114 protein-coding genes and 2 pseudogenes (2 of these 116 only partly in view) are annotated in these 113,074 nt (G+C 71.9%); 67 read left to right on the forward strand and 49 right to left on the reverse strand.

The annotated features are described in order from the left end of the window. Together hrpA and OE229_RS16630 are read left to right on the forward strand one after the other, a co-directional pair. On the forward strand, window positions 1-1,809 hold the final stretch of the coding sequence (gene hrpA / locus OE229_RS16625) for an ATP-dependent RNA helicase HrpA (protein ID WP_182065122.1). 2,043 nt of this gene lie to the left of the window's left edge; only the last 1,809 of its 3,852 coding nucleotides appear in the window; its start codon lies beyond the left edge, outside the window; the stop codon is at window positions 1,807-1,809. A 19-nt stretch (window positions 1,810-1,828) separates the two neighbouring features. Beyond that, window positions 1,829-2,197 (forward strand): VOC family protein, encoded by a 369-nt coding sequence (locus OE229_RS16630; RefSeq protein WP_182065123.1) that lies wholly within the window; start codon window positions 1,829-1,831, stop codon window positions 2,195-2,197. Here OE229_RS16630 and OE229_RS16635 read toward each other — a convergent pair. Beyond that, window positions 2,178-2,735 (reverse strand): YbaK/EbsC family protein, encoded by a 558-nt coding sequence (locus tag OE229_RS16635; RefSeq protein ID WP_262138964.1) that lies wholly within the window; start codon window positions 2,733-2,735, stop codon window positions 2,178-2,180. The genes OE229_RS16630 and OE229_RS16635 overlap by 20 nt on opposite strands. A 41-nt stretch (window positions 2,736-2,776) precedes the next feature. Between OE229_RS16635 and OE229_RS16640 the strand changes: the two genes are divergently transcribed. After that, window positions 2,777-3,433, forward strand: a complete 657-nt coding sequence (locus tag OE229_RS16640) for a chloramphenicol acetyltransferase (protein WP_262138965.1) — start codon at window positions 2,777-2,779, stop codon at window positions 3,431-3,433. On the opposite strand, the gene OE229_RS16645 is transcribed toward OE229_RS16640, so the two are convergent. Next, window positions 3,423-4,094 carry a DUF4166 domain-containing protein gene (locus OE229_RS16645; RefSeq protein ID WP_262138966.1) on the reverse strand — a complete coding sequence of 224 codons (672 nt, stop codon included), beginning with the start codon at window positions 4,092-4,094 and terminating at the stop codon, window positions 3,423-3,425. The genes OE229_RS16640 and OE229_RS16645 overlap by 11 nt on opposite strands. Further along, the gene (locus tag OE229_RS16650) at window positions 4,091-4,720 is read right to left on the reverse strand and encodes an SRPBCC family protein (protein ID WP_262138967.1); all 630 of its coding nucleotides are present in this window, start codon (window positions 4,718-4,720) and stop codon (window positions 4,091-4,093) included. The genes OE229_RS16645 and OE229_RS16650 overlap by 4 nt, the downstream gene beginning before the upstream one ends. Before the next feature lie 79 nt (window positions 4,721-4,799). Between OE229_RS16650 and OE229_RS16655 the strand changes: the two genes are divergently transcribed. The 4 genes from OE229_RS16655 (at window position 4,800) to OE229_RS16670 (ending at window position 8,415) form a co-directional block, all read left to right on the forward strand. Beyond that, the gene (locus OE229_RS16655; protein ID WP_262138968.1) at window positions 4,800-5,822 is read left to right on the forward strand and encodes a Gfo/Idh/MocA family protein; all 1,023 of its coding nucleotides are present in this window, start codon (window positions 4,800-4,802) and stop codon (window positions 5,820-5,822) included. Then, on the forward strand, window positions 5,819-6,847 hold the full coding sequence (locus OE229_RS16660) for a Gfo/Idh/MocA family protein (RefSeq protein ID WP_263344762.1): 1,029 nt from the start codon (window positions 5,819-5,821) through the stop codon (window positions 6,845-6,847). Before OE229_RS16655 ends, OE229_RS16660 begins: the two co-directional genes overlap by 4 nt. A 28-nt stretch (window positions 6,848-6,875) precedes the next feature. Further along, on the forward strand, window positions 6,876-7,889 hold the full coding sequence (locus tag OE229_RS16665; RefSeq protein ID WP_262138970.1) for a LacI family DNA-binding transcriptional regulator: 1,014 nt from the start codon (window positions 6,876-6,878) through the stop codon (window positions 7,887-7,889). A gap of 139 nt (window positions 7,890-8,028) precedes the next feature. Continuing rightward, a complete protein-coding gene (locus OE229_RS16670) occupies window positions 8,029-8,415 on the forward strand; it encodes a VOC family protein (RefSeq protein ID WP_247737634.1) in 387 nt (128 codons plus the stop codon). Between the two features lie 80 nt (window positions 8,416-8,495). On the opposite strand, the gene OE229_RS16675 is transcribed toward OE229_RS16670, so the two are convergent. Then, window positions 8,496-9,266, reverse strand: a complete 771-nt coding sequence (locus OE229_RS16675) for an esterase/lipase family protein (RefSeq protein WP_315973835.1) — start codon at window positions 9,264-9,266, stop codon at window positions 8,496-8,498. Then, window positions 9,263-10,036 carry an alpha/beta fold hydrolase gene (locus tag OE229_RS16680; protein WP_262138971.1) on the reverse strand — a complete coding sequence of 258 codons (774 nt, stop codon included), beginning with the start codon at window positions 10,034-10,036 and terminating at the stop codon, window positions 9,263-9,265. Before OE229_RS16680 ends, OE229_RS16675 begins: the two co-directional genes overlap by 4 nt. An 82-nt stretch (window positions 10,037-10,118) precedes the next feature. Here OE229_RS16680 and OE229_RS16685 point away from each other — a divergent pair, with 82 nt between their 5' ends. From OE229_RS16685 to OE229_RS16705, 5 genes and pseudogenes are all read left to right on the forward strand, one after another. Then, entirely contained in the window at window positions 10,119-10,652 is a 534-nt protein-coding gene (locus tag OE229_RS16685) for a hypothetical protein (RefSeq protein ID WP_262138972.1), read from the forward strand. A 21-nt stretch (window positions 10,653-10,673) separates the two neighbouring features. After that, a pseudogene (locus tag OE229_RS16690) lies at window positions 10,674-11,223 on the forward strand (dihydrofolate reductase family protein). Between the two features lie 102 nt (window positions 11,224-11,325). Further along, complete coding sequence (locus OE229_RS16695) at window positions 11,326-12,624, forward strand: NAD(P)/FAD-dependent oxidoreductase (protein WP_209134154.1); 1,299 nt, start codon at window positions 11,326-11,328, stop codon at window positions 12,622-12,624. A 215-nt stretch (window positions 12,625-12,839) separates the two neighbouring features. Then, a complete protein-coding gene (locus OE229_RS16700; protein WP_262138973.1) occupies window positions 12,840-14,069 on the forward strand; it encodes an acyltransferase family protein in 1,230 nt (409 codons plus the stop codon). Window positions 14,070-14,126: 57 nt separating this feature from the next. Then, window positions 14,127-15,320 (forward strand): FAD-dependent oxidoreductase, encoded by a 1,194-nt coding sequence (locus tag OE229_RS16705; protein ID WP_262138975.1) that lies wholly within the window; start codon window positions 14,127-14,129, stop codon window positions 15,318-15,320. A gap of 63 nt (window positions 15,321-15,383) precedes the next feature. Here OE229_RS16705 and OE229_RS16710 read toward each other — a convergent pair whose 3' ends face one another. The 3 genes from OE229_RS16710 to OE229_RS16720 all read right to left on the reverse strand — a co-directional run bounded on the left by OE229_RS16710 (window position 15,384) and on the right by OE229_RS16720 (window position 18,940). Continuing rightward, the gene (locus tag OE229_RS16710; protein WP_262138977.1) at window positions 15,384-16,253 is read right to left on the reverse strand and encodes a UbiA family prenyltransferase; all 870 of its coding nucleotides are present in this window, start codon (window positions 16,251-16,253) and stop codon (window positions 15,384-15,386) included. A 42-nt stretch (window positions 16,254-16,295) separates the two neighbouring features. Then, window positions 16,296-17,882 carry a long-chain-fatty-acid--CoA ligase gene (locus OE229_RS16715; protein ID WP_182065177.1) on the reverse strand — a complete coding sequence of 529 codons (1,587 nt, stop codon included), beginning with the start codon at window positions 17,880-17,882 and terminating at the stop codon, window positions 16,296-16,298. A 152-nt stretch (window positions 17,883-18,034) separates the two neighbouring features. Further along, entirely contained in the window at window positions 18,035-18,940 is a 906-nt protein-coding gene (locus tag OE229_RS16720; RefSeq protein ID WP_262138979.1) for a DMT family transporter, read from the reverse strand. A 70-nt stretch (window positions 18,941-19,010) separates the two neighbouring features. On the opposite strand from OE229_RS16720, the gene OE229_RS16725 reads away from it, so the two are divergent. The 10 genes from OE229_RS16725 to OE229_RS16770 all read left to right on the forward strand — a co-directional run bounded on the left by OE229_RS16725 (window position 19,011) and on the right by OE229_RS16770 (window position 29,314). Beyond that, window positions 19,011-19,859, forward strand: coding sequence for a LysR family transcriptional regulator (locus OE229_RS16725; protein WP_182065135.1), 849 nt, complete (start codon window positions 19,011-19,013; stop codon window positions 19,857-19,859). Between the two features lie 94 nt (window positions 19,860-19,953). Next, entirely contained in the window at window positions 19,954-21,168 is a 1,215-nt protein-coding gene (locus tag OE229_RS16730; protein ID WP_259580198.1) for a sensor histidine kinase, read from the forward strand. Then, the gene (locus tag OE229_RS16735) at window positions 21,156-21,890 is read left to right on the forward strand and encodes a response regulator transcription factor (RefSeq protein ID WP_262138981.1); all 735 of its coding nucleotides are present in this window, start codon (window positions 21,156-21,158) and stop codon (window positions 21,888-21,890) included. The genes OE229_RS16730 and OE229_RS16735 overlap by 13 nt, the downstream gene beginning before the upstream one ends. Window positions 21,891-21,983: 93 nt before the next feature. After that, the gene (locus OE229_RS16740; protein ID WP_262138982.1) at window positions 21,984-22,796 is read left to right on the forward strand and encodes a fructosamine kinase family protein; all 813 of its coding nucleotides are present in this window, start codon (window positions 21,984-21,986) and stop codon (window positions 22,794-22,796) included. Between the two features lie 225 nt (window positions 22,797-23,021). Further along, complete coding sequence (locus OE229_RS16745) at window positions 23,022-25,190, forward strand: ArnT family glycosyltransferase (RefSeq protein WP_262138984.1); 2,169 nt, start codon at window positions 23,022-23,024, stop codon at window positions 25,188-25,190. Between the two features lie 35 nt (window positions 25,191-25,225). After that, window positions 25,226-25,948 carry a response regulator transcription factor gene (locus OE229_RS16750; RefSeq protein WP_315973836.1) on the forward strand — a complete coding sequence of 241 codons (723 nt, stop codon included), beginning with the start codon at window positions 25,226-25,228 and terminating at the stop codon, window positions 25,946-25,948. Next, window positions 25,945-27,588: a sensor histidine kinase gene (locus tag OE229_RS16755; protein WP_263344764.1), complete on the forward strand. Its 1,644-nt coding sequence runs from the start codon at window positions 25,945-25,947 to the stop codon at window positions 27,586-27,588. Before OE229_RS16750 ends, OE229_RS16755 begins: the two co-directional genes overlap by 4 nt. A gap of 100 nt (window positions 27,589-27,688) precedes the next feature. Next, the gene (locus tag OE229_RS16760) at window positions 27,689-27,958 is read left to right on the forward strand and encodes a hypothetical protein (RefSeq protein ID WP_259580202.1); all 270 of its coding nucleotides are present in this window, start codon (window positions 27,689-27,691) and stop codon (window positions 27,956-27,958) included. Window positions 27,959-28,005: 47 nt separating this feature from the next. After that, window positions 28,006-28,548: a hypothetical protein gene (locus OE229_RS16765; protein ID WP_182065141.1), complete on the forward strand. Its 543-nt coding sequence runs from the start codon at window positions 28,006-28,008 to the stop codon at window positions 28,546-28,548. 259 nt (window positions 28,549-28,807) lie between these two features. Next, window positions 28,808-29,314, forward strand: a complete 507-nt coding sequence (locus OE229_RS16770) for a hypothetical protein (protein ID WP_247737636.1) — start codon at window positions 28,808-28,810, stop codon at window positions 29,312-29,314. Between the two features lie 68 nt (window positions 29,315-29,382). Here OE229_RS16770 and OE229_RS16775 read toward each other — a convergent pair whose 3' ends face one another. Next, complete coding sequence (locus OE229_RS16775; RefSeq protein ID WP_182065142.1) at window positions 29,383-30,201, reverse strand: helix-turn-helix transcriptional regulator; 819 nt, start codon at window positions 30,199-30,201, stop codon at window positions 29,383-29,385. A gap of 113 nt (window positions 30,202-30,314) precedes the next feature. On the opposite strand from OE229_RS16775, the gene OE229_RS16780 reads away from it, so the two are divergent. The 4 genes from OE229_RS16780 (at window position 30,315) to OE229_RS16795 (ending at window position 39,255) form a co-directional block, all read left to right on the forward strand. Next, window positions 30,315-31,607 carry a bifunctional glycosyltransferase family 2/GtrA family protein gene (locus OE229_RS16780; RefSeq protein WP_259580204.1) on the forward strand — a complete coding sequence of 431 codons (1,293 nt, stop codon included), beginning with the start codon at window positions 30,315-30,317 and terminating at the stop codon, window positions 31,605-31,607. 291 nt (window positions 31,608-31,898) lie between these two features. Beyond that, entirely contained in the window at window positions 31,899-34,889 is a 2,991-nt protein-coding gene (locus OE229_RS16785) for a glutamate synthase central domain-containing protein (RefSeq protein WP_263344765.1), read from the forward strand. Further along, window positions 34,886-37,468: a glutamate synthase-related protein gene (locus tag OE229_RS16790; RefSeq protein WP_263344768.1), complete on the forward strand. Its 2,583-nt coding sequence runs from the start codon at window positions 34,886-34,888 to the stop codon at window positions 37,466-37,468. Before OE229_RS16785 ends, OE229_RS16790 begins: the two co-directional genes overlap by 4 nt. Further along, window positions 37,465-39,255 (forward strand): sulfite reductase subunit alpha, encoded by a 1,791-nt coding sequence (locus OE229_RS16795; RefSeq protein WP_182065145.1) that lies wholly within the window; start codon window positions 37,465-37,467, stop codon window positions 39,253-39,255. Before OE229_RS16790 ends, OE229_RS16795 begins: the two co-directional genes overlap by 4 nt. 483 nt (window positions 39,256-39,738) lie before the next feature. Here the strand turns inward: OE229_RS16795 and OE229_RS16800 are convergent, their stop codons facing one another. Genes OE229_RS16800 through OE229_RS16815 form a run of 4 tightly spaced genes read right to left on the reverse strand, consistent with a single transcriptional unit; the run spans window position 39,739 to window position 42,710 of the window. Next, on the reverse strand, window positions 39,739-40,134 hold the full coding sequence (locus OE229_RS16800) for a DUF7882 family protein (protein WP_182065146.1): 396 nt from the start codon (window positions 40,132-40,134) through the stop codon (window positions 39,739-39,741). An 8-nt stretch (window positions 40,135-40,142) separates the two neighbouring features. After that, entirely contained in the window at window positions 40,143-41,333 is a 1,191-nt protein-coding gene (locus OE229_RS16805; RefSeq protein WP_262138987.1) for an alpha/beta hydrolase family protein, read from the reverse strand. Window positions 41,334-41,337: 4 nt separating this feature from the next. Continuing rightward, the gene (locus OE229_RS16810; RefSeq protein WP_262138988.1) at window positions 41,338-42,243 is read right to left on the reverse strand and encodes a hypothetical protein; all 906 of its coding nucleotides are present in this window, start codon (window positions 42,241-42,243) and stop codon (window positions 41,338-41,340) included. Next, window positions 42,243-42,710: a hypothetical protein gene (locus tag OE229_RS16815; RefSeq protein WP_182065149.1), complete on the reverse strand. Its 468-nt coding sequence runs from the start codon at window positions 42,708-42,710 to the stop codon at window positions 42,243-42,245. Before OE229_RS16815 ends, OE229_RS16810 begins: the two co-directional genes overlap by 1 nt. A gap of 79 nt (window positions 42,711-42,789) precedes the next feature. Here OE229_RS16815 and OE229_RS18070 point away from each other — a divergent pair. Then, window positions 42,790-42,984, forward strand: a pseudogene (locus OE229_RS18070) (ArsR/SmtB family transcription factor); the annotation flags it as partial. A 178-nt stretch (window positions 42,985-43,162) separates the two neighbouring features. Continuing rightward, window positions 43,163-44,146: an SRPBCC family protein gene (locus OE229_RS16825; protein WP_262138990.1), complete on the forward strand. Its 984-nt coding sequence runs from the start codon at window positions 43,163-43,165 to the stop codon at window positions 44,144-44,146. A gap of 66 nt (window positions 44,147-44,212) precedes the next feature. On the opposite strand, the gene OE229_RS16830 is transcribed toward OE229_RS16825, so the two are convergent. From OE229_RS16830 to mvk, 5 genes are read right to left on the reverse strand one after another with little or no spacing between them, the layout of a single operon-like run. After that, entirely contained in the window at window positions 44,213-45,364 is a 1,152-nt protein-coding gene (locus tag OE229_RS16830; protein ID WP_182065152.1) for a hydroxymethylglutaryl-CoA synthase, read from the reverse strand. Continuing rightward, window positions 45,361-46,425: a hydroxymethylglutaryl-CoA reductase gene (locus OE229_RS16835; RefSeq protein ID WP_182065153.1), complete on the reverse strand. Its 1,065-nt coding sequence runs from the start codon at window positions 46,423-46,425 to the stop codon at window positions 45,361-45,363. Before OE229_RS16835 ends, OE229_RS16830 begins: the two co-directional genes overlap by 4 nt. Then, on the reverse strand, window positions 46,418-47,500 hold the full coding sequence (locus OE229_RS16840; protein ID WP_262138991.1) for a phosphomevalonate kinase: 1,083 nt from the start codon (window positions 47,498-47,500) through the stop codon (window positions 46,418-46,420). Before OE229_RS16840 ends, OE229_RS16835 begins: the two co-directional genes overlap by 8 nt. Further along, window positions 47,497-48,498: a diphosphomevalonate decarboxylase gene (gene mvaD, locus OE229_RS16845; protein ID WP_262138993.1), complete on the reverse strand. Its 1,002-nt coding sequence runs from the start codon at window positions 48,496-48,498 to the stop codon at window positions 47,497-47,499. The genes OE229_RS16840 and mvaD overlap by 4 nt, the downstream gene beginning before the upstream one ends. Further along, window positions 48,492-49,475 carry a mevalonate kinase gene (gene mvk, locus OE229_RS16850; protein ID WP_259580208.1) on the reverse strand — a complete coding sequence of 328 codons (984 nt, stop codon included), beginning with the start codon at window positions 49,473-49,475 and terminating at the stop codon, window positions 48,492-48,494. The genes mvaD and mvk overlap by 7 nt, the downstream gene beginning before the upstream one ends. 104 nt (window positions 49,476-49,579) lie before the next feature. Between mvk and OE229_RS16855 the strand changes: the two genes are divergently transcribed. From OE229_RS16855 to OE229_RS16865, 3 genes are all read left to right on the forward strand, one after another. Further along, window positions 49,580-50,062 carry a MarR family winged helix-turn-helix transcriptional regulator gene (locus OE229_RS16855; protein WP_259580209.1) on the forward strand — a complete coding sequence of 161 codons (483 nt, stop codon included), beginning with the start codon at window positions 49,580-49,582 and terminating at the stop codon, window positions 50,060-50,062. 97 nt (window positions 50,063-50,159) lie between these two features. After that, on the forward strand, window positions 50,160-50,582 hold the full coding sequence (locus OE229_RS16860; protein WP_071406102.1) for an organic hydroperoxide resistance protein: 423 nt from the start codon (window positions 50,160-50,162) through the stop codon (window positions 50,580-50,582). A 27-nt stretch (window positions 50,583-50,609) separates the two neighbouring features. Beyond that, window positions 50,610-51,584 (forward strand): zinc-binding dehydrogenase, encoded by a 975-nt coding sequence (locus OE229_RS16865; RefSeq protein WP_262140067.1) that lies wholly within the window; start codon window positions 50,610-50,612, stop codon window positions 51,582-51,584. A 96-nt stretch (window positions 51,585-51,680) separates the two neighbouring features. Here OE229_RS16865 and OE229_RS16870 read toward each other — a convergent pair whose 3' ends face one another. The 7 genes from OE229_RS16870 to OE229_RS16900 all read right to left on the reverse strand — a co-directional run bounded on the left by OE229_RS16870 (window position 51,681) and on the right by OE229_RS16900 (window position 59,674). Then, window positions 51,681-52,421, reverse strand: coding sequence for a ZIP family metal transporter (locus OE229_RS16870; RefSeq protein WP_262138994.1), 741 nt, complete (start codon window positions 52,419-52,421; stop codon window positions 51,681-51,683). Between the two features lie 138 nt (window positions 52,422-52,559). Then, on the reverse strand, window positions 52,560-54,017 hold the full coding sequence (locus OE229_RS16875) for a sugar porter family MFS transporter (protein WP_262138996.1): 1,458 nt from the start codon (window positions 54,015-54,017) through the stop codon (window positions 52,560-52,562). Window positions 54,018-54,172: 155 nt separating this feature from the next. Beyond that, window positions 54,173-54,709 carry a hypothetical protein gene (locus tag OE229_RS16880; RefSeq protein WP_182065160.1) on the reverse strand — a complete coding sequence of 179 codons (537 nt, stop codon included), beginning with the start codon at window positions 54,707-54,709 and terminating at the stop codon, window positions 54,173-54,175. Between the two features lie 237 nt (window positions 54,710-54,946). Next, window positions 54,947-56,668, reverse strand: coding sequence for a glucose-6-phosphate isomerase (pgi, locus tag OE229_RS16885; protein WP_209134205.1), 1,722 nt, complete (start codon window positions 56,666-56,668; stop codon window positions 54,947-54,949). A gap of 216 nt (window positions 56,669-56,884) precedes the next feature. Then, complete coding sequence (locus tag OE229_RS16890) at window positions 56,885-59,137, reverse strand: heavy metal translocating P-type ATPase (protein WP_262138999.1); 2,253 nt, start codon at window positions 59,135-59,137, stop codon at window positions 56,885-56,887. After that, complete coding sequence (locus tag OE229_RS16895) at window positions 59,134-59,352, reverse strand: heavy-metal-associated domain-containing protein (RefSeq protein ID WP_182065163.1); 219 nt, start codon at window positions 59,350-59,352, stop codon at window positions 59,134-59,136. Before OE229_RS16895 ends, OE229_RS16890 begins: the two co-directional genes overlap by 4 nt. Window positions 59,353-59,383: 31 nt before the next feature. Continuing rightward, window positions 59,384-59,674, reverse strand: a complete 291-nt coding sequence (locus tag OE229_RS16900) for a metal-sensitive transcriptional regulator (protein WP_027466001.1) — start codon at window positions 59,672-59,674, stop codon at window positions 59,384-59,386. An 82-nt stretch (window positions 59,675-59,756) separates the two neighbouring features. Here OE229_RS16900 and OE229_RS16905 point away from each other — a divergent pair, with 82 nt between their 5' ends. The 10 genes from OE229_RS16905 (at window position 59,757) to OE229_RS16950 (ending at window position 65,371) form a co-directional block, all read left to right on the forward strand. Then, window positions 59,757-60,974, forward strand: coding sequence for an AraC family transcriptional regulator (locus OE229_RS16905; protein ID WP_263344777.1), 1,218 nt, complete (start codon window positions 59,757-59,759; stop codon window positions 60,972-60,974). Window positions 60,975-61,143: 169 nt separating this feature from the next. Beyond that, window positions 61,144-61,596: an Asp23/Gls24 family envelope stress response protein gene (locus OE229_RS16910; RefSeq protein ID WP_262139003.1), complete on the forward strand. Its 453-nt coding sequence runs from the start codon at window positions 61,144-61,146 to the stop codon at window positions 61,594-61,596. Beyond that, entirely contained in the window at window positions 61,593-61,784 is a 192-nt protein-coding gene (locus OE229_RS16915) for a DUF2273 domain-containing protein (RefSeq protein WP_017885412.1), read from the forward strand. Before OE229_RS16910 ends, OE229_RS16915 begins: the two co-directional genes overlap by 4 nt. After that, complete coding sequence (locus tag OE229_RS16920; protein ID WP_209134215.1) at window positions 61,781-62,095, forward strand: hypothetical protein; 315 nt, start codon at window positions 61,781-61,783, stop codon at window positions 62,093-62,095. Before OE229_RS16915 ends, OE229_RS16920 begins: the two co-directional genes overlap by 4 nt. Window positions 62,096-62,104: 9 nt before the next feature. Continuing rightward, a complete protein-coding gene (locus OE229_RS16925; protein ID WP_262139005.1) occupies window positions 62,105-62,686 on the forward strand; it encodes a DUF6286 domain-containing protein in 582 nt (193 codons plus the stop codon). Beyond that, a complete protein-coding gene (locus tag OE229_RS16930; RefSeq protein ID WP_182065168.1) occupies window positions 62,683-63,246 on the forward strand; it encodes a hypothetical protein in 564 nt (187 codons plus the stop codon). The genes OE229_RS16925 and OE229_RS16930 overlap by 4 nt, the downstream gene beginning before the upstream one ends. A gap of 82 nt (window positions 63,247-63,328) precedes the next feature. After that, window positions 63,329-63,502, forward strand: a complete 174-nt coding sequence (locus OE229_RS16935) for a CsbD family protein (RefSeq protein WP_262139007.1) — start codon at window positions 63,329-63,331, stop codon at window positions 63,500-63,502. 78 nt (window positions 63,503-63,580) lie between these two features. Then, window positions 63,581-64,207 (forward strand): Asp23/Gls24 family envelope stress response protein, encoded by a 627-nt coding sequence (locus tag OE229_RS16940; protein WP_262139009.1) that lies wholly within the window; start codon window positions 63,581-63,583, stop codon window positions 64,205-64,207. Continuing rightward, a complete protein-coding gene (locus OE229_RS16945; protein WP_262139010.1) occupies window positions 64,204-64,620 on the forward strand; it encodes an MFS transporter permease in 417 nt (138 codons plus the stop codon). Before OE229_RS16940 ends, OE229_RS16945 begins: the two co-directional genes overlap by 4 nt. Before the next feature lie 100 nt (window positions 64,621-64,720). Further along, window positions 64,721-65,371 carry a gamma-glutamylcyclotransferase family protein gene (locus OE229_RS16950; RefSeq protein WP_262139011.1) on the forward strand — a complete coding sequence of 217 codons (651 nt, stop codon included), beginning with the start codon at window positions 64,721-64,723 and terminating at the stop codon, window positions 65,369-65,371. Here OE229_RS16950 and OE229_RS16955 read toward each other — a convergent pair. The 4 genes from OE229_RS16955 to OE229_RS16970 form a co-directional block, all read right to left on the reverse strand. Further along, window positions 65,347-66,339, reverse strand: a complete 993-nt coding sequence (locus OE229_RS16955) for an NAD-dependent epimerase/dehydratase family protein (protein WP_259580222.1) — start codon at window positions 66,337-66,339, stop codon at window positions 65,347-65,349. The two genes, OE229_RS16950 and OE229_RS16955, sit on opposite strands and share 25 nt — an antisense overlap. After that, entirely contained in the window at window positions 66,336-69,050 is a 2,715-nt protein-coding gene (locus OE229_RS16960) for an alpha/beta fold hydrolase (protein WP_263344780.1), read from the reverse strand. Before OE229_RS16960 ends, OE229_RS16955 begins: the two co-directional genes overlap by 4 nt. Then, on the reverse strand, window positions 69,047-70,120 hold the full coding sequence (locus tag OE229_RS16965; RefSeq protein WP_182064995.1) for a 3-oxoacyl-ACP synthase III: 1,074 nt from the start codon (window positions 70,118-70,120) through the stop codon (window positions 69,047-69,049). Before OE229_RS16965 ends, OE229_RS16960 begins: the two co-directional genes overlap by 4 nt. A gap of 69 nt (window positions 70,121-70,189) precedes the next feature. Then, the gene (locus tag OE229_RS16970) at window positions 70,190-71,368 is read right to left on the reverse strand and encodes a RimK family alpha-L-glutamate ligase (RefSeq protein WP_209135636.1); all 1,179 of its coding nucleotides are present in this window, start codon (window positions 71,366-71,368) and stop codon (window positions 70,190-70,192) included. An 87-nt stretch (window positions 71,369-71,455) separates the two neighbouring features. On the opposite strand from OE229_RS16970, the gene OE229_RS16975 reads away from it, so the two are divergent. Continuing rightward, window positions 71,456-71,938, forward strand: coding sequence for an ATP-dependent zinc protease family protein (locus OE229_RS16975; RefSeq protein ID WP_262139013.1), 483 nt, complete (start codon window positions 71,456-71,458; stop codon window positions 71,936-71,938). Between the two features lie 117 nt (window positions 71,939-72,055). Here the strand turns inward: OE229_RS16975 and OE229_RS16980 are convergent, their stop codons facing one another. Both OE229_RS16980 and OE229_RS16985 read right to left on the reverse strand, forming a co-directional pair. Beyond that, window positions 72,056-72,949: an alpha/beta hydrolase gene (locus OE229_RS16980; protein WP_262139015.1), complete on the reverse strand. Its 894-nt coding sequence runs from the start codon at window positions 72,947-72,949 to the stop codon at window positions 72,056-72,058. After that, window positions 72,946-73,536: a TetR/AcrR family transcriptional regulator gene (locus OE229_RS16985; protein ID WP_262139017.1), complete on the reverse strand. Its 591-nt coding sequence runs from the start codon at window positions 73,534-73,536 to the stop codon at window positions 72,946-72,948. Before OE229_RS16985 ends, OE229_RS16980 begins: the two co-directional genes overlap by 4 nt. Window positions 73,537-73,598: 62 nt before the next feature. Between OE229_RS16985 and OE229_RS16990 the strand changes: the two genes are divergently transcribed. From OE229_RS16990 to OE229_RS17015, 6 genes are all read left to right on the forward strand, one after another. Continuing rightward, the gene (locus tag OE229_RS16990) at window positions 73,599-74,723 is read left to right on the forward strand and encodes an MFS transporter (RefSeq protein ID WP_262139018.1); all 1,125 of its coding nucleotides are present in this window, start codon (window positions 73,599-73,601) and stop codon (window positions 74,721-74,723) included. Between the two features lie 83 nt (window positions 74,724-74,806). After that, window positions 74,807-75,490: a peroxiredoxin-like family protein gene (locus OE229_RS16995; protein ID WP_209135627.1), complete on the forward strand. Its 684-nt coding sequence runs from the start codon at window positions 74,807-74,809 to the stop codon at window positions 75,488-75,490. 10 nt (window positions 75,491-75,500) lie between these two features. Continuing rightward, the gene (locus OE229_RS17000; protein WP_262139020.1) at window positions 75,501-76,775 is read left to right on the forward strand and encodes a sensor histidine kinase; all 1,275 of its coding nucleotides are present in this window, start codon (window positions 75,501-75,503) and stop codon (window positions 76,773-76,775) included. Next, the gene (locus OE229_RS17005) at window positions 76,757-77,497 is read left to right on the forward strand and encodes a response regulator (RefSeq protein WP_262139042.1); all 741 of its coding nucleotides are present in this window, start codon (window positions 76,757-76,759) and stop codon (window positions 77,495-77,497) included. The genes OE229_RS17000 and OE229_RS17005 overlap by 19 nt, the downstream gene beginning before the upstream one ends. A 146-nt stretch (window positions 77,498-77,643) precedes the next feature. Further along, window positions 77,644-78,525: an ABC transporter ATP-binding protein gene (locus tag OE229_RS17010; RefSeq protein WP_259580231.1), complete on the forward strand. Its 882-nt coding sequence runs from the start codon at window positions 77,644-77,646 to the stop codon at window positions 78,523-78,525. After that, window positions 78,522-79,598: an ABC transporter permease gene (locus OE229_RS17015; RefSeq protein ID WP_262139044.1), complete on the forward strand. Its 1,077-nt coding sequence runs from the start codon at window positions 78,522-78,524 to the stop codon at window positions 79,596-79,598. Before OE229_RS17010 ends, OE229_RS17015 begins: the two co-directional genes overlap by 4 nt. Before the next feature lie 79 nt (window positions 79,599-79,677). On the opposite strand, the gene OE229_RS17020 is transcribed toward OE229_RS17015, so the two are convergent. The 3 genes from OE229_RS17020 to OE229_RS17030 all read right to left on the reverse strand — a co-directional run bounded on the left by OE229_RS17020 (window position 79,678) and on the right by OE229_RS17030 (window position 81,628). Next, window positions 79,678-79,908, reverse strand: coding sequence for a helix-turn-helix domain-containing protein (locus tag OE229_RS17020; protein WP_071245067.1), 231 nt, complete (start codon window positions 79,906-79,908; stop codon window positions 79,678-79,680). Further along, window positions 79,908-80,519: a hypothetical protein gene (locus OE229_RS17025; RefSeq protein ID WP_259580234.1), complete on the reverse strand. Its 612-nt coding sequence runs from the start codon at window positions 80,517-80,519 to the stop codon at window positions 79,908-79,910. The genes OE229_RS17020 and OE229_RS17025 overlap by 1 nt, the downstream gene beginning before the upstream one ends. Before the next feature lie 77 nt (window positions 80,520-80,596). Next, on the reverse strand, window positions 80,597-81,628 hold the full coding sequence (locus tag OE229_RS17030) for a YeiH family protein (protein ID WP_209135621.1): 1,032 nt from the start codon (window positions 81,626-81,628) through the stop codon (window positions 80,597-80,599). Window positions 81,629-81,684: 56 nt separating this feature from the next. On the opposite strand from OE229_RS17030, the gene OE229_RS17035 reads away from it, so the two are divergent. The 4 genes from OE229_RS17035 to OE229_RS17050 all read left to right on the forward strand — a co-directional run bounded on the left by OE229_RS17035 (window position 81,685) and on the right by OE229_RS17050 (window position 84,444). Next, entirely contained in the window at window positions 81,685-82,368 is a 684-nt protein-coding gene (locus OE229_RS17035) for a hypothetical protein (RefSeq protein ID WP_262139046.1), read from the forward strand. Further along, window positions 82,365-83,030: a hypothetical protein gene (locus OE229_RS17040; RefSeq protein ID WP_209135617.1), complete on the forward strand. Its 666-nt coding sequence runs from the start codon at window positions 82,365-82,367 to the stop codon at window positions 83,028-83,030. Before OE229_RS17035 ends, OE229_RS17040 begins: the two co-directional genes overlap by 4 nt. A gap of 101 nt (window positions 83,031-83,131) precedes the next feature. Continuing rightward, window positions 83,132-83,953: an alpha/beta hydrolase gene (locus OE229_RS17045; protein WP_262139048.1), complete on the forward strand. Its 822-nt coding sequence runs from the start codon at window positions 83,132-83,134 to the stop codon at window positions 83,951-83,953. Between the two features lie 146 nt (window positions 83,954-84,099). Then, on the forward strand, window positions 84,100-84,444 hold the full coding sequence (locus tag OE229_RS17050) for a hypothetical protein (protein ID WP_110864146.1): 345 nt from the start codon (window positions 84,100-84,102) through the stop codon (window positions 84,442-84,444). 97 nt (window positions 84,445-84,541) lie between these two features. Here OE229_RS17050 and OE229_RS17055 read toward each other — a convergent pair whose 3' ends face one another. Continuing rightward, window positions 84,542-85,921, reverse strand: a complete 1,380-nt coding sequence (locus OE229_RS17055) for an MFS transporter (RefSeq protein ID WP_182064973.1) — start codon at window positions 85,919-85,921, stop codon at window positions 84,542-84,544. Window positions 85,922-86,119: 198 nt separating this feature from the next. Next, complete coding sequence (locus OE229_RS17060; protein WP_164941189.1) at window positions 86,120-86,290, reverse strand: hypothetical protein; 171 nt, start codon at window positions 86,288-86,290, stop codon at window positions 86,120-86,122. A 169-nt stretch (window positions 86,291-86,459) separates the two neighbouring features. Here OE229_RS17060 and OE229_RS17065 point away from each other — a divergent pair, with 169 nt between their 5' ends. The 4 genes from OE229_RS17065 (at window position 86,460) to OE229_RS17080 (ending at window position 89,115) form a co-directional block, all read left to right on the forward strand. Beyond that, window positions 86,460-87,239, forward strand: a complete 780-nt coding sequence (locus tag OE229_RS17065; RefSeq protein WP_182064972.1) for a LamB/YcsF family protein — start codon at window positions 86,460-86,462, stop codon at window positions 87,237-87,239. Beyond that, window positions 87,236-87,868 carry a 5-oxoprolinase subunit B family protein gene (locus OE229_RS17070; RefSeq protein ID WP_182064971.1) on the forward strand — a complete coding sequence of 211 codons (633 nt, stop codon included), beginning with the start codon at window positions 87,236-87,238 and terminating at the stop codon, window positions 87,866-87,868. The genes OE229_RS17065 and OE229_RS17070 overlap by 4 nt, the downstream gene beginning before the upstream one ends. Continuing rightward, window positions 87,865-88,749, forward strand: a complete 885-nt coding sequence (locus OE229_RS17075) for a 5-oxoprolinase subunit C family protein (protein WP_262139050.1) — start codon at window positions 87,865-87,867, stop codon at window positions 88,747-88,749. The genes OE229_RS17070 and OE229_RS17075 overlap by 4 nt, the downstream gene beginning before the upstream one ends. 63 nt (window positions 88,750-88,812) lie before the next feature. Then, a complete protein-coding gene (locus tag OE229_RS17080) occupies window positions 88,813-89,115 on the forward strand; it encodes a putative quinol monooxygenase (RefSeq protein ID WP_262139051.1) in 303 nt (100 codons plus the stop codon). 52 nt (window positions 89,116-89,167) lie between these two features. Here OE229_RS17080 and OE229_RS17085 read toward each other — a convergent pair whose 3' ends face one another. The 4 genes from OE229_RS17085 to OE229_RS17100 form a co-directional block, all read right to left on the reverse strand. Beyond that, a complete protein-coding gene (locus OE229_RS17085; RefSeq protein WP_182064968.1) occupies window positions 89,168-89,350 on the reverse strand; it encodes a hypothetical protein in 183 nt (60 codons plus the stop codon). Between the two features lie 62 nt (window positions 89,351-89,412). After that, on the reverse strand, window positions 89,413-90,474 hold the full coding sequence (locus OE229_RS17090; RefSeq protein ID WP_262139054.1) for a DUF2891 domain-containing protein: 1,062 nt from the start codon (window positions 90,472-90,474) through the stop codon (window positions 89,413-89,415). Next, window positions 90,461-91,543, reverse strand: coding sequence for a DUF979 domain-containing protein (locus tag OE229_RS17095; RefSeq protein WP_262139055.1), 1,083 nt, complete (start codon window positions 91,541-91,543; stop codon window positions 90,461-90,463). Before OE229_RS17095 ends, OE229_RS17090 begins: the two co-directional genes overlap by 14 nt. Continuing rightward, entirely contained in the window at window positions 91,540-92,247 is a 708-nt protein-coding gene (locus OE229_RS17100; RefSeq protein WP_262139056.1) for a DUF969 domain-containing protein, read from the reverse strand. Before OE229_RS17100 ends, OE229_RS17095 begins: the two co-directional genes overlap by 4 nt. A 97-nt stretch (window positions 92,248-92,344) precedes the next feature. On the opposite strand from OE229_RS17100, the gene OE229_RS17105 reads away from it, so the two are divergent. Beyond that, window positions 92,345-92,989 carry a GntR family transcriptional regulator gene (locus tag OE229_RS17105; protein ID WP_262139058.1) on the forward strand — a complete coding sequence of 215 codons (645 nt, stop codon included), beginning with the start codon at window positions 92,345-92,347 and terminating at the stop codon, window positions 92,987-92,989. 82 nt (window positions 92,990-93,071) lie between these two features. On the opposite strand, the gene OE229_RS17110 is transcribed toward OE229_RS17105, so the two are convergent. Next, window positions 93,072-93,650, reverse strand: coding sequence for a TetR family transcriptional regulator (locus tag OE229_RS17110; RefSeq protein ID WP_262139060.1), 579 nt, complete (start codon window positions 93,648-93,650; stop codon window positions 93,072-93,074). Window positions 93,651-93,705: 55 nt separating this feature from the next. Continuing rightward, a complete protein-coding gene (locus OE229_RS17115) occupies window positions 93,706-94,215 on the reverse strand; it encodes a hypothetical protein (RefSeq protein ID WP_259580246.1) in 510 nt (169 codons plus the stop codon). 405 nt (window positions 94,216-94,620) lie between these two features. Here OE229_RS17115 and OE229_RS17120 point away from each other — a divergent pair, with 405 nt between their 5' ends. The 4 genes from OE229_RS17120 (at window position 94,621) to OE229_RS17135 (ending at window position 98,745) form a co-directional block, all read left to right on the forward strand. Then, entirely contained in the window at window positions 94,621-94,953 is a 333-nt protein-coding gene (locus OE229_RS17120; RefSeq protein WP_110892204.1) for a hypothetical protein, read from the forward strand. A 567-nt stretch (window positions 94,954-95,520) separates the two neighbouring features. Next, entirely contained in the window at window positions 95,521-96,987 is a 1,467-nt protein-coding gene (locus OE229_RS17125) for a DUF6421 family protein (protein ID WP_262139062.1), read from the forward strand. Beyond that, window positions 96,984-97,667 carry an SDR family NAD(P)-dependent oxidoreductase gene (locus tag OE229_RS17130; RefSeq protein WP_259580252.1) on the forward strand — a complete coding sequence of 228 codons (684 nt, stop codon included), beginning with the start codon at window positions 96,984-96,986 and terminating at the stop codon, window positions 97,665-97,667. The genes OE229_RS17125 and OE229_RS17130 overlap by 4 nt, the downstream gene beginning before the upstream one ends. Before the next feature lie 4 nt (window positions 97,668-97,671). After that, window positions 97,672-98,745 carry a threonine aldolase family protein gene (locus tag OE229_RS17135; RefSeq protein WP_071245082.1) on the forward strand — a complete coding sequence of 358 codons (1,074 nt, stop codon included), beginning with the start codon at window positions 97,672-97,674 and terminating at the stop codon, window positions 98,743-98,745. A 39-nt stretch (window positions 98,746-98,784) separates the two neighbouring features. Here the strand turns inward: OE229_RS17135 and OE229_RS17140 are convergent, their stop codons facing one another. Next, the gene (locus OE229_RS17140) at window positions 98,785-100,278 is read right to left on the reverse strand and encodes a CitMHS family transporter (protein ID WP_182064953.1); all 1,494 of its coding nucleotides are present in this window, start codon (window positions 100,276-100,278) and stop codon (window positions 98,785-98,787) included. Between the two features lie 153 nt (window positions 100,279-100,431). Between OE229_RS17140 and OE229_RS17145 the strand changes: the two genes are divergently transcribed. The 4 genes from OE229_RS17145 to OE229_RS17160 are packed head-to-tail and all read left to right on the forward strand — an operon-like array spanning window position 100,432 to window position 103,978. Further along, entirely contained in the window at window positions 100,432-102,141 is a 1,710-nt protein-coding gene (locus tag OE229_RS17145; RefSeq protein ID WP_182064952.1) for a sensor histidine kinase, read from the forward strand. Further along, entirely contained in the window at window positions 102,138-102,800 is a 663-nt protein-coding gene (locus OE229_RS17150) for a response regulator (protein WP_262139063.1), read from the forward strand. Before OE229_RS17145 ends, OE229_RS17150 begins: the two co-directional genes overlap by 4 nt. A 40-nt stretch (window positions 102,801-102,840) precedes the next feature. Then, window positions 102,841-103,518 carry a ribonuclease FAU-1 family protein gene (locus tag OE229_RS17155; protein WP_262139065.1) on the forward strand — a complete coding sequence of 226 codons (678 nt, stop codon included), beginning with the start codon at window positions 102,841-102,843 and terminating at the stop codon, window positions 103,516-103,518. A gap of 46 nt (window positions 103,519-103,564) precedes the next feature. Further along, complete coding sequence (locus OE229_RS17160; RefSeq protein ID WP_262139067.1) at window positions 103,565-103,978, forward strand: hypothetical protein; 414 nt, start codon at window positions 103,565-103,567, stop codon at window positions 103,976-103,978. Window positions 103,979-104,042: 64 nt separating this feature from the next. On the opposite strand, the gene OE229_RS17165 is transcribed toward OE229_RS17160, so the two are convergent. Then, on the reverse strand, window positions 104,043-105,263 hold the full coding sequence (locus tag OE229_RS17165) for an endo-1,4-beta-xylanase (protein ID WP_262139068.1): 1,221 nt from the start codon (window positions 105,261-105,263) through the stop codon (window positions 104,043-104,045). A 178-nt stretch (window positions 105,264-105,441) separates the two neighbouring features. On the opposite strand from OE229_RS17165, the gene OE229_RS17170 reads away from it, so the two are divergent. Continuing rightward, a complete protein-coding gene (locus OE229_RS17170; RefSeq protein WP_262139069.1) occupies window positions 105,442-105,693 on the forward strand; it encodes a Rossmann-fold NAD(P)-binding domain-containing protein in 252 nt (83 codons plus the stop codon). Window positions 105,694-105,888: 195 nt separating this feature from the next. Here OE229_RS17170 and OE229_RS17175 read toward each other — a convergent pair whose 3' ends face one another. The 5 genes from OE229_RS17175 to OE229_RS17195 all read right to left on the reverse strand — a co-directional run bounded on the left by OE229_RS17175 (window position 105,889) and on the right by OE229_RS17195 (window position 112,449). Then, window positions 105,889-108,042, reverse strand: coding sequence for a beta-galactosidase (locus tag OE229_RS17175; protein ID WP_262139070.1), 2,154 nt, complete (start codon window positions 108,040-108,042; stop codon window positions 105,889-105,891). Beyond that, window positions 108,039-108,947, reverse strand: coding sequence for a carbohydrate ABC transporter permease (locus OE229_RS17180; RefSeq protein ID WP_262139072.1), 909 nt, complete (start codon window positions 108,945-108,947; stop codon window positions 108,039-108,041). The genes OE229_RS17175 and OE229_RS17180 overlap by 4 nt, the downstream gene beginning before the upstream one ends. After that, entirely contained in the window at window positions 108,944-109,891 is a 948-nt protein-coding gene (locus tag OE229_RS17185) for a carbohydrate ABC transporter permease (protein WP_262139074.1), read from the reverse strand. Before OE229_RS17185 ends, OE229_RS17180 begins: the two co-directional genes overlap by 4 nt. 11 nt (window positions 109,892-109,902) lie before the next feature. After that, on the reverse strand, window positions 109,903-111,123 hold the full coding sequence (locus OE229_RS17190; protein WP_259580267.1) for an ABC transporter substrate-binding protein: 1,221 nt from the start codon (window positions 111,121-111,123) through the stop codon (window positions 109,903-109,905). A 264-nt stretch (window positions 111,124-111,387) separates the two neighbouring features. Continuing rightward, entirely contained in the window at window positions 111,388-112,449 is a 1,062-nt protein-coding gene (locus OE229_RS17195) for a LacI family DNA-binding transcriptional regulator (protein ID WP_259580269.1), read from the reverse strand. A gap of 285 nt (window positions 112,450-112,734) precedes the next feature. On the opposite strand from OE229_RS17195, the gene OE229_RS17200 reads away from it, so the two are divergent. Beyond that, window positions 112,735-113,074, forward strand: the 5' portion of a protein-coding gene (locus OE229_RS17200; RefSeq protein ID WP_262127085.1) for a hypothetical protein. 185 nt of this gene lie beyond the right edge of the window; only the first 340 of its 525 coding nucleotides appear in the window; it begins with the start codon at window positions 112,735-112,737; its stop codon lies off the right edge, out of view.

Here is a 113,074-nt window from a genome sequence, read left to right on the forward strand (position 1 = left end):
ATCGTGCAGCGCCGACGCGTGCAGTACTCGCGGATCGACCCGGAACACTCCCGTGAACTCTTCATCCGGCACGCCCTGGTCGAGGGCGAGTGGGAGTCGCAGCAGGCCTTCGACCGTGCCAACCGGAAGCTCCGCAAGGAACTCGAGCAGCTCGAGGAACGCACCCGCCGCCGGGACATCCTGCTCGACGACGAGAACGTCTACGAGTTCTACGACGCCCGCATCCCAGCCGACGTCGCCACGACTCGCGACTTCGAGGGGTGGTGGCGCACCACTCGCCGCGAGCAGCCGGACCTGCTCACGATGCGCCGGTCGGACCTGCTGGACGAATCAGCGGCCGAGGCCGCCGAGGACGACGTCGAGTACCCGACCCAGTGGCGGAGCGGCGACCAGCGTCTCGCCATCCAGTACCGCTTCGAACCCGGCGCACAGGACGACGGGGTCAGCGTGCAGGTCCCCCTCGCGCTCCTGCCGCGGATGCGTGAAGAGGGCTTCGACTGGCAGGTGCGCGGCCTCCGCAAGGAACTCGTCACCGCGCTCATCAAGTCGCTGCCGAAGCAGATCCGCAAGAACGTCGTGCCCGCTGCCGACTGGGCCGAGAAGATCGTCGCCGAGCTGCCCGACGACGCCCCGACCGAGCCGACGGAGTCGTTCCGCGCCACCCTCGCCAAGGCGATCCAGCGCATGACCTACGTGCCGGTCTCCGAGTCCGACTTCGACCTGTCCCGCGTCCCCGCACACCTGCTGCCGACGTGGGCCGTGGTCGACGAGCGTGGTCGCCGGGTCGAGACCGGCAAGGACCTGTCGGCCCTGCAGACCAAGCTCAAGGACCGGACCCAGCAGAGCGTCGCCTCCGCCACGGCGAAGGGCGCGGGACGGACCGGAGGCGCGGCTCGCGTCGCATCCGCCGGTACCGGTCGTCCGCTGGAGCAGTCCGGACTCACCGCCTGGCCCGACCAGGACCTGCCGCAGACCCTCGACACCAAGCAGGCCGGCGGCGTCATCCGCGCGTACCCGTCCCTGGTCGAGGAAGGCACCGGCCCGAAGGCGACCGTGGGCGTGCAGCTGCTCGCCACCCCGTCCGACCGCGTCGTCCGGATGCCCGCCGGGGTCCGCCGTCTGGTGATGCACGCGGTGCCGTCGCCCGTGTCGTACATCCAGTCGCACCTGACCGCGCAGGAGAAGCTCGCGCTCGCCGCCAGCCCCTACCCGTCGACCGCCGCGCTGTTCGACGACGTACTGGCCGCCGTGGTCGACGCCGGCATCCGTCGTGCCCACCCGGACGGCCTCGTCTTCACGAAGGCCGAGTTCGAGTCGGTCCGCGATGCCGTTTCGGCCTCGGTCGTCGACACGATGTTCACCGCGGTGTCCGAGGTCGCGGCCGTCCTGGCAGCACAGCGCTCCGCCGAACGAGCACTCAAGCAGGCGAACTCGATGTCGCTGCTCGCCGCCCTCAGCGACATGTGGCAGCAGATGGAGCGCCTGGTGTTCCCGGGGTTCGTCGCCGTCGCGGGGCTCGACCGACTGCGCCGCATCCGCGTGTACCTGCAGGGCATCGAGGCGCGCGTGCAGAAGCTGCTGCAGAACCCCGGACGCGACGCCACCTGGATGCGCGAGGTCACCGTGGCGACCGACCGCTACACCGATGCCGGTGGCACCTTCCCGCCCGCGGTCGGTGCGCACCCCGAGCTCGTGCACGCGCGGTGGATGCTCGAGGAGTTCCGGCTGAGCCTGTTCGCGCAGGAACTCGGGACCGCCGAGACCGTCTCGTTGCAGCGGATCACGAAGGCTCTGACCGCCGCGCGCTGACGGGTCTACCGTGTCGGCCATGATCGGCACACTCGACGTCGTCGTCCTGGACTGCCCGGACACCCGCACCCTCGCCCGCTTCTACGCCGAACTGCTCGGTGGGGAGATCGTCGGCTTCGACGAGGACTGGGCGGAACTCGCCCTCCCGTTCACCGACCACCGTCCGATCCTGGCGTTCCAGCAGGTCGACGACTACCGGGCGCCGGACTGGCCGGGGCAGACGGTCCCGCAGCAGAGCCACCTCGACGTGAAGGTCGACGACCTCGACGACGGCGAGGCAGCGGTGCTCGCGATCGGTGCGACGGCGACGGGGTCGGGCACGGAGACGTTCCGCGTCTACCTCGACCCCGCAGGGCACCCGTTCTGCCTCATCCGGCCGTCGGACTGACCGGTTCGGTCGCCAGACCCTCGACCACGGTCACGTTCGGCAGCGCGGTGAGTGCGGCGCCGGGCAGGAACAGCTTGGCGGCGCGACGACCGGCACCGATGACGACCTCCGGGGCGTCGAGGACGCGCGCGTCGATGTAGAGCGGCCACGAGGACGGCAGCCCGATCGGGGTGATGCCGCCGTACTCCATGCCGGTCAGCTCGACCGCTTCGTCCATCGGGGCGAAGCTCGCCTTGCGGACGTCGAGCAGCTGCTTCACGACCCGGTTGACGTCGAGCTTGGTCGATGCGAGGACGACGCAGGCGGCGTAGCGGATCTCGTCACCGCGCTTCCCCGCGACGACGATGCAGTTCGCGCCGCCGGCCAGCGGGTAGCCGTACGCCTCCGAGAACGCGGCGGTGTCGGCCAGGTCGGCGTCGATCGGGGCCCCCTCGATCTTCGCGACGACCTCGGCCGGCAACGCGACGAGGGCTTCGGCGACGGGGATGGCGAGGAATCCGGTGGCGACCAGGGCGGGAACACGTTCGAGCGTCGGCATGGCTCCACCGTAGGGAAGCGATCCCGCACGAGGCTGGAGTCATGACCGAACTCCGGGCGATCGACGTCGAGAAGTGGCCCCGCCGGGAGCACTTCGAGCACTACCGACACCGCGTGCCGTGCGCGTACGAGGTGACCGTCGAACTCGACGTCACGGCCTTCGTCGAGCGCGTCCGAGCGACCGACCGTCGGACCTACGCGTCACAGCTCTGGGCGATCGCGACCGTGGTGAACCGGCACGACGAGTTCCGGATGCACCTGCTCGACGACGGTTCCCCCGCCGTGTGGGACCGTGTCCACCCGATGTTCACCGTGTTCCACCCGGACACCGAGACGTTCTCCGCCCTCGTCGTGCCGTACGACGACGACTTCGGCGCCTTCCACGACGCTGCGGTGTCGACGATCGAGCGGTACCGCGACGACACCCGGATGTTCCCGCAGGACGACCGACCCAGCAACGTGTTCGACGTCTCGACCCTGCCGGGAGCGTCGTTCACCGGCTTCTCGCTCCAGGTGCGCGACGGCTGGGACCACCTGCTGCCGATCATCACGCTCGGCGGGTACCGGACCGCTGCTGACCGGACGCTGCTGCCGCTGGCGCTGCACATCGACCACGCGGCTGCCGACGGGTTCCACACGACCCGGCTGCTGCGCGAGCTCGAGGAGCTGTTCGCCCGTCCCTCGTGGCTCAGGTCCTGAGTTCGGTCCGGCGGGGTTTCAGGCGGTCGGGTGCGTCCGTTGCCGGTACCCACTCGCACGTGAAGGTCCCGCGGTAGCCGAACAAGAACCCGAACAGCGCGTTGCGCACCTCGAGGTCGACGTGGAACGACTCATCCTCGTCGGACCAGTACTCGTGCAATGTGGCCCGGCCGCTGAAGAGCATCGGGAACCGGAAGGCGATCGGCCCCTCGTAGAAGCGTTGGGCGTCCGAGGTGAGCACCAGCCCACCCCGGTCGTCGACGCCGAGGTCGAGGTCCACCGCCAGGTGCTGGTGCGAACCGAGGTAGTCCAGCACCCGCCCACCGACGAGGACCATCGTGGCGTCGAAGCGCGCGGTGCGCCCCGGGCGGGTCGTGTAGGTGCGAACGAAGGTGACGGTCTCGCGTCCGTGGACGTCCCGGTAGGGGTAGTTCTCGATGGTGAAGGGCACGTCCTCGCCGACGTCGGGGACCAGGATGTTCCGAAGCCGCCCGATCTGCAGGAACGGCACGGTCCACCACGGACCCCGGCGGATGGAGGTCATCACCCCGCGCCCGATGCACGCTTCGGCGGCATCCAGGCCGACGCCGAAGCGCCGTTGCATCATCGGGTGCAGCCGGTGGAAGTCGGCGCCGAGCGCCGCTCGGAACACCGAGGTCATCGCTGCTCCGCCGGGTCCGGCAGGGCGGCGAGGGTCGCGGGCGCGTCGCGCAGGTGGTCGCTTCGTCGGGTGCCTCCTCGCGGTGCTCGGGCCGACCGGGAGGCCCGTGGCCGGTCCCGGCGCCACACCTGCAGCACACTCGCCAACTGCCAGGTCTCGGGGTCGCCGCCGCCTTCCAGCCAGACGCGGAGCCGGTCGAAGCTCCACGCAGTCGCCCAACCGAGCATCGGCCGGACGACCAGGTCGAGTGCGCCCCACCCCGGGTCGTAGTCGTACCCCGTGATGAAGCGGGTGCGGCCGTCCTCGGTCGGGACGTACTTCCAGTACCCACGACCGTGTCGGATCGGCGACAGGCGGTCCCGGGTGGAGAAACGCAGAGCCGACGTCCGTGTGCCGTCCGGCCGGACCCGCTCGCCGAGGCTCACGCCCGTGCCGTGGACGTCGTGCACGGCGGACCGTCGGACGTACGTGAAGCGGGCTGCTCCGTCGGCGTCGGCCGGTCCCGGGACGATCTCGGAGAACCGGACGTCCCACCGAACGTGACGTCGCGGGTCCTGCGTCGCTTCCCAGACCCGCTCGACGTCCGCGTCGATGATCGTCTCGACGTAGATGCCCCGGCTGCCCACACCCCGAGCGTAGGACACACCGGCAACTGACCCCCGACGGCGCACCCCCTCGTTCGATCGCATCTCCTACGCTGACCCCATGACGTCGCAGTCGGAGTCCTCGGCCCGCAAACGCATCGGCCTCGTCGGCGCGGGCGGTATCTCCGTCGCCCACCTGCCCGGGCTGCTCCGCCTGGGTGACGTGGTGGTGCACGCTCGCGAGGGCGCCCACGAACTCGTCGCCGCCTTCACCGACACCGCCCGGGCCGAGGGCAGCACGATCACCGTCGCCGACAGTCTCGACGACCTCCTCGCCGGGGTCGACGTCGTCGACGTCGTGGTCCCGACGCACGCGCACGCCGAGGTCGTCCGTGCGGCGATCGCGGCCGGCAAGGACGTCGTCTCCGAGAAACCCCTGGCCCGGACCGACGCGGACGCGGCGGACCTGGCGGCGCGCGCTGCGGACGCGGGCGTGCAGCTCTACCCGGCCCAGGTGGTGCGCTGGTTCCCTGCGTACGCGCGCCTGCACGAGGCCGCGACCACGGGCCTCCTGGGCGACCTGGCGGTGTTGCGGTTCTCGCGGTCCGGCGCCTTCCCCACCCACGTCCCCTGGTTCGGCGACCGCGCGCTGTCGGGTGGGATCGTGATGGACCAGATGATCCACGACCTCGACATCGCGCGCTGGGTGGCGGGCGAGGTGACCCGGGTGTCGGCGGTGAACGTCCGCGCGGGTTCCGAGGCCGAGCCGGTCGAAGCGGCGCACGTCCTGCTCACGCACGAGTCCGGCGCGATCAGCCACGTCGCCGGGTTGTGGGGGCCGCAGCACCTCGCCTTCACGACCGAGTACTCGGTGACGGGGACGCTCGGAAGCCTGTCGCACTCGTCCCGGGCAGAAGAGGACACCCGCAGCGACCTCGCCGCACCGGCCTCCGTGGACGGTTTCCTGCCGACGGTGGACCCGGCGGACGATCCGTACGCGCTGGAGCTCGCCGACTTCCTCGCCGCGTTCGACGGTGGTGCTCCGCCCAGGGTCAGCGTGGACGACGGCGTCGCTGCGGTGCGGATCGCGAACGCGGCGATCGCCTCGATCGAGTCCGGCCAGCCGGTGGAGGTGTCGCGGTGACGCTCCGGGTCGGGGTGCTCTCCTTCGCCCACACGCACGCCATCAGCTACCTCGGTGCCCTGGCGGCGATGCCCGACGTCGAGGTGCGCGGGACGGACCCGGACGGGACATCGACGGGGACGGGTCTCGGCGACCTGCGCGGAGCCGAACTGGCACGCGCGCTCGGCGCCGGGTACGCGGACTCCGTCGACGAGCTGCTCGACTGGGGGCCGGACGCGGTGATCGTCACGAGCGAGAACGCGCGGCACCGCGAGTACGTCGAGCTCGCGGCGGCAGCCGGGGCGCACGTGCTCTGCGAGAAGCCGCTCGCGACGTCGTGGCAGGACGGCCTCGCCATCCGCGATGCGGTGGACCGCGCCGGGGTGCTGCTGATGATGGCCTTCCCGGTGCGCTTCGCCTCGGCCTTCGACCGGCTGCGTGCGACGCGGGACTCGGGCGCACTCGGCACGGTGTTCTCGGTGCGGGGCGCGAACAACGGCATGCTCCCGCTCGCCCGCGACTGGTTCACCGACGTCCGACTGAGCGGCGGCGGCGCCCTCGTCGACCACGTCGTGCACGTCGCCGACCTGATCGACGGACTGACCGGAGCGACACCGGTGTCCGTCACCGCCGTCGCGAACCGGGTGCTGCACGCCGACCGCGCGAACGCCGAGACCGCGGGCTTGGTGACCATCACGTACGACGACGGCACGATCGCGGCGATCGACTGCTCGTGGAGCCGACCGGACACGTTGCCGGTGTGGGGTGGGCTGACGCTCGACGTTGCCGGGACCGGTGGCACGGTGTCGGTGGACTTCTTCGGCGCGGCTGCTCGCGGGATCGACGCGGTCGGGGGCCGGCCGATCGAACTCCGGTACGGACCCGACCACGACCTGCCGATGCTCCGGACGTTCCTGGCGGCGGTGCGGTCCGGGGAGCAACCGCAGCCGGACGCCGGGGTCGGGCTGCGGACGCTGTCGATCGTGCTGGCGGCGCAGGAGTCGGTGCGGACGGGCAGGACGGTGCCGGTGCAGGTCGCGGACTGAGCACCGCCGGCGCGCTACGCTCGTCCCGATGCGCGCAACCGTGCGGGACGTGGCCGCCCTCGCCGGGGTGTCCCCGAAGACCGTCTCCAACGTCGTCAACGGCGGCGTGGTCGTGCGCCCGGAGACCCGCGAACGCGTCGAGCGCGCGGTCGCCGAGCTCGACTACGTGCCGAACCTGTCCGCCCGCGGGCTCCGGAACGGCCGCTCCGGAGCGATCGCGCTGACCCTGCCGGAGATGGGCAGCGCGTACTCCGCCGAACTCGCCCAGTCCTTCGTGGAACTCGCCCGCGAACGCGGCTGGGTCGTGCAGCTCGAGCAGACCGGCAACGACCCGGCCCGCGAACGCGAACTGGTCTCCCGTGCCCGCGCGCACCTGGTGGACGGGCTGATCCTCAACCCGGTGTCGCTCAGCGCGAGCGTCCTGGCCTCGACCGAGGGGCTGCCGCCGACCGTCGTCATCGGCGAGGTCGAGCCCGAGCACGTCGACCAGGTGCACGTGGACAGCCGCGCGGCGGCCGAGCAGGTCACCGAACACCTCATCGCCCACGGGCACCGGCGCATCGCGGTCGTCGGGGCGTCACCCGAGGGCGCCGCAACGGCGACGAGCGAGCTCCGCGAACGCGGCTACACCGCCGCGCTCACCGCCGCCGGCATCACGCCAGACCCGTCGCTCCGAGTCCCGCTGCCGGCGTGGACCACGAGTTCCGCGGCGACGACCTTCGCGGCCTGGCTGGACGAGCACGCCCTGCCCGACGCCGTCTTCGCCTTCACCGACTCGATCGCGTTCGGGGTGCTGCACGTCCTGGCCGCCCGCGGCGTCCGCGTGCCCGAGCAGGTCAGCGTCATCGGGTTCGACGACGTCGACGCGGCCGCGTACGCGATCCCGTCGCTCAGCACGGTGTCGTTCGACCGTCGGGCCTTCGCGACGGCGGCACTCGACCTGCTGACCCGGCGGATCGCGGACCGCGGTGCCGCGCCGGAGACCGTGGTCGTTCCGCACCGGATCGTCGAGCGGGCGAGCGTCGGCGACCGCCCGCGCTGACGTCGACGCCGTTCCGTGCTGACCGACACCGCACGCGGTCGCACGCCCGTAGGGTGTCGCTCAGCGCGAACGACCGCCGGAGCGGGAGCCGCTGCCGGACTGCCGCCGCCGCCTGACCGTCAGGCGTACGCTCCGCCGCATGACCAGCGAAGACGCCTCGATGCCGACACTCGCCGCGACCGTCCTGCAGTCCCCCGAGCCGGTCGCCCTCGGCCGGTTCTACGGTGCCCTGACCGGGTGGACCGTCCACGAGGACGGGCCCACCTGGGTGCGCGTGCGCCCCGACGAGGGTCCAGGCCTGTCCGTGCAGTACGAACCGGCCTACGTCGCCCCGGTCTGGCCCGGCACCGAGGATGCCCCGGGCATGCAGCTGCACCTCGACTTCCAGGTCGAGGACCTGCCTGCTGCGGTCGCGCGCGCCGAGCAGCTCGGTGCCCGGCAGGCCGCGTTCCAGCCACAGGACGACGTCCGGGTACTGCTCGACCCGGACGGCCACCCGTTCTGCCTGTTCCTGCCCGGGGCGTGACGCGCTGCCCCTGCTGCCGCCGCTGCCGCGCAGTCGTGCTGACCGACACCGCACGCGGTCGCGCGCCCGTGGGGTGTCACTCAGTGCGAACGACCGCCGGAGCGGGAGCCGCCGCCCTCACCCGGGTCCGCCGCCGCCAGCACCGCCGACCGCGTCCGCGCATCTCCGAGGATCCGGAAGTGCCCACCCACCGGCAGCCGCACGTTCGTTGCCCCCTGGAGCGCACTGCCCTCGGGGATGAGCGTGTCGAACACCCCGTACACCGACGTGATCCGCGCGTTCGCGTCGAGTTCCCGCGCGAGCCCCGCCAGCACCGGGTCGGCCGCCCGGAACGCCCGCAGGTGCGGCACCGGCGCGAGCCGCGCGTAGACCGAGCCCGCGAAGGGCGTCGACACCGCGACCATCCGGTCGATCCGCTCGTGCTGGTCGAGCTGCGTCATCGCGTACTTGCCGATCAGTCCGCCCTTGCTGTGTGCGAGCACGAGCACGTTCCGCAGGTCCTGGTCCTCCAGGTACGCGATCACCTCGCGCGCCGAGTCGGGCACGGGCCGCAGGTTGTGGCGCAGGACGGGCAGCACGTGCACCGGGTGTCCCCGATCGTGGAGCGCGTCCATCAGCGGCCGCATGAAGTGCCAGGTCTCGTAGACGCCGGGGACCACGACGACGGGCTGCCCGGTGCCGTTCCGGTAGTCGTCCGCGGTGGTCGGGCCGAGGCTCCGGACCTGCCACCTGGCGGCGTACCCCCAGTCGAGTGCGGCCCACCACGCGCGCCGCACCAGCGGGACACGGCCTGGAGGCCCGGATCGCCCCGTCCGCGCCGCATCCGTCCCCGACGTGGCCGACCGGGTCATCGCAGCCCCTCCAGGCGCTCGGCGCCGCGGAACGACTCGAGCAGGCGCGCGAAGGCGTCCGGCTGCCGTTCCTGCACGTGGTGCGGGCCGGCCAGTTCCGCGAAGGTGCCGTCCGGCGCGGCGGCCGCGACCCGAACCGACCAGTCGTGCCGCGCGATCGGGTCCTGGCTGCCGCGGACGACGAGGACGGGCTGCGTCACCTCGGTGATCGTCTGCTCGGTCGGGTAGCGGAGCATCGGCCGGAGCTCACGCGTGTACTGCCGCATGCTCCGCAGGTAGTCGGTGACCAGGACGCCGTTCATCCGGACCCCCTCGATGAACCCGTCGCGGCCCAGGTCGAGCGCCTGCAGCGGGAGCGACCGCCGTTCCGCGTTGATCACCGGACCGACGAGCACGATCGCCGCGACGGTCTCCCGGTGGCGCCGGGCGGACTCGACCACGACCTGGGCCCCCATCGACTGCCCGACGAGCACCAGGTCGCCGTCGACCAGGTGGCGGACCGCCCGCACGACCACGTCGCCGAGCTCCTCGATGGGCAGCTGCCGACCGGCCGCGGGCAGCCAGCCGAACCCCGGCAGGTCGACGCTGATCGTGCGGTGCTCGGCGGCGACGGCGCGCTGCGACCGGGCGAAGGACCGGTGGGACATCCCGATGCCGTGGACGAACACGACGGTGGGGTCGGTGTCGTCGCGGACCGGCTCTCGCGCTGCCATGGTGTGCAGGCGCACGGGCAACCCGTCGATCCGGACGGTCTCCACAGCAGCGCGCACGAGCCGAGGCTACGCGGCGGTTCGCAGCACCGGGTCAGCCTCGTCATCGGCCGCACACAGCCGGGCCGTGTGCACTCCTGGCATGAGCGACACCACTCCCACCAACGGCCACGAACCGGACGGCTCCGACCGGGCGAATCGGGCAACGGCTCCGACCGGCTGGGGCGCCGCCCCGACCCCGACGTCGACCTCCACGCTCGACGCCCCCGCGCCGCAACAACAACAGCAGCAGCAGCAGCCGTACCGCGCGGACGCCGACGCCAGGAACCCGGGCGCCTGGGACTCCACCGCCCCGAAAGGCGCCACCCCCTGGTACGGCGCCGGCGCCGGCGCTGCGACCACCCGCCGCAGCACCGGCCCGAAGCCCCCGTGGTTCTGGCCGCTCCTCGCCGCGATCGTCGGACTCGCCGCACTGTTCGTCGGCGGAGGCGTCGGATTCGCCATCGGCCACGCGATCGGTGCGGACCGGACGCAGTCGACCACGCAGGTGCCCGACACGAACCGGTTCCCGGGCAACGGCACCGGGCAGGCCCCCGGTTACGGCTCCGGCAGCAGCGACGGGAGCACCAGCGACGGAACGAGCGACGGCAGCAGCAGCGACGGCACCGGCAGCTGACCGACGGGTACGATCCGTCCCATGCGGAAGACCACTGCCGGTCTGTTCACGTCGGTCGACGGCGTCGTGCAGGACCCCTACGAGTTCCAGTACGACAGCTTCGACGACGAGCTCGGTGCGGCGATGGGCGCCTGGATGGCCCGGACCGACACCGTGCTGCTCGGCCGGAACAGCTACCTGGAGTGGTCCGAGTGGTGGCCCGCCCACGCCGACGACCCCTTCGGACAGTGGATCAACCCGATCGAGAAGCACGTGGCCTCCACCACGCTCGGCGACGACCTGACCTGGCAGAACAGCACGCGGATCCCGGGGCGACGTCCCCGCGTTCGTCCGCGGACTGCAACAGCGCGATGGGGCGGACATCGCCGTGTGCGGCAGTGTCACGCTCGTCCGCAGCCTGCTGTTCGCCGGGGTCCTCGACGAACTGCAGCTCATGATCCACCCGGCGATCGCCGGCCGTGGCCGACGACTGTTCGAACCGACCGACCCGCCCACGCGGCTGCGTCTGGTCGACAGCACCGTGACGAGCAAGGGGAACGTGCTGAACACCTACGGGCGGCTCGACGCCTGACGGACGCACCACGGGCCTCCCGGCCCCACCCGTCATGCGCCCCGGCGAACCGCGCGTACCCTCGTGGGTGACCATCCGCACCCGAGGAACACCGGAGCAAGCATGACCCAGGACACCCGCCCGCACGTCGTCATCGTCGGCGGTGGATTCGCCGGTGTGGCCGCCATGCGGGAGCTCGCCGATGCGCCGGTCCGGGTGACCCTGGTCGACCGCCACGTCTACAACATGTTCCAGCCCCTGATGTACCAGGTCGCGACGGGTGGCCTGAACGCCGGCGACGTGACGTACTTCCTGCGCTCGCTCCGTGCCCGCCAGTCGAACGCCGAGTTCCGTCACGGGCTGCTGACCGGCATCCGCACCGACGAGCGCATCGCCGAGATGTCCGACGGCGAGCACCTGCACTACGACTACCTGATCCTCGCCAACGGCGTGAACACGAGCTACTTCGGCACGCCCGGTGCGTACGAGTACGCGTACTCGATGTACTCCCGCTCGCAGGCGCTCCGCATCCGCGACGAGCTGTTCACCCGGCTCGAAGAAGCGGCGGCGAACCAGGGCCCCGACGAGATCCGCATCGTCATCGTCGGTGGTGGCGCGACCGGCGTCGAGATGGCCGGCGCGCTCGCCGAGCTCCGCGACCAGGCACTCGTCGGCGCGTACCCGGAGATCGAACGCGGCAACATCTCGATCACGCTCGTGCACCGCAGCGGCGAGCTGCTCAAGCCGTTCGCCCCGCGCCTGCGCCGGTACGCCGCCAAGGTGCTCCGGAAGCGCGGTGTGGTGCTGCGGCTGGGCACCGGCGTCTCCGAGGTCAAGCCCGACGGCGTGATGACCGCTGACGGCGAGTTCATCCCCGCGTCGCAGGTGATCTGGGCGACCGGTGTCGCCGCCCACAAGGAGGTCTCCGGCTGGGGCCTGCCGCAGACCCACGGTGGCCGCATCCAGGTGAACGACGACCTGAGCGTGAAGGGCGCCGAGCGGATCTTCTCCGCCGGCGACATCGCCGCGCAGGACGACGCCCTCGCCCAGCTCGCCCAGCCCGCGCTGCAGGGCGGCCGGCACTCGGCGCGGCAGATCGTGCGCCTGCTCGAGGGGAAGGCCACCGAGCGCTTCAAGTACTTCGACAAGGGCACCATGGCGACGATCGGCACGAACGCCGCGGTCGCCCAGCTGCGCGGCGGGATCACCATGGTCGGCCCGGTCGCCTGGCTCGCCTGGGTGTTCGTGCACATCACGAGCCTGCTCGGCGCCGGCAACCGGATGTCGACCCTGACCCACTTCTTCGTCCGCTACGTGTGGTTCATGCGGAAGCGCTCGATCCCGATCGTCGGCGACGTGCGCCCGGTGCGGCCGAACGGCGACCGCGAGCCGGACCCCTGGCAGCTGCAGAAGGCCGAGTAGCCGCGCGCGTTTCCATTTCGTGAGCAGGAACGGTCGCGTCCGCACGTCGGACCCGACCGTTCCTGCTCACGGTGTGCGTGCGGTGTCGTGCGGCGTCGGCGGTGTCGTTCGTCGTCGGCGCTGACGAGTCTGGTGCACCCCGCTCGTTGAGACTCCTCTTACCCGCGAGGAGGACCCTGGTCGGCGACACGCAACCGAGCAGCGCGGGAGGGACCATGGCGACGACCACGCTGACCCACGCGCCGACGCAGGCGCAGCCACAGGACCGCACGGCCGCCCCGGAGCACTCCGGGGCGGGGACGCAGCAGGCGCCCCCGCCCCCGCTGACACACCGTGCACCCGCGCTCGACGGACTCCGGATCCTCGCCATCCTGGTCGTCGTCCTGTACCACTTGCACGTGCCGCAGTTCGAGGGCGGCTTCATCGGCGTGACGGTGTTCTTCGTGCTGTCCGGCTTCCTCATCACGACGCTGCTGCTCGGCGAGAGGCGTCGCACCGGGCGGGTGCGCCTCGGCTCGTTCTGGGTGAAGCGACTGCTCCGCCTGTACCCGGCACTGCTCGCGTTCGTCGTCGTCGGGCTCCTGCTCTGGAGCTGGGTCGGTGACTACAAGGGCGCTTCGCTGCAGTCGGGCCAAGCGGCGTTCATCGCGCTGACCTACACGGGCAACCTGTTCCGCGCCTTCTGGGACACCTCGCAGGGCGTCTTCGCGCACACGTGGAGCCTGTCGATGGAGGAGCAGTTCTACCTGGTCTGGCCGCCGGTGCTGGTCCTGCTCGCCGCACTCCGGGTCCGCCGCCGCTGGCTCCTGACGGGGCTCGGGGTCCTGGTCGTCGGGGCGTCGGCGGCGTCGTGGGCGAGCTACCGCAGCCCGAGCGGCGGTGCCACGCCCGACGTCTACTTCTCGCCCGTGCTCGGGGTCGTGCCGCTGGCGATCGGCTGTGCACTGGCACTGCTGCTCGACGACGAACGGGTGCGCGTGCGGGCCGCCGGGATCCTCGGGCACGTGGCGACCTGGCTCGGTCTCGTGCTGCTGGTCGGAGTGCTGCTCTGGATCGACGACGACTGGACGCAGCACGCGTCGACGTTCGGCATCGTGCTGCCGCTGACCGGGCTGATCGCAGCGGTGACGATCGGTGGGCTCGTCTCGGTCCGCTCCCCGGTGTCGGCCGCCCTGGCCTGGACGCCGGTGTCGTGGTTCGGCCGCCGGGTCTCGTACTCGGCGTACCTCTGGCACCCGCTGGTGATCGCCCTGCTCGGCACCTTCGCGATCGGCCCGTGGGGCACGGTCGGCCTGGTCGGCGCGGTGGTGATCGTGTCGATCGGTGCCGCGTACGCCGTCGAGGTCCCCGTCGAGCGGTTCCGCGCACGGGTCCGAGCGGGTCGCCGGGCAGCAGCCCCGCGCAGCGCATCGAGTGAGCAGAAGACGTCGAGTACGGCCCGCTGACCCGACGTCTTCTGCTCGCTGAACGCCGCGGTGAACGGTCACCGTAGGCTCGCCGACGTGCCCATCGAACGCGTCGACGTCCTCGTCGTCGGCGGCGGCCCCGTCGGGCTGTTCCTGGCGGCACTCCTCGCGGCGCGGGGCGTCGACGTCCGCGTGTGGGAACGCCGGGCCGAGCCGCCGACCGGTTCGCGGGCCATCGGCATCCACCCGCCGTCCCTCGACGCGTTCGCCGCGATCGGCCTGGACACCGCGGTGCTCGCCGAGGCGTCACTGGTGCACGCCGGCGTGGCCCGGAGCCGCGGTCGGACCATCGGCACCCTGCGCTTCGACCGGGCATCGCCGACCCATCCGTACGTGGCCACCCTCGACCAGCACCGTACCGAGTCCCTGCTCCGGGACCGGCTCCGGGCCAGCGCATCGAGCGCCCTGCGGACCGGGACCACCCTGACCGCGCTGTCCCGGCAGGCCGACCACGTCGACGCCGTCGGGACCGGACCGGACGGCGGCACCGTGACGCTCCGCGCAGCCTTCGTCGTCGGTGCCGATGGTGCGCGGAGCGCCGTCCGCGACCTGCTCGGCATCGGGACGACCGGGCGCGAGTACCCGGACCGCTACGTGATGGGTGACTTCGCCGACCCCGAGGCGCCGTCGGCCCGGTCGGCCGCGCTGGTCGACGTCGGCCCGGACGGCGTCGTCGAGTCCTTCCCGCTGCCGGGCGCACGGCGCCGGTACGTCGCCCTGGTGCCGGACGACGACGCGTTCGCTTCGGCCGAGGGCAGCTGGACGAGCACGCCCGACGCCGCGGTCGTCGTACGCCTGGCCGCGCTCGTCGCCGAACGGACCGGGGTCGTCCCCGACCCCGCGAGCTGCTCGATGACCAGCGGCTTCCGGGTGCGCCGCCGCACCGCCGAGCGCGTCGGCGTCGGCCGGGTCGTGCTCGTCGGGGATGCCGCCCACGAGATCAGTCCGATCGGCGGGCAGGGCATGAACCTCGGGTGGCTCGACGCTGCCGAGCTGGCGCCCCTGCTGGCGGGCGCGGTCCGCACCGGCGTCGCCGGTCCGTGGCCGGGCTACGCCGCCCGCCGCCAGGCAGCCGCCCGCCGCGCGGCACGGCAGGCCGAGGTGAACATGGCACTGGGCCGTCCGCTCGGCCCCGTCACGGCGACCGGCCGGGAGGCGCTGCTCCGGACCGCCCTGTCGCTGCCGACCGCGCACGGCCTGGCTCGGCTCTACGCGATGCGCTGGGCCTGACGGCCCGCGTTCTGCGCAGTCGCGGCGCGCGGTCGGGGCGATCGCGCCGTGTGTTCCGCGTCGTCAGGCGACGAGTCGCGCGCCTGCGAAGCCGAGCTCGACGACGAGCACGAGGGACGACGCGATGACCAGCCGGAACAGGGCGCGTGATGCGCGTCCCGCGAGCACCAACCGGACGCCGACGACGGCGAGCACCGCCACCACGACGGCTCCGAGGACCGCGAGCACGATCCCGGGCCCTTGCACGGGGTCGTCGCCGAGCACCTGTCCGCCGAGCACCAGGGCGGCCGCGACGACGAGCGAGGCGAACGCGACGATCCCCGCGCCGCGGAGCCCGAGGCGGTGCGGGAAGCCCCGCACTCCGGTGGCGTCGTCGTCGACCAGGTCGGGCAGCACGTTGGTGCAGTGGATCGCGATGCCGAAGACGGCCCCCGTAGCGATCGCCCACCACGCCGGCCACTGCCCCTCCGGCCCGGCCGCGACGGACACGACGGGCAGCAGCCCGAAGGCGACGACGAACGGCGCCACCGACCACACCGAACGCTTCAGCCCGGCGTCGTAGGCCCACCCGGCGGCGACCAGCACGAGGTGCGCGACCGCGGCGACCGGCCCCAGGAACAGCGAGAGCACCACGGCGATCCCGGCGGTGGCGTACGCCGCAGCGCGGACGGTGCCGACGGCGATGAGGCCGCGGGCCACGGGCTTGTCGCTCCGCCCGACGGCTCGGTCGCGGTCCGCGTCGATCCAGTCGTTCGCCAGGCCGATGGACAGCTGCCCGGCGACGACCGTCAGCGCCACCAGCACCACGAGCCACACGGGGTGCCCCACGGCGGCGGCGATCACCGCGGCGAGGACGGTCACGGTGACCGTGGGCCCCGGGTGCGACGACGCGAAGAGCAGTCGTGCGGTCGACGGGGTGCGGCTGGCGGTCACCCGGTCAGCGTACGGATCGCTCCTGCGCGGTCGTGCCGCCGGTCACGGGACCGCGGGCACCTGGACGCCGAAGCGGTCGACGAGCTCGCGCTTGAGCACCTTGCCGCTCGGGCCGAGCGGCAGCGCGTCGAGGACGTGCACCACCCGGGGGTACTTGTACGCGGCGATCTCGGCGGCGACGAAGTCGACCAGGACCTGCGGCTCGACGGACGCGCCGGAGCGCAGGACCACCGCTGCCTCGATCTCCTGCCCGTGGACCGCGTGCGGCACGCCGAACACCGCGGCCATCGCGACGTCGGGGTGGGTGGCGAGGACCTCCTCGACCTGCCGCGGGTACACGTTGTAGCCGTTGCGGATGATCATGTCCTTGGTGCGGTCGACGATCGTCAGGTACCCGTCGTCGTCCTTCGTGCCCAGGTCACCGGTGCGGAACCACCCGTCGACGATGGCCTCGGCGGTGTCCTCGGGCCGGTCGAGGTACCCGTTCATCAGGTTGTGGCCCCGGATCACGAGCTCGCCGATCTCGCCGCGCGGCAGCATGACGATCGCGTCGCGGACCTCGGGGTCGGCGATCTCGACGTCGATGCCCCAGACCGCCGTGCCGATGGTGCCGGGCCGCGGCGGTCGCCCGACGTGGTTGAAGGTGGCGACCGGCGAGGTCTCGGTCAGCCCGTACCCCTCGTGGATCGGCGCGTCGAAGACCTGCTGGAACCGCTCGAGCACCGCGAGCGGCAGCGAGGCTCCACCGGAGATCGCGTACCGGAGCGTCGGACGGGCCTCGGACCGGGTCGCGGCGTCGAGCAGCGCCATGTACATCGTCGGGACGCCCATGAAGATGCCGCAGCCGTGCTCGACCATCGCGGCGAGCGCCGTGTCACCGTCGAACTTCGGCAGCATGACGAGCGTCGCGCCGGTCCGGAACCCGGTGTTCATCGTGCAGGTCTGCCCGAACGTGTGGAACAGCGGCAGGGCGCCGAGCAGGACGTCCCCGCGGTGCATGTCGAACGTGGTCATCAGGTTGGTGTTGACCTGTTCGAGCAGCGCGAAGTGCGAGCCCTCGGCGCCCTTGGGCTGGCCGGTGGTGCCGCTCGTGTACAGGATCGTGGCGGTGTCGAACGGGTGCCGCGGCACGTAGGTGTCGAGCGGTTCGCTCTGCGCGGCCAGGGCCTCGAGCCGGTCGGGGCCGGCCGCGGACCCGTCGTCCGTCGTCGCCGGTGCGAGCACGGTCACGACGTCGACCCCGGCGAGCTCGGCACCGGCGGCGCCTTCGCCGAGCAGCGGGGCGGCACAGACGAGCAGGGTCGCGCCGCTGTCGCGCAGGACGTACTCGATCTCGCGGCGCTTCAGCAACGCGTGCACGGGCACGGCCACCGCGCCGAGGGCCAGGGTGGCGTAGTAGACGCGGGGGAAGTCCGCGACGTTCGGCACGAGCATCGCCACCTTCGACCCCTCGGTCACGCCCCGTGCCCGGAGTGCCCCGGCGTAGGCCAGGGTCTGCGCCCACAGCTCGGCGTAGGTGGTGCGGACGTCACCCACGATGACGGCGACGTCGTCCGGGTACCGTGCCGCGGACTCGGCGAGGATCGCCGCGACCGACGCGGTCGCGCGGGTGGTGTGGGTGTCGTGCATGCCGGTCTCCGTCTTCCTCGACGACCTCGTCGTCGTCACCGCCGATCCTACGGCTGGACCCGCCGGACCGGTCAGGCAGGCTCGAGCCTCCGGACCGGTCAGGCAGGCCCGAACCGGCGGACCACTCAGGCAGGCTCGGCCCGGGGCCCCGGTCAGGCGGCGGACGCCGTGGGTTCCCGCCGCCGGATGAGCACCCCGGACGCCAGGGCGATCCCGAGCAGGACGACGAGTCCGCCGACGGGCTCGTTCCACCGCACCCGCTCCCCCAGCACGAGCACACCGAGCGCCACCCCGACCACCGGCGTCAGGTACGTGACGGTGGAGGCGCGGCCGGCACCCCACGCCTGCACGAGCCGCGTGTTCCAGGCGTAGGCCAGCCCCGTGCCGACGCAACCGAGCGCGATCATCGCGGCCACGATCCTCCCGTCCAGCTGCACCGGACCGGTCGCGATGACGGGCGCGACCAGCAGGAGCATCCCGGAGGCCAGCGTCAGCTGGACCGTCGCCAGCGTGACCGGGTCGTACGCGCTCGCCACGGCCACCCGGCGCAGGTAGGCGAGCCCGATGCCGTAGGAAGCGGTCATGCCGAGCAGTGCGACCTGCCCCGGCACGCTCGCCAGGACCTCCGGGTCGGTCAGGACGTCCCACGGGCCGACCAGCACGAGCACCCCGACGATGCCGAGCACGATCCCGAGCACCTGTCGTCCGCGGAGCCGTTCGGACGGCACGAGCACCGCGAGCGCGGCCAGCGTCATGATCGGCGTGGTCGCGTTGTAGATGCTCGCGAGCCCGGACGGCACCGTCTGCTCGGCCCACGCCATCAGCGACGACGGGACCGCGTTGAGGAACACCGCGACGACCGCCAGGTGCGCCCACGTCCGCGGCTCCCGTGGCCACCGGCGCCGGGTCGCCAGGAGCACCACGACGAGCGTCGCCCCGCCGAGCACGGTCCGCACGGTGGCGACCTGCTGCGGGGCGAGTCCGTCGAGGCCGATCTTCGCGAAGAGGAAGCTCGAACCCCAGGTCAGTGCGACGAGGGCGTAGAGGAGGGCGTTCACGAGGTACAGTCTCGGCAGATGCGCGGCATGTGGCGAACGCATGTCGCTCATGGACACATGAGGAGGACGCATGACCGTCTCGGTCCAACAGCTGCGCGCGTTCGTCGCCACGCTCGACGCCGGGTCCTTCACCGCGGCGGCCGCCGCGCTGGGCGTCGGCCAGTCCGCGGTGTCCCACGCCGTCGCCGGGCTCGAACGCGAGGTCGGCGGCCCCGTGGTGCGCCGTGGCACGGTCGCCGCCGCCACACCGCTCGGCGACCGCCTGCTGGCCCACGCCCGGAGCGTGCTCGCCTCGGTCGAAGCCCTGGAGGCGGTGGTCCGGCCCGCCACGGCGCGCGGCACCGTGCGCCTCGCCGCCGTCCCCACCGTCTGCCAGGGCCTGCTGCCGCGGCTCCGTGAGCTGTGGACCGTGACCCTGCCGGACGTCGACGTGCAGGTCTACGAGGGGGACGACGACGAGATGCCGGAGTGGCTCGAGGCCGGCACCGTCGACGCCGCCGTGCTCGTCGACCCCTCGCCCGTGCCCGACGGTGGCGTGGTCGTGGCGCGGGACGAGATGGCCGCCGTGATCCGCCGCGACCACCCCCTCGCCGAACTGCCCGCACTCACCCTCGACGACCTGCACGAGGACGGTCTGGTGGCGGGCGGCGGCGGCTGCGAGTACCAGATCCAGAAGCTGCACGAGCTCGACGGCCGCCCGTTCCGCTACGCCCACCGGGTACGGGAGATGAGCACGATGTTCGGGATGATCCAGCGGGGCGAGGGCGTGTCGATCGTGCCGACCCTGGGCCGCGGGATGCTGCCGCCCGACCTCGTGATGATCCCGATGGCCCGGCGGCTCGAACGGACCCTGGTGCTGAGCGGTCCGTCGTCCCGTGCGTGGCACCCGCTGGCGCGGGCCCTGGTGGACGCGGTCTGAGACGGACAGTCCCCCGGTCAGGCAGCTCCGGCAGCTCAGGCAGCTCCGACCTTCGGCGGATCCGCTCGGCCCGACAGCTCCCTAGGCTCGGGGCATGACCTCGACCGCGCTCCCCGCCGTGCCGCTCGGGCAGCGCGTGTGGTCCCAGACCTGGCGTGTCGCCGTCGCGGCCCTGACCGGGCTGCTCACCGCGGGGCTCGTGTGGCCGTCGATGGACACCCGCGGCTGGAGCGACCTGCACGTCGGCGCGCTGATCCTCGGCGATGTGGGAGCCGGCCTGGTGGCCCTCGTCCTCCTGCCGTTCCGGCACCGGGCACCGCTGGTGATCACGGTCGTCATCGCTGCCCTCAGTTCGGTGTCGACGTTGGCGGTCGGGGCGGCCGCGATCGCCACGGTGTCACTGGCCACCCGGCGCCGGGCCGTCGAGCTCGCCGTCGCCGGTGCGGTGCTGCTCGGTGCCACGGTGCTCTACGACGTCGTCCTGGCGCCCCAGGGCGACGCCATGCCGCTCTGGCAGATCGTGGTCGCCGGCGCCGTCGGCATCGCCCTGCTCGTCGCGATCGGCATCGGGATCGGCCAGCGCCGGGCGCTGCTGCTGTCCCTGCGCGAGCGCGCAGCCCTGCTCGAACGCGACCAGCAGCTGCGCGAGGACCGTGCCCGCGAGCAGGAACGCGCCCACATCGCCCGCGAGATGCACGACGTCCTGGGCCACCGGCTGTCCCTGGTCGCGCTGCACGCCGGTGCGCTCGAGTACCGCGGCCCGGGGCTCACCCCCGACGAGACCGTCGCGGCGGCCGGGGTCGTGCGGGCCGAGGCGCACTCCGCGCTCACCGATCTGCGCGACGTCCTCGGGGTGTTGCGCGACCCCGCGGCGAACGGTGGCGACGAGGTGACCGGCACCGCGCCTCCGCAGCCGACGCTCGTCGACCTGCCCGCCCTGCTCGACCAGGCGCGTTCCGGCGGTGCGACCGTCCGGGCGCGTGTCGACACCGACGGCACGGCGGTACCGACCGCCGTGGGGCGACACGCCTACCGGATCGTGCAGGAGTCGCTGACGAACGCCCGCAGGCACGCCCCCGGGGAGCTCGTCGACGTCGTCGTCGAGACCGTCCCCGGTCCGGCGATCCGGGTGGTGGTGTCGAACACACTGGCCGACGGACCTGCGCTCGGCGACGACTCCAGGCACGCGGCCGGACACGGCCTGCGCGGGCTCGCCGAGCGCGCCCGACTCGTCGGCGGGAGCTTCCGCGCCGGCAGCGACGACGGTCGCGTGCACGTGGTCGAGGCGGTGCTGCCGTGGACCCCGTGACCGCTCCCGTCCGCGTCGTCCTGGTCGACGACGACCAGCTCGTGCGCGTCGGACTCCGCCTCGTGCTCAGCGGCGACGACGGCCTGGTGGTCGTGGGCGAAGCGGGCGACGGGCTCGAGGCCGCGGGCGTCATCGCCGAGACCGCGCCCGACGTCGTGCTCATGGACATCCGGATGCCCCGGTGCGACGGACTCGTCGCCACCGAACGAGAACTGCGCCGCCGACCAGACCTGGCCGTCCTGGTGCTGACGACCTTCGAGGGCGACGACCTCGTGCTCGGAGCGCTGCAGGCCGGCGCCCGCGGGTTCCTGCTCAAGGACACCCCGCCGCACGAACTCGTGCAGGCCGTGCGGACCGTGGGGGCCGGGCGCTCGATCCTGTCCCCGTCCGTGCTCGACCGGGTCATCGCGTTCGCGGCCGGAACGCGCTCCGGCCGGATGGCCGGTGGTCCGGGCGGCGGACCGGCCGGACGATCGGCCGGCACCGCTCCGGACGGCACCGACGCGCGCCGGCTGCTCGCCCTGCTGACCGAGCGGGAGCGGGAGGTCGCGCTCGCCGTGGCGAACGGGGCGTCCAACGCGCAGATCGCGGCCGACCTGTACGTGGGCCTGGCCACCGTGAAGACGCACGTCGGGCACGTGTACGAGAAGTTCGGCGTCGAGAACCGGGTACAGCTGGCACTCGTCGTGCACGCGGCCCGGCGCGGGGACCCCACCGGGTGACCGGGTGACCGGGTGACCGGGTGACCGGGTGACCGGGTGACCGGGTGACCGTCGGCTGAACGGTCGACGGTGGTCCCTCGGCAGGATGGGCCGATGGCCGAGACACACGTGAAGACCTTCACCACCGCGGACGAAGCGGCAGCCGAAGCCGCCGGGCTCGCCTGGCTCGCCGAGGCCGAGGACACCGGAGGCACCCGCATCGCCCGCGTGCTCGGGCGCCCGAGCCCGACCGTGCTCGACCTCGAGCTGATCTCCGACGGCTCCCCCACCGCCGCCCAGGCCGAACGGTTCGGCCGCTCCCTCGCGCACACGCACGCCGCCGGTGCCGACCACTGGGGCGCGCCGCCCGCCGGATGGACCCGCGGTGCGGCGCTGCGGATGGGCCGCTCGCGCACGCCGTTCGTCGCGACCGAGCAGGCACCGGCGACCTGGGGCGAGTTCTTCGCCGAGTACCGCATCCGCGACTTCGTCCGCCGCATCGTCGACGCCGGCGGGTTCGACCGCGCCGAGGCCGCCGTGTTCGAACGGGTCGCCGCACGCGTGCAGGACGGCACGCTCGGGTCGCCGCAGCCCGCGCTCGTCGGGGACCGACCCGCGCGCCTGCACGGCGACCTGTGGGCCGGCAACGTCCTCTGGCCGACGGACTCGTCCGAACCGACCGGCGCCGTGCTCATCGACCCGATCGCGCACGGCGGGCACGCGGAGACCGACCTGGCACTGCTCGGGCTGTTCGGGCTGCCCCGGCTCGAGACGGTGCTCGCCGCCTACGACCGGGAGTCACGGCTGGCCGACGGCTGGCAGGAGCGCGTCGAGCTCCACCAGCTCGCGCCGCTGCTGCTGCACGTGTTCCTGTTCGGCGGCTCGTACACCGGGGCCGCGCTCCGGGCAGCGCAGCGGTACGCCTGACCCCTCGCACCGTGCGAGGGGCGCCGCACGAACGGTGCGAGGTTCCACACTCCGTGCGACCCCGCGTGCCTCGCACCGAGCGCGGAACCTCGCACCACGGCAGACCGCCCCCTCGCACCGTGCGAGGGGGCGCACCGAGCGTCCTTAGGCCGCACACAGCCGGCGCAGTGCAGCAGTCGGGGAACGCCCCGGATGCTCATCGACATGACCACGTACCCGATACCCGTGACCGACCGACGCGATGCCGCGCGCAGTGCCGCGCGGGATCGGCGCCGCCCGCCCCTCGCCCGGCTGTTCCTCGGCGAGCGCGAGGACGCCCGCTGGCTCCGGCCGGCGTTCTGGGCGCTCCTGACCGTGACCGCCGTGGTGTACCTGTGGGACCTCAGCATCTCCGGGTACGCCAACAGCTTCTACGCCGCCGCCGTGCAGGCCGGCACGAAGTCGTGGGAGGCGTTCTTCTTCGGCTCCCTCGACTCGTCGAACTTCATCACGGTCGACAAACCGCCGGCTTCGCTGTGGGTGATGGTGCTGTCCGCCCGGCTGTTCGGCTTCTCGAGCACCAGCCTGCTGCTCCCCCAGGCACTGATGGCCGTCGGTTCGGTCGCCCTGGTCTGGGGCACGGTCCGCCGCATCCTGGCCCGACTCGGCACCACCACCGCGAACGTCGGCGCCCTGCTCGCGGGCTTCGTCGTCGCAGCGACCCCGGCGGCGGCGCTGATGTTCCGCTTCGACAACCCGGACGCCCTGCTCGTCCTGCTGATGACCGCCGGGGCGTACTGCACGGTGCGGGCACTGCCGGAGGGCAGCTGGAAGTGGATGGCGCTCGCCGGGGTCGCCCTGGGCTTCGCGTTCCTGACGAAGATGCTGCAGGGCCTGCTCGTCCTGCCCGCCTTCGGCCTCGTCTACCTGTTCGCCGCCCGCACCGGTTGGGGCCGACGCGTGACCGGTCTGCTCGTCGCGGCCGGCTCCCTCGTGGTGGCCGCCGGCTGGTGGGTCGTCGCCGTGTGGCTCTGGCCCGCCGAGTCGCGCCCGTACATCGGCGGCTCGACGAACAACACCGTCCTCGACCTGGTGTTCGGCTACAACGGCCTCGGCCGGATCTTCGGCGGCTCGGGCAACGGCGGCGGAGGCGGCGGCATGACCGGCGGGACCGCCGGAGGCTCGTTCGGCGGCTCGACCGGTCTGAACCGCCTGTTCTCGTCGGAGATGGGGCTCGAGATCTCGTGGCTCCTGCCCGCAGCGCTCATCGCCCTGGTCGTCGGCCTGGTCGTCGTCGGCCGCCGGCACCTGGCCGATCCCGCACGCGCAGGTCTGGTCCTCTGGGGCGGTTGGCTCCTGGTCACCGGACTCGTGTTCTCGTACATGTCCGGCACGATCCACCCGTACTACACGGTCGCCCTCGCCCCGGCCATCGCCGGACTCGTCGGCACCGGCGGTGCCCTGCTCTGGCACGCACGAGCCCGGTTCGTCGGCCGCCTCGGCCTGGCTGCGATGATCGGCGTCACGGCGTTCTGGGGCTGGTGCCTGCTGAACGAGAACCCGACCTGGCTCCCGTGGCTGCGCTGGGCGATGCTCGCCGGTGGGCTGCTGTCCGCAGCGCTGATCGTCATCGGCAGCGTGCCGTCGCTGCGCAGGCTCGTCACGGTCGGCGTCCTCGCCGGCACCCTGTTCGGGCTGTCCGGCACCACCGCCTACGCCCTCGCCACGACGACCGTCGCGCACTCCGGTTCGATCCCGAGCGTCGGTCCGGCGGGCAGCAGCTCCGGCGGGATGGGCGGCGGTGGTACCGGTGGCTTCCCGGGAGGCACGGGCGGACCGGGTGGGTCGACCTCCGGCTCCGACGACGGCGGCTCCGACAGCACGTCGGACACCCAGCAGGGTCCCGGCGGGACCCCGCCCGAGGGCGGGTCCGGCGAGGCGCCGGACGGCACGACCGGCGAGGTGCCGGAGGGCACCGCCGGGCAGGCACCGGGCAGTGGCCAGGACGGCACGGACGACGCGACGTCCGAGGGTGGGTCGGGGACGGGCCTCCAGGCCGGGGGTGGTGGCGAGGGTGCGTCGACCTCGTCCGCCCTGCAGGAGCTGCTCGAGGCATCCGACGCGAAGTGGGCGGCCGCGGTCAACGGATCGCAGTCGGCCGCGCAGCTCGAACTCGACACCGACACCGCCGTGATGGCGATCGGCGGCTGGTCGAGCGACCCGGCACCGACGCTCGCGCAGTTCAAGGCGTCCGTCGCCGACGGTGACATCGGGTACTACGTGTCGTCCGGGTCCGGCGGCGGGATGGGCGGCGGTTCGTCGACCGCGTCGGCGATCCAGGAGTGGGTCGCGGCGAACTACGAGTCGACGACCGTCGGCGGCCAGACCGTCTACGACCTGAGCACCACGAAGTGATCGACGACGAGGGCGCGGTGGATAGGCTCCGGGGCATGCCCGGCCCCCCGCTGCAGCGCACCGACGGCTCCCCCGTCCGCGCCCTCGTCGTCGACGACGAGCACGCCCTGGCCGAGGCCGTCTCCCTGGCGTTCGCGGGCGACGGCTGGGCCGTGCGGTCCGTGCACCGCGGGCGCGACGTGCTGTTCGCGGCCCGGGAGTTCCAGCCCGACGTGATCGTGCTCGACGTGATGCTGCCGGACATCGACGGGTTCGAGGTGCTCGAACGGCTCCGCGACTCCCGCGACGGCGTCCGGGTGCTGTTCCTCACCGCACGCGACGCCCCCGAGGACCGGCTCACCGGGCTGACCGGCGGCGGCGACGACTACCTGACCAAGCCCTTCGGCATCGAGGAGCTGCTCGTCCGTGCGCGGATCCTGGCGCGCACCTCGGCCCGGGTCGCCGCGGCCGGGGTGAGCGCCGAGGTCGTGGTCGGGGACCTCCGGCTCGACGAGGACGCCCGCTCGGTCAGCCGTGCCGGGGAACGCATCGAGCTCACGCCGACCGAGTACGAGCTGCTGCGGCACCTGGCCCGGAACGCCAACCGGGTGCTGTCCCGCGAGCAACTGCTGGCGAGCGTCTGGGGCATGGACTTCGGCACGTCGTCGAACCTGGTGGACATGTACGTGTCGTACCTGCGGAAGAAGCTCGACGCCGGACGCGAGCCGATGCTGCAGACCGTCCGTGGGGCGGGGTACGTGCTCCGGCCGGCGACGTGAGCCGCCCCGGGCGCACCGCGCGTGTGCCGTCGCTGCGCTGGCGGATCGTGGCGGCCGTGGCCCTGCTGCTCGTGGCGACGAACGTCGTCGTGGGGGCGGTGACCGTCGTCGCGTTCCGGGGGTACCTGGTCGACCGACTGGACGCGGAGCTGTCGACGGCGGCGATGCGGACCGTCGGCGGACGGGACGGGGCCGAACCGCCGCCGGGGGCGTCCGGGCCACCGCCGGGGTCGTCGTCGTCCTCGTCCTCGTCGTCGTCGTCCTCCTCGTCGTCGTCGGACTCGGATGATCTGCCGGATCCCGACAACGCCTTCATCGGTGCGCCGGGGCAGTCGGCGGGCACGGTCATCGCCATCGTCCGCGACGGCGACGTGGTGCTCGGTGGCTACACCGACGGTGACGGTGACCAGCGCCGCCTGACCGCGGCGCAGCAGCGGACGCTCGCAGCGGTCCAGACCGGCGGCGAGTCCGTGACGGTCGGACTCGGCACGCTCGGCGACTACCGGGTGCAGGCGGTCGGCGACGACGGCGACGTGTTCGTCACCGCGCTCCCCCTCGGCGACCTCGACGCCGCGATCGCCCGACTGCTGCTCGTCATCGGGGTCGTCACGGTGCTCGGGCTCGCCGTCGCCGCGTGGGCCCTCACGGTGCTCGTCCGTCGATCGCTCCGGCCGCTCGAGCGGGTCGCCGCGGTGGCGTCCGGCGTGACCGCGCTCGACCTGGAACGCGGCGACCCGGACATCCCCGTCCGCGTGTCCGACTCCGACCTGCGCGCGAACCGCGAGGTCGCGCAGGTCGGCAACGCGCTGAACCGGCTGCTGGGCCACGTCGCCCGGGCGCTCATCGTCCGTCGTGACGCCGAGGCGGGCATGCGGACGTTCGTCGCCGACGCCTCGCACGAGCTGCGGACCCCGATCGCCACCGTCCGGGCGTACGCCGAGCTGTCGGAGCGGACTTCCGACCTGGACACCGTGCACCGCAACGTCGAACGGATCGGACGCGAGGCCGTCCGGATGGGCGACCTCGTCGACGAGCTGCTGCTGCTCGCACGGCTCGACGCCTCGGCCCTGGCGTCGGAGTCGCCGGCGTCGCAGGTCGTCCGCGAGCCGCTCGACCTGACGTCGCTCGTGGTCGAGGCCACCGTGGACGCCCGTGCGACCGCTCCGGACCACCGGTGGACGTTGCAGATCGTGGACGACCAGCCGGTCAGCGTGGCCGGCGACGAGGTGCAGCTCCGGCGGGTGGTCACGAACCTGTTGACCAACGCCCGGACGCACACGCCGCCGGGGACGGCCGTCGTGGTGTCGTTGCAGTCGGTGCCCGGGTCGGGAGGTGCCGTCGTCCGCTTCGTCGTGGCGAACGACGGGCCGCCGATCCCCACCGAGTCCCTGGCGACCCTGTTCGACCGGTTCACCCGGGGTGAGGCCTCGCGCTCACGGGAGCACGGCACGAGCGGCCTCGGGCTCGCGATCGTGCGGGCCGTGGTCCTGGCGCACGGCGGCGGTGTGCGGGTCGCGTCCGAGCCCGGACGGACCGCGTTCACCGTGGACCTGCCGGCCTCGGGCGGGTCGACGGGGGGCGCTTCGGGCGGGTCGACGGGGGACGCTTCGGGCGCTTCGTGCGCTTCGGGCGCTTCGTGAGCAGGAGATGTCGAGTGCCGCGACCGCACTCGACATCTCCTGCTCACCGAACGCCGCCCGGGTCGCATACTGGTCCGAGAACGCCCGACGAGGAGGCCCCGTGACGAACGCGTACGACAAGCTCCCGGGCCGCCCGGACCCCACCGACCTGGTGGTCGAGGTCCCGGCGTTCGAGGACGACCGCCCCCAGCCCGAAGCCGCTCCGCCCGCCGCGGCGCCAGAGCTCGTGGCCGCGACCGAGTTCGCGCGCTCCTCGCACGCACCGCCGACGATCCGCCGGACGCAGATGCGGGCGGGTGCCTGGATCGCGGGCGTCCCGATCGCGGCACTCGCGGTCGTCGCGATCGTGCAGATCCTGCTGCCCCGCTGACCGAGAGCGCCACTGATATGTAGAGTGGTACGCCCGGGGACGCGGTGGTGACGACAGCGACGAACGGGTACCGAGAGATCTTCGTCGATGAGTCGAAGGTCAAGGACTACCTCCTCGTCGCCGTCTGCCTCGAACGCTCATCGACACGGGCCGCACGGTCGGCACTCACCGGCCTCGTCCTGCGTGGGCAGTCGCGCCTGCACATGCGGAAGGAGAGCGACGCCCGTCGCCGGCTGATCCTCAGCACGATCGCGTCCTTACCGGTGAAGGTCGCGGTCTTCCGTGCCGTCAAGGACGGGCGATCCGACACAGCACGCCGTGCTGCGTGCCTCAGACGACTCGTCGCCGCCACCGCGGTGTCCCCGCGCGTCAGCGTGTGCTTCGAACGGGACGAGACACTCATCCGCAAGGACCGACAGTGGATCGTCGAGGCGACGCGGGACTCGGGTGGCGCCCGTCTGGTCCACCGCCACGAGACGGCTGCACACGAGCCGCTCCTGGCCCTGCCGGATGCAGTCGGGTGGGCGTGGGCGAAGGGCGGCGACTGGAGACGTCGTTGTCCACCGGAGATCACCGTGATCGACGTCTGAAACGCGCAGAACCCGAGCGCCCAACCGTCCGGATGGGTCTCGGGTCCACTTCTCGAAGCTCAACGCAACGAGCACGATCACGCTACCACCGTGCCATGTCACACGCCAGGACCGGCAGACGATGGCACGGCGATCCGGCGTCGTCCGGATCGTCAGACGATCGACCAACGTCGAGGCGCATCGCGTGCATCCGCGTCGGAGCGCACGCAGGCTGGGTCCTGTCCGAGCAAGACGACCCGAACGGGTCACCACTGCAGAGATGGGAAACACGATCATGAACTCGTTCAAGCGCACGTCCGTGAAGCTCCTCGCCGGCACCGCCCTCGGTGGCGCCGTCATCGCCGGGGCGTTCGTCGCAGCCCCCGCGCAGGCCGCCGAGCCCGCGCCGCCCAGCACCTCGTCGTCCGTCGGCGGCAGCGTCAACGTCAACCTCGACCCGGTCGCGATCGTCAACGCGATCAAGGACGCCGTCAACGACCAGAGTGATCGCGGCGGCGCCGTGCAGGCGGCACTCGACGTCGGCTACTGGAACGCCGGCAACCCCGACCGCCTCACCGTCGCGGTGGTCAACAAGAACCAGGACATCACCGTCGAGGGCGACGTCGCGGACGCCCAGTCGATCGACATCAAGGGTGGCAACTACGTCATCTACTGGTTCAAGGGCCCCGGCAAGATCACCAACAACGGTGACGGCGGCTGGCTGAACTGGGGTGCGTTCGGCACCATCGAACGCATCGACAACGTCATCCACGTCAACGGCGGCTGACCACCCCGTTCGTCGGCGACGCCCCCTGGGACCTCGGTCCCCGGGGGCGTCCCCGTGTGCGGTCGACCTCAGGGAGCGTCGTCGTCCGTCCGCGCCGCTTCGATCGCCGACGGCCGGTTGCGCGCAGCGAGCCTGAGGTCGCGCCGGGACCGGATCCAGCCCCGGACGAAGGCGACCGACACCAGCGCCGTCCGGTTCGGCGCGTTCCAGGACTTCATGAGCCGGCCGAGGTGCCAGGCGACGGCCTGCCGGCTGTAGGCGGTCTCCTTGGCGATCGCGTCGTTCGAGAGCCCGCGGGCGGCGAGCGCCAGCATCCGTTCCTCGGTCTCGTCCAGGCCGGGCGCCGACGCCACCAGGTCGATGTCGTCGGCGCCGAGTGCTGCGGTCGCGTCCCCCGACGCCCCTCCCCGCTGCTGCGCCCAGGCCTCCGCCCAGCACGAGCCGAGTTCGTGTGCCACGAGTGATGCCCGGCTCATCGCGAGCATCGTCCGTCCGGCGTGGTCGATCGTCGTCGCGTGCTCGCGGGTGGCCGTGTGCATGACGAGGGCGAAGACACGGATCGCGGGCAGGGCGCCGCGGAGCACGACCGAGACGTCGACCTGCGGGTCGTCGGCGCTGGCGGCTGCGACCTCGCGGAGCCGCACCAGGCACTCCGGGTCGAGTGGCTCCCCACGCTCGACCGCGCGCAGTGCCGCCGGGAGCACGAGCGGGACGATCTGCTCGTACCGACGCCGGAGCCAGTCGTGCCCGTCGGGTCGGATGCCGTGCAACGGTGGCGCGAGCAGCAGCTCCGTGAACTCCGGGCACCGCTCGTCGAGCGCCAGGCCCAGCCGCTCCCCGGGGAGCAGCACGGCCGTCCGTCGTGCCTCGTCACGCTCGGTCGTCATCGTGCGTCGACGGTATCCGGACGACAGGTGTCGTGTCCGCTGCGTTCACGTGGTGTTCGTTCTTACCCGGGCCACAGCGCCCTGCCTCGGCCCCCGTAGCCCCGCTGCCGAGCATGAGCGGCATGACGGAGACGAACCAGCCCCTCGACATCGACATCGTCGTCCCCTGCTACAACGAGCAGGACACGCTCGCCGCCCACGTGCGACGGCTCCACACCTTCTGCCGGACGTCGTTGCACCACTCGTGGCGGATCACGATCGCGGACAACGCCTCGACCGACGACACCGCCCGGATCGCCGACGACCTCGCCGCGATGCTCCCCGGCGTCCACGCGGTGCACCTGCCCGAGAAGGGCCGGGGCCGCGCACTCAAGGAGGTCTGGGCGGCATCGCCCGCGACCGTGCTCGTCTACGTGGACGAGGACCTGTCCACCGACCTCGCCGCGCTCGACCCCCTCGTGGCACCCCTGCTGTCGGGGCACTCGGACCTGGCGATCGGCACCCGGCTGGCAGGTTCGTCGCGCGTGGTGCGCGGCAGCAAGCGGGAGTTCATCTCGCGCTCGTACAACCTGCTGCTCCGGACGACGATGGGGGTGTCGTTCTCGGATGCGCAGTGCGGGTTCAAGGCGGTCACGAAGGCCGCTGCCGACCACCTGCTGCCGTTGTGCGAGGACGACGCCTGGTTCTTCGACACCGAGCTGCTCGTGCTGGCCGAGCACGCGGGACTCCGCATCCACGAGGTCCCCGTCGACTGGGTCGACGACGTCAACTCCTCGGTGCACATCGCGTCGACCGCGACCGAGGACCTGAAGGGCATGTGGCGGGTGTCGAGGAACATCGCCACCGGGCGGGTGCCGATCAGCACGGTCTACACGGCGATCGGTCGGCAGCCGTTCAGCCCACCGAGCGTCGGGTTCCTCGGGCAGGTCCTGCGGTTCGGGGCGATCGGGGTGCTCTCGACCCTGGCGTTCGCCGCCCTGTACGCCCTGTTCCGGCCGGCGATCGGTGCCCAGACCGCAGACTTCCTCGCGCTGCTGGTCACGGCGATCGGCAACACCGCTCTGAACCGACGGTTCACGTTCGGGGTGCGAGGCCGTGCGGGAGCGGGTCGGCACCACGTGCAGGGCCTGGTCGTGTTCGGCGTCGCCTGGGCGATCACGTCGGGGTCGCTGGTGGTGCTGCACGCGTCGGTACCGGGCGCTTCGCACGGTGCGGAGATCGCGGTGCTGACGGCAGCCAACCTGGTGGCGACCGGCGTGCGGTTCGTGTTGTTCAAGGCGTGGGTGTTCCGTGCTCGCCGGCGCCCGGAGCTCATCCGCCCCGGCACCACCCCGGCGGCCGACGCCAGCACGGCGGTCACCGAACCGATCGCGACCGCCGAACGCACCGGTGACCGCGCCGCCTGACACCGCGAGCAGCACGGCAGCGACCCGCCGCGCCGCCCATCCGGTGCGAGGTCGTCCGCTCCGTGCGGCGCTGCGGCCTCGCACCGAGCGATCACCCTCGCACCACCGCGAGAACGCCGCACGGTGCGCCACACCACCCGTGTTGCACGGTCGGTATACCAAGCCGTAGCATCGCCGTACCGCACCACCACCCCACAGGGCCCGACTGCCACCATCGGTCTGCCCGCGGCGAGCGCTCCATCGATGCAGCCCGCGCCGTCCGCTGCCGGCAACGCCCCACTGGACCCGCACGTGAACCCCACCTCTTTCGGTCTCTACGACCCTGCCCGCGAATCGAGCGATTGCGGCGTCGGTTTCATCACCCGTCTCGACGGGACACCGAGCCACGACGTCATCCGCAAGGGCGACGAAGCGCTGTGCTCCATCCCGCACCGCGGCGGCAAGTCCGCCGAGGGTGTCGGTGACGGCGCGGGCGTCAGCATCGACCTGTCGGTGGAGTTCTTCAGCGCGATCACCGGCGAGCAGCTGCGCGCCGGGCACTTCGGCGTCGCGAACTGCTTCGTGCCGAGCGGCGCCGGCCCGGCCGCGGACGCCGAGCGCGCGCGTGCGCAGCAGACCGTCACGGACGCCATCGAGCAGCAGGGCTTCGAGCTCCTGCTCGTCCGCGACGTCCCGGTGGACCACTCCGTCGCGCGCCCCGAGGCCGAGCAGTACCAGCTGCCGATCCTGCAGTGGGTCTTCCGTGCACCGTCCGACTGGGACCGCACCGAGGTCGACGCCGCCGCGAACCGCGCCCTGCTCGCGATCGAGGCGGTGTCCTACGCGCAGGCCGCCGCCGAGCGTGCCGAGCACGCCGCCCTGTACCCGCTCTCGCTCAGCGCCCGGACCCAGATCCTGAAGGGCCGGCTGAACTCGGGCGAGGTGATCGGGTACTTCACCGACCTGCGCGACCCCCGGCACTCGGTGCGGACGCTGTACTTCCACACCCGGTTCTCGACGAACACCGAGCCGCACCCGACGATGGCGCAGCCGTTCCGCCTGATGGCGCACAACGGCGAGCTCAACACCGACCGCAAGAACCGGCTGTCGGACGAGGCGCTCGCGCGGGCCCGCACCCGGAGCATCGTGCGTCCGCCCGGGCAGTCGGACTCGAGCCGACTCGACCAGACCCTGCAGAGCCGCGTGTTCGACGACGGGCTCGAGATCATCGAGGCCGTGGTCTCGCTCATGCCGCCGGCGTGGGAGAACGACCGCACCCTGACCCCGGACGTCCGGGACATGCTCGAGTACTTCTCGCTGTACGAGGAGAAGAACGACGGCCCCGCCGCCGTGATCTTCAGCGACGGCGACGTCGTCGGCGCCCGCCTGGACCGCCTGGGCCTGCGGCCGCTGCGCACCGTCGAGACGGCCGAGTACCTGATGGTGTCGTCCGAGGCCGGCCAGGTCGAGTTCGACGCCGACGAGGTCGTCCACCGCGGCCGCATCGAGGCCGGCGGCATGCTCGTCGTCGACCACCGCACCGGCACCCGCATGCGCACGGGCGAGGTGCTGCACATGCTCGCGGCCCGCCGTGACTACGGCGCCCTGCTCGACGCCGCCCGCGTGAACCTGGACGACGTGCCCGCTCCGGACTACGAGCGCACGACGTCCACCCTGGGCTACGACGGCGACCTGTCGCTCGCGGGGCGGTACGTGGCGTACTCATTGAACCAGGAGAGCTTCCGGTTCATGCTCGACCCGATGCTGCAGAACGGGTCGGAGCGCATCTCGGCGATGGGCTACGGCAACGCGATCAACGCCCTGAGCGACACCGAGGGCGGCATGGCGAAGTACTTCTCGCAGCGCTTCGCCCAGGTGACGAACCCGCCGCTCGACTCGATCCGCGAGGCCGACGGGATGTCGATGCGCGTCGCGCTCGGCGCGAAGCCGGACGGCACGGGCACCACGGGGCGTCAGCTCGTCGTGCAGTCCCCGATCCTCGGGCACCTCGACATGGTGCGGCTGCGCGAGCAGGACATCGTGCCGCTCGAACGTTTCGACATGCTCTACGTGCCGGTGCCCGACGACGAGCAGGCCAACGCCGACGCGGTGCGCGGCGCGCTGGACGCGCTGTGCGACGCGATCGAGGCGTTCGCGGCGCGCGGTGGGGGGATCGCGGTCGTGACCGACCGCGAGGTGTCGTCGACCCGTGCGCCCCTCCCCGTGATCCTGGCCGTGGCCGCCGTCAACCAGCGGCTCATCGAGACCGGTCTGCGCCTGCGGGTGTCCGTCGTCGCGGAGAGCGGTCAGCTGCCATCGTCACACCACGTCGCGACCGCGCTGGGCTTCGGTGCCGCCGCTGTGTACAGCTTGAGCGCTCGGCTGCGTGCGGAGGAGAAGTACCCCGCCGCACCCGCACCCGCCGGCGAGCTGACCGCGACCGACCTCGCACTGAAGCAGTTCCGCAAGGCCGCCGAGAAGGCCCTGGCGAAGACCATGGGCCGCGTCGGCCTGTGCACCGCCGAGAGCTACATCGGTGGCGAGTTCTTCGAGCCGAACTACCTCGACACCGGCGACGACGTGCTCGCGCGGATCTTCCCGCACATGCAGGCACCGGTCGGCGGCGTCGGTTTCGCGCGCATCGCCCAGGCGGCGACGGACTGGCACGAGCGTGCCCGCTCGGTGGCGTCCGAGGGCCAGGTCCCGCTGCTCGGGCTGTTCAAGGAACGCTCCGACGGCGCCGGCCACTCGTTCGGCGTCGCGAGCGTCCGCGGGTTCGGTGGCATGACCGAGGAGCGCCCGGCCTTCGAACGCTCCGGCGACTCGGACGCGCTACGCCTGCTCACGCTCGGCCAGCTCGACGACTCGTTCGGCATCACCGACGCCGCGTACCGGAACACCGGGTACGACCGACTGAGCGATGCCGAGATCGACGCGCACCGCATCACGCCGGGGTACGTCACGTTCCTGCAGACGACCCACGACGAGCGGTCCCGTCGTCCCGCCGCGCTCCGCGACGTGCTCGCGCTGCCCGCGGACGTCACCGGGATCGACACGGCCGAGGACTTCGCCCGCGAGCTCGGCCGCTTCTCGACGAGCGGCAACGCCAGCGTCACCGTGCGCGGGCTCTCCGGCTCGCGTCCGTCGGACGACCAGGACCTGCCGGGAGGCACGGAGCGGTTCCGGCTGGAGCTCACGTCGACGGGGTCCACGGGTGCACTGCGCCACGCGGCACTGGCGGACGGCCTCGCGCTGCTCCACCGGGGCAGATCGACGTCGACGCCGTCGACGACACCGGGGTGACGCTCCGCGCCACCGGTGCGGCCGTCGCCCTGCTCGCGCTGCTGCAGAGCGCCCCGGCGAGCGTCGGGCTCGACGAGGTGCAGCCGGCCCACGAGATCACCCGGACACTGGCCTCCGGTGCGATGAGCCACGGTGCGCTCGTCGCCACCGCCCACGAGGCCGTCGCGCACGGCACGAACATGGTCGGCGGCATGTCGAACAGCGGTGAGGGCGGCGAGCACCACTCCCGGTACGGCACCATCCGCGGCTCGCGCATCAAGCAGTTCGCCTCGGGCCGCTTCGGCATCTGGGCCGGCTACCTCGCCGACCCCATGCTCGAGGAGCTCGAGATCAAGATCGGCCAGGGCGCGAAGCCCGGCGAGGGTGGCCAGCTGCCCGCACCCAAGGTCACGGTGGACATCGCCGCGGCCCGTGGTGGCACGCCGGGCGTCGAGCTGATCTCGCCGCCGCCGCACCACGACACGTACTCGATCGAGGACCTCGCGCAGCTCATCCACGACTGCAAGGCCGCTCGTGTCCGGGTGATCGTGAAGCTCGTCTCGTCCGAGGGCATCGGCACGATCGCGGTCGGCGTCGCGAAGGCCGGGGCCGACGTGATCAACGTCGCGGGCAACACCGGCGGCACCGGCGCCGCGGCGGTCACCAGCCTGAAGTACGCCGGCCGCTCCGCGGAGATCGGCGTCGCAGAGGTGCACCAGGCCCTGGTCGCGAACGGCCTGCGCCAGAAGGTCACGCTCCGCTGCTCGGGTGCGCACCAGACCGGCAGCGACGTCGTCACGAGCGCCCTGCTCGGCGGCGACAGCTTCGAGTTCGGCACGACCGCGCTCATGATGCTCGGCTGCGTGATGGCGAAGAACTGCAACGTGAAGTGCCCGGCGGGCCTGACCACGAACGCCGAGGCGTTCGAGGGCGACCCCCGCGCGCTCGCGCAGTACCTGCTCAACATCGCCCACGACGTGCGGCAGATCCTGGCCCGTCTCGGCCTGCGCTCCCTGCGCGAGGCGCGCGGCCGGACCGACCTGCTGCAGCTCCTGGACCACCCGGCCAGCGTGGGCCGGCTCGACGCCCGCGCCCTGCTCGCCCAGGTGCCCGAGAAGATCGTCGCGGACCCGGAGTACCTGGAGAAGGACTTCCACACCGACGACGCCCTGCTCGAGCGCGTCCGCACCGCGCTCGTCGACCACGCGCAGGAGCACGTACTCGTGCACGGCGTGCTGCTCGGCAACGCCGACAAGTCGGTCGGCGGCCAGCTCGGCATCGACCTCGAGCGCCTGCTCAACCACGAGCTCGGCGCCGAGGACGTCCAGGGCCTGCCCGCCGTGACGACGGACGACCGCGGACGCCGCCGGCTGGTGGACGGCGCGGTCACGATCCGCACGCAGGGCTCGGCAGGGCAGTCCTACGGCGTCTTCAACAACGACGGCGTCGTGCTCGAGCACACCGGCACCGCGAACGACGGCGTCGGCAAGAGCCAGAGCGGCGGACGGATCATCGTCCGCGCCCCCGGTGGCGGCAGCGCCGAACAGGGCGGCAACGTGCTGGTCGGCAACTTCGCGCTGTTCGGGGCGACCGGTGGACGCACCTTCGTCGAGGGCGAAGCCGGTGACCGGTTCGCCGTCCGCAACTCCGGTGCGACCGCCGTCGTCGAGGGCGTGGGCGACTTCGGCTGCGAGTACATGACCGGTGGCGCCGTCTTCAACCTCGGCGCGTTCGGCAAGGGCCTCGGCAACGGCATGTCCGGCGGGTTCCTGTACCAGTACGACCCGTCCGGCCAGGTCGCCGAGCGGGCCAGCACGGATTCGCTCCTGGTGTTCCCCGTCACCGACACCGAGCGCGGTGCCTTCCACGAGTCCGCCGCACGCCTGCTGCTCGAGTGGCACCTCGAGGCGACCGGTTCGGCCCTGGCCGAGCGGCTGCTCGCCGAGTGGGACACCGCCCGAGCGCACGTGTACGTCGGCATGCCGCGTGCCCTGCTGCTCACGCAGGACGCCGGCGAGATCCTCGCGGCGGCGACCAGGCCCGACCTCCTCGACGAGCTCGCGACCTCGATCGCCACCGACAAGCTCCGCGCGTTCAAGCTCGACTACCGCGACCAGCGCACGGTGCTCGACGGCCGTGCCCCGGCGCTCGGCGACCAGGGCGAGGACATGTTCTCGCTGCTGTCGTCGTACACGGTGCTCGGGGTCGCCCAGGACGTCGCCCTCGAGCGCGTCCCGGGTGCGTTCGGTGCCGCCGACCCGCGGGTCGCCGAGGCCGTCAAGAACCTCGTGCTCACCGAGGACTTCTCCGTCAAGCAGCGCGTCGTGAAGTACCTGCGCGGCACGCTCGACCGGTTCGCCGACGACCAGCTCGCGACCCTCATCGCGATCAAGCGGCTCGACGACTACAAGCGCGCGCTCACGCAGCGGAACAACCGCAGCATGGACGCGCCGGGCACCACGGGGTGGATCATGCACCAGAACGCCAAGAACGACGGTCGCGTCCGCGAGGCCCGCTTCGACGAGCTGCTCGCCACCGCGGCGCTCGAGGACATCGCCCGCCGTGCACCGCAGGCACCGACCGAGGCGGTGACCGCGTGAGCCTGCTCCCCCCGACCGGGTCGCTGATCCCCGTCGACGCACCGTTCTCGGCCGCCCAGGAGTCCTGGCTCGCCGGGTTCATCGCGGGCATCGCCGCCGCCGGCAAGAAGGTCGCAGCCAGCGCGCCCACGACGACGATCGACGTGCTCTTCGGCACCCAGACCGGCAACGCCGAGTTCCTGGCCGACGAGCTCGTCGCCGGCGCGAAGGCCCGCGGACTCGGCGGTCGTGCCAGTGCGCTCGACGCCGTCACCCCCGAGCAGCTGGCCGAGATGTCGCACGTGCTCGTCGTCACCTCGACCTACGGCGAGGGCGAGATGCCCGACAACGCCGGGCTGTTCTGGGACGCCGTCCAGGCGAGCACCGTGCCGCGGCTCGAGGGGCTGCAGTACGCCGTCCTCGGACTCGGCGACACGAGCTACGACGAGTTCTGCCAGGCCGGCAAGCTCCTCGACACCCGGTTCGAGCAGCTCGGCGCGACCCGCATCCACGACCGTGTCGACTGCGACGTCGACTTCGAGGACCCGGCCGCACTGTGGACCGCGGCGGTCCTCGACCGCCTCGCCGCCGAGGCCGGCGCGACAGCTGCACCCGGCGCGACCCCGGGCGGTGGTGCCGGCGACGGTGCCGGCGCGACCGGCGGGGCGGGCGCGAGCCGTGCCTCCCGGCCGGGGTCGCAGTGGAACAAGCGCAACCCGTACCCGTCGCGCCTGGTCGAGAACCGGCTGCTCTCCTCGCCGCGCAGCGCGAAGGAGATCCGGCACTACGAGTTCGACCTCGGCGACTCGGGCATCGAGTACGCGGCCGGCGACGCCCTGGCGGTCGTGCCGGTGAACGACGAGGTCTTCGTGGCCGACCTGCTCGAGCAGGTCGGCGCGAACGGCGGCGAGGCGTTCGACGGCCGGCCGATCACCGAGGTCCTGCGGACCGACCGTGAGATCCGGACGCCCTCGAAGGACCTGATCGCCGACCTGGTGCAGCGCGCGCCGTCGAGCGAGCTCGCGGCCGTCGTGGCGCACGGCGACAAGCACGAGCTGGACCGCTGGCTCTGGGGACGCGACGTCCTCGACCTGCTCCGCGACGCCGGCCCGGCCGCCCCGGGACTCGACGAGCTGCTGCCGAACCTGCGGCCGCTGCAGGCGCGCCAGTACTCGATCTCGTCGAGCCCGCTGGCGCACCCGGACCGCATCCACCTGACCATCGCGTCGGTGCGCTACGGCGACCCGCACCGGATGTACGCCGGCGTCGCGTCGACGTTCCTGGCCGACCGGGTCGACCCGGACGGCACCGTCGACGTCTACCTGCAGCCGAACGTGTCGTTCGGGGTGCCGGCGGACGAGTCGGCCCCGATGATCATGATCGGACCGGGCACGGGGGTCGCGCCGTTCCGCGGGTTCCTGCACGAGCGCGCGGTGTCCGGCGCGACGGGGCGCAACTGGCTGTTCTTCGGCGACCAGCACCGGGACACCGACTTCGTGTACCAGGACGAGCTCACCGAGCTGCAGGAGCAGGGTGTGCTCGACCGCCTCGACCTGGCGTTCTCGCGCGACCAGGCCGAGAAGGTCTACGTGCAGACGCGGATGCTCGAGCGCTCGGCGGAGCTGTTCGCCTGGCTCGAGGACGGCGCCCACCTGTACGTGTGCGGCGACGCCTCACGCATGGCGAAGGACGTCGAGGCCGCACTGCTCCAGGTGATCCGGACCGGACGCGGGCGCGGCGAGGACGACGCGCAGGCCTACCTGGCGGACCTGCGTCGCGCGAAGCGGTACGTGCGCGACGTCTACTGAGCCGCACACGGCGTGCGGCCCGCGTGACGGCGGAGCCCCGTGCGGGTGCGACGGCGGCTCTGCACGCAGGCCTGATGAGTCCGCCCCGGCCACGGAACCCGAATCCGATGGCCGGGGCGGTCCCGGAGGAGCGCCGGTCGATGGGGGCGGACCGGCGGGCCCTGCAGTGTGACGCACGCGTCGTCGACGCACAGCGTCGGTGATGCGTGCAGCGAGTCCCCTGATCCGGGACTCGCGTCCCTCGCGATTCTCGGCGACCGGTGGTTGGTCGGCACCGGACTCGCTGTGCGTCACGGACTGTTCGGGTTCCCCTCCTGCCGCGGACTCTGTCAACACCGGAGCCCGAGCAGACCGGTGCGGGGGACGACAGCCGACCGCGGTACGGAAACGGTACGACGGTGGAGAGTCCGAGCGGAACCCGTTGACCGGGACCAGCGCACGTGCTACCGCGCCGGGACCAGCGCACGTGCTACCGCGCCGGGATCAGCGCGCAGTGCTCCCGCTCGGTGTCCCCGAGGCGTCGTCCGCGTCGCCGGGCGCCACCGCCCGCGACCACGCGGAGTCGGCCGCCGTGCTGGTGTCCTGCGGCTCCGGGGTCAGCACGAGCCCGGACCCCGAGGTGGCCGAGGCGTAGAGGTCCTCGAGCCAACTGCGGTTGATCGACGGCACCCGGCTGCCGGTGAACTTGAAGTGCAGGCTCACGTTGGGGTTCAGCCAGATCGTGCTGCGACCGTTGCCGTGGACGACGTCGTCCTTCCACGAGAACGCGAAGCGGTGATCGCGCCGGAGCATGTTGACGATGACGATCTGCAGGTGCGTGAGCGCGCGGTCGTCGATCCGCAGGTCGAGCGGTCGGCCGTCGTAGATGAGCTGCCCCATGGCTCCTTCTACTCCTGTGTTCCGGTGTGCGCGAGACCGGACGCCCAGTTCGTGATGGTGCGGTCGAACCAGACGGCGTCGACGTTGCGCTCCCAGGCGTGCTCGGCGGGTTCGCTGACCGCCAGTGTGACCGTGCCGGGGTGGGCGTCGGCGAACTCCTGACTGGCCGAGAACGGCACCGTGGTGTCCCCGGTGGAGTGGATGAGCAGGGTCGGGGGCAGCCGCCGCGGCGCACGCAACCAGGACAGCTCCCGCACGTCGACCGGCGAGCGCAGCCCCACCAGCCGGCAGAGGACCGGCGTCGCCATCGCCCCGAGGGCAGCGCCCACCACGGGGCCCGGCAGCCCCGCGCGACGGGCCTGGGACCGGACGGTGACGGCCCAGTCCAGTGCCGGGGCGACGAGCACGATCCCGACCACGCGGTCGCGGTGCACCGAACGGGCGAGGAGCTCGTGTGTGATCGTCGCGCCCATCGACCACCCCACGATGACGAGCCGTTCGGCCCCGTTCGCGACGGCGTGGTCGAGCGCCACCTCGACGTCCGCCCACTCGCGCGTGCCGAGGTGCGAGGCCCGGCCCTCCCACGGGGCCTCGCCGTCGCCACGGAACGACGGGACGACCGAGGTCCAGCCGAGCTCGAGCGCCGCGGGGACGGTCCGGAGCGCGGTGACCCGGGTCGTCCGGATCCCGTGCACGTGGACGGCCCAGGTCCGGGCGGCCGCAGGATCGGCACCCTGCGCAGCCCCGCGGTCCGGGCGTGCAGCACCGTCCGGCCCGGGCCGCACCACCCACGCGGGCGCCGGCCCCACCGGCGTCGGCAGCGACACCTCGGACCAGTCGACGTCCATCGCCGCCGGGTCCGGGTACACGTGCCCGCTCCACCGCACCCGCGACGACACCGCGCCGGTCGTCCGCACCACGGCCCGGCGCACGAACCCGGCGGCTTCGTCGACCTCGAGCACCGGCCCGACGGTGGTGTGCCCCGGGCCGTCGTGCCACAGCCCGTACTCCCCCGGCCGCACGGTGTCGTCGGTGATCGGCAGCCGCACGGAGTCCGCGTCGGACTCGATCACGGGCGTCCACCGATGGCCACCCGGCAGCACGATCCTGCCGACGACCTTCCGCAGGACGACCAGGACCGCCAGGGACACCGCCGCCAGCACCACGAGCGCTCCGAGCACCCACCACACGATCGTCACGCCGTCATCCTCCGAGGTTCCGGGTCAGGGTCCGTTCCGCCGACCGCACCTGCGCGAGTTCGGCGTCGTCGAGGGTCCGTCCCTGCACCTCGGCGTCGCGGATCGCGATGACCAGGTCGTAGGTCCGGGCCTGCGGGTCCCCCGGCCGCTCGACCGCCCGCACCGCGTGCCGACGGGCGATGCGGCGCAGGCGTCGGTGGTGCGCGCGGTGGCGCAGGTCACGGCCCCACCGCCGGAACGTCAGCGAGGCCATCGCCACGACGATGAGCACGATGCCGAGGTAGAACGGCGGGTCGAAGGCCAGGCGCAGTCCGTCCCGCACCCCGGCCGGGAAGAGTCCGAAGTGGTCGGCGGTGAGCGAGACGACCTCGTCGACGCTCGCCACGACGACCAGGGCGAGCCCGACGCGGAACACCACGAGCGCCACCGGGTTCTGCAGCACGCCGCGGCGCAGTGTCGTCGCGGCGATCAGTCCCACGCCCACCATGTACACGGTCGCGTAGAGCCACATCGGGGTCTGCTCGATCTCACGCACGATGAAGTGGAAGTCGGTCCCGCCACGCTCCTCGACCAGCAGGAACGGCACCGTGAACGCCACGACCACGAGGAGCAGCGCCACCGGCCGTGCCAGCAGTGGGCGCTCCGGCAGGTCGTCCGTGCTCGCGCGCAGCATCAGCCAGAACGCGACGGTCGCGCAGACGTTCTGCACCAGGTTGATGAGGTTCGAGCCGCCCAGGGCACCGTCGAGCACCGGCTGCGGCACGACGCTGCCGAGGGTCAGGAGCCCGAGCGCCCCGACGCCGGTGGCGCCCCAGGCAGCCCGACCACGGGGGTTCCGCAGCACGTACGGCGTGCGGGCGAGGAAGATCAGCGCCGCGAACCAGAAGGCCGCGGCGTGCAGGACGGCCATCAGCCGTAGGCCCGCTCGTCCGCGCCCGTGGCCCCGGCGAGCAGGACGGTCGCGAGCTCGTAGGCGAACCGTTCGGCGAAGTGCTCGTCGTCGTCGGAGATGCTCACGAGCCCGGAGTCGGCGTCGAGCGCGCGACGGCAGACGTGGCCCCCGGCGGCGAACTCGGCGACGGACGACCGGGTCGGTGTGCCGACGTCGCCGTGCACCAGGTGCCCGAGCTCGTGCAGCACGCAGTGCATGCGGTAGAGCGGCGGTGCGCCGGCCGGCACGAGCACCAGGTTCTCGTGCTCGAACTGCGACACGAGCGCGGTGAGCGGACCCCAGCTCGGCCCGTCGACGTCGACGACGCGCGTGGGCTTGCCGACCATCCGACCGACGCCGCTCACCACGTCGGACAGCTGCGGTGCACGAGGCAGGGTGGCCACGAGGGCACGGACGGCACCGGACGCACCCAGCTGCTCCGCCATCGCCCCTCCGATCTCCGCGGCAAGACTACCGGCAGGTCCCCCTTGCGGACGAGACCGGCCGGACGTAACCTACAACCAAATGGTTGTAGGAATCGAACTGTCCGACGCCGAGGTCGACCGGGTGTTCCACGCACTGGCCGATGCGACCCGTCGTGACATCGTCCGGCGCACGCTCGTCGGGTCCTCGTCCGTCAGCGAGCTCGCGGACGCCTACTCGATGTCGTTCGCCGCCGTCCAGAAGCACGTCGCCGTCCTCGAAGGAGCCGGACTCGTGAGCAAGGAGGCCCGCGGCCGCACCCGCATCGTGCGCGCCGAGCCGGAGCAGCTCGACCGGGTCCGTGCCCTCCTCGACGCCTACGGCCGCCTCTGGCACAGCCGCATGGACCGTCTGGGCGACCTGCTCGACGGCGAGGCGTCCGGACGCCCAGCACCAGACGACACCAGGAGCGATGATGCCCACCACGTCCGTCCACACCGATCCCGAGGCCCGCTCGATGACCCTCGTCGCCGAGTTCCCCGTCCCCGTCGAACGCCTCTGGGCCGCCTTCGCCGACCCACGCCAGCTCGAGCGGTTCTGGGGACCGCCCGCGTTCCCCGCGACGTTCACGACGTTCGACCTGCGCCCCGGTGGCCGTGCCGACTACCGGATGACGTCTCCGCAGGGCGAGCGGTTCCACGCCGTGTGGCAGGTCACCGAGGTCGACGAGCCCCGTCGCATCGTCTTCCGCGACCTGTTCACCGACCCCGAGGGCACGGTCGACGAGTCGCTGCCCGCGGGCGAGACCGTGTTGTCGTTCGAGCCGGCCGACGACGGCTCGCGGGTCACCGTGGTGTCCTCGTTCGCCTCGACCGCCGACCTCGACGCGATGCTCGAGATGGGCATGCTCGAGGGTTACCGGCAGGCGTTCGGCCAGCTCGACCGGGTGCTCGCCGACCTGCGCGAGTGGGCCCTCGGTGCGGGCACCGAGACCGAGGTCCTCGACGACACCCACGTCCGGATCACGCGGGCGTTCGCGGCGCCGCGGCACCTGCTCTGGCGGGCGCACACCGAGCCCGAACTGGTGCGCCGGTGGCTGCTCGGACCCGACGGGTGGGAGATGACGGTGTACGAGAACGACCTGACCCCGGGCGGCGCGTTCCGGCAGGCCTGGGCGCCGACGGGTGACACCGAGGGCGAGCCCTTCGGGTTCGAGGGCGAGAACCTCGTCGTGGAACCGGAACGCCGGATGGTGTCGACCGAACGCATGACCGGGGCGCCCTTCCCGCCGAACACGAACGACCTGCAGTTCGACGAAGCCGACGGCGTCACGCTCATGACCCTGCTCGTCACCTACCCGGACCGCCAGCAGCGGGACGCGATCCTCGCGACCGGCATGACGGAGGGCATGGAGGCCAGCTACCAGCGGCTGGAACGCGAGGTCCTGTCCGAAGCGTGACCGGCAGACGGACGGGAGGCCCGTGGCGGCGCCGCCACGGGCCTCCCGTCCGTCCCGGTATCCGGTCTAGGACGCCTCGTAGTGACGCGCGCCGCCGCGCACGCCGGCGAACCGGAACGGCGCGGTCGTGACGCGCGGACGCTCGACGTCCTCGCTGGTGGCGGCACCCGCGGCATGCAGCGCGCGGTAGGCGTCGACCGTCAGCGGGACCCGTGCCTCGAGCAGCGACCGCACGCGACCCGCACGGCGGTGCTCGCGGTAGTCGGGCCGGACGGTGCCGGTGATGAGCTCACCGACGCTGCCGGAGCCGTAGCTGAACAGGCCCAGCCGCTCCCCCGCCAGGTCGTCGTCCAGGTCGAGCAGCGCCGCGAGCCCGATCCAGAGCGACGCCGTGTAGGTGTTGCCGGTCTGCCGGTTGTAGGTGAACCCGATCGCCAGGTCGGCCTCGTCGAACGGTGCGCCGACGTGCTGCGTGAGCTTGCGGTGCGCCTTGATCGCCATCTTGGTGAAGGGCTGGTGGTGCACGAACCGGGCGATGTCGTCGTACGCCGGGCCGCCCTGTTCCGCCAGGTCGTCCCAGGCTCCGACGAACGCGTTGACGTACGCGCTCACCGAGAGCCGACCGTCGACCAGCGCGGTGGAGCGGTCGTTCGGCCGCCAGAAGTCGTCCACGTCCGCCGTGTACACGCCGGCCGCCGGCTCGATCTCGATCAGGTCGGGGTCGGCGGACACCAGGATCGCGGCGGCACCGGCACCCTGGGTCGGTTCGGCCGGGGTGTCGACGTCGTACCGGGCGACGTCGGCGGCGATGACGAGCACCCGCTCGTGCGGGGCCCGGGCGACGATGCCGAGTGCGAGCTGCACCGCGGCCATCCCGCCGTAGCAGGCCTGCTTCAGCTCGACCACGCGGACGGCCTTCGGCAGCCCGAGCAGGCCGTGCACGTACACGCCGGCGGCCTTCGACTGGTCGACGCCGGACTCGGTGGCGAACAGCACCGTGCGGATGCCGTCGACGCCGTGTCGCTCGATGAGCTCCTTCGCGGCGGCGGCGCCCATCGTGACGATGTCCTCGTCGGGCGCGGGCACGCTGAAGGCGTCCTGCCCGATGCCGACGTGGTACTTCGCCGGGTCGACGCCGAGTCGTTCGGCCAGGTCGTCGAGCTCGAGCACGTGGTGCCCGGTCGCGATCGCGATGTCGTGGATGCCGACGCCGGTCATGCCACACCCCCTGCGGGCTTCGCGCCACGGCGTTCCATGGCGACGTGGGCGGCCATCAGCTCACCCGGGTTGGTCTGTGCGGCGAGGAGCGAGAGCTCCCCGCACAGGACGGTCGCGGCGCACAGGGCAGCGAGGCGGCGGGCGTTCCCGCCCGGCTCCCGCTCCTGTCGGCAGCCGAGGCGCACCAGGGCGTCCTCGACGACGGGCAGGTCCCCGCCCTTGCCGTTGCCGACCGTGCCGACGATCAGGTGCGGCAGCGAGGTCGCGAAGTACAGGTCGCCGTCGCGGTCCTCGGCGCTCGTGATGCCCTGCGAGCCCTCGACGATGTTGGCTGCGTCCTGCCCGGTGGCCAGGTAGAAGCCGAGCAGCATGTTCGCGTAGTGCGCGTTCGCCGAGCGGATGGCCCCGGCGATCGTCGACCCGATCAGGTTCTTCGCGATGTTGAGCTCGACGATGCGCGCGGTGCTCGACCGCAGGCGCTTCTCGACGACCTCACCGGGGATCACGATCTCGGCGATGGTGTTGCGGCCTCGTCCACGGATGCCGTTCACGGCGGTGGCCTTCTTGTCGGTGCAGAAGTTGCCCGACACCGAGACGTACCGCAGGCCCGGCTGCCAGTCCAGGATCGCCGGCAGCAGCTTGTCCGCCGCCTGCGTGACCATGTTGTGACCGGAGGCGTCGCCGGTGGTGAACGCGAAGCGCAGGAACAGCAGGTCCCCGACGATCTCCGGGTGGACCTCGATGAGCTTGGCGAACCGGCTCTGCCCGGACACGATCGCGGCGAGCTCGTCCTGGCGCGCGAGGATCTGGCCCGCGGCGACGTGGGCTGCTGCCGCGCTGTCGGCACGGACGACGACCGAGCGGGTCATGCGCTCGTCGACGACGGTCGCGACGATGCCGTCCTCGACCATGCGCGAGATGCGGGCGCCGCGGCCGACGGACGGCCAGAGCGGCGACTCGTAGGTGGCGAGGGGGACCTCGTGCTCCCCCTGCACGGCGTTGCCGCTGACGCGGATCGGACCGACCCACTTGGTGGGGATCGGTGTGAGCAGGTCACTCATCGAGGGCTCCTTCTGGTGCTCGCACCGCGACGCTGAGGTGTCTGATGTCGTGCGCCTCCCAGGCGCGGTGGATGCCGGCGGGGTCGGTGTCCGCCGGGACGAGCGCGATGCCGCAGTCGCCGCCACCGGCACCGGACGGCTTCGCCGCCCCACCCGCCGCCTCGACGACGTCGCACAGGGTCGCGAGACGCTCGGTCTCGATGTGCGACCCGACCGAGTCGCCGAGGCGCTGCAGCAGCCCACGGGCGCGTCTGAGGGCGCCCAGCGTGCGCTCGGCGTCGCCGGTCTGGAGGCCCGTGGTCAGGTCGTCGACGGCGCTGCGGCTCTCGTCGAGGAACGCCTGGTACCCGCCGTTGCGGTGCCGACGCACCACGTCGACGAGCTTCGTGGTGGACGCGGGCGAGCCGGTCCAGCCGACGAGCAGCTGCAGGTTCTCGGGGGCGGGCAGCCGCTGGACGTCGAAGCCTTCCCACGCGTCGGCGTCCGTCAGGATCGCGGACACGGCGTGGTCGCCGAGCATCGCGGCGAGGCGCTCGCGGTCCGGGGCGCTGTACCGCAGCCAGCCACCGAACGTGCTCGCGGCGAGGTCGCCGCCGGAGGCCCGCGGGTTCACCCGGATGGTGGCGAGCAGGGCGACCTGGAAGCGCTGGCGCTGCGTCAGCCCGATGCCGTAGAAGCGGTCGAGTGCGCCGACCGTGGCGACGGTGACCGCAGCCGAGGACCCGAGGCCGAACTTCCGACCGCTGGCGTCGTCGAGCTGGCTCTCGATGCGCAGGTCGTGGAACCGCGGGGCGATGCCGTGTTCGGCGCGGAGCTTCTCGACCAGGTCGATCGTGGCCATCACGTAGTCGTAGGGGTGGTGCTCGCGGTCGAGCGCCAGGCCGTCCTCGGCACGGGTCCACGTGAGCGGCAGGTGCCCGTACTCCTCGGAGTGCACGCTGCCCGCGCCGTGGCCCTCGCGCACCTTCGCCGTGATGGCTCGGTCGAGGGCGATCAAGACGGACGGTTGGCCCGGCTCGACGACGGCGTACTCGCCGGCGACGAACAGCTTGCCGTGTGCACGGAACTCGATCACTGCGCGGACTCCTTCTGGTCGGGATTGCTCCCGACCTCTTCGGAGCGGAGCACCCGCGCGGCAGGTCCGGTGCCGGACTCGATGACGTCCCCCAGCGACGCGAGCGCCCCGGCGACGGCCGACCGGTCCTGCGGCTTCGTGAGCACGACGACGTTCGGGCCCGCGTCGGCCGTGGCGTAGGCCTCGGTGCCGCCGGCACGCAGCTCGGCGACGGCGTCGAACACGGCGACGCTGCGGGCGTTGAGGTAGCGGATCGGGGGGAACGCGCCCTCGATCGTCGCGTGCATGCGGAGCGCGTTGCTCTCGGTGATCTCGCCGATGCGGGTGAAGTCGCCGGCGGCACACGCCGTGAGCATGTCGCCGACGGTCTCGGTGGTCGAGGTCACCCAGGCCGGGTAGAAGGGCGACGTTGCGATGGTGCGGCGCATGGCCTCACGCGATCCGATCGGTTTCGGGCCGGCGTCGATCGTGACCACGACCATGGCCATCGGCGGGGCGGGGATCGGCTCGGCGAAGGAGCCCTGGTCGTCGCCGGCGTGCCAGACGGCGACACCACCCGGGATCGAGCGCGTGGCCGAGCCCGAACCGCGACGGGCCAGACGGGACAGGTCGCGCTGCGACAGGTCCAGGCCGTAGGCCGCGGCGGCCGCGGTCGCCAGGGCGGCGAAGCCGGACGCGCTCGATGCCAGCCCCGCGCCGGTCGGGACGGTGTTGTCGGACACCACCGACGCCCGCTCGGACGACCCCGCGAGCTCGCGCACCAGGTCGAGGAACTGCTGCACGCGCCCCAGCGCACCGTCGTCGACGACGTGACCGTTCAGCGTGAACGCATCACGCGCCTCCCGTCCGCCGTCCACCGTGACGGTGGTCGTCGTCGGGAACACGTCGAGCCCCATCGAGACGCTGCCCGTGGCGGGCAGCGCGAGCTGCGCGTCCGCCTTCCCCCAGTACTTGACGAGGGCGATGTTGGGGTGCGCGACGGCGGTGGCTGTCAGCAAGCGCGGGCTCCGATCGTGGTGGTCCAGGTGGCTGCGGCCCCTGCGCCGCGGAGTGCGGCCGCGATGCGGTCCGCGTGGTCGTCGTCCGCGGCGAGCGCGAGGACGCACCCGCCCCGCCCGCCGCCGGTGAGCTTCGCGCCGAGGGCGTCCGCAGCACGTGCGGCGTCGACGAGCCGGTCCAGGTCGTCACTCGACACGTCGAGTGTGCTGAGCAGGTCGTGCGCGGCGTCCATGGTGGCACCCAGAGCCTGGGCGTCGCCGTCCTCGAGTGTCCCCCGTGCCCGCCGGGCGAGCGCGCCGATCCGGTCGATCACGGCACCGACGCCGGTCGGGTCCTGGTCGTGGCGGGCGCGGACGGCCGACACGGCCTCGCGGGTGTGCCCGGGGACGCCGGTGTCCGCGACGACGAAGGTGAACCGGGCGCCGAGCGTGACGGGTTCGATGTGCCCGCCCTCGAACCAGACCGGCGCGGACGCGACGACGCCCCGGGCGTCGAGGCCGGACGGTCGGCCGTGGGCGACGCGCTCGCACTCCTGGATGAGCTCGTGGTGGGTCTCGACGTCGAGGGTCTCGCCCAGGGCGTCGGCGACGGCGGCGGTCACGGCGGCGGCGACCGCGGCGCTCGAGCCCATGCCGCGTGCTGTCGGCACCTCGCTGTCGACCCGGACGTGGAAGTGCCGGTCGGTGACCCCGAAGTGGCGCAGGGTCGCGGTGACGGCGGTGACGGTCGGCATCACGGCGGCGGGTGCGAGGTCGAGGGGGCCGGTGTGCACGGTCGACTGCAGGCTGTGCCCGGGCTGCTCGGCGTCGGCGGCGACCGGAGTCACCGTCGCAACGACCCGTGCGTCGAGCACCGGCAGGACGAGAGCGGGTGCGCCGTAGACCACGGCGTGCTCACCGATCAGGATCGTCTTGCCGTGGGACGACGCCGATCCGTTGCCGGGGGTCGTGGTGTTGTCGAGGTCGCTGCTGGTCATCGTGGGTCACGTCAGCCTAACCGCCCGGGCCGTCGGCGTGTTCGTCAGCTGGGCATCCGCTGCATCGAGTTGTGCACAACTGGGTTGCGTGACAGTGTGGACACATGCCCGTGACCGACGAGATGGTGTGCTTCTCCCTCTACGCGGCGTCCCGTGCCACCACGCAGGCGTACCGCACGATGCTCGAACCCTGGGGTCTGACGTACCCGCAGTACCTGGTGCTCGTGACCCTGTGGGTCGAGGGCGACCAGACCGTCTCGAGCCTCGGGGAACACCTGCAGCTCGACTCCGGCACCCTCTCGCCGCTGCTCCGCCGCATGGAGCAGAGCGACCTGGTCCGCCGTGAGCGCCGCAGCACCGACGAGCGCGTGGTCACGGTGACCGTCGGCGAGCGCGGGCGCGAACTGCGGTCCGAGCTGAGCGGCATCCCCGCGCGCATCGCCGCCGGGATGGGCCTGGCCGACGAACGCGCCGCCGCCGAGCTCATCGCGACGCTGCACCGGCTGACCGAGACGATGCACGCGGCGGCCGACCCCGAGCGTGACGCCGCTGGCGCTGGCGCTGACGCTGGCGCCGTTTCGCGCTGAGCGACACCGCACGCCGCCGTGCGCCCGTGAACTGTCGCTGATCGCGAGAGCACGCCGCACACCCACTTCACGATCCGCCCCACAAGGAAGGAACCCCATGGAAACCCTCTACACCGCCGAGGCCCTGGCCACCGGCGAAGGCCGCAACGGCCACGTCGCCACGAGCGACGGCACGGTCGAGTTCGACCTCGCCATCCCGAAGGAGATGGGTGGCTCCGGCAACGGCGCCAACCCCGAGCAGCTCTTCGCAGCCGGCTACGCCGCCTGCTTCCACTCCGCACTGCAGGGCGTCGCCCGCAGCCAGAAGGTGAAGATCACCGACTCGTCCGTCGGCGGACGCGTGTCGATCGGCCCGAACGGCAACGGTGGCTACCAGCTCGCCGTCATGCTCGAGGTCGTCATCCCCGGCCTGGAGCACGACCAGGCCCAGGCCCTCGCCGACGCTGCCCACCAGGTCTGCCCGTACTCGAACGCGACCCGCGGCAACATCGACGTCACCATCGTCGTCTCGGAGGACTGACCCGTGAGCACCACCACCCCCACCACCATGCGCGCCGTCGTCCACGAGACGTTCGCCGAGCCCGCCGACGTCCTCGAGGTGCAGGAGCGCCCCGTCCCGACGCCCGGCGCCGGCGAGGTCCTCGTCCGCACGGTCCTCTCCCCCATCCACAACCACGACCTGTGGACCGTCCGCGGCACCTACGGCTTCAAGCCGGAGCTCCCCGCCGCCTCGGGCACCGAGGCACTCGGCGTCGTCGAGGCGCTCGGCGAGGGCGTCACGAACCTGCAGGTCGGCCAGCGCGTCGCCGGCGGCGCCTTCGGCGTCTGGGCCGAGTACTACACCGCGAACGCCGCCGGACTCGTGCCGGTGCCGGACGCGATGTCCGACGAGGCCGCCGCCCAGCTCGTCTCGATGCCGTTCAGCGCCATCAGCCTGCTGCACTCGCTCGACCTGCACGAGGGCGACTGGATCATCCAGAACGCCGCCAACGGTGCGGTCGGACGCATGGTCGCCCAGCTCGGCGCCGCCCGCGGCATCAACGTGATCGGACTCGTCCGTCGCGCCGCCGGAGTCGACGAGCTCCGCGAGCAGGGCATCGAGCGCATCGTCGCCACCGACGCCGACGACTGGCAGGACCAGGTCGCGGCGATCACCGGCGGCGCCCCGATCATCGCGGGCGTCGAGTCGGTGGGTGGCAAGGCGGCCGGCGACATCGCCTCGGTGCTCGGCGAGGACGCCACCCTCGTCGTCTTCGGCGCGATGGCGTCCCCGACGCTCGAGATCCCGTCGGGCAAGGTCATCTTCGGCCAGCTCACCGTGAAGGGCTTCTGGGGCTCCGTCGTCAGCAAGACGATGCCGGCCGAGACGAAGGGGCAGCTCTTCGGTGAGCTCATCACCCGCGTCCTCGACGGCTCGCTGACGCTCCCCGTCGCCGAGACGTTCGCCTTCGAGCAGGTCCGCGACGCCGTGCGCGCCAGCGACACCGCCGGACGCGTCGGCAAGGTGCTCCTGCGCCCGTAGCGCGACCAGCAGACGGACGGGAGGCCCGTGGCGACACCGCCACGGGCCTCCCGTCCGTCTGTCCACCCGTCCACCGCCGGGACGCTGGATCGCGCGTCAGCCGCCGACCACGTGGATGCCGTAGGCGGCGAAGAACCCGACGACCGCGATGAGGCCCGTCCACGGGCCGGTCTTCCGGAACGCCTCCGGCAGCATGGTGTCGGCGAGCATCGCCAGGATCGCTCCGGCGGCGACCGCGGTCACGGCGCTCTGCACGCCGGCGGGTGCCTGCCCGAGGATGGCGTACCCGCCGAGCGCCGACAGGGCGCAGGCGAGGGCGATGGCCCCCCACACCGTGAAGACGTAGCGGGCACCGCGGCCGTTCGCCTTCATGTCCGAGGTGCTCGACAGCCCCTCCGGCAGGTTCGAGATGATGACGGCCGCGACGACCGCGATGGACAGCGACCCACCGGCGGCGAGTCCGACGCCCTGCACCGCCGTCTCCGGGATGCCGTCGAGCAACGCGCCGAGGGCGATGCCGAGTCCCGTGCCCGAGCCGGGTGACCCGGCTCCGCTGCGCTTCTTGCGCGCACCGCGCCGTTCCAGCAGGACGTCGAGGCCGACGTAGACCACCGCTCCACCCAGGAACCCGGCCATCGCCGTCCAGAAGGTGCCGGACCGGGTGGCCTCGGCGACCAGGTCGAAGGAGAGCGCGGAGATGAGGACGCCGGCGCCGAAGGCGGTGATCGTGGCGACCACGGTGCGCGGCACGCGGACGAACCAGGCGATCGCGGCGCCGACGACGAGGGCGAGACCGGAAGCCAGGCCGGCCCCGGATGCCAGGAGGAGGGGATGCACGGGTCGAGTGTAGGAACCGGACGATGCGGACGCGCCAAGGTCGCCCGGACACGATTGCGTGCCCATGGTGAGCAGAAGACGTCGGGCGCCCTGGGGCGACCCGACGTCTTCTGCGCACTCGGTGCAGCGTGGTGTGACCTAGCGGCGCGACGCCTTCACGGGGACGGTGAAGATGTTGCCGGTGGTGACGCCCTCTTCGACCTCTTCGAGGGTGCGACCGCGGCTCTCCGGCACGAACTTCCAGATGAAGAGCAGCGCCAGCAGCCCGACGACCCCGAAGCCGAAGAAGGTCCCGGTGATGCCGGTCGCGGCGACGATCGTCGGGAAGTACAGCCCGAGGAACGCGTTGGCGATCCAGAGGCAGAACACCGAGATGCCCATGCCGAGCGCACGGATCTGGGTCGGGAAGATCTCGGACAGCACGACCCACACGGCGATGTTGAGGAAGGTCTGCATCGAGCCGACGAACGCGACGACCAGGAACAGGATGACCCACGGGCGGGCCGGGTTGCCGTCCGGCAGCGCCACCGAGGCGATGCCGATGAGGAAGTGGCAGACGGTCGTCAGCGAGAACCCGATGATCAGGGTCGTGCGGCGGTTGATCTTCTCCATGTTGGAGATGGCGATGATGCCACCGATCACGGCGATGACGCCGGGCGCGATGTTGGCAATGAGCGCTGCCGACTGCTCGAAGCCCGACTCGATCAGCACGGTCTGGCCGTAGTACATGATCGAGTTGATGCCGGTGAGCTGCTGCGCGACCCCGAGCCCGGCACCGATGAGCACGATGCGGATGAGCCACTTGTTGCCGAGCAGGGTGCGCCAGCCGCTGACCTTCTGCAGCTTCGCCTCGAGGTCGTTGGTGCGCTTGATGTCGTCGAGCTCGGCGTTCGCCCGCTCCGTCGTGCGGATCTGCCCGAGGACCGAGAGTGCCTCGTCGTTGCGCCCCTTCGACGCGAGCCAGCGCGGCGACTCCGGCACGCGGAGCATGCCGACGAACAGCGCGATCGCGGGGAGCGCACAGACGGCCAGCATGACGCGCCACACGCCGTTGCCCTCACCCCACACGGTGCCGATGAAGGCGTTGACCACGAACGCAGCGAGCTGGCCGATCACGATCATGAGCTCGTTGCGGCCGGACAACGACCCGCGGATCTCGTACGGTGCGAGTTCGGCGAGGAACACCGGCACCACCGTGGAGGCGCCACCCACCGCGAGCCCGAGGAGCACACGACCGACGACGATGACCTCGAACGTCGGCGCGACCACGCAGATCAGCGTGCCGACGAAGAACGTGACGGCCAGCAGGATGATGGTCTTGCGGCGACCCCAGCCGTCGGCGATGCGGCCGCCGAGCATGGCACCGATCGCGGCGCCGAAGAGCAACGAGCTGGTGACCACGCCCTCGGTGAAGTTCGTGAGGCCGAGCTCCGCCTTCATCGGGTTCAGGGCACCGTTGATGACACCGGTGTCGTACCCGAAGAGCAACCCGCCGAACGTGGCGACGAGGGCCAGCACGCCGAGTCGTCGGCGGTGCGGACCGGTCCCCAACGGGGGCAGTGCGACAGTCGGGGCTGTCGGTTTGATGTCGACCATTCGGTGACTCCTTCGTCGGTGATCGCGCTTCATCGCGTGGACCGATCGTAACCCGATTCCATGTCCTGTCAATTGGACATTCTGTCGTCAGGTCGTTTGGATCGGTCCACATAACGCCTGATGAGGAGGGGAGCGGTCCAATGCGCGGGTCGGGCCTAGCGCTCGTCGTCGACGGGGCCCTCGCCCAGGACGTCCCCCAACGAGGCCATGTCGGCGCCGTGGTCGGTGTAGCGGCGTACGGTCCGGCGGGCGGCGGCACTCGCGGCACCGGCCAGGGCGGGGTTGCGTCGGGCAGCGTCGGCGACGCGGCCGGCGTGCCCCGCGGTGGAGAGCAGCACGTTGGCCAGGGCTCGGGCGTCGCCGCGCTCGGGGACCCCGGTCACGGTCCACGCCGTGCGGACCTGCGCATCGGGGGTGACGCCGCGACGGGTGCCCATCCGGTGCCAGTCCGACAGGACGCCTTCGGTGCGCGAGGCCGCGCGGTCCGCCTCGCCTGCACGTCGGCGCGCGGCGTCGCGGGCGTCGGACTCGCCGCCCGTGCCCTCGACCGTGTCGTACCGGTCGGTGAGCCCGTCGGCCCGGCGCCGGACACTGTCGGCCCGTTCACGCGCTGCGACGTCGTCACCACCGGCCGCTGCGATGCGGGCGGCGTGCGCGGCGGCAGCCGCGGCGAGGATCTCCGAACGCTCCATGCCCTCGACCGTAGCCGCTCCGACCGACACCGTCGGACCGTCCGGCGCGGTGGCGGGGCGCGGGGGTGGGCGCGTTTCGCGCTGGGCGACACCTCTCGGGCCAGCGCGCGCGTGAGGTGTCGCTGAGCGCGAAACCGGCCCGGCGTCCGGCCCGCGGCCGCAGCGCACGCACACGACGGACGGGAGGCCCGTGGCGGATCCGCCACGGGCCTCCCGTCCGTCAGGTGGGGGCGTGCGTTACTTCCGCAGCTCCAGGTACTTCGCGATGAGCGCCTTGGTCGACGGGTCCTGCGCGTCGAGCGCAGCCTGGTCGCCCTCGACGGCCGGCGTGACCTGCAGCGCCAGCTGCTTGCCGAGCTCCACACCCCACTGGTCGAACGAGTCGATGCCCCAGATCGTGCCCTCGGTGAACACGATGTGCTCGTACAGGGCGATGAGCTGGCCGAGGACGCTCGGGGTGAGCTCCGGCGCGATGATCGACGTGGTCGGCTTGTTGCCCGGGAACGTGCGCGCCGCGACGATCCCTTCGTCGGTGGTGCCCTCGGCTCGGACCTCGTCGGCGCTCTTGCCGAACGCGAGCGCCTTGGTCTGCGCGAAGAAGTTCGCCAGGAACAGGGTGTGCACGTCCGTGCCGGGCGCGACGCCCTTGCCGTCGCCGGTCTCGTCCTTGAGCGGACGGGCCGGGTTGGCGACCGTGATGAAGTCAGCCGGGATCAGGCGGGTGCCCTGGTGGATGAGCTGGTAGAACGCGTGCTGGCCGTTCGTGCCGGGCTCACCCCAGAAGACCTCGCCGGTCTCGGTGGTGACGGGCGAGCCGTCCCAGCGGACGCGCTTGCCGTTCGACTCCATCGTGAGCTGCTGCAGGTACGCGGCGAAGCGGTGCAGGTACTGCGTGTACGGCAGGACCGCGTGGCTCTGCGCACCGAGGAAGTTCGTGTACCAGACGTTGAGCAGGCCCATCAGGACGGGGACGTTCTGCTCGAGCGGCGTGGTGCGGACGTGCTCGTCGATGGCGTGGAAGCCGGAGAGGAACTGCTCCCAGTTCTCCTTGCCGATCGCGATGACGACACTCGTCCCGATGGCCGAGTCGACCGAGTAGCGGCCGCCCACCCAGTCCCAGAAGCCGAAGGCGTTCTCGGGGTCGATGCCGAACGCCTCGACCTTGTCGAGCGCGGTGGACACGGCGACGAAGTGCTTGGCGACGGCGTTCTTCTTCTCGTCGTCGGCGGCGTCGGTCAGGCCGAGCTCCTCCCACAGCCACTGGCGCGCGAGGCGTGCGTTCGTCAGGGTCTCGAGCGTGCCGAAGGTCTTCGACGCGACGATGAAGAGCGTGGTCTCGGGGTCCAGGTCCGCGGTCTTCTCGTAGATGTCCGCCGGGTCGATGTTCGAGACGAAGCGGGCCTCGAGGCCAGCCTGCACGTACGGCTTCAGGGCCTCGTAGACCATGACCGGGCCGAGGTCGGAGCCACCGATGCCGATGTTGACGACGGTCTCGATGCGCTTGCCGGTCACGCCGGTCCAGGCGCCGCTGCGGACCTGCTCGGCGAAGCCGTAGACCTTGTCGAGCGTGGCGTGCACATCGGCGTCGACGTCCTGGCCGTCGACGGTCAGGGGCGCGGCCGGCACGAGGCCCTCGGTCGCCTTCGGGCGGCGGAGCGCGGTGTGCAGCACGGCGCGGTCCTCGGTCACGTTGATGTGCTCGCCAGCGAGCATCGCCTGGAAGCGTTCGGCGACGCCGGTGTCCTTCGCGACCTGCAGCAGCGCGGCGAGGATCTCGTCGGTCACCAGGCCCTTGGACAGGTCGACGGTCAGGTCGGCCGCCTGGAAGGTGTACTGCTCGGCACGACCGGGGTCGCTGTCGAACCACCCTCGCAGGTCCGGGGTGAAGCCGGCAGCGATGCTGTCGAGCTTCTTCCAGCCTTCGGTCGATGTGGGGTCGACGGGAGCGGATTCGGTCACTTCGGTCCTCCTGGGGATCACGTTCGAGACGTACAGCCCGCGGGTCACGCAGCGCTGCGTCGCGGACCGTCTTCGAGCGTAGTGCGCTCCGGCGGGTGGTGCGCACAGTCGGCCGGGAGGCGCGGCTCGCGTTCGCTGCGCGCGTCACGCCCTCCGGCCGGTCGCGTGCAGGGCCGCGGTCGGCTCGCCGGGTTCAGGGCCGCGGGCTCGCCGGGTTCACGGCTGCACCGCGAAGCGACGCAGCCGCAGGCTGTTCGTCACGACGAAGACGGACGAGAACGCCATCGCCGCACCCGCGAGCACCGGGTTGAGCAGCCCCGCCATCGCGAGCGGGATCGCCGCGACGTTGTACGCGAACGCCCAGAACAGGTTGCCCTTGATGACGCCGAGCGTCGCGCGCGACAGCCGGATGGCGTCGGCCACCACCGTGAGCCGACCGCTCACGACCGTGATGTCGCTCGCCGCGATGGCCGCATCGGTGCCCGCCCCCATGGCGATGCCGAGGTCGGCCGCGGCCAGTGCGGCGGCGTCGTTCACGCCGTCGCCGACCATCGCGACGCTCCGCCCCTCGGCCTGCAGCCGGCGGACGGTCTCGAGCTTCGACGCCGGGGTCGCGCGGGCGTGCACCTCATCGATGCCGACGCTCGCGGCGACCGCACGTGCGGCACCGTCGTTGTCGCCGGTGAGCAGCACCGGGTGCAGGCCGAGCGCCCGGAAGCGGGCGATCGCGTCGGCGGCCTCGGGCTTCACGGTGTCGCCGACGACGACCACGCCGAGGGCCGTGCCGTTCCGGGCGACGACGACCGCCGTGCCCCCGTCGGCCTCGGCGCGGTCGACGGCGTCAGACAGCACCGGGGGCAGGGTGATCGACCACGAGTGGGTGAGCCAGCGGGTCGTACCGACCAGGACCACGTCGCCGTCCACGACGGCCTGCACACCGGCGCCGGCGGTCGCGGTGAACTGCTCGGCCTCAGGCAGGTCGAGGCCTCGGGCACGGGCCGCGGTGGTGACGGCACGGGCGACGGGGTGTTCGGAGCCGTCCTCGACCGCTGCGGCGAGGCGCAGGACGACGTCCTCGGTCTCGGTGCCCCCGGGGTTCGCGGCGGCGGTGACCGACCGCAGGGTCATCGACCCCGTGGTGACGGTGCCGGTCTTGTCGAGCACGACGGTGTCGACACCGCGGGTGCGCTCGAGCACCTGCGGACCGCCGATCAGGATGCCGAGCTGTGAGCCTCGACCGGTCCCGACCAGCAGGGCGGTGGGCGTGGCGAGTCCGAGGGCGCACGGGCAGGCGATGATCAGGGTGGCGACGGCCGCGGTGAAGGCCGCGGTGACCGAGCCGCCGAACACGAGCCAGCCGACGAAGGCCAGCACGGCGAGCGCGATGACGATCGGCACGAAGACCCCGGACACGCGGTCCGCCAGGCGCTGCACCTCGGCCTTGCCGGTCTGGGCGTCCTCGACCAGGCGACCCATCCGGGCGAGCTCGGTGTCGGCGCCGACGCGGGTGATCGCGACGACGAGCCGGCCGCCGACGTTGATCGTCGCGCCGGTGACCCGGTCGCCCGGTCCGACCTCGACCGGCACGGACTCGCCGGTGAGCATGCTGAGGTCGACGGCCGAGGAGCCGTCCTGCACCAGGCCGTCACTCGGGATCCGCTCGCCGGGTCGCACCACGACGACGTCGCCCACGACCAGGGACGAGGCCGGCACGCGGTGTTCGGCACCCTCGCGCAGCACGGTGGCGTGCTTCGCACCGAGTTCGAGCAGTGCCCGGAGTGCGGCACCGGACTGCGTCTTCGCGCGGGCCTCCATGTACCGGCCGGCGAGGATGAACACCGTCACGGCCGTCGCGACCTCGAGGTACAGGTCGGTGGCCTCGGGGTCCGTGGCGAACCACGAGAACGTCATGTGCATGCCGGTCGTGCCGGCGTCGCCGAAGAACAGGGCGTACAGCGACCACCCGAAGGCGGCGAGGACGCCGACGCTCACCAGGGTGTCCATGGTGGCGGCGCCGTGCCGGGCGTTGACCCACGCGGCACGGTGGAACGGGAGCGCGCCCCAGACCGCGACGGGCGCGGCGAGCGTCAGGGCGAGCCACTGCCAGTTCGGGAACTGCAGCGCCGGCACCATCGAGAGCACCACGACGGGCACCGCGAGCACGGCGGACACGATCAGACGTCGGCGCAGCGGGCCGGTCGGGTCGGCATCGGCCACGGCTTCGGCGTCAGCGGCGGCGGCGGCGGGCGGGGCCGGCACCGTGGCGCCGTAACCGGCCGACTCCACCGCGGCGATCAGCGCCTCGGGGTCGGCGGTGCCGTCAGCGGCGACCTGCACCTGCGCCTTCTCGGTGGCGTAGTTGACGGTGGCGGTGACCCCGGGCAGCTTGCCGAGCTTCCGCTCGATGCGGTTCGCACACGAGGCGCAGGTCATCCCGGTGATGTCGAGTTCGACGGTGCGGTCGGTCACGAGCGCACGACCTCGTACCCCGCCTCGGCGACCGCGGCGCGGAGGGCGTCCGCGTCGACGGGTGCCGTCGAGCTGACGGTGACCTCGGACGATCCGCCGGGGACGAGTCGGACGTCGACGCCCGAGACCCCGTCGACCTCGGTGAGTTCCTCGGTGACGCTCATCACACAGTGGTCGCAGGTCATGCCCTCGACGAGCAGCGTTTCGGTGGTCATGGTGTCTCCTTCTCGGTGGTGGTCGTCAGGGTCAGGAGCGGACGAGCCGGGCGATCGCCTGGCTGGCCTCGCGCACCTTCTCGTCGGCGGCGTCCCCACCCTCGGCGACGGCCTCGGCGACGCAGTGCGCCAGGTGGTCCTCGAGCAGCGACAGCGCGACGCGTTCGAGCGCCCGGTTCGCCGCCGAGATCTGGGTGAGGACGTCGATGCAGTACGTCTCGTCCTCGACCATCCGCGCGATCCCGCGCACCTGTCCCTCGGCGCGACGGAGTCGCTTGAGCAGGTCGTCCTTGTCGCCGATGTACCCGACGTGTTCGTGCATGTCTGCCTCCACCGTTCTCAACACGGTACCCCCCTAGGGTATTCCTTCCCGTGCCCGGTGCGACTGATGGCATGATCGGCGCATGGACCCCTCGACGACGAACGGATTCCGCCGGTTGCGGTTCTCCGACGGCGAGGGTTCCGACTACTCCGCGATCTTCGCGGCCGAGTACGGCGGCTCGGACTTCGCCTCCGAGACCTTCGCCACCGACGACACCCGGTACGAGTACACGGTCGTGGGCGACGACGACCTGTCGCTGCGCACCATGCGGGCCGAGGGCGGCCGACGCGGCGGGGTCATCGGCGTGCGGGACGACCACGTGGTGTTCTGGCTCACCAAGGGCCGGCTCGAGATGCACTTCGCCGACCGCACCCGCGTCGTCGAGCCGGGCAGCCCGTACATCGCCTCGGCGTCCGAGGCCTACCGGTTCGAGTCCGACGGCACCGTCTACAACGGCGTGCACGTGTCCGACCGGTTCCTGCGGAGCGTCGGCCGTGACCTCGGCTACCGCCTGCCCGACGGCCCGCTGCTGTTCGACCAGCAGGACGAGGTCGTCGCCCGGCGTGAACCCCTGCGGCACCTGATCCGCGAGCTCGGGCCGGCCCTGGTCGACGACCGCGTGCTCGGCCCGATGCGGACCGCCCTGAACCGTCGGCTGGCCGTGGTCATCCTCGACACGTTCCCCATCCGCAACCGTGGCGACGACGTGCCCGTGGCGAACCGGCTCCGCGACGCGATCCGGTTCATCGAACAGCACGCCGGCGAACGCCCCTCGGTACCCACGATCGCCGCCGCGTGCGGACTGAGCCAGCGCGGGCTGCAGGACGTCTTCGCCCGGACGCTCGACACCACCCCGCACCGGTTCCTCCGCGACCACCGCCTGGACCGCGTACGCGAAGAGCTCCTGCGTGCGGGCCGCGGGGGCGCGACGGGCGCAGACTGCCCACTCGTGTCGTCGGGGATCGCCGCGATCGCCCGCCGCTGGGGCTTCACCAACCCCGGCCGGTTCGCCGAGACCTACCGCGAACGCTTCGGCGAGGACCCGGCCACCACGAAGCGCGCAGCACTCGCGGCGCAGCCGGAGTCCGGGAAGGCGTCGTGGCGGGTCCGGCGCGCAGTCGCGTTCATCGAGCAGCACCTCGACGACCCGCTCACGCTCGACGACGTCGCGGCCGCTGCAGGGGTGCTGCCCCGACGGCTGCAGCAGCTCTTCCGCGAGGAGCGCGGCGAGTCCCCGATGGCCTGTGTCCGCGCCATGCGGGCCGCTGCCGAGCGCAACGGCGCGGCCGGAATCGGCTGAACGGCCTGCTGGAACGCCTCAGGGGTACACACACGTCCCCGGTTCTCCGGGCATCCCTGGACATCGCCCGAGTCCGGGAATCCGCGTGTGACGAATCTCTTCCACAGCCCGTCTCATCCGTGAACAGCAACCGCTGGGAACGCCCGGCGGGTCAACGGAAGGAACGAACATGGCTGACACCATCACCCCCGCGACCACGGCCACCCGTGCCACCTCGCACGCCGGCACCAGCGGCGTCACCGGCAAGACCGTCATCGACGACACCGTCGTGTCGAAGGTCGCCGGCATCGCCGCCCGCGAGGTCAACGGCGTGTACTCCCTCGGCAACGGCGCAGCCCGTGCCATCGGAGCCCTCCGCGACGCCATCGGCCAGCGCGACTTCGGTCAGGGCGTCAAGGTCGAGGTCGGCGAGAAGCAGGTCGCCGCGGACATCGTGATCGTCGCCGAGTACCCGGTGTCGCTCCAGCAGGTCGCCGACGGCGTCCGTGCCGGAGTCGCCCGTGCCCTCGAGCAGATCGTCGGCATGGAGGTCGCCGAGGTCAACGTGACCGTCCAGGACGTCTACATCCCGGGCGACGACGACGACAACGAGGACGAGAAGAAGGAAGCGCGAGTCGCATGAGCAACACGCTGATCGGCGCCCTCATCGGCGCAGTCCTCGCCGTCGTGGCACTGCAGTTCGGGTTCTGGGGCTTCGTGCTCGTGATCGTGTTCGGTGCGATCGGGGCCCTCGTGGCCGCGCTCGCCACCGGTCGCATCGACCGCGGTGCCCTGACCGACGTGCTGACCGGACGCCGGAGCTCCCGGTGAACGCCGGCCCGGACGTCCCGGGCCGCGTCGAGATCACCGCACGCGCGCTCACCTCGCTGGCGCGGGCCGTCGCAGCCGAAGGGCTCGGCGCCCCCGCCAAGCGGGTGCGCGTCGGACTCGGCGACGCGTCGGGAGCACTGTCGCTCGACATCACCGGGCCGATCGCCGCGAGCGACGACATCGTCTCCGGGTCGATCCGGATCGCGGACCAGGTCAAGGGCCGCGTGAGCGACCTGACCGGTCGCCGCGTCGGCAGTGCCCACATCGAACTCACCGGGATCGTGCGCGAGCACGGGTCCCGTGCCCGCTAGGAGGCCATCATGAGCAACGGTTCCGTCGAACGACGCATCCGTCGTCGGAGCGTGCACCGCTCCCGCTCCACAGCAGTGGCGGTGGCGCTCGTGGTGCTCGCCCTGGTGGCCGCCTGGATCGGCACCGAAGCGGTGCTCAGCGCGATCGGACGCCCGCCGCTCGTCGCCGACCCCCAGACCGTGGTCGACACGGCGCTCCGCCCGGACGCCGCGTTCGTCACCGTCGTCGAGGTCGTCGCGGGTGCGCTCGTGCTCCTCGGTGTCGTGCTGGTCGTCCTCGCGCTCAAGCCCGGCCGCAAGCACCGATCGGTCGTCGAGCACGAGCGCGGTGCGGTCGTCATCGACACCCGCATCGTCGCCTCCACCGCGGCGAACGCCGCCGGCATGGCGGCCGGTGTCCCCGAGGGGAACGCCTCCGCCACCGCCACCGCCCGTGGCCGTACCACCGAGGTCCGCATCGTCCCCGTCACCGGAGTGCCGGTCGACGAGGCGAGCGTCCGCGCCGCCGTCGTGGAGCGTCTGAGCGGCCTCGACGAGCGCTTCGGCCGACGTGTCCGCGTCCGGGTCGAGGAGAAGGGAACCCTCGCATGACCAAGAGCAACCGGACCATGAACCGGATCATCCTCTTCGTCCTCGGCCTCGTCGCCGTCGTCGTCGGCCTCACCATCGGCGCGGGTGTGCTGCCCGCCGTGCAGGACGCGATGAAGCCCTACGTCGACCTGCCGAGCAACCTGGACGTCCCCGCGTCCGCGCTGTGGATCGTCGCCGGGGCCGCCGCCCTCGTGATCGTCCTGTCGCTCGTGTGGGTGTTCACCCGCGGTGGTGGCGGAACGTCCGTCGCCGTCCGCGAACGCTCGGGTGAGGACGCCGTCACGGTGAACGTCGCCCTCGTCCGCGACGTCGTCGAGCACGAGCTCGCCGGGGTCCGCGACGTCGTCGGCTCCCGCGTCGACACCTACCTGGTGCGCAAGCAGCGTGCCGCTCGCATCCGCGTCGCGGTCCGCCGCGGCGGGGACGCCGTCACCGTGCTCGACGCCGTCGACCGAGCCGTCGCGGTCCTCGACCGCACCCTCGGCCGCCCGGTCCCGGTGCTCGTGCACCTGACCGGCGGTACCCGCTCCGCGCTGGCGAAGTCGACCCGCGTCCACTGACACCGGTCAGCCGGACGCACCCCGGGCCTCCCGGCCCACCGCCACACCACCGGGCAGCCGCCCACTCAGGAAAGGACCCGCCATGGGACTCGACGACAAGATCAAGAACGCCGCTCAGGACCTCGCCGGCAAGGCGAAGGAAGCCGTCGGCAACCTGACCGACGACGACGCCAAGGTCGCCGAGGGCAAGAAGGACCAGGCCGCTGCGAGCGCGAAGCAGACCGGCGAGGACGTCAAGGACGTCTTCAAGAAGTAGGTCGCACGACCGCATCGGGGCACCCGTCGGACGGGTGCCCCGATGCGTCACCGCGCAGATCCCGAACGAGGAGGAACCATGCGGCACGACCCCCGTGCGAACACGCAGGTCACCGAGGTGACCCTGCCCGCAGTACTGACGGAGCCGCTGCCCGACGACGCGAACACCGCGACGATCATCGCGCGCACCGCGGCGGAGACCACGCTCGGCGTGCCCGGCGTGCACCACCTCGGCGGGATCGCCGCCCGTGCCGCCGACCAGCTGCGGAAGCAGCTCGGCCGCTCGGCGGGCACCCCCGGCGTGCAGGTCGACGAGCAGGACGGTGTGCTCGAAGTGCAGGTCGCCGTCGTCGTCAGCTACCCGCACCCGGTGCTGGACGTCGCCGCCGAGGTCCGGCAGCAGGTCACCGCAGCGACGCGGCAGCTGTCCGACCTCCGCACCTCGGTCCACGTGCGCGTCGTCGACGTGCACGGTCCGTTCGACGACGAGCAGTCCCCGCTCGGACGCGCCGCCGAGCAGGCGACCGGTGCGGTCGAGCAGACGGCCGAGTCGACCGGCGACGCCGCCAAGCGCGCCGCCGAGACCGCCGCCGACGCGGCCGATGCGGCGGCCGATACGGCGGCGGACGCAGCCGACGACGCAGCCGTCGCCGCCGATGCGGCAGCGGACGCCGCCGCGGCTCCCCGTCACCGGGACCAGCCGTGACCACCGCCTGGTCCGGAGGGCGCCGGTCCCGCGACCGGCGCCCCCGACCCCGCGGCGTCTGGTTCGCCGGCGGCATCGGGGTCTTCCTCGTCCTCGCCGTCGCGGTCGGCGGTTTCCTGCCGCTGGTCGGGTTCCTCGGCGGGGTCACCGCCACCACCGCCGGCCTCGTGCCGTTCCCGTTCGTCCGGGTCACCCTGATCGCCCTGCTCGGTGCGGTCGTGGTGCTCGCCCTGCTCTTGCTCGCCCTGACCCGCCGGCACACCGCGACCGCGACGACCGCCGTCGTGCTCGCCGTCCTGGTGAGCATGGCCGTCACCCTGGTCCCCGTCGTCCTGGTCGCCGTCGGCTCCGCCGACCGCGCGGGCGACGTCTGGCCCATCGTCACCGAGCTCTGGAACCGCTTCACCGGCTGACGTCGTACGCACGGTCCCGGCCTGGAGGCCCACCCCACCCGACCGGGTCGGCCCACCCGGGTGGTCCCGGGGTCCACGGCCCGTCCGCTAGCCTCGCGACGTGAAGCGTCTCTCCCCCGGCCAGCGTTGGGTCATCGGTCTCGGCGCGTTCGCGCTCGTCTGTCTCGTCGTCGGCGTCATCGGTCTGGTGGTGGGGGTCACGAACCGGTACGAGTGCCTGTCCGGATCCGAGTTCTGGCCGCAGTCCAGCTGTCTCAGGCACGAATCCGGGATCTTCTGGGGCAGCACCCTCGGCGTCATCGGGCTGCTGCACCTCGGCCTGACCGGCCTGGCCGGGGCACTCGTCTGGACCTCGACCCCGGCGATCGCTCCGCGTCCCGTCAAGCGTCCGACGCCGCGCGCCGGCGAGACGCACCGGGTCTTCTCCTACGGCACGCTCCAGCAGCCGCTCGTGCAGGAGTCGCTGTTCGGCGACCACGTCCCCACCACGCCGGACGCCCTGCCCGGCTGGCGGCTCGACTGGGTGACGATCACCGACCCGGACGTCATCCGGACGAGCGGCTCCGACCTGCACCCGATCCTGCGCCGCGGCTCTGCCGGCGACGTCGTCGAGGGTGTGGCCCTGACGCTCGGGTACGAGTGGCAGCTCCGCGCGGTCGACGGCTACGAGGTCGCCGACTACCAGCGCATCCGGGTCACGCTGGCCTCGGGCTGGACGGCCTGGGTCTACGTGGCGGCCGACGAGGCCTGAGCCGCTGCCGCCGCCAGTCGCTCGAGCCCCTCGTCGATCGACACCGACGGGGTCCACCCGAGGTCCTGCCGGGTCCGCCGCTGGTCGAACCAGTGCGCCGTCGACAGCTGTTCGGCCAGGAACCGGGTCATCGGCGGCTCGTCCTCGCCCGGTCGGACCCTCCAGACGGCCTCGACCACGGAGCCCGCGGCCCGCGCGACCGCGGCCGGCACGTGCCACTGCGGCGGTCGGACGCCCGACGCCGTGCAGATGCCGGCGAGCAGGTCGGCGACCGGGCGGGGCTCACCGTTCGTGACGACGTAGGCCTTGCCGTGGACGCCGTCGTCCGTGACGCGCTCGAGCGCCGCGACCATCGCCGTCGCGGCGTTGTCGACGTAGAGCGTGTCGATGAGCGCGGCGCCGGAGTCGAGCAGCGGGAGTCGTCCGGCCCGGGCCCGCTCGACGATCCGTCCGATGAGCTGCGTGTCGCCCGGACCCCACACCAGGTGCGGCCGGACCGCCACGACGGCGAACTCCGGGGCGTCGGCGTCGAGCGCCAGGAGCTCCGCAGCGGCCTTGGTGCGGGCGTAGTCGCCACGCGCATGGGACGGTTCGGCCGGACCGGCGTCGGCCCCGACGAGCGACGAACCGGTGTGCGCGACCGACGGCGACGACACGAAGACGAAGCGTCCGACCCCGGCGGCGCGGGCGGCCCGCAGCAGCGAGCGTGTGCCCTCGATGTTGACCCGGGCGAAGTCAGCCGGGTCCCCGGCGAGCGACACCTTCGCAGCCAGGTGCACGACGGCCTCGACCCCGTCGACCGCGCGGGCGATCGCGGCGTCGTCGGTCATCGTCCCGGCGACGTCCTGCACCCCGGGCACTCCGGAGGGACGACGTTGGAAGGTCCGGACCTCGTGCCCGGCGTCCCGCACGGCGGCTGCGGTGGCCTGCCCGAGGAACCCGCTGGCACCGGTGACCAGGACCTTCACGGACGCACCATCCGTCCGCCGGACAGCACCGAGCCGGCCCAGCGGGACAGCCGGGTGCGGTCGACCTTGGAGTTGTGCCGGATGTCGGTCGGCAGCACGGGCACGACGAGCACCGCGGCGAGTGGCACTCCGGCGGCGGCACGGACCGCTCCGGCGAGCTGCGGCGACGCCAGACCCGGCCGCCGTACGGCGGGGTCGGTCTCGACGACGGCCACCACCTGCTGCGTGCCGACCGGACCGATGCCTGCGACGCCGGCGCGTCCGACACCGTCGACGCCCTCGATCCGCTGCTCCGGCCCCACCGGCGTGACGACCCGGTCCGGAGTGGTGAGCACGTGCTGCAGCCGGCCCTCGACCCAGATCCGTCCCGCGGCGTCCAGGTGCCCGACGTCCCCGGTGCGGTGCCCGCGCGGGTCGTCGACGCCGAGGCGCGAGACCCGGTCGGTGCGCCAGAGCCGGTCGTAGTGGTCGCGCACGTGTGGTGCCGCGACGACGATCTCGCCGGTGACCCCGGGCTCGTCCGTCAGGGCTCCGGTCGAGCGCCCGGAACCGTCGAGCGGCGCGATGCGGACGCGGACGTTCGCTGCCGGCACCCCCACGCAGATCCCCTCGTCGTCGGACCGTCCGGCGGCTCGGACCCCGTCGAGGTCGACGTCCGTCATGAGCAGCCCCTCGGTCATGCCGTAGGGGGTGTGCGCGCTGGCGTTCGGCATCAGCTCGGTCGCCGCGGTCAGCAGCGCAGCCGAGACGGGAGCTCCGGCCGACAGGAACAGCCGCACGCCCCGCAGTGCCTGGCGGTCGGCGTCGGTGAGTTCCGAAGCGGTCGCGACGACGTTCGCCAGGGCCGCCGGCGACAGGAACACCACGGTGGCATCAGCCGCGGCGACCGAGGCCGCGACCGCCTTCGCCGTCAGGGTGCGCGGCGCGGTGACGTCCATGTCGGGCGCGACCGACCGGGCGCCGAGGGCCGGGCCGAGCAGCGCGAACGGTGCGAAACCGGCGACGAGCCCGGTGCCGACACCGACGTCGTACTGGGTGGCCAGGGCGTCCCGGACGGCACTGAGCTGCCCGTGCGTGTACACGACGCCCTTCGCCGGGCCGGTCGATCCCGAGGTGAAGAGCACGGCAGCGGGCGCGTCCGGCGACGGGGCCGTCGGTAGCGCGGTGCCGTGGGCGAGACGGCGGGCGCCGCGGCGGGCGACGTCGACGAGCGTGTGCTCCACCCGCAGTGCCTTCCGGGCCGGCGCGGGCAACGAGACCGTCGCGATGCGTCGCCCCGGCCAGCCGAGAGCACGCGCGGCACCGAGCCCGGGCAGCGCGCCGATGATCCAGTCCGGTCGGGCTCCGCGGACGGCCCGGGTCAGGCCGCCGAGTCCGAGTCCGGCGTCCGCGACGACGACGACCGCCCCGATCCGCACGCAGGCGTACAGGACGGCGGTCAGGTCGGCGCCGGGGGTCACCAGGAGCGAGACACGGTCGCCGCTCCGGACGCCCAGGTCGTCGAGTCCTGCGGCGATCTCGTCGACCCGTCGGGCGAGCAGCCGCCAGGTGATCGTACGGGGGCCGCCGGCGGCGGCCATCTCGACCAGCGCGGGTTCGTCGCGCTCGCGCAGTTCGTCGAGCCGCGCCCAGAGCGGCGGGGTCGCCTGTGCGGGCGGGCCCGGGTCCACGGCGGCCTGGAGGCCCGTGGGGGCCTGGGCAGGACGGCCACCGTCCGGCAGGCGGTCACCGAGCCAGTCGAACACCGCGCCCGCCACGTCGGCGTCATCGGGCAGCAGGTGCCCGGCGCCCTCGAACGTATGGACGTCGGCGTGCGGCACGCGTTCGGTCAGGTCGTCGAGGTAGCGCTCGAGGAACACCGGGTCGCGCGGACCCCAGAGCAGGAGCACCGGCACGTCGAGCGCGGCGACACCGGCGGCGATGCGGTCGAGTTCCGGGGTGCTCCGGTGCCGGGCGTCGACGGGGATGTCCGCGACAAAGCCGCCGATGCCCCCGCGTCGGGCGGCACCGCGGTAGGGCGCCCGGTAGCCGTCGGCCGTGGCACGGTCGAGCTTCGGGTGCGCGATGGCCAGGGTGGTCTCGAGGAACGCCGGGGTCACGACCGTCGCGCGGCCGAGCATCCCCGGGCCGAGGGCGAGCCGCAGCGGTGCCGGGATCGGGGCGTCGTCGGGCTGGTGCACGGCGGTGTTGCACGTCATCGCGGCGGCCAGGACGTCCGGGTGGTCGACCGCCCACCCGAGCGACACCACACCACCCCAGTCGTGGCCGAGGGTGACGACCGGTCCGGTCAGCCCGAGTTCGTCGGTCAAGGCCCCGAGGTCTGCGACACGCTGCGCCAGTCCGCGCTCGACGCCGGTGCGCTCCGAGAACCCCATGTCGAGCTGGTCGACGGCGACCACGCGCCAGGCCGGACCGCCGGCCTGGGCGACCTCGAGCGAGGTGCGGAGCACCGACCGCCACAGGTACGACCAGGTCGGGTTGCCGTGCACGCACAGGATCGTGCCGACCGGTTCCACACCGAGCGCGGCCAGGGCGCCGGCCGTGTCGAGGAGGTGCCACGTGCGCGCGGCGCGATCCGTTCCTCCTGCGCGATCGCCGGACCACTCGGGGACCGAGACCAGACGCGACCAGGCCGGGTCGAGGCCGGGCAGGGAGGGCGGCTGCGTCGCCGGAGCCGTGCTCGCGGCGACGCGGGGCAGCCGGGACCTCACCAGTGGAGTTCCATCATCGCCGTGTTGATGCCGGAACCGACGCCACCCAGGAACACGCGGTCACCGCGACGGATGCCGCCGGAAGCGACCTCGTCGGCCAGGGTGATCGGGATCGACGCGGGACCGACGTTGCCGAAGCGCTGGTAGGTGGTGGGGACCTTGTCGCGCGGGATGCCGATCGCCTCGACGAAGGCGTTGGTGTGCACGTCGGAGACCTGGTGCAGCACGTAGCGGTCCATGTTCGCCCAGTCGAAGTGGGCGCGGGCCTCGGTCCAGGCGGCGACGACGAGCTCCATGCCGCCCTTGAGCAGCATCTTCGCGTCCGTGAACATGCCGTCGACGCTGCCGACGCACAGGTCGTACCACTGGGTCGCCGCGCGGGTGACGCCGCCGACGATCCGGTGGCCCTCGGGGTGCAGGTCCGCCGGGCCGAGCACGGCCGCAGCAGCGCCGGACCCGAGGGTCAGGCTGGCGAACTCGCTCATGAAGTCCTTGCGGTTCCGGCCGCCCTGGTTCAGGCGGTCGATGGTGTTGAGCTGCACCTGGTCGGCGTCCTCGCCGTCGACGACGAGCGCGTACTTGATCTGCCCGGAGTCGATCATGCCCGCGGCGACGCTCATGGCGTTGACGAACCCGAGGCAGGCGTTCGCGATGTCGAAGTTGATCGCCGACGACGGCAGGCCGAGCCCGTGGTGCAACCGCACGGCGACGCTCGGCTCCAGGTGCGGGCGCGTCACCGAGGTGTTGATGAGCAGCCCGATCTCGTCGGGACGGACACCGGCCTCGGCCATCGCGCGACGTCCGGCGTCTATCGCGGCGTCCTGGAAGGTCTGCCCTTCGCCCCAGTTGCGACGCTCGATGACCCCGGCGACGCGCTCGAGCAGCCCCATCGGCAGACGGAGCCGACGGAGGACCCCGCGGAGCTTGGCCTCGATGTCGGCCGAGGTCGTCACACGCTCCGCCGTGGTGGTCGCCACGGAGAGCAGTGAGACGTTCCGGTGCTTCGCCGTGGCGTTGCCGGGCTGCTCCGGTTCACTGCTCGATGCCTGGTCGACCGGCCGTTCCGTCATGATCGTCACCGACACATACTTCCGCATCTGGCCTGTGTGCGCGATCCGGATGCGCTGGACGGCTCCGGATCAGACGTCCTTCGGCAGCTTCCGCACCTTTGCTCGCCGCTTGCGGCGCTCGGGGATCATCGACCGCATCTCCTCGAGCTTGCCGAAGCAGAGCAGCCGGTCGCCCGGTTCGAGGGCGACGCCGCTGCGCGGGTTCGGGATGACGTTCGAGCCGCGGTGCAGCGTGAGGACCGTGATGTCCCGGTCCCAGAGCCCGGACTCCTTGATCGTCTTGCCGACCAGGTCGGCGTTCGTGTGCACGAGGAGCTCGGCGACGCCGTAGCCCGTCGAGACGGACAGTCGCTGGCGGACGTCGATCTCGGGGAACGCGACCTGGTTCGCGATGAAGTCGACGACGGCACCGGCGATGTCGAGGCCGGTGGCACGTTCGACGCCCTCGAGCCCTGGCGACGAGTTGACCTCCATCACGAGGGGCCCGTCGTTGCCCTCGAGCATGTCGACGCCGGCGACCTTGAGTCCCATGATCTGCGCCGAGCGCACGGCCACGGCCTCGTACTCGGGCGAGAGCGTGACCTTCTCGACGGTGCCGCCGCGGTGCACGTTCGAGCGGAACTCGTCACCCGAGGCGGTCCGGCGCATCGCCGCAACCACCCGGTCACCGACGACGAGGGCCCGGATGTCACGACCGCGGCTCTCGGCGATGAACCGCTGGATCAGGACGTTCTGCTTGGTGGAGTGCAGGGTCTCGACGATCGACTCGGCCACCTTCGCCTCGGGTGCCAGGATCACGCCGATGCCCTGCGTGCCCTCGAGGAGCTTGATGACGACGGGCGCGCCACCGACCCGTTCGATCGCGCCGCGCACGTCGTTGCGGCCGGCCACGAAGGTCGTCGCCGGCATGCCGATGTCGTGCCGCGACAGGATCTGGTTGGCCCGCAGCTTGTCGCGCGAGTTCGTGATGCCGTTCGCCGTGTTCGGCGTGTAGACGTCCATCTGCTCGAACTGGCGCACGACGGCGGTGCCGTAGTAGGTGATCGAGTTGCCGATGCGCGGCAGCACCGCGTCGTAGTCGCTCAGCAGCTTGCCGCGGTAGAGCAGGTCCGGGTCGTCACCGGACAGGTCGATCGCGAAGCGCAGGGTGTTGAGCACCTTGACCTCGTGGCCGCGGTCGAGTGCCGCTGCGCGGAGGCGCTGGGTCGAGTACGCCTGGGGCGCGCGCGACAGGATGGCGAGTTTCATCGAGGGGTTCTCCGCTGGGTCGGATCGACGGCGACGCCCCATCAAAGCATGCGGACGTGGCCACGGAGCATGCGACAGGATGGGCACATGGCGCGAGCTCCGAAGTCCTCCGACAGCGGGCTCGTCGTCGCCGGGTGGCGGGAGTGGGCGGGACTGCCGGACCTCGGCGTGCCGTGGATCAAGGTGAAGCTCGACACCGGCGCCCGGAGCTCCGCGTTGCACGCCTTCGACCTCGAGGAACTGCCCGGCGAGCGGGTCCGGTTCTCGCTGCACCCCTGGCAGGACACCGATGCCGACGCCTCCACCATCGAGTGCGACGTGCACGACCGGCGGATCGTGCGCAGCTCGACCGGACACACCCAGGAGCGCATCGTCGTCCGCACGCGGATCGCGTTGGCCGGGCAGGTCGTCGAGTCCGAGGTCACCTTGAGCAACCGGGACCAGATGGGGTTCCGGATGCTCGTCGGTCGCGAGGCGCTCCGGCAGGGCTTCCTCGTCGATCCTGGGCGGTCCTTCATGGCCGGGCGGGCTCCGAAGGAGATCCGGCGCCGCAACCGCGGACGCGCCTGAGCGCTCCTGGTCGCGCGACGCGGGCCGTGGGGTGACCGGTCGACGGCCTGGAGGCGCGGTGCGGGGCTGCCACGGGCCTCCCGTCCGCCTCGACGCGCGTCTCGGGCGTTGCCCGGGTCAGCGACCCAGGTGGCGGCCGAGGAAGGCGAGCTGCTGGGGCGCCAGACGGCGCCAGTAGCCGTGCGTGTGGGCGCCGGGTGCGAAGCCCCCGGCCGGAGGCGTGTCGAAGCCGTCGACGTAGGCGTGCACCGCCGGCGCGAACCCGTCACCGTTGCCGCAGTCGACGCGGACGGCGACGCCATCGAGCGCGCGCTGCCGGCCGAGGGCGGTGTTCGCGCGGAAGTCGGCAGCATCGTCGAAGGCGCCCCGGGCGGTGTCGGCGGCCGACTTCCAGAGCGCCGGGCTGATGGCCGAGACGGCTCGGACGCGCTCGGCACCGAGGACCCCGCCGAGCCGGAGCGCTCCGAAGCCACCCATCGAGTAGCCGGTCAGGGCGAGGCGGTCCGTGTCGAATCCGCGGCGGGCGATCAGGGGCAGGAACTCGTCGACGACCATCGCGGCGGGATCGTCCCCGTCGGCTCGTGGGTGCCAGTAGCGGTTGCCGCCGTCGATCGAGGCGATCGCGAACGGGGCTCCGCCGCCGGCGACGTGCGCCGCGAGGAACCGGTCGTAGCCCAGGCTCCGCCCGAAGAACGAGGTGTGGTCGTCGCCGTACCCGTGCAGGGCGACCGCCACCGGCAAGGGGGTGTCGGACGCCGGTGCCGCGATCGTCCAGCCGACGGTGCGGCCCTTCCGCGCTGCCGACACGAAGGCGCCGGAGACGGTGGGGACGGGCTCGACGTCGGGGACCGTGCCGTCGGTGCCGTCCAGACCGAGGACCCGGTACAGGGTGGAGCGTCCGGGCAGCAGGCTCAGGTTGATCGCCTCGGCCACGGCTCCCGCGGCGACGACGCCCGTGCCACCGATCAGCAGGGAACGCCGCGTGATCGTGGCAGCACGCGATCGGGTCATGTGGTGGGCGCCGTTCCCTCTGGGGTGGTGTGTTCCCGGATGAGGGACGCGGCGACGGACCGTGCCGTCGTCGTGTCGAGCGCGGGGTCGCGCAACCGCATCGCAAGGGAACCGGAGATGATGAGGAGCAGCTGGTCGGCGAGGGCGTCGGCACGCGGACCGACCACCGGCACCGCCTGTGCCAGGAGCCGCTGGCGCAACGTGGTGGTCTCGAGGTCCAGCACCTGTCGGACCTCGGCGGGGGCGTCGGCGTACTCGGCGGCGGTGCCGAGGAAGGCGCACCAGCGGGAGCCCGTGGGCGTCGAGCGGTAGTCGTCGAGGGCGTCGAACACCGCCAGGAGTCGGCCCAGGTCGTCCCGTTCGGCGGCGACCGCACGGTCCCAGGTGGCGATCCAGTCCTCGTGGCGACGGGTGAGGGCCGCGGCGACGAGCGACTCCTTGCTCGCGTAGCCGCGGTACAGCGTGGCCGTCGAGACCCCGGCCCGTTCCAGGACGGCGTCGATCGGGGTGGCGGCGATGCCCTGTGAGAAGAAGAGCTCCTCGGCGGCGTCGAGCAGCCGTTGCTCGGTCCCTGGGCGCATCACCATGAGAGCACCCTAGGCTCTGAAAAGTGAAACGACCGTTTTCGTTACGACACCGACTACTCCTCGTGAGCGGACTCGGCCTGATCGCCGCCACCTACGGGCTGGTGCGCCTGGCGTACGGGCTGTTCCTGCCCGACGTGCAGCGCGACCTGGGGCTCCGGTCCGACGCCGCCGGGTGGGTCTCGTCGGGCGCCTCGGCGCTGTACTGCGTCGGTGCGGTCGCCGGCTTCCTGCTCGCCGCACGGATGCCCCGGGTGCTCGTCGCGGTCTCGACCCTGGTGGCGGGGGTCGGTGCGATCGCCATGGCGGCGGCCGGCGGCTCGCTGGCGTTCGGCATCAGCGCCGTGGTCGCGTCGGCGGGTGCCGGACTCGCGTCCCCCGCCCTCGTCCGGATCGTCGCCGAGCAGGTGCCGTCGGCGCTGCTCGGTCGAGCGCAGGCGATCGTGAACGCCGGTACCGGCCCCGGGCTCGTGGGCGCCGGGGTGCTCGCACTCGTGCTGCTGCCCGACTGGCGGACGGCCTGGGCGGTGTCCGGGGCGTTCGCCCTGGCCGTCGGCGCACTGCTGCTCGTGGCGTCCCGCGGCGGGGCTGCCGCGTCCCGAGCACCACTGCCCGGCGCTCCGTGGTTCGCGGCACACCGAGGGGTCCTCCTGCTGGCGCTGCTGTTCGGGGCAGGCTCCGCCGTCGTCTGGACCTACGGACGTTCGGCGCTGGTGGAGGCCGGCGCATCGGTCGTCGTCTCGGTGTCGGCCTGGATCGCGCTCGGGATCGGCGGAGCGGCCGTCGTGGTCACCGCGCGCTGGACGAACGGGGTGCGCGCCCGGACGCTCTGGGCGGTCACGGCGGGGGCGGTCGCCGTCGCCGTCGTGGCGCTGGGGACAGCGCCGCAGTCGACGGTCGCGGCGCTGCTGGCGTGTGCCGTGTTCGGCTGGGGCTACACGGCGGCGACCGGAGCGCTGATCGCGTGGACGACCGAGATCGATGCCGAGCGGTCGTCGGCGGGCACGTCGATGCTGTTCGTCGCACTCGTGCTCGGGCAGGCCGTCGGCGCGGCGGGTGCCGGAGTACTCGTCGGTGCGATCGGGTTCGTCGCGACGTTCGTGGTCGGGGCAGGCGTAACCGCGGCGAGCGCCGTGCCCCCGGTGGTCCGAATCAGCTCCCGGTCACCGCAGTTCTGTGACGATCCGTGACACACCGGCGACCGGTGCCGAGTGCTCCGTGCCTACGCTCCGTGCGGGCGGCGACCCGGCCGACCACGACCATGGAGTAACCGATGCCACAGGAAACCATCGCTCGTCGCGTCGACGAGTTCAACGTCGGCTTCACCGCCCAGATCGGTCCCGAGCTCAGCACCGTCTTCGATCGCGAACAGGCAGACCTCCGTGCCGCCGGGGTCCCCGTCGCGGCGCTCGGGGAGGGCGACAGCGCGCCAGATGCGGAACTGCTCGACGCGACCGGTTCCGCCACCAGCCTGCGACAGATCCGAGGCGGCGCACCGACCGTGCTCGTGTTCTACCGCGGCGCCTGGTGCCCGTACTGCAACCTGACCCTCCGCACCTACCAGCAGGAGCTGCTCCCGGCGCTGCAGGACCGGGGCGCGCAGCTCGTCGCCGTCTCACCGCAGACCCCGGAGGGCACCGAACAGGCGATCGCGAACGGCGAGCTCGCGTTCCCGGTCCTGTCCGACCCGGAGAACGCGCTCGCGGGCCGGTTCGGCGTCGTGACGGCGCCGAGCACCGAAGCGCGAGCAGCACACGCGCAGCTCGGCTTCGACGTCGCTGACAGCAACGCGGACGGCACCGCGGCGATCCCGTTCCCGTCCGTCTTCGTCATCGACGAAGACGGTGTCGTGCGGTTCGCGGACGTGCACGTCGACTACACGAGTCGGACCGAGGTCGCGACGGTCCTCGACGCCCTCGACTCCCTCGACTCCCTGGAGGTCGAGCGCACCCAGTAGCGTTTCCTGCATGGGGACGACGGCGGAGTGGTCGCGACTGCCGGTGGGGCGGCACGAGTACCGGCAGGACACGGTGCTCGCAGTCGTGCTGGCCGGCGGGCTCGCGGTCACGACGTTCCTGTACGGGTCGGCCGGTACGTACGGTGAGGACCAGGCCGAGTGGTGGGTCTCGGCACTGATGATCGTCGCGAACGCGGCCCCGATCGCGTTCCGCCGCCGGTTCCCGATGTCGGTGGCCCTCGTCTCGGCGGTGGCGTTCGCCGCGACGCAGCTGCTCCAGGTGCCCGAGGTCTTCCTCGTCAACTTCACGCTCTTCATCGCGCTGTACACGGTGGGTGCGTGGTGCTCCGACCGGGTGCGGGCCGAAGCGGTGCGCTGGGTCGTCATCGGCGGGATGTTCGCGTGGCTGTTCGTCGCCATCTCGTTCGGGTGGGCGTCGCCGAACGCGCTGCCGAACGACACCGACTCCCCCGTGGCGCCCTACGTGGCGATCTCGCTGCTCAACATCGTCATCAACGTGATCTACTTCGGCGCCGCCTGGTACGCCGGCAACCGCGCCTGGGCCTCCGCGGTCGCACGGCACCAGCTCGCCGAACGCACCGCCGAACTCGCCGCCGAGCGGGAGCGGTCCGCTGCACAGGCCGTCACGATCGAGCGGGTCCGGATCGCCCGCGAACTGCACGACGTGGTCGCTCACCACGTCTCGCTGATGGGCGTGCAGGCGGGTGCTGCACGGCGCGTGATCGACCGCGACCCGGCTCAGGCCACCGCTTCGCTCGGGGTGGTCGAGGAGAGCGCCCGCACCGCGGTGGAGGAACTCCGGCGGATGCTCGGCACCCTGCGCTCCGACGACGACGCGGACGGCCTCGGGACACCGCATGGCGACGGTCCGAGCACCGAGGGCATCACGCGGATCGCCGAACTGGCCGAGTCCGCCCGGGTGGCGGGCCACCCCGCCGAGTACGTCGTCGTGGGCGACGAGCGCCCGGTGCCGCCGACGGTGGCCGCGGTGGCGTACCGGATCGTGCAGGAAGCGGTGACGAACATCCTCAAGCACGCCGGACCGACCGCCCGCGCCGACGTCCGGCTGCGGTACCTGGACGACGGCGTCGAGGTGGAGGTCACGGACGACGGGCTCGGTGCCCGTGCCGCCCGGAGCACCTCCGGCAGCGGCCTCGGACACGTCGGGATGCGGGAACGCGTCGCCGCCGTGGACGGACGGATCGAGATCGGGCCACGAGTCCGAGGAGGCTACCTGGTGCGGGCATGGCTGCCGACGACGTGAACGCGACGACCGACCTGACCATGGTGCTGGTCGACGACCAGGAGCTCGTCCGCGCCGGGTTCCGCGTGATCCTGGAGTCCGAGCCCGGGTTCCGGGTCGTCGGCGAGGCCGCGGACGGCGCAGGGGCGGTCGAGGCCGTGCAGCAGCTCCGTCCGGACGTGGTCTGCCTCGACGTGCAGATGCCCGGCGTCGACGGACTCGAGGCGGCACGACGGATCGCGGCACTGCCGGACCCACCGGCGGTGCTCATCCTCACCACGTTCGACAGCGACGACGCGCTGTTCCAAGCGCTCGAGGCGGGGGCGAGCGGGTTCCTGCTGAAGAACGCCTCCCCCGAGCGGCTGATCGACGCGGTGCGGACCGTCGCCGCCGGGGACGCCCTGCTCGCGCCGGACGTCACGCGCCGGGTGATCAGCCGGGCGACGGCGTCCGCTGCGGCCCAGCCCTCGGCGACCACCACCGCGACGACTGCGACGACTGCGACGACCGACACGACGACCACGACGGGCGACGACGCACTCGCCGCGGCCGGGCTCACCGAGCGGGAGACCGAGGTGCTGCGACTGCTCGCCCGCGGCCTGAGCAACGCGGAGATCGCCGCCGAGCTCTACGTCGGGGACGCCACCGTGAAGACCCACGTGTCGAACGTGCTCCAGAAACTCGCACTGCGCGACCGGATCCAGGCCGTCGTCTGGGCGTTCGAGCACGGCGTCGCCGGCTGACCGAACCGGACCGACGCGCGCTCCTCCCCCACGTGGTGGAGCCGACCATCCACCGAAGTCCCGCCTGGCGGCGGAGGCGGGGCGTGCCTCCCGGCCAATAGCGTCGGACGCAGCGACGACCAGCGTCGCGACGAAGGGGAACGAACATGCTCACCATCGAAGGGGTGACCAAGCACTTCGGCGACCGCCGCGTGCTCGACGACGTGGGGTTCACGGTCGGCAGCGGCCGCCTCACCGGCTTCGTCGGCGGCAACGGTGCCGGCAAGACCACCACCATGCGCATCATGCTCGGCGTGCTCCAGGCCGACGCCGGCTCGGTCTCGATCGACGGCACCGCGGTCCGTCCCGCCGACCGCCGCCGCTTCGGCTACATGCCCGAGGAACGCGGCCTGTACCCGAAGATGCCGGTGGCCGAGCAGATCACCTACCTGGCCCGGCTGCACGGTGTCGACAAGCGCGCCGCGACGACCCGCACCGGCGAGCTGCTCGAACGCCTCGAACTCACCGCGCACGCCGGCGACCCCGTCGAGAAGCTCTCGCTCGGCAACCAGCAGCGCGTGCAGATCGCGGCGGCGCTGGCACACGACCCCGAGGTGCTCGTGCTCGACGAGCCGTTCTCGGGCCTCGACCCGATGGCCGTCGACACGGTGCTCGGCGTCCTGCGCGAAACCGCGGCCCGGGGCGTCCCGGTGCTGTTCTCGAGCCACCAGCTCGACGTGGTCGAGCGGCTGTGCGACGACGTCGTCGTGATCGCCGGTGGCACGATCCGCGCCGCCGGTCCGCAGGAGGAGCTCCGCAAGCAGGCCGGCCCGGCAGCGTGGGAGCTGCTCGTCGACGGGGACGTCGCCTGGCTCCGCGACGAGCCGGGTGTGGCCGTGCGGGAGTTCGACGGCGGGTACGCGGTCTTCGAGGCCGATGCCACCACCGCCCAGCGTGTCCTGCAGCGTGCCGTCCAGCACGGCACCGTCGGGTCGTTCTCGCCGCGGGTGCCGCGGCTCAGCGAGGTCTTCCGGGAGGTCGTCCGATGAACAACTCCTTCGTGCAGGCCGTGCGGCTCGTCTCCGCACGTGAGATCCAGGCACGCATCCGCAGCAAGGCCTTCGTCGTCTCGGCGCTCATCCTGATCGGCATGGTCGTCGCGTCGATCGTCGTCGGCGGGGTCGTGAGCAAGGCCACCGCCGACGACACCACCCCGGTCGCCGTCGTCGACGGCGTCTCGCTGCCGACCACCAGTGGGCTCGACGTCACGGAGTCGGCATCGGTCGACGACGCCGAACGGCTCGTGACCAAGGGCGACGTCGACGCGGCGATCGTGCCGTCGGACGACCCGCTCGGCTACGAGGTCGTCGGACTCGACGAGGCACCGTCCGAGGTCGTCTCGGCGTTGAGCGTCGCCCCGCGGATCGAGCTGCTCGACCCGGACGCGTTGCCCGGTGGCCTGGTCTACCTCATCGCCATCGCGTTCGGCGTCGTGTACTTCGCGTCGGCGGTCACGTTCGGCCAGTCGATCGCGCAGAGCGTCGTCGAGGAGAAGTCGACACGGGTGGTCGAGATCCTGATGTCCGCGATCCCGGCCAGGGCGCTGCTCGCGGGCAAGGTCCTCGGCAACAGCATCATGGCCTTCGCCCAGATCGTCGCGGTGGCCGTCGCCGCCATCGTCACGTTGGCGGTGACCGGGCAGGACAACATGTTCGCGATGCTCGGCCCGAGCATCCTGTGGTTCATCGGCTTCTTCGCGATCGGGTTCGTGCTCCTCGCGTCGCTGTTCGCCGCGGCGGCCGTGCTGGTGTCACGCCAGGAGGACGTCGGCAGCGTCACCACCCCGGTGATGATGCTCGTGATGATCCCGTACTTCCTGATCATCGTCGCGTACGACAACCCGACGATCCTCGGCATCATGTCCTACGTGCCGTTCAGCGCCCCGATCGGCATGCCGATGCGGATCTTCCTGGGGACGGCCGAGTGGTGGGAGCCGATCCTGTCGCTCGTCATCGTCGCCGCCTCGGTCGTCGCGGTCGTGGTCATCGGCGCCCGCGTCTACGAGAACGCACTGCTCCGCACCGGCAGTCGCGTGAAGCTGTCGGAGGCACTGCGCGGCTGACGCCGCAGCCCCGGCGGGTCCGGCCGGGAGGCCCGCCCCACGTGAGCAGATCCGCTCACGTCGGCCGGGCCTTCCGTCGTCAGTCCGTGCGCACCGAGAACACGTCGCCCGGTTGGCAGCCGAGCACCTCGCACAGCCGGGTGAGGGTCGAGAACCGGATCGCGCGTGCTCGGTTGTTCTTGAGCACCGAGAGGTTCACGACGGTCACTCCGACGCGGTCGGCGAGCTCGGTCAGGGTCATCCCCCGCTCGGCCAGCAGGTCGTCGAGGTGGCAGACGACGGCGTGGCCGTCCTCCTGTTCCGGGGGCATCAGACCAGCCCGGCTTGGTCCCGCACCATCCGCTGCGAGGCGGTGAGCGCGAACCGGAAGCAGATGACGACGAGCAGGCCGAGGTACACCGGCAGGAACTGGTGGTCGACCACCGGGGTCGGCAGGTACCCGTCCCACCCGAGGCCCGACACCACCCAGTTCCACCCCATCCGGCGGACGAACGACGGCAGGAACCCGGCCACCAGCACCGCGCCGGCGAGCCAGTCGAGGATCCGGGTGGTCGAGCGGTCGAAGAGCCCTCCTCGTGAGATCTTCCAGGCCACCGCCGCGACCAGGGCGATGAGGGCGCTGACGAGCAGGACCTCGAGGGCGTCGCCGACGCGGATGTACCCGATCGCACCGCCCGGCACGTCGGCGACCGGTGCCCGGAGCACGAGCTGGTCGGAGGTGACGGTCGCGCCTCCGGGCGGCTGCGGGACGTCGGCGGTCGCGCGCATCCGGATCGGCACCGCGACCGTGCCCGAGGTGATCGAGCGGACGAGCTGGTCGACGTACCGCCACACCACGAAGACGATGCCGATCGCGCACGAGACGACGTAGGCCAGGTAGGAGTTCCGCCCGCGGGGCGGTTCGTAGACGGGTGTGGTCATGGTTGCTTCCCCTGTCGATCATCGATACCATCGAATTTCGATGCAACGATAAACGATAGGTCCAGTGCCGGCAACCCCTAGAGCAGACCGAAGGCCGCCTGCATGCCGAGGCTCGTCCCCGCCACCAGGACCCAGAGCGCGATCCCGAGCAGCATCGGTCGGAACCCGGCTCGTCGGAGCGCGGCGAAGTCCGTGGAGCATCCGATCGCGGCGAGCGCCACCGTGATGAGGAACGAGGCGGCCGTCGCGAACCCCGGCGCCACGGACGCGGGCAGGACCCCGACCGTCCGGAGCAGCACCACCACGAGGAACCCGATCAGGAACCACGGCACCAGCCGGAACACACGGATTCCCCGACCCGTCCCCGAGGCGGGGGCGAGCTGCTCGCGTGAGGCGCGGCGGGCCTCCAGTCCGGCGAGCCCGATGACGATCGGGATGATCATCAGGGTGCGCACCAGCTTCACGACGACCGCGGTGTCGGTCGCCTGGCGGCCGTAGACCGTCGCGGTGGCGACGACGGACGACGTGTCGTTCACGGCGGTGCCCGCGAAGACGCCGAAGGCGTGCTGGCTGAGGCCCAGGGCGTGCCCGAGCAGCGGGAAGGCGAAGACGGCCGCGATGTTGCAGAGGAAGATCGTCGACATCGCGTAGGCGACGTCCGCACTGACCGCACCGATGACGGGTGTCACGGCGGCGATCGCCGAGGCACCGCAGATGCCGGTCCCGACACCGATCAGGGTGCGGAGTGCACCCGAGACCCGGAGCAGTCGACCGATCCCCCAAGCGGCCACCAGGCAGACGACGAGCGTCGCGAGCATCACCGGCAGGGTCTCACCGCCGATGCGCAGGACCTCGCCGATGGACAGCTGCGCGCCGAGCAGGACCACGGCGAACTGCAGGACCCGGCTCGACGAGAACTTCACGCCGGGAGCCAGCGCGGCGAGTGTGCCACCGGTGCGACGTCGGACGAGCCACCCCACGACGGCACCGATCAGGACGGCGGGGACGGGGCCGCCGACCACCGGGACGACCCGGCCGACGAGGGTGGCGACGATGCCGATCGCCACGGCGAGGGCGACACCGGGTGCGGCGGCACGGACGGACTGCATGAAGACAGCATGTCGCGCCCGCGGACGATCCGTGCCGTGACGGGCATGATGGCACGGTGGAGTACTCGGGGGAACGGTGGGTGCAGCGGCTGCGCGACGGGGAGATGCCGAAGCGGTGGCCGTTCTTGCTCGGGGTGGCGATCGTGACCGTGGCCGGCGGCACCGGGGTCGTGTTCTCGATCACGCACCTCGACGTCTTCCTGCACTCGGAGGCACGCCGTCCGTTCGCCCTGCCGCTGTTCTCGGTGGTCCTGCTCGTGCTCGGCCCCGTCGCGGCAGTCCTGTCGCGGATGCGCGGCCGGAGTGACCGACAGATCCTCGCGCACATCCGTCGGCACGGCACGACGCCGCGCTTCCACCTGCCGGTCCTGCGCACGGGCGAGTACACCCTCGACGACTTCCCGGAGCCGAGACCCGAGATGTGGACGGTCGATGCCGCCGGTCTGCACGCGTGGTCGCCGGAGCGGGAGACTCCGGTGTTCGACCTGGCGTGGCGTGCTGTCGGTTCGTTCGAACTCGCCTCGGCTGAGGTCCGTGGGCAGCGGGCGGACACCGGCATCTGGATCATCACCGAGTCCGTCGGACGGTTCGCCGTGCAGCCGCGGCCAGCGATCGGACGGCCCTTCGGAGCCAGCGCGACGAAGATCCACATCGTGTTGCAGGTGCTCCGGTCACTGCACCGGGAACTCGGGTCCCAGCAGGACGCCGGGCGTCCTGGTCGGACACGGACCGAGCGATGAGCCCGGCGGATGAGCCGTGGGTGCAACGGCTGCGCGACGGGGAGATGCCGAAGCGGGGGCCGGTGCTGCTCGCAGCCGTCGTCACCACGGCGGTGGGGGTCGCCGCACTGGTCGCCGAGTTCGCGTTCCCGGACTTCCTGCGCGGCATCGACAACGCGCGGACACAGGGGTCGTTCGTGCTGTGGCCGATGCTGGTCGCCGGGTTCGGGGTGCTGCTGGCCGTGTCGACACTGTCCGCCGGGCGAGGCGACCGCCGGACGCTCGCGCACATCCGAGCGGGGCGGGCACCCCGATTCCACCTGCCCGTGCTGACGTCCGGCCTGCGCACCTCCGACGACTTCCCGAAGCCCCGCCCCGAGGTCTGGACCGTCGACGAGTTCGGCCTGCACGCGTGGGCACCGTCACGGGACGCGCCGGTGTTCGACCTGCCGTGGGCGCGCATCCGGCGGTTCTCCGTCGCGACGAGGGAATCCCGCGGTCAGCGCGCCGACTTCGGCGTCTGGATCAGCACGACCGACGGTGACGACGTGGTCGTGCAGCCGCGGTCGGCCCTCGGACGTGGGTTCGAGGCCGGACCGGACAAGCTCGCCACCCTCGTGCGGGTCCTCCGCACCCTGCAACGAGAGCTCGGCGTGGCCCCTGCGAGGGCCGACCGTCACTGAGCGGGCGGGGTGTCTCCCGTCATCTCGACGCGGCCGGTCTCGTCGTTCCAGGTGAGGGTTGCGATGGTGCGGCGTGCTGCGACACTGCTCCCATGCGGGGGATGCACCAGGACACGATCGAGGTCGCCAACGACCGGATCGACGGACCACACGGACCGGTCCCCATCCGGCGGTACCGACCTCGGGTCCGGAGCGCCGGCAAGGGATCCCCGACCCTGGTCTGGGTGCACGGTGGCGGGTTCTTCCGGGGCGACCTCGACCTGCCGGAGTCCCACGCCGTCGCTCGGGCACTCGCCGAGCGCGGCCTGCCGGTCGTGACCGTCGAGTACCGCCTCGGACCGCTGCCCGGACTGCCCTGGCTCGGACGGGGAGGACCGCGAGGGCGACGCCGGGCACCGCACGCGCGGGACGAGATCGTCGCAGCGCTCCGGCACCTGCAGGATGAGGCGTCCGCCGGCCTGCTGCTCGGCGGAGCGAGCGCGGGTGCGTGCCTGGCGGCGTCCGCGGTCGCGACCGCCCCGCCGCTGGTCGGCCTCGTGCTGACCTACGGGTTCTTCCACGCCCGGCTCCCCCGTGACCCGGCGGTGCGGCGACTCGTCCGAGGGCATCGGCGGCTCACGCACGCGCCGCTGCTGCTCGACCTGAACAACCGGGCCTACGCGGGCGGTCGCCCCGCTGCGGTCCACCCGGCGTCCGACGACCTCGGCGGGTTCCCCCGCACCCTGCTGATCGACGCCGAGCGGGACGTGATGCGCGCCTCGGGCGAGCGCTTCGCGAACGAGCTCGAGGCCGCGGACGTCGAGGTCGAACGACACGTCCTGCCGGGCAGCCGTCACGCGTTCCTCAACCGACCCGGCACGCGGGACTTCGACGACACGATCGAACGCGTCGCGGATTGGGCTGACCGGACGCCCATCCGCTGAGCGCTCATCCGCCTGCGAAGGGCGGACATCCGGGAACGCCAGGCACACCGCGGACGTACTCTGGGTTCGGAAGCAACGGCGGTTCCGAATCCCCTTCGCCACGCTCCCAGCCGTGGCGCCTCACCACCGTGACGAAGAGTTCCATCGTGACCGAACACCTCATCGAGTACGTCGCCCGCGACCGCACGGGCATCACCGCCGTCGTGACACCGACCGGTGTGATCGACGTGGACACCGTGATCCAGCACATCCGCGCCGGCCACGCGGGCTACTACGTGGCTGCCGACTCGTGGAAGCGCACGCCGGTCCGGAGCATGTCGTTCATCGGCGGGACCTACCTGTTCGCCAACTGGGACGGATCGAAGCGGAACATGCTGCACGACCTGGCATTCCGCTCACCGACCCGCTCGATCGAGACGCCCCACGAGCCGGAGTCGCGGTTCTCGCGGTTCCTGGACGCGCTGTTCGGCAGGCGCACACCGCAGCTGTGACCCCCACCCACCGGGTGAACACGCGTGGTGCAGGGGACCGCCTGGAGGCGCGGCGTGCGTCGCGGACGCAGGTCGCGCCTCCAGGCGGTTGCGTCGGTCAGCGGACCGACTTGATGGGCAGGATCACGAGGGCGCCGAGGATGACGGCGACGCCGGCACCCCAGAGCATGAGGGTGTAGTTGCCGCCACCACCGATGCCGAGCAGGAACAGGCCGACGGCGGGGGCGAGCGACTGCGGCAGGGCGTTCGCGATGTTGATGACTCCGAGGTCCTTGCCGGGGCGCTCCGGGTCGGGCAGGACGTCGACGATCAGGGCGGTGTCGATGGCGGCGTAGATACCGAAGGCGAACCCGAGGACGATCTCGGCGAAGTAGAACCCGCCGACGGTGTCGACGTGGGCCAGGATGACCAGGCCGACGGCGGTCATGGCCGTCGACCCCCAGACGAAGGCCTTGCGACGCTGGATCCGGTCGGAGACCCATCCGGACAGGGCGGCACTCACGAGCAGAGCGATCGTGTACAGCAGCACACCGAACGCGACGACGCCGACTGCCTCGGACTGCGGGAGGCCGATCTGGTCCTCCATGTACAGCAGGCGGTACGTGGTGAACATGAACGTGCCGAAGGTGATGAGGAAGCGCCCCCACCACGCGAGCCCGAAGTCGCGGTGCTTGATCGGGTTCGTCCAGAACGAGCTGATGAGGTTGATCCAGCTGAACGGCTTGAACGGTGTCGTCGGCAGCTCGTCACGGGCCACGATCGAGTAGACGACGATCGCGACGATCGCCAGGACACCGGGTGCGATGAAGAGCAGCGGCAGGTTGCCGACCAGGTAGACGGCGAGGTACAGGCCCGCGAGGATCGCGATGTTCTGCGCGAGGGCGATCGCGCTCGACGCCTTGCCGCGCTGGAACTCCGGCACGTTGTCGGCGAAGCTCGCGGTCAACGTCGCGAGGACCGCGTTCGCCGAGACCTGGGCGAGCACCCACGCGAAGGTGAGCTGCAGGACGTCCGGGGCGAAGGCGAGCCAGGCGAGGGCGACGACGAAGACGAGGACTCCGCCGACCATCCAGGGGCGGCGACGGCCCCACCGCGTGCGGGTGCGGTCCGAGATCGCACCGAACAGCGGGTTGGCGAACAGCGCACCGAGGGCACCGAACGGCAGGACGGAGCCGACGACGGTCTCGGGGCTCGACGGGTTGAGCTCGGTCGCCTTGATCGACATGCTGACGAACACCGGCGTGAGCAGGGCGAAGAAGAGGCCGAACTGGCCGAGGCTGAGCGCCCAGAGGTACCCCTTGCCGACGCGGAGCGTGGAGACCGACTGGGTGATGCCCTCGACCGAGAAGGCGCGGGACGCCGCGGCCTCGGACGTGGTCGACCCCGAGGTGGCGGTGGCGGGCGGGACCGCTGTGGCACCCAGGCCGCCCAGGGGTTCCTTGGGGCCGGGTTGGTTGTTCGACGTCGGTGTCGGCATGACTCCTCCTCGAGTCATCGGGGGCTACCGCCCTCTCAATCCCTAGTCCTACTAGGTGATCGGGACAGTAACACCGAAAACCGTTTCCCGGAAGGTTTCTGACGTGATGTTGCGTGGATCGCGCGGGCGCAGCACGACGCCCCCGCTGCCGTGTGACGACGGGGGCGTCGTGGCGCGTCAGCCCGCCGGCCGGGGCGCCTAGTGCTCGCCGTCCTCTTCCGGGTTGAAGTGGGAGTCGTCACCCGTGTGACCCGCGGCCAGGCCGTCCGGGTTGTTCGGGATGGTGTTGTCGTCGCCGAGGCCGCCCGGCTTCTCGGTGCCCTCGGAGTCGTTCTTCGGGGCGTCGTGCGTGTTGTCACTGTCGGTCATGAGCTGCTCCAGTGCAGAGATCGATCCGGCAGCACTGCCGCCGGTGGTACTGAGGACTCGGACAGTACGTGGCGCACCTCGGAAACCGCCGTCCGACCGGAGGAAGCGGATGACAGGGACCGGGGCGATCGGTAGATTGTTCAACAACCCGCGAGGACAGGGAGCACCCGTGACGACGATCGACCTGAACAGCGACCTGGGCGAGGGCTTCGGCGCCTGGACCATGGGCGACGACGCCGCGATGCTCGATGTCGTCTCGAGCGCCAACGTCGCCTGCGGGTTCCACGCCGGCGACCCGACGATCATGCTCGCCACCGCCCGCGCCGCCGCCGAGCGTGGTGTGGCGATCGGCGCACACGTGGCCTACCGCGACCTGATCGGCTTCGGCCGCCGGCCCGTGCACGTCACGCCCGACGAGCTGTACGCCGACGTCGTCCACCAGCTCGGCGCGATGGCCGCCACCGCGAACGTCGCCGGCACGGCCGTCACCTACGTCAAGCCGCACGGCGCCCTGTACAACACGGCCTGCGCCGACCCGGTGCAGGCGGACGCCGTCGTCCGTGCCGTGACCGACGTCGACCGGTCCCTCGCCGTGCTCGCGCTGCCCGGGTCGGAGCTGCTGCTGGCGGCCGAGCGGCACGGGCTCCGGGCGGTGAGCGAGGCCTTCGCCGACCGCGCCTACGAACCCGACGGCTCACTGGTGTCACGGAAGCAGCCGGGCTCGGTGCTGCACGACCCGGACGAGGTCGCTGCCCGGGTGCTCCGCATGGTCACCGACGGGGTCGCGGCCGCCGTCGACGGGTCCGAGGTCGCCGTGCGTGCCGACTCGGTCTGCGTGCACGGCGACTCCCCCGACGCGGTCGCGATGGCCCGAGCCATCCGGGCGCTGCTGACCGAGCACGGCGTGACGATCGCGCCGTTCGCACCGTCCCCACCGCTCGCGCCGTGACGGGTCCCGAGGTCCGCTCCGCCGGCGGCACTGCACTGCTCGCGACGTTCGAGACCCTCGCCGACGTCGTCGCCTTCCGCGCCGGGCTCGCACAGACCACCCTGCCGGGGCTGACCGAGGTCGTCTCCGGCGCCCGGACACTGCTGCTCCGGTTCGACCCGACCACGACGGACGCCGGGCGCCTCCGCTCGGAGCTCATCCAGGTCGCCCCGGTCAGCGCCACGCTCGACACGCACGAGACCGAGCCGCTCGTCATCCCCGTCACCTACGACGGTGAGGACCTCGACACCGTCACCGAGCTGACCGGCATGCGGCGGGACGAGCTCGTGGCGTGGCACACCGGGCAGCTCTGGACGAGCGCGTTCTGCGGCTTCGCACCCGGCTTCAGCTACCTCACCGGCAGTGATCGACCGCTCGACCTGCCTCGCCGCAGCACCGCCCGGACGGCCGTCCCGAGCGGGGCCGTGGCGTTGGCCGGCGAGTTCAGCGCCGTCTACCCGCGGACATCGCCCGGCGGCTGGCAGCTCATCGGCCGCACCGACGTGCCGATGTGGTCGCTCGACCGCACGCCTCCGGCACTCGCGCCCGCCGGAACCCTCGTCCGCTTCGTCGTGGCGAGTGCGGCATGACCGCGCTGACCGTCCTGCAGGTCGGGTACGGCGCGACCACGCAGGACCTCGGGCGCCCTGGCTTCAGCGACATGGGCCTCGGGGCGGCCGGGGCCGCCGACCGCGGCTCCGCGGCACTCGCCAACCGGCTGGTCGGCAACCGTCCCGACGCGGCCGTCCTGGAGGCCCTGCTCGGCTCCGTCACGCTCCGCGCCGACGCGTACGTGGTCGCGGCCACCACCGGCGCGGCCTGCCCCGTCGAGGTCGAGCGGGCGGACGGATCGGTCCGCGGTGCCGCCTCGCACGAGGTGCTGCTGCTGGCCCCGGGCGACACGCTCCGGATCGGCTCCGCGACCGTGGGCCTGCGCACCTACGTCGCGGTCCTCGGGGGCTTCGCGGTCGCCCCGGTGCTCGGCAGCCGCTCGTGGGACTCCCTCGCGCGCCTCGGTCCGCCGCCGCTGTCGGCCGGTGACGTCCTGCCCGTCGGCGACGCCCGGGTGTCGTGGCCGATCGTCGACGCGGTGCCGCAGCCCGAAGCCCGGTGGTCCGACGGGCCGGTCGTGCTCGACGTGGTGCCCGGACCGCGCGACGACTGGTTCACCCCGGAGTGGCGTGCGACCCTGACCGGTCAGGACTTCTCCGTCAGTGCGGACAGCGACCGCGTGGGGGTCCGCACCACGGCAGAGACGCCGCTCGTCCGCGCCGTGGCACGCGAGCTGCCGAGCGAGGGCGTCGAGACCGGTTCACTGCAGGTGCCACCCGAGGGCTTCCCCGTGCTGTTCCTCGCCGACCACCCGGTGACCGGCGGGTACCCGGTCATCGCCGTCCTGACGCCGTCGTCGGTCGACCTCGCGGCGCAGCTCCGTCCGGGCGATCCGCTCCGGTTCCGCATCCTCGGATGACCGATCCGGAACACGCGGAGGGGGTCAGGAGTTGGCTCGAACACCGCTGACGAAAGGTTCCCCATGTCGATGACCGTCCTGCTCGAGGTCCAGTTCCAGAGCGACGCCCCCGCCGATGCCGTCCAGACGGCGATCCGCGAGACGCTCGAACAGACCGCATCGTTCCACGGCCTGGAGTCGCTCGAGGTCCTGGTCGACGACGCCGACCCGAACACGATGGTCGTCGTCGAGTCGTGGACGACCGCCGCGGACCACGACACCTACGTGGCGTGGCGGGCGACCCCGGAGGGTGCAGCGGCCATCGGCCCGCTCCTGGCGGCCTCGCCGATCACCCGCACCTTCGGCCGGAGCGTCCCGCTCGACTGAGACGGCGCCCGCGCCGGGGCCGCAGCACCGCGTCGGCGCCGGACGCGATCGCTCAGATGGTGTCGTCGTCGGTGTCGAGCGGCACCGGTCGGTCGTCGTCGGGGAGCACTTCGTCGTCCGCGTCGTCGACCACCGGCAGGTCGTCGGGGTCGAGCACGGTCGGCTCCGGTTCGTAGTCGGTCTCCTGCGCCTCGCGGAAGTCGTCGAGGGTCTCGTCGTCCTTCGGATCGCTCATGGCCCCGAAGGTACCTCCGGATCCTCGACGTGTCCGCAGACGATCAGCGCTCCCGACGACGATCAGCGGGCAGCGTGCTCCCGGGCCTCCATGGCGTCCCAGGCGAAGCTCGCCAGCCAGTGGGTGGAGTAGTACTCCTCGCCCACGCTCGCCGCGAGCCCCGAGGCCAGCAGCCGGTCGGCCGCGTCGTCGAGCAGGTCGGCGATCCCGGTGCCGGAGTCGTCCGGACCGTCGGCGCGGAGTGCGTCCGCGATGCGCCGGGCCGACCCCGCCCGCGACAGGTCGAGTCCGAACAGGTGCACCTGCTGCGGGTCGTTCTCGTCGCGGACCACCGTCGACCGCAGGATCGCGTCGCCCGGCCGCACCGCGGCGAAGAAGTCGCGCGCCCACGTGGCGAACTCCGGGGCGGGCAGCACCGTCCGCATCAGGTCGGCTTCGGCGAGGCCGGCGGACAGGAAGTCGTGCCCGCTCCGCTCCCAGGCGAACGGCCACCCGGCGTCCGCGCCGAACCAGTCCTGCGCAGCCCCCTCGACCGCTGCCGCCAGGGCCGGCCGGTCGAGGGACCGAGCGGCCTCGAGCACGAGCAGCAACCCGAACGCGGAGTTCGAGTGCACACCGTGCCGGACCGGGTGCGCAGCGCCGTCGATCCACCGGACGACCAGGTCTTCGAGGACGTCGACGACGGGCGTGAACCCCGGCGCCAGTGCCCGGACGGCGGGCACCTCGGATGCCGACACCTCGGCGGCGAGCCGCGCGAGCCAGGCCCAGCCGTAGGGGCGCTCGTAGTGCGGCGTCTCGCGCAGGTAGGCCGCCTCGGTCGCGAGGTGATCCGTCGTGAGGTGCGCCTGCAGGATCGAGGTGAGCCGGGCCTCCAGGTCGGTGGGCAGGCCGTGCGCGACCAGGCGCGCCGCGAGCCAGTGCATGTGCACCGACGAGTGCCAGTCGTACGACGTGGCGAAGGCGGGGTGGAGCTCGACGGGCAGCGCCCGGTCGTCCGGTCCGGACGTCGCGTGGTGCGCGGCGTACGGGTACTCGCGGGTCGTGTTGTCCGCGGCGACGGCCGCGAAGCGGTCGGCCCAGGCGGCCCTGGTCAGGTCGATCGGGGCGGCATCAGAATGCGACAAGGTACATGACTCCCATGTTGACGACGAGCAGGATGGCGGCGGTGGGGATCTGCGCCTTGATCGGGCCGTACTTGTCCCGCATCTCGAGCAGGGCGGCCGGCACCAGGTTGAAGTTCGCGGCCATCGGGGTGACGAGCGTCCCGCAGAAGCCGGCCAGCATGCCGATCGCGAAGATCGCGGCGGGGTTGCCGTCGAAGCCCTGCACCAGCACGGGCCAGCCGATCGCGGCCGTCATGATCGGGAACGCGGCGAACGCGTTGCCCATGATGATCGTGAACAGCGCCATGCCCAGGCAGTAGATGACCACGGCGGCGAGCAGCGAGCCGTCGGGCAGGACCGACTTGATGATCGTGCCGACGGCGTCACCGACCCCCGCCTGGGTGAAGACGATGCCGAGCGTCGAGAGCATCTGCGGCAGCAGCGCTGCCCAGCCGATCGCCTGCAACAGGCGACCGCCCTCGCGGATCGGGGTGGCGATCTTCGGCGGGCGCAGGACGAACACGGCCACGACCACGGCGAGCACGGAACCGATGCCCAGGCCGGTCAGGGTCGCGCTGCCCTCTGCGAGGAGCGGTTCGCCGCCGAACGAGACGAGGGGGCCGAGCGTCGCGACCAGCACGGCGACCACCGGCACCACGAGGGCCGGGATGAAGAGCCGGTTGCCGTACTTCGTCGCGAACGCGGCACGCTCGTCCGGGCTGGTGGTGGCGAGCACACTCGTGCTGCCGCTGCCGGCGTTCGTGATCTCCTGCGTGACGCCGGTGGGTTCGGCGGGGCCGGTCTCGGCACCCGTGCCGGCGCCGGGGATGCTCGCGACCCGGGTGCGGCTCGTCGTGCCGGTGAAGCCGAGTCCGGCGAGCGCGACCATCACGAGGACGGCGATCCCGAGCGTCCAGGCCGGCACGGTGCTGGCGGCGACGAAGGTGCCGTAGAAGAAGGACAGCCCGAGGATGCCCCAGAACGCCGCGTTGCCCAGGCGCTTCGCGTGCGCGGTGTCGGTGACGATCAGGACGGCGACGGCGATGAAGAACGCGCCGATGAGCCAGTAGAGCCATTCGCTGGTGATCACGATGCTGCCCCCAGGGTCGGGGCGTCGGCACGGGCGTCCGCCGCCATCTTGTCGAGTCGGCGGTCGAACAGCAGCATGCGTCCGCCGTGCACGATGAGCGCCGCGATGCCCGTCGGGATCGCCCACAGGGCCAGGTCGATCGGTTCGAGCGACAGCCCGTAGGTCGAGTCGACGAACGTCGTGATGAGCAGGATCGAGCCGACCGCGACGAAGACGTCCTCGCCGAAGAACACGCCGACGGTGTCCGACGACGCGGAGTAGCCCTTGATCTTCTCGCGCATGCGGTCGTCGATCCGCCCATACTTCTTGGTCGCCGCACCCTCGGCCATCGGGTAGACCAGCGGGCGCACGGTCTGCGCCGGGCCACCGATGCTCGTCAGGCCGACCGCCGCGGTGACCTGCCGGATCACCAGGTACCCGGCGAGCAGACGACCGGTCGTGAGCTTGTCGAGCTTCGCGATCAGACGCTTCGCCTGGTCCTGCAGGCCGTAGCGCTCGATCAGACCGATGACGGGCAGGACGAGCGCGAAGGTCGTGACGGACCGGCTCGAGGCGAACCCGTTGCCGAACGCGTCGAGGATGCCGACGGGACCGATCCCGCCGATGGCCGCGGTCACGATGCCCGCGACCGTGACGACGAGGAGCGCGTTGATGCGCAGCGCGAAGCCGACGATGACGACGGCGACGCCGATGAGGACGAACATGCGGGACAGTCTGGACCGCATTGTTCAACAATCGCAAGAGCCGGTTCTGCTCTGTAACACGCCCTTCACAAACGCCACCCGTGCCAGGATCGGTGCCATGACCCGAACCGTCGGCGGCGCTGACTCCACGGCCACGCGGTTGCGCACCATGATCGCCTCGGGTGGGTTCTCCCCCGGGGCGCAGCTGTCCGAGGAGCGGTTGAGCGACCAGCTCGGGGTCTCGCGGAACACCCTGCGCGAGGCCTTCCGACTCCTCGCCCGCGACCGTCTGGTCGAGCACGTGTTCAACCGTGGGGTGTTCGTCCGCCGGCTCTCCGCGGCCGACGTCACCGATCTCTACGCGGCTCGGCGGGTGCTCGAAGAGGCAGCCGTGCGCGCCTGCACCCCCGACGCGCCGGCACTCGCCGAGGCCGCCGCAGCGGTCGCCGATGCCCGGGCAGCCGCGTCCGCGGGCGACTGGGGTGCGGTCGGCACCGCCGACATCCGCTTCCATGCCGAGCTCGTGCGCGCGGTGCCGAGCGAGCGGATCCACGCCCTGATGGACGGCCTGCTCGCCGAGATGCGGCTCGCCTTCCTGACCACCGCAGACCCGGCCTCGTTCCACGCCGACTTCGTCGAACGCAACGGCGCGATCGTGTCCGCGTTGCGCGGTGGCGACCAGGACGCCGCCTCGGCACTGCTCGCCGACTACCTCGACGACGCGGAGCGGACGCTGCGGATCGCCGCCGGCGCGGCCGACTGAGGGACGGACAGGAGGCCCGGCGCAGCTCCGCCCCGCACGCTCGGTCCGCGACCACTCACGCTGGACGCTCCGGTTCCCTCGGTCAGGACTTCCCGCCGAGCAGGGCGGTGACCGCGTCGACCACGACCTGGCGACGCCGTGGCGGAGTCACGGCCTGCACCAGCGGCTCGTACTCCGGAGCGGTCGCGCTCCAGAACGCCGCGGTGTGCAGGACGAGCCCGAGGAGCACCGCCGGACGGAACGCCCGCTGCAGGACCCCGGCGCGCTGGGCGTGCTCGACCTCGGCCACCGCCTCGGCGTAGCTCGTCGCGACGGACTCGAGCGGGACGTCGGCGCGCTCGAGTCGGTGCCAGGTCGCGAGCCGCTGTGCCCAGGGGCGACGGACGTACGAGTCGTGCACCCGGCCGGCCCAGGCGGCGAGGTCGGCGGTGTCGAGCGGGGCCTCGGCGAACGTCTCGGTCACGGTCTCCGCGACGAGGGCGTCGAACAGCCCCTCCTTGCTGCCGAAGTAGTGGAAGACCTGCGCCTTGTTACTCGACGCCGCGGCACCGATCCGTTCGACCCTGCCGGCGGCCAGTCCGACCGCAGCGAACTCGTCCCGCGCGGCGAGCAGGAGCCGGGCGCGCATCGCGTCAGCGGCTGGGGGTGTGAATCGGGCCATGGCCACCACCGTACCGATCACACGGCCCGCAGAGCTGGAGTGCACCGCAGCAGCTTCAGGCTCGCTGTCTCCGCACAGCGCTCCCGAGGACCAACGCGAGCGTCAACAGGACGCCGGCGACCACGGCCCCCTGGACGAGGTCGGCGAAGCCGCGCTGCAGATCGTCACCGGTGACGAGGATCGCGACGACCAACGCCGCCGTCACCGCGAGCACGATCGACCGGGCTCGCAGACTTCCGTACGAGCGGTTCACGGCGGCGTGGATCGCCACGAACGGGACCGGGAAGAGCGCGGCGAAGGCAGTCGAGCCGTCGAAGAAGAGGAGTCCGACGAGCAGCCCTGCCCCGAGACCGATCGACAGCACCACCCAGTCCGACGTGGAGATCCCAGCCCTTGAGTCGCCTCTGCGCCGACGCCGACCGGGCAAGAGCGACAGGGCGCAGACGGCGCCTCCGACGAGCAGGAACGCCCCCGGATTCCATGACGCCTCGTTCGGAGCGCTCAGCATCGAGGCCCCGAGCGCCATGCTGGCGAACGGGATCGCCCGGACCCCGCTCTGCCCCACGCGCCCAATCGTCCGCCGCTGATGTTCCACATCTCGACTCTACTGACCCAGCCCTGCTTCCGCCGAAATACAAATTGATTGTTCTACGTGCTGGAAGATCAATAGGGTGAGATCCTCGGCACGGGCCGGGACTGACATGGGGAGATGACGTTGTCCCGCAATTTCACCGGACGATCTTCGGTAGCGCTCGGAGCGTGTTTGCTCTTCGTGGCGGCTCTTGCCTCGCCAGCAACGGCGGCACCGAACGTCGCGGAGCCAGTCGCCGACGTGGACGTGCACGAACAGGCACGGAACCTGGCTGACCTTTCGCACGCATACGACTCGAATCAGGCCGGCGGGGGCAACACGGTCAACGGAGGGTTCGCAACGTCACCAGTTGCGTCCTTCCGATGGAGCTACCGAGGCGTGACGATCGTCGTACCGGCGGGGTGCTTCCTCAACATGTCCGTTCGAGGTTCGGGGCTGCGGGTCACGGGGTCGACGACCGCGGTCGAGTGCTACGGCCTCGCTGCGGTCGTTCCGGGGATGTTCTGCAACTGGAGCGGCGTCTACCGCTTCAAGGACGTCAACGGCCGGCAGTACGCGCAGGAGACGACGTCGGTGCGTTCAGGCTGCGGACAAGCCGTCTTCAACATCCCCAGCGTCAAGAAGCACACGTTGCGTCCGGGGAGCATGTGCGTCGATTTCCGGAACAACGGCGAAGTACGTGGCCGAACGTGTATGGCGATCTACCGTTGACCGTTCCGGAGCGAGCAACGCCGGCTCGTCTCCGCCGCGGGCTCAGCAGGGTGCTCGCAGCGTGCGCGGTCATACTCGGCGTCGCTTGTGTCGTGCTCGTCGTCAATGGATGGCCGCTCTCGGTCGCAACGGGAGCAGCTGGCCTGAGTGCCTCGGGCTTTGCTGGCATGGTGCACCCGAAGAGCAGGGCAGCACCGGTTGCGTTCCTGGTCTGCGTCGCAGTGATCGGCGCCGCGCTCGTCCTCAACCAAGTATTCGCGTAGTCCGACCGCACGACGACAGTTCCGACCGCCCATGCGTCCGGAGGCCCGTGGGTGCGTGTCCGTCCGACGCCTCCGGCGTACGTCGGACAGTGGACGCAAAGAGGTCGCGACACCGGACCGCGCCATGGCCGCACGAACCGTGCGCGCAGCAGTCAGATCCCCGCGCCGGCACCACGACGACGCACGATTCCACTGCAGATGGGCAACTTTGCGTCTCCCGAACTTCCCTAGGCTCGAGACGATCCGGTAACGCGCACCACTCGTCCGCAGATCCGCGGCCGACCCCGATGACGGGAGGTTCGACATGTCCCAGTTCGCCCAGAAGGTCTCGCACGACGCCATCGTCGGAGAGCCCGAGGTCGTCGAGGACCACCTGTCGGTGCGCGAGATCGCCGCCCACCCCGCCTGGCTCCGGCTCAAGCGCGCGGTCGTCGCCCTGCAGGCCCTGCAGACGCGGGACGGCTCCGTCCCCGAGCCGTCCGACCACGCCGCTGCCGCCGACCACGTCGCGGTGATCGTGCCGGCCGTCGCCGAGCTGGCGCCGCACTTCCCGCACGACGCCGCGTTCCTGCAGGTGTTGCAGCTCGACTTCGCCCGCTGGCAGGAGCAGGGCTTCGGGGTCCCCGACTTCCTCGACTCCCTCACCGCGTTCCAGCCGCAGGAGCACCGCGTCGACGGGCTCGGCCACCTCGTCGTGTTCCCGATGGTCACCCAGAACGGCAGCACCTCGCGGTTCGTCGAGGCGGTCCTGGTCGAGGTCATCTGGCCGGAGTTCATCGCCGAGCTCGAGGCCGGCGACCACGGCAACGCGTTGTTCGTCGCGCTGCGGTTCGTCGACTTCACCCCGGGGTACGACACGAACTCGGCGGTGCTGTTCCCCGAGACCGTCGCGATGCGCTCGATCCCCGCCTTCACGTGGGGCGCGATCTTCCAGGACCGCGAGGCCGCCCGCTACCGCCGGGTCGTCCGTGCCGCCGCCGACGTCACCAAGCTCGAGCTGCCGGCCGAGGCCGCTGCCATGCTCGACGACCAGCAGCTGACCGAGCGGGTCTTCGTGATGTGGGACATCATCCACGACCGGTCGCACATGCGCGGGGACCTGCCCTTCGACCCGTTCATGATCAAGCAGCGGATGCCGTTCTTCCTCTACTCGCTCGAGGAGCTCCGGTGCGACCTGACGGCGTTCCGCGAGTCCGTGCGTCTGGAACGCGAGCTGTCCGCCGGACCCGACACGGGCCTCCAGGGCGCGCAGCGCGCCATCCGCGACCACGCGCGCCTGGTGCAGTACGCGGTCGTCTTCGACCGCATCTTCCGCTTCGCGATCACCGGCAGCCGCGTCCGCAACTACGACGGACTCGGCGGCCAGCTGCTGTTCGCCTGGATGCACCAGCACGGCGTCCTGCACTGGACCGACACGCAGCTGACGATCGACTGGCCCGAGGTGCCGGACGTGATCATCGCCCTGAGTGACGAGATCAACGAGCTCTACCGGCGCTCGATCGACCGGCCGAAGTCGGCGCACTGGCTCGCCGCGTACGAGATGCTGACCCGCACGCTCACGCCGCACCCGGCGTCGAAGTGGGCGCGTGGGCTGCCCGACGAGACGCTCGCCGGACCGCCGCGCGGCTACACCGACGCGGTGCTCGACGACGAGTTCCCGCTGTCGATGTTCTACGAGGCCCTCGACAAGAAGATGGCGACCGTCATCGCGTCCACCGCCGGCATCACCGGCACGACGGACGCCGAGCTCGTCGGCGAGGCCGCCGCGTGACCGACGGCTCGGTGGCCGGTCGCCTGGTGCTGATCGCCGGTGCGACCAGTGCCAGTGGCGCGGCCGTCGCGCGCGCACTCACCGCCGCCGGTGCGTCCGTCGTCGCGGTCGGCACCAGACCCGACGCCCTGGAGACCCTGCGCGCGTCCGTCCCGGGCGTCACGACCCGCACGTGCGACCTGTCGGACCTCGGTGCGGTCACCGCGTTGGCCGACGACGTCCACGCGGACGCCGGCCGCGTCGACGGACTGGTCCACCTGGTCGGCGGGTGGCGCGGCGGTGGCAGCATCGTCGGCCAGTCCGACGCGGACTGGGACTTCTTCGACCGCGCCTTCCGGACCCTGCGGAACACGACCCGGGTCTTCCACGACGACCTGGTGGCGTCCCCTGCCGGACGGCTCGCGTTCGTGTCGTCCACCGCGGTCGACTCCCCCACCGCCGGCGCCGCGAACTACGCGGCGGCGAAGGCCGCGTCCGACGCCTGGGTCCGGGCCGTCGCCCAGGGGTTCCGGAACGAGGCACCGGAGACCGCCGCGGCCACCGTGTTCGTCGTCGGCGCACTGTCCGGCCTCGAGGAGCGGCTCGGCGCCGAGGTCGTCCGGCTCTGGGACACGCCACCGGCCGACGTCAACGGTGCCCGCATCCCGCTCACGGCGCCTGATCCCTCGAACCTAGGATGAACGAGTGACCCTCCGACTGCACGACCTGGACCTGCGGGGCTTCGCCTCGGACAACTACGCCGGCGTCCACCCCGAGATCCTCGCCGCCATCGCCGCGGCCAACGACGGCCACCAGATCGCCTACGGCGAGGACGTCTACACCGCACGTCTCAACGAGGTGATCCGCGAGCACTTCGGTTCGCAGGCCGAGGCGTTCCCGGTGTTCAACGGCACCGGCGCGAACGTCGTCGGCCTGCAGTCGATGCTGCCGCGGTGGGGAGCGGTCGTGTGCACCGCGACCGCGCACATCCACACCGACGAAGCCGGTGCGCCCGAGCGCGTCGCCGGCATCAAGCTCCTGCCGGTCGAGGCGCCCGACGGCAAGCTCACCCCCGAGCTCATCGACCGCGAGGCCTGGGGCTGGGGCGACGAGCACCGCGCCCAGCCGCTCGTCGTGTCGATCACGCAGACCACCGAGCTCGGCACCGCGTACACGGTGGACGAGGTCCGGACGATCGCCGACCACGTCCACTCGCTCGGCATGAAGCTGCACATGGACGGCGCCCGCATCTCGAACGCCGCGGCGTCCCTCGGGGTGCCCCTGCGCGACTTCACCACCGACGCCGGTGTCGACGTGCTGAGCTTCGGCGGCACGAAGAACGGCATGCTCTACGGCGAGGCGATCGTCGTGCTGAACCCCTCGGCGTCCGAGGGGTTGCACTACCTGCGCAAGATGAACATGCAGCTCTCGTCGAAGATGCGGTTCGTCTCCGCCCAGCTCATCGCCCTGCTCAGCGACGACCTGTACCTGCGCTCCGCCGGGCACGCCAACGCCATGGCCGCCCGACTCCGCGGTGCGCTGGAGGCCGGCATCGCCGACGGCAGCATCCGGGGCGTCGGCTTCAGCCAGCAGACCCAGGCGAACGGCGTCTTCGCGACCCTGCCCGCCGGGGTGGCCGACCGACTGCGGAAGCACTTCCGGTTCTACGACTGGGACGCCAGCCGCAACGAGGTGCGGTGGATGTGCGCGTACGACACCTCGGAGCAGGACATCGACGACTTCGTCGCGGCCCTGACGCGAGAGCTCGACGCCGCCTGAGCCGGCCCGGCACGCGCCGGGCCGGCACCGGCGGTCGACTCATCCGAACGGGATGACCCGCACCACGATCGCCACCACGAGCATCGCCATCGCGACCACGGCGGCCCGCCACAGCACCTTCCGGTGGTGGTCGCCGAGGTTCACGTTGGCCAGCGACACCAGCAGCAGGATCGCGGGGACGAGCGGGCTCTGCATGTGCACCGGCTGCCCGACCACCGACGCCCGCGCCATCTCTGCCGGTGTGATCCCGTACGCCGCGGCGCTCTCGGACAGCACCGGCAGGATGCCGAAGTAGAACGCGTCGTTGCTCATGAAGAACGTCAGCGGCATGCTCAGCACACCGGTGATGCCCGCCAGGTACGGGCCCATCGAGTCCGGGATCACCGCGACGAGCCAGTCGGCCATGGCCGCGACCATCCCGGTGCCGTCGAGCACCCCGATCAGCACCCCGGCGGCGAACACCATCGAGACGACGCCGACGATGCTCGGGGCGTGCGCGACGATCTGCGCGGTCTGCTGCTTGAGCTGCGGGAAGTTCACGAGCAGGGCGATCGCCGTGCCGATCATGAACACGAAGTGCAGCGGCAACAGGCCGAGCACGAGCGCCACCATCACCGCGACGGTCAGCGCCAGGTTGAACCAGATCCGCCCCGGCCGCAGGGTCGGACGGTTCGGGTCGAGCATCGTCTCGGCCATGGTGCCGGTGCCCGTGCTCTCGTCCCCCGACCCGACGCCGTCCACGCCCTCGCCGTCCGCACGCCGACCGTCGGCCTTCCCGCCGCGCAGTCCGAGCGCGACCGTGGGGCTCGTGAACATGCCGCCTCCGGTCCCGCCGACCGCCGCGAGCACCCGTGAGCCCGCCCCGGCGTTCGCGCGCTCCGGTACCCGTGCACCCCGCGAGGCCTCGGTGAACTCGATCAGGCCGAGCCGCTTGCGCTCCCGCAGCCCCATCGTCCACGCGAACGTGAAGCACAGCAGCAGCCCCACGACGAGCGACGGCACGAGCGGCACGAAGATGTCCGTCGGGTCGATCTTCAGCGCTGCGGCGGCACGGGCGGTGGGACCGCCCCACGGCACGATGTTGAGCGTGCCGTTCGTCAGCCCGGCCACGCACGTCATCACGACCGGGCTCATGCCGAGCTTCAGGTAGATGGGCAGCATCGCCGCAGTGACCACGATGAAGGTCGTCGAGCCGTCCCCGTCGAGCGAGACCGCCCCCGCCAGCAGGGCCGTCCCGAGCACGATCTTCGCCGGGTCGTTGCCGGTCACCCGCAGGATGAACCGCACGAGCGGGTCGAACAGGCCGACGTCGATCATCAGCCCGAAGTACATGATCGCGAACATCAGGAGCGCAGCCGTCGGCGCCAGTGTGCCGATCGCCTCGGTCACCATGTCGCCGAGTCCCAGGCCCGCCCCCGCGAACAGTCCGAACACGGTCGGCACGATGATCAGCGCGAGCATGGGCGACATGCGCTTGGTCATGATCAGGACCATGAAGGTCAGGACCATCGCGTACCCGAGGATGACGAGCATCAGGACTCCTTCGTCCGTGTCTGGCAGTCCGGGCACGCTACGACCCGGCCTGGAGGCGCGGCGCGCTTCTGCACATTGGCGCACCATCGCGCGTTGACCGCTTTCTGCGCATTGTGCGCAGGCACGTCGGCTCGCCCTCCGTACGCTGGGGTCGTGACCGACGACCGTTCACGGCGCCCCAGGCTCCGCTTCGCCACCGAGGTGCTCGTGCTGCAGCTCGCCGTGGTCGTCGCCGTCGTCGCCCTGACCAGCGCCGTGTTCGTCCGGATCGAGGTCACCCGGCTCGAGCGTGCTGCCGAGGGGACCGCACTCGCGATCGCACAGAGCGTCGCCGCGCAGTCCGACGTCCGGGCCGCGGTCGCCCGCTTGAGCGTCGACGGCACCGACCTCGACCCCGCGGTCCTCGCCGACGGACCTGTCCAGCGTGCGGCCGTCGCGGCCCAGCGCCGGACCGGAGCACTCTTCGTCGTGGTCACCGACGACCGCGGCATCCGACTGGCCCATCCCGACGTTGATCGGATCGGCGAGATGGTGAGCACCTCCCCCGACGCCGCACTCGCGGGCCGGGAGACCGTGTCCTGGGCGCGCGGCACGCTCGGTGAGTCGGCGCGGGCGAAGGTGCCTGTCTCCGCGCCCGCGGCCAGCGGGGCGGAGACGAGCCGGGCCTCCCGGCAGTCCGCCGTCGTCGGCGAGGTGAGCGTCGGGTTCAACCGGGCACGCGTCTACGACACCCTGGTCGAGGACAGCATGCCGGTGATCGGTGCCGGGCTGGCGGCGGTCCTGCTCGCCGTGGTCGCCTCGGTGCTGATCCGGCGGCGACTGGTGCGGCTGACGCTCGGGCTGCAGCCGGAGGAGCTCGTGACGCTCGTGCAGAACCAGCAGGCGGTGCTCGGCGGGGTCGGTGAGGGCGTCATCGCGCTCGGGCCGTCGGGGGTCGTCACCGTCTGCAACCCCGAGGCCGTGCGACTGCTCGGGCTGGTGGACCCGGTCGGCCGTCCGGTGGCATCGCTCGACCTGCCCTCGCCGCTCGGGTCGATGCTCGACGTGACCACCGCGGTTCCGGCGAGCGCCACGATCGTCGCCGGGCACCGGGTGCTGCTCGTCGACGTCCGCACGGTGTTCCGCGACGGACGCGACCTGGGCCGGGTCGCCGTCCTGCGCGACCGCACCGACGTCGAGGCCCTGACCCGGCGGCTCGACGCCGTCGGCGCGATGAGCACGGCGCTCCGTGCACAGCGCCACGAGTTCGCGAACCGACTGCACGCGATCTCTGGACTACTCGACATCGGCGAGACCGCCCGGGCGCGCGCGTACCTGGCGGACGTGCAGGAGCGCGGGCCGCTGCGCTACCCGGTGCAGCACGCCGACCGGTTGACCGAGCCGTACCTGCAGGCATTCCTCGGGGCGAAGGGCGTCGAGGCCGCCGAGCGGGGCGTGCTGCTGCGGATCGGGGCGGAGACGCTCGTGCAGGGGACGATCACCGAGCCGGGTGACGTGACGACCGTGCTCGGCAACCTGGTCGACAACGCGGTGTCGGCGGCCCTCGACGGGGACGAGCGCACGCGCGGCGGCCGCTCCCCGTGGGTGGAGGTCGAGGTGCTCGACGACGGGTCCACCCTCCACCTGTCCGTGATGGACTCGGGGCCAGGCGTGCCGGCCGACGCCGCGGACTCCCTGTTCACCCGGGACACGGACCTGCTCGCATCGCCGCCCGACGTCGAACGCGTGCACGGGCTCGGGATCGGGCTGCCGTTGTCGCGGGAGATCGCCCGGCGGCACGGTGGTGATGTGTGGCTCGCCTCCCCCGGCGGTGACGACCACGGCGCGGTCTTCTGCGCCCGACTGGAAGGAGTGGTGTCGTGAGTTCCGTCCACACCGTGCTGGTGGTCGACGACGACTTCCACGTCGCCGACCTGCACCGGCGGCAGGTCGACGAGGTACCGGGGTTCCGTGCGCTCGAACCAGTCGGGACCCTCGCGGCCGCCCGCTCCGCGCTGGCGAGTGGGACCGTGGACCTGGTGCTCGTCGACGTGTACCTGCCCGACGGCAGCGGCCTCGAGCTGCTGCGCTCGATCGACACCGGCGCCGACGCCTTCGTGCTGAGCGCCGCCTCGGACTCCGGCACCGTGCGCCGGGCGATGCGGAGCGGGGCACTCGCCTACCTGATCAAACCGTTCGCAGCCGGGGTGCTGGCCGAACGACTGCAGGCGTACGCGCGGTCGCGGAACGTGCTCGACGAGCGGTCGACGCTCGACCAGGAGGCCGTTGAACGGGCCTTCCGGATCCTGCACGCCGGCGACAGCGGTGGGGCGTCGCCGTCCCGGGCGGCCACGGCGGCGCTGGTGCTCGAGCAACTCGGCGCCGGCGAGGAACGGTCGGCCGCCGAGGTGGCTGCGGCGATCGGGGTGTCGCGGGCCACGGCGCAGCGGTACCTGGCGCAGCTCACGGCGGACGGAACCGTTGCGATGCAGTTGCGGTACGGGGCTGCTGGGCGGCCGGAGCACCGGTACGTGCGCCGGTGAGACAGCGGTCCCGGAGGCCGCGCCGTGGCAGCATCGGGGGATGACCGACGCCGCGCGATCCGACACCAGGATTGATCCGTTCCCCTCCGGGACTCCCGTTGCGCTCCGGAGCATCAACCGCTTCGGCGAGCACGGCGAAGCAGTCGGCTTCGCGGTCGCCGGCCGCGTGCTGGTGGACGACGACGAACTCGCGGTGGTCGCAACGACCGTCGGCTCGGCCGTGCGCCGACGTGCGGGCGTCGGGAGCGGCCCCAACGGACGCCTCGTGCTGCCCGAGGACTGGGACGGCTCCTACGTTGATGACCGGTGGGTTGGATCCGGTGTCGTCCGCGTTCACCAGAAGGGGACGCCCTGGTCCGTCTGGCGCTGGCACGACGGGTCCGATTGGCTTCCCGACTGGTACGTCAACCTTGAGCTGCCGTGGGTACGGACGCCGATCGGGTTCGACAGCCAGGACTGGACTCTCGACGTGGTGGCGACCACCGAGCCCGACGGTTCGTGGTCTGTCCGGTACAAGGACGAAGACGAGCTCGAGTTCTACGCCGCCGGCGGCTACTGGCCGGCGGCGATGCGGGCGGTCATCGAGCGTGCTGGCCGAGATGCCACCGAGGTCGCGATCGCGCGCCGGTTCCCCTTCGACACCGATTGGTCCGGTTGGGTCCCCGACCCGGCGTGGGGCACGACTGCACTTCCCCAGGACTGGAGCGCCCTGCAGTGATCCGCGGATTCGGTGCAGCGTTGCGCGGCCTCGGACGCTCGCTGTCGTGAGCGAGTTCATCAGGTATCAAAGCGCCGTCCCCAACCGCCGCGGGCGTTTCCCGGGGGTCTTCGCCCTCGCGAACGGCCTGCGGCGGGGCGGCCAGCTGACCGAAGCCGAGACGAGGTGGCTCCGGGAGGCGAACGCGCGCGCGACCGCGATGTACACCGACCCGACTACGGTGCAGCCCGACTGCTACGACGAGATCCGCAACCCCGGGGCCCGGGCCTGGTTCGCAGCCGACGCGGTCGAGCTGCTCGAGATGGTCAGCCCGTACCTGGAACTCCTCGACCGCCACGAGATCCCGTGGATGCAGCTCGTGACCCGCTCCCCGGGTCGGATCGTCTACCGGGATGCGGTCCAGGCCGTCGCGGTGCCGCACACGCGTGCCGTCGATTGGCCGTTCCGGCCGTCTCGGTAGTTCCGCCACTGACGGACGGGAGGCGCGGGGCGGGGCCGCAGCGGGCCTCCAGTCCGTCAGGTGGTCACGTGACGATCCGCACCTGCGTGGGGACGTCGGTGACGGCGAACGCCGTCGACGCGCCACGCACGTCGACGCGGTAGTCGCCGCGGAACCCGCGGACCGGCACCTGGCCGCGGTCGTCGGTGCGCAGCACCGTCGGGCCGAGCCACCACTCCTGCTTGACCAGGCGATGGAGTGCGTCGTACGACGGCTTCGGCGTGCCGTCGGCGCGGACGAGTCCGATCGGAGCGCCGAGCCAGGCGCCGTCGTCGGTGATGCCCCAGTAGGTGATCGCCTCGACGGAGGGGTGCCCCACGAGGCTCCGGTAGTGCCGTTCGATGTCATCGGCCTGGCGCGCCTCGCCCTCGGGCGTCGACGGCCACGAGTCCACCTGGTGGTCGTTGAGGTCGACGATGTGCGCGGGCATGAGGTCCCCGGACACGAGCGAGGTCTCGGTCAGGTGCAGCGGCAGACCGTAGCGGGCGAACCGGTCGACCATCGCGAGCATCGTGTCCTCGCCCCAGTAGCCCTGGTGCATGTGGGTCTGCAGCCCGATGGCGTCGATCTGCACGCCGGCCTCGAGCACCCCCTCGATCAGGCACTCGTAGGCGCTCGACAGGTCGAAGTCGTTGAGCAGCAGGGTGGCGTTCGGGTTCGCGGCACGGGCCTCCTCGAAGGCCATCCGGATCATCGGGATGCGGCCCTTCGCCCGGGCGAGCGGCGTAATCGCGTTGTCGCCGTTGTCGAAGACCGGCATGATGACGACCTCGTTGATGGCGTCCCAGGTGTCGATGGTCCCCGCGAAGCCGGAGACCTCGCGGCGGATGCGCTCGCGCTGCAGCTGCTCGACCTCGTCGAGCGGGAGCCCGAGCAGCCAGTCGGGCTGGACCGTGTGCCAGACGAGGGGGTGGCCCTTCAGGGCGACGCCGCGGGCGCGGAACCACTTGGCGGTCGTCCGGAGCCTCGCGGTGTCGGGGGCGCCGCGCTGCGGTTCGAAGCGGCCCCAGTAGAACGGGAGTGTCGCGGTGTTGAAGACGTTGGTGTACAGGGCGGCGAGGTGTTCGGTGCCTGGTTCGGCCGCTTCGCCGTTGGCGATGCCGATGAAGTCGAAGCCGATGTTGCCGAAGGCGAAGGCATGGCGGGTCTGCTCGACGGTGATGTCGGCATCGGGGATGGGTGCGCCGGTGGCATCGACGACCGCCAGGGTCGTCTCGCCGAAGCGGTGATCTGGTGCGTGCGTCATCGCGCGTCCTCCGACATCGTCGTCCGGGATTTGTTGTGCGCGCAAACATAGCAGCGGGAGCTGGCGGCGTCACGCCGTAGATTGATGGTGTGAACTCGCAGAAGCATCGCGCTCGACGCACCTCACGGTGGACGCCGGTGCTCGTCTGGACCTCGAGACCGCCGTCCGGTCAGCGGACGTGATCCTCACCGACGGTCCTGGCGAGCACGCCCGAGCGCTCGAACCATTCCGGATCACCGCGGCCCTGCTCGACCTCGCGCCGACAGGGGTGCTGCTCAACCCGTGTCCACCCTTCGTGCGCGGCCGGGAGGTCAGCGCCGATGCGCTCGAACACCTTGCCTTCGTCGGCCACGCCTTCAAGGCGGCCCTGCTGCCAGTCCAGCAAGCCGTCATGGCGCACTGCCTCGAACTGCCGTCCGCGACGCCGTAGGCCGGCCCGTCGACCTCCCGCTCATCGATTGCCGGATGCTCCCCTGGCAGGACCAGGACCGTCAGGACCGACTACTGATGTGCGTCACTGTCAACGGGTCGGACCTACGCGGCTCGTGTTCCGCGCCCACATCGGAGCACTGACTGTGGGAGCAGGCGGACCGTCCGACCCGACGGCCCGCCTGCTCCGGTCTCGCTACGCGACGACGACCACCCGGACGTCCCACGGCCCGAGCTCGAGCACGGCGTCCGCGTCGAGCGCCGTGCCCTCGAACAGGTCCTCCGCGGCGACCGGCACCGCGTACGTGCTCGGTTCCCACGACCAGTTGTGGATGACGTGGACCGTCTCGCCACGACCGTTGACCGAGCTCGCGACCGACTGCGTGTCGACCTGCGGCTGCCAGCTCGGCGACCCGCTGCCCTGCGCGACCACCCACTCCGTGATCGCCGCGGCGAGCGCCGGATCCGGGACGGTCCCGACGTAGGTGACGCGGCCGGCGCCGTGCGACCGTGTGGTCACCGCCGCGAACCGACCGTGGTGCGGGTGGTCGTACCCGACGAGCACGTCGGCGTCGTCGACGAGCAGGCCGTCCGCCCACCGTGTGGCCGTCGCACCGGCCGGCACGGTGAACCCGTGCTCAGCGGCAGCGGCTCCGGCGGACACCGGGATGCGTCGGCCGAGGTTGCTGAACTCGTCGTAGTGCACGCCCGCGGGCACGTCGAGGAACGCGGGCTTCCGTTCGAGCCGCGCACGGGCTTCTTCGTCCTCGTACCCGGTGCGGATGCCGACGACCAGGTGACCGCCTGCCTCGGCGTAGGCGGCGAGCCACCGCAGCTGGGCGTCGGTCGCGATGGTGAACGCGGCAGCGACGAGCACCGGACGCTCCGCGGCGAAGGACGCCGGCTCACGGTCGAAGACCTGCGACGGGTGCACGGTGTTCGCCTGCAGTCCCGCATCGAAGACCCCTCGGGCGAAGGCGTCGTGGATCGTCTGCCACGAGCGCCGGTCGGGCTCCATGCCGTCGCCGAGTGCCGGGTGCTCGTTCAGCGCCCACTTCGACTCGTTCGAGAACAGCAGGGCGACGTCGGCGTGCGGGCGGAGACCGGCGACCCGGTCCCCGGCGTTCGCGAACTCCGCGCCGATCCGGGCGATCTCCTCGTAGGTGCGACCGGGCTGCTGCGAGTGCGGCAGGACGCCGCCCCAGTAGGTCTCGACGCCGTAGTGCAGCGTGTGCCAGTGCCAGTACTCGATCATCGACGCGCCTCGGGACACGAGCGCCCAGGCGGCCTGGCGCCACTGCCCTTCGTACGCGGGTTCGTTCATCCACGAGAACCCGATGGCCTGCGCGTTGGTCTCGGTGACCAGGAACGGTGCCTGCTTCGAGCCGTACATGCGGTCGCCCGAGGCGAAGATCGACCAGGCACCGGACGAGGTCCAGAACTGTGCGGGTTCCTCGGTGCTCGGCAGCTCGAGGGCGTCCTGCATCCGGTAGTACGGGTTGCCGGCGGTGACGTCGAGCGTCCGGGTGAGCACCTCGTCCTCGACGGTCGGCCGCTCGTAGGCGATGCACGTGGTCACGAACTGGTCCGAACGCGAGTACTCCCGCACGACCGATGCCTGCCAGGCGATGAAGTCCGTCGTGATCGAGGCCTGGAACCGCCGCCACGCCAGGTCGTACTGCGGCTGCGCGTTGCCGTCCGGCGTCCACAGGTCGGCCCAGGTGGAAAGTCGGTGGGACCAGTACGTCAGTCCCCACTCCTCGTTGAGCCGCTCGACGCTGCCGTAGGTGTGGCGCAGGTGGTCGACGAAGCGCTGGAACACCTCGGGGTTCGCGATGAGCTCGTTGCCCGGTTCGTTGTCGACCTGGTACCCGATCACGGCGGGGTGCTCGGCGTACCGGGCGACGATCTTCCGGATGACCCGCTCGGCGTGGAACAGGAACGCCGGGTGGGCGTAGTCGATCTCCTGCCGAGCACCCCAGCCCATCGCCTCGCCGTCGGTGCGGCGGCGGACGTTGATCTCCGGCACGATGCGGGCGAGCCACATGGGCACGGCGTAGGTGGGCGTGCCGAGGATCACCCGGATGCCGTGTTCGTGGGCGGCGTCGAGCACGGGCGCGAGCCACTCGAGGTCGAAGCGGCTGTTCTCCGGTTCCCAGGTGCTCCACACGGATTCGCCGACGCGGATGACCGAGAACCCGGCCTCCTGCATCAGGCGCATGTCCTCGTCGAGCCGAGGGGTCGGCTGGTACTCGTGGTAGTAGGCGGCGCCGAAGAGGACGCGGTCGTGCTGCATGGTGCTGGGTGCTCCGTTCGAGAAGGATCGGTGGTGGGTGCGGGTGTCGGTCATCCCTTGACCGCCCCCGCGGTCAGCCCGTCGAGCAGCTGCTTGCGGAGGAGCAGGAACACGAGGATCGTCGGCACGCTCGCCAGCACGGCCCCGGCGAGCACCAGGTCGTACGACCGGTTCTCCGACGCGAAGATCGCGTTGAGGCCGAGGGGCAACGTGTACTGGCTCGAGTCGGACAGCAGGACCAACGGCCACTGGAACGAGTTGTAGCTCTGCAGGAAGCTCCACACCGCCAGGGCGCCGAGCGACGGTCGGAGCAGCGGGAGCACGACCCGGCGGAACGTGCCGAACTCGGAGTTGCCGTCGATGCGGGCCGCCTCGATGAGTTCGTCGGGGATCGCCTGCACGATGAACTGCTGCATCATGAAGATGCCGAACGCCGGCGCCACCCACGGGACGACGAGCGAGAACCAGGGGTTCGTCAGCCCGGACTTCACCACCAGGATGAAGAGCGGCACGAGGATCACCGCGAACGGCACCGAGAGCGACGAGAACATCACGGCGAACAGGATCCGCTTGCCCCGGAACCGGAACTTCGCGAACCCGTACCCGGCCATCGCGCAGACGAACACGGACACGACGGTCGCGATCAGGGCGGTGCCGACACTGATGCCGAACCAGGCCCAGAACGGCTGCGTCGCGAGCAGGTTCGTGTAGTTCTCCCCCGTCGCCGGATTCGGGATGAGCGTGGGCGGCGTCGCGAAGATGTCGCCACGCTGCTTGAACGAGCCGGACAGCGCCCAGAGCAGCGGGAACACGAAGACCGCCAGCAGCGCCACGAGTGTGGCGTAGAGCAGACCGCGGCGAGCGATCCAGCCCCTGGTACGGGGCGGGCCGGACCGGGGTGCCCGGCTTCCGGCGGTCGTGACGGCCCGGGTGTCCGGACGGTCGGTGGTGGCGGTCATGCGTCCCTCCCGATGGCGAGTGCGCGGTTGAGGATCTGGCTGACGCCGAACACGACGACGAACAGCACGACTCCGGCGGCTGCCGCGTACCCGAACTGCTGCCGTTCGAAGGCGGCGCGGTAGATGAACATGGCGACGGAGAGCGTGGCTTCGCCCGGGCCGCCCTTGGTGAGCAGGTAGGGCTCGTCGAACAGCTGCGCGGCACTGATGAAGCTCGTCACCACGACGAACGCCGTGACCGGTCGGATCGCCGGGAGCGTCACGTTGGTGAACTTCCGGAAGGTGCCTGCCCCGTCGAGCGACGCGGCTTCGTACTGCTCGGGCGACACGTTCTGCAGTGCTGCCAGGAAGAAGATCGTCAGGTACCCGACCGTGCGCCACAGGAGCACGAAGCCGATGGCGACCTTCGCGAGCGTCGGGTCGCCGAGCCAGTCGGTGTTCGGCAGTCCGAACAGTGCCTTGAGCGTGGCGTTGAGCAGACCGTAGTTCGTGTCGAACACCAGGCTGTAGATGAGCGCGATGACGATCGGCGACAGCACCATCGGGATGAAGAACGTCACCCGGAACAGGTCTCGGGCGCGGAGCCCCTTGGCGTTGAGCGCCTGCGCGACCAGGAGCGAGCACGGCACGATGACGAACACGGCGATGAGTGTGTAGATCAGCGAGTTGACCAGGGCGGTGCCGAAGCTGGTGTCCCGGAACAGGTTCGCGTAGTTGGACAGGCCGATCCAGTTCGGCGTGCCGAGGCCGACCCACTCGGTGAGTGACAGGTACACGGCGGCGAGGACCGGCACGATCATGAAGAGCCCGTACAGCACGTAGAACGGTGCGATGAACAGGTACGGCGCGCTGCCCCCGTTCGTGTTCAGGCGTCGGCGACGAGCGGGCGGATCGGTCGTGGTGGTGGCGGACACCGGGATGCCGGTGGCGGTTGATGTGGACAACGTCGTCCTCCTCAGGCGCGGGTCTGGCCGCGGAAGTCGGCCGCAGCGGCGTCGAGCGCCTGCTTCGGGGATATCTGGCCCTTGTAGGCCTTGATGAGGTAGCCGCTCAGGACGGTCTGCAGGATCGAGGCATCGGCGCTCTGGTGCTGCGAGGGCACGTCGTCGACGACCGACTTGTAGACGCCGAACAGCTGCTGCCCGCCGAAGTACGGGTCGCTCAGCGCCGCGAGCCGCGGGTCGTCGTAGACCGATCGGAGCGTCGGCAGGTAGCCGAGGTCCTGGTAGCGCTTCACCTGCTGGTCCGGATCGAGGTACGCGGCGAGCACCAGGTCGATCCCGGCCCTCGTGAGCGGCTTGTCGCGGAGCACCGAGAACCCGGTGCCGCCGCCGACGCTCGTCGTGCTGCCACCACCCGCGAACCGGGGCAGGTTCCGCACCTTCCACTTGCCCTTCTGCTCGGGCACGTTCGGCTTGATGCCGTAGCTGGCGTACCAGGAGGGCATGTCGACGGCCAGGATCGTGCCGCCCTTCAGCCCGGACTGCAGGCTCGGTCCGTACATGTCGGCGACCGTCGCGATGGCACCGGACTGCACACCGTCGACCAGGAACTGCAGGGTGCGTTCGGCCTCCGGCGTCTGGATGTCGATGCCGCCGTCCTCGTCGTACAGGTCGCCGCCCCGCTGGAGCAGCAGGATCTGGTAGCTCTGCAGCGTGCCGCCCGGATCGGTGACCGCCACGGCGTGCAGCGAGACACCCTTGCTCTTGTTGAGCTTCGCGCCGACGTCCATGTACTCCTCCCACGTCGTCAGGTCGTCGGGGATGCCGAGGGCCTCGAACTGGTCGGCTCGGTGGTAGTAGACGCACAATGGCGTGTCCGAGTCGAGCGCGTAGAGGTGCCCGTCCTTCGAGAACGGCGTGAGTCGCGCAGCGATGAGGTCGTCCTTGCGCGACGCCACCGACGGCGACAGGTCGCTCAGCAGCTCTGCAGCGATGTCACCGCGGAGCATCCGGCAGAACGCCCCGATCTCGAGCCCGGCGACGTCCGGCGTGCCCGTGCCGGCGACGGCCTGCGCGATGAGCTTGGTCGGGATGTCGGCCGCGGCGATGGTGGTGATGTCGAGCGCGAAGTCGAAGTCGGACTTCCGGTCGGCGACCGGCAGCGCCTCGGTGAAGAACTTCTCGTAGCCGGGGTCGTGCGTCCAGAAGGACAGGTCAGCGCGTCCGGAACGCACGGCTGCGGTGGACTGTGGAGAGCAGCCCGCGAGCAGCGCGCCGAGGGCGATGCTGCCTCCCGCGGCGGCGCCCCACCGGAGCAGGTCGCGTCGGCTCGGTCCACGGCCTGGAGGCACAGGTGGCGCAGGTGGGGAGAGTCGCCTGGGTACTGGGGTCACGAAGGTCTCCTGACGTCGTCGTCGAGGTGCGTGCGGAAGTGGCGGTGAGCGCGCGTGAGCGCTCACTCACGGGACGGACGCGGGCCGCGCCTCCCGTCCGGGGGTTCAGTCGGCGGGGCGGAGGTGACGCCGCTCAGCGGACGGCGGCGCGCTGGTGGCGCGCGTGATCAACTGGCCGGGCAGCATCCGGTGGCGCTCGGCCGGCGGGTGGCCGTCGAGTGTGCGGAAGAGGCGGTGCATCGCGAGGCGGGTAGCCTCGTCGAAGTCCTGGCGGATGGTCGTGAGCGGCGTCGGCAGGTAGGCCGAGATCGGCATGTCGTCGAAGCCGACGATGCTGACGTCACCTGGCACGGACAACCCGCGCTGCTGGATGGCGGCCATCGCGCCGATCGCCATCTGGTCGTTCGCGACGAAGACCGCCGTCAGGTCCGGGCGGCCGAGCAACGAGCGCATGGCCTCGTAGCCGCTCTGCGGCGACCAGTCTCCCTCGGCCGGTGCGTGCTCGGCGACGCCGGCGTCCTGTAGCGCCGCCCGCCACCCCGCCAGCCGGCGCGAACTCGAGGTCCAGTCCGCCGGACCCGCGATGTGCCAGACGGTCTCGTGCCCGAGGGCGAGCAGGTGATCGGTGGCCGCGAAGGCGGCGCCGCTCTCGTCGAGACCGACCGCAAGGGTGTTCTCGCGGTCGGCGACATCCGGCGGCCCGAGCGTCAGCACCGTCACGCTCTGGGGCAGGCGGAGCTGGTCCATCTGGTTCTCGACCGGCTCCGAGAAGACGATCGCCTCGACGTCCTGGCCGACGAGCGAGTCGACCGCCGGCTGGAGCTCGGATGCGGTCGCCGCGACGGTGCGGACGATGGCCAGGCTGTACCCGTTCGTGCGGCACGCCTGCTCGACGCCGGTGAGCATGGCGGTCGGGCCGTACAGGTTCGTGCCGATGGTGATGAGACCGATCCGGCGGGAGCGCTGCGACTTGAGGGAGCGCGCAGCGGCGTTCGGGCGGAAATCCAGCTCGTCGATCGCTTCGAGGACCCGGGCGCGGACCGCCTCGGTGACGTGCGGTTCGTCGTTCACCACGCGGGAGACGGTCTTCTGGGAGACGCCCGCCAGGGTCGCGACGTCGGTCATGGAGGCCGGACGGAGGCGATGAACCGATGCGTTGCCGCTCATCGTCAGCTCCTTCACTGCTCCGTGGGACCGGCCGGGACCGGGTGTGGGAGCAAGACAACCACGGCATTGTCTACGTAGTCAAGAGCGATTCCGCGGTGGTCATCGCAGTTGCGAGGTTGTGGCTCGTATTGATGTGCAGCATTCTGGATTGGTTCGCCGTGCCGAGGCGCGAACCGAGAGGAAGAACATGAAGAAGATCCGGGTCGCATGCCACGCGGGCGGAGACAGGCGGTGAGGGCGTCAGGCACCTGGCCCTCCGTGCGCAGAGGTGCCACCGCCGCCCTGATGGTCGCCACCACCGGCGCCTCGCTGCTGGCGGTCGACAACCTGCTCGGCTTCATCGGAACGCATCTGCTCGCAGCAGGGCCAGTGTTGCTGGTCGCTGCGATCTCGGTGCCAGCAGGAGTCGTGGCCGCTGCCGGTGCTGCGCTCGCTCGCGACGCCGTGCACCTCGTCTTCGCGGCCGCCACCGCCGTCTTCGTGAGCGCTCTGTCGCCGGCGACCAGCAGCCAGCTGTGGCTCCCCATCGCGGTCGTCCTGCAGGCGCTCGTCCCGTTGGGCTTCGCAGCCGCCGGGCTGCTGGTCCTTCGCGGTTCGGGGAACTTCACCGCGGTGCGGGTCCTCG

The sequence above is a fragment of the Curtobacterium poinsettiae genome (genome assembly GCF_025677645.1).
Lineage (GTDB): Bacteria > Actinomycetota > Actinomycetes > Actinomycetales > Microbacteriaceae > Curtobacterium > Curtobacterium poinsettiae_A.

Bases quoted from the DNA above. Each gene is read 5' to 3' on its own strand.
- OE229_RS16640 (WP_262138965.1), top strand. From the start codon at position 2,777: ATGACCGAACTCCGGGCGATCGACGTCGAGAAGTGGCCCCGCCGGGAG.
- OE229_RS16685 (WP_262138972.1), top strand. From the start codon at position 10,119: ATGAGCGACACCACTCCCACCAACGGCCACGAACCGGACGGCTCCGAC.
- OE229_RS16915 (WP_017885412.1), top strand. From the start codon at position 61,593: ATGAGCAACACGCTGATCGGCGCCCTCATCGGCGCAGTCCTCGCCGTC.
- OE229_RS16835 (WP_182065153.1), bottom strand. From the start codon at position 46,425: ATGAGTGACCTGCTCACACCGATCCCCACCAAGTGGGTCGGTCCGATC.
- OE229_RS16800 (WP_182065146.1), bottom strand. From the start codon at position 40,134: ATGGGGCAGCTCATCTACGACGGCCGACCGCTCGACCTGCGGATCGAC.
- OE229_RS17000 (WP_262139020.1), top strand. From the start codon at position 75,501: ATGGGGACGACGGCGGAGTGGTCGCGACTGCCGGTGGGGCGGCACGAG.
- OE229_RS16715 (WP_182065177.1), bottom strand. From the start codon at position 17,882: ATGCACGACACCCACACCACCCGCGCGACCGCGTCGGTCGCGGCGATC.
- OE229_RS16910 (WP_262139003.1), top strand. From the start codon at position 61,144: ATGGCTGACACCATCACCCCCGCGACCACGGCCACCCGTGCCACCTCG.
- OE229_RS16855 (WP_259580209.1), top strand. From the start codon at position 49,580: ATGCCCGTGACCGACGAGATGGTGTGCTTCTCCCTCTACGCGGCGTCC.
- OE229_RS16905 (WP_263344777.1), top strand. From the start codon at position 59,757: ATGGACCCCTCGACGACGAACGGATTCCGCCGGTTGCGGTTCTCCGAC.
- OE229_RS17155 (WP_262139065.1), top strand. From the start codon at position 102,841: ATGACCGACGCCGCGCGATCCGACACCAGGATTGATCCGTTCCCCTCC.
- OE229_RS16830 (WP_182065152.1), bottom strand. From the start codon at position 45,364: ATGACCGGCGTCGGCATCCACGACATCGCGATCGCGACCGGGCACCAC.
- OE229_RS16695 (WP_209134154.1), top strand. From the start codon at position 11,326: ATGACCCAGGACACCCGCCCGCACGTCGTCATCGTCGGCGGTGGATTC.
- OE229_RS16965 (WP_182064995.1), bottom strand. From the start codon at position 70,120: ATGACGGAACGGCCGGTCGACCAGGCATCGAGCAGTGAACCGGAGCAG.
- OE229_RS16645 (WP_262138966.1), bottom strand. From the start codon at position 4,094: ATGACCTCGGTGTTCCGAGCGGCGCTCGGCGCCGACTTCCACCGGCTG.
- OE229_RS17100 (WP_262139056.1), bottom strand. From the start codon at position 92,247: ATGTTCGTCCTCATCGGCGTCGCCGTCGTCATCGTCGGCTTCGCGCTG.
- OE229_RS16815 (WP_182065149.1), bottom strand. From the start codon at position 42,710: ATGGCGGAGCAGCTGGGTGCGTCCGGTGCCGTCCGTGCCCTCGTGGCC.
- OE229_RS17010 (WP_259580231.1), top strand. From the start codon at position 77,644: ATGCTCACCATCGAAGGGGTGACCAAGCACTTCGGCGACCGCCGCGTG.
- OE229_RS17040 (WP_209135617.1), top strand. From the start codon at position 82,365: ATGAGCCCGGCGGATGAGCCGTGGGTGCAACGGCTGCGCGACGGGGAG.
- OE229_RS16865 (WP_262140067.1), top strand. From the start codon at position 50,610: ATGCGCGCCGTCGTCCACGAGACGTTCGCCGAGCCCGCCGACGTCCTC.
- OE229_RS17180 (WP_262139072.1), bottom strand. From the start codon at position 108,947: ATGACCGCCACCACCGACCGTCCGGACACCCGGGCCGTCACGACCGCC.
- OE229_RS16975 (WP_262139013.1), top strand. From the start codon at position 71,456: ATGGCGCGAGCTCCGAAGTCCTCCGACAGCGGGCTCGTCGTCGCCGGG.
- OE229_RS17045 (WP_262139048.1), top strand. From the start codon at position 83,132: ATGCACCAGGACACGATCGAGGTCGCCAACGACCGGATCGACGGACCA.
- OE229_RS16750 (WP_315973836.1), top strand. From the start codon at position 25,226: ATGCCCGGCCCCCCGCTGCAGCGCACCGACGGCTCCCCCGTCCGCGCC.
- OE229_RS17015 (WP_262139044.1), top strand. From the start codon at position 78,522: ATGAACAACTCCTTCGTGCAGGCCGTGCGGCTCGTCTCCGCACGTGAG.
- OE229_RS16970 (WP_209135636.1), bottom strand. From the start codon at position 71,368: ATGAAACTCGCCATCCTGTCGCGCGCGCCCCAGGCGTACTCGACCCAG.
- OE229_RS16630 (WP_182065123.1), top strand. From the start codon at position 1,829: ATGATCGGCACACTCGACGTCGTCGTCCTGGACTGCCCGGACACCCGC.
- OE229_RS17055 (WP_182064973.1), bottom strand. From the start codon at position 85,921: ATGCCGACACCGACGTCGAACAACCAACCCGGCCCCAAGGAACCCCTG.
- OE229_RS16770 (WP_247737636.1), top strand. From the start codon at position 28,808: ATGGGAAACACGATCATGAACTCGTTCAAGCGCACGTCCGTGAAGCTC.
- OE229_RS16895 (WP_182065163.1), bottom strand. From the start codon at position 59,352: ATGACCACCGAAACGCTGCTCGTCGAGGGCATGACCTGCGACCACTGT.
- OE229_RS17060 (WP_164941189.1), bottom strand. From the start codon at position 86,290: ATGACCGACAGTGACAACACGCACGACGCCCCGAAGAACGACTCCGAG.
- OE229_RS17005 (WP_262139042.1), top strand. From the start codon at position 76,757: ATGGCTGCCGACGACGTGAACGCGACGACCGACCTGACCATGGTGCTG.
- OE229_RS16995 (WP_209135627.1), top strand. From the start codon at position 74,807: ATGCCACAGGAAACCATCGCTCGTCGCGTCGACGAGTTCAACGTCGGC.
- OE229_RS16740 (WP_262138982.1), top strand. From the start codon at position 21,984: ATGGCCGAGACACACGTGAAGACCTTCACCACCGCGGACGAAGCGGCA.
- OE229_RS16880 (WP_182065160.1), bottom strand. From the start codon at position 54,709: ATGGAGCGTTCGGAGATCCTCGCCGCGGCTGCCGCCGCGCACGCCGCC.
- OE229_RS16825 (WP_262138990.1), top strand. From the start codon at position 43,163: ATGCCCACCACGTCCGTCCACACCGATCCCGAGGCCCGCTCGATGACC.
- OE229_RS16980 (WP_262139015.1), bottom strand. From the start codon at position 72,949: ATGACCCGATCGCGTGCTGCCACGATCACGCGGCGTTCCCTGCTGATC.
- OE229_RS16875 (WP_262138996.1), bottom strand. From the start codon at position 54,017: ATGGTCGACATCAAACCGACAGCCCCGACTGTCGCACTGCCCCCGTTG.
- OE229_RS17175 (WP_262139070.1), bottom strand. From the start codon at position 108,042: ATGACCGACACCCGCACCCACCACCGATCCTTCTCGAACGGAGCACCC.
- OE229_RS17125 (WP_262139062.1), top strand. From the start codon at position 95,521: ATGTCCCAGTTCGCCCAGAAGGTCTCGCACGACGCCATCGTCGGAGAG.
- OE229_RS16725 (WP_182065135.1), top strand. From the start codon at position 19,011: ATGACCGTCTCGGTCCAACAGCTGCGCGCGTTCGTCGCCACGCTCGAC.
- mvk (WP_259580208.1), bottom strand. From the start codon at position 49,475: ATGACCAGCAGCGACCTCGACAACACCACGACCCCCGGCAACGGATCG.
- OE229_RS16775 (WP_182065142.1), bottom strand. From the start codon at position 30,201: ATGACGACCGAGCGTGACGAGGCACGACGGACGGCCGTGCTGCTCCCC.
- OE229_RS16935 (WP_262139007.1), top strand. From the start codon at position 63,329: ATGGGACTCGACGACAAGATCAAGAACGCCGCTCAGGACCTCGCCGGC.
- OE229_RS16900 (WP_027466001.1), bottom strand. From the start codon at position 59,674: ATGCACGAACACGTCGGGTACATCGGCGACAAGGACGACCTGCTCAAG.
- OE229_RS17195 (WP_259580269.1), bottom strand. From the start codon at position 112,449: ATGAGCGGCAACGCATCGGTTCATCGCCTCCGTCCGGCCTCCATGACC.
- OE229_RS16700 (WP_262138973.1), top strand. From the start codon at position 12,840: ATGGCGACGACCACGCTGACCCACGCGCCGACGCAGGCGCAGCCACAG.
- OE229_RS17110 (WP_262139060.1), bottom strand. From the start codon at position 93,650: ATGGCCCGATTCACACCCCCAGCCGCTGACGCGATGCGCGCCCGGCTC.
- OE229_RS17020 (WP_071245067.1), bottom strand. From the start codon at position 79,908: ATGCCCCCGGAACAGGAGGACGGCCACGCCGTCGTCTGCCACCTCGAC.
- OE229_RS16730 (WP_259580198.1), top strand. From the start codon at position 19,954: ATGACCTCGACCGCGCTCCCCGCCGTGCCGCTCGGGCAGCGCGTGTGG.
- OE229_RS17025 (WP_259580234.1), bottom strand. From the start codon at position 80,519: ATGACCACACCCGTCTACGAACCGCCCCGCGGGCGGAACTCCTACCTG.
- OE229_RS16810 (WP_262138988.1), bottom strand. From the start codon at position 42,243: ATGGCCGTCCTGCACGCCGCGGCCTTCTGGTTCGCGGCGCTGATCTTC.
- OE229_RS16675 (WP_315973835.1), bottom strand. From the start codon at position 9,266: ATGACCCGGTCGGCCACGTCGGGGACGGATGCGGCGCGGACGGGGCGA.
- OE229_RS16665 (WP_262138970.1), top strand. From the start codon at position 6,876: ATGCGCGCAACCGTGCGGGACGTGGCCGCCCTCGCCGGGGTGTCCCCG.
- OE229_RS17105 (WP_262139058.1), top strand. From the start codon at position 92,345: ATGACCCGAACCGTCGGCGGCGCTGACTCCACGGCCACGCGGTTGCGC.
- OE229_RS17075 (WP_262139050.1), top strand. From the start codon at position 87,865: ATGACCGCGCTGACCGTCCTGCAGGTCGGGTACGGCGCGACCACGCAG.
- OE229_RS17080 (WP_262139051.1), top strand. From the start codon at position 88,813: ATGTCGATGACCGTCCTGCTCGAGGTCCAGTTCCAGAGCGACGCCCCC.
- OE229_RS16780 (WP_259580204.1), top strand. From the start codon at position 30,315: ATGAGCGGCATGACGGAGACGAACCAGCCCCTCGACATCGACATCGTC.
- OE229_RS17030 (WP_209135621.1), bottom strand. From the start codon at position 81,628: ATGCAGTCCGTCCGTGCCGCCGCACCCGGTGTCGCCCTCGCCGTGGCG.
- OE229_RS16985 (WP_262139017.1), bottom strand. From the start codon at position 73,536: ATGGTGATGCGCCCAGGGACCGAGCAACGGCTGCTCGACGCCGCCGAG.
- OE229_RS17085 (WP_182064968.1), bottom strand. From the start codon at position 89,350: ATGAGCGATCCGAAGGACGACGAGACCCTCGACGACTTCCGCGAGGCG.
- OE229_RS16635 (WP_262138964.1), bottom strand. From the start codon at position 2,735: ATGCCGACGCTCGAACGTGTTCCCGCCCTGGTCGCCACCGGATTCCTC.
- OE229_RS16655 (WP_262138968.1), top strand. From the start codon at position 4,800: ATGACGTCGCAGTCGGAGTCCTCGGCCCGCAAACGCATCGGCCTCGTC.
- OE229_RS17165 (WP_262139068.1), bottom strand. From the start codon at position 105,263: ATGACGCACGCACCAGATCACCGCTTCGGCGAGACGACCCTGGCGGTC.
- OE229_RS16670 (WP_247737634.1), top strand. From the start codon at position 8,029: ATGACCAGCGAAGACGCCTCGATGCCGACACTCGCCGCGACCGTCCTG.
- OE229_RS17140 (WP_182064953.1), bottom strand. From the start codon at position 100,278: ATGCTCGTCATCCTCGGGTACGCGATGGTCCTGACCTTCATGGTCCTG.
- OE229_RS16925 (WP_262139005.1), top strand. From the start codon at position 62,105: ATGAGCAACGGTTCCGTCGAACGACGCATCCGTCGTCGGAGCGTGCAC.
- OE229_RS16930 (WP_182065168.1), top strand. From the start codon at position 62,683: ATGACCAAGAGCAACCGGACCATGAACCGGATCATCCTCTTCGTCCTC.
- OE229_RS16940 (WP_262139009.1), top strand. From the start codon at position 63,581: ATGCGGCACGACCCCCGTGCGAACACGCAGGTCACCGAGGTGACCCTG.
- OE229_RS16860 (WP_071406102.1), top strand. From the start codon at position 50,160: ATGGAAACCCTCTACACCGCCGAGGCCCTGGCCACCGGCGAAGGCCGC.